This window comes from Mycobacterium sp. (genome assembly GCF_044223235.1).
GTDB lineage: Bacteria > Actinomycetota > Actinomycetes > Mycobacteriales > Mycobacteriaceae > Mycobacterium.
The window spans coordinates 168,091-253,964 of sequence record NZ_JBGAME010000006.1 but is presented as its reverse complement, the minus strand read 5'-3'; the positions used below and the strand labels follow the sequence as shown (position 1 = coordinate 253,964).

The following is an 85,874-nucleotide window of genomic DNA, read 5'->3' as shown; positions in this document are numbered from 1 at the left end:
CCGGGCTTCCCCGTACCGATGGGACCACCGCCCGGCCCCCTCGGCTGACGAGTTGCCCGCGCCGATCCCCCGGCCTGGGACTTTCGGAGTCGGCCTAGACTGCGGGTGATGTCCCAAACCCCTGATGACCTGAAATCGCTGGAAGCGTCGGTTCGCGCCGCGCTCGGCAAGGTGATCGATCCCGAGCTGCGCAGGCCGATCACCGAGATCGGGATGGTCAAGAGCGTCACCGTCGCCCCCGATCACGCCGTGCATGTCGAGGTGTACCTGACGACATCGGCGTGTCCGAAGAAGTCGGAGATCTCCGAACGGGTCAAAGCCGCGGCCGCCGACGTGGCGGGTACCGGCGCGGTAACCGTCGGCCTCGACGTGATGAATGACGAGCAGCGTGTCGAGCTGCGCAAACAGCTGCGCGGTGACGCCCGGGAACCGGTGATCCCGTTCGCCCAGCCCGGTTCGCTGACCCGGGTGTACGCGGTCGCATCGGGCAAGGGTGGGGTCGGCAAGTCCAGCGTGACGGTCAACCTCGCCACCGCGATGGCCGCCCGCGGCCTGTCGGTGGGGGTGATCGACGCCGACATCTACGGGCACTCCGTCCCGCGGATGATGGGCACGACCGACCGGCCCACCCAGGTCGAGTCGATGATCCTGCCGCCCATCTCACACGAGGTCCGGGTCATCTCGATCGCCATGTTCACCCAGGGCAACACGCCGGTGGTGTGGCGCGGACCGATGCTGCACCGGGCGCTGCAGCAGTTCCTGGCCGATGTGTACTGGGGCGACCTGGACGTCCTGCTGCTCGACCTGCCCCCAGGCACCGGAGACATCGCGATCTCGGTGGCGCAGCTCGTGCCCGGCGCGGAGATCCTGGTGGTGACGACGCCGCAGTTGGCCGCCGCCGAGGTGGCCGAACGGGCGGGTGCGATCGCCCTGCAGACCCGCCAGCGCATCGCAGGCGTGGTGGAGAACATGTCGGGGCTGCGGCTTCCCGATGGCACGACCATGCAGCTCTTCGGTGAGGGTGGCGGCCACCAGGTCGCCGAAAACCTCAGCCGTGCGGTCGGGGCGGACGTGCCGCTGCTCGGCCAGATCCCGCTGGATCCGGCGCTGGTCGCCGCCGGTGATACCGGTGTGCCGCTGGTGCTGTCCGCACCGGACTCCGCGGCGGGTAGCGCACTGCGTGAGGTGGCCGAGCGGCTGTCGGCGCGCAAACGTGGGCTTGCCGGTATGTCGTTGGGGCTCGATCCCACGGGTCGCTGAGCCGCACCGACTCCCCACCGACCGGCGGGGTCTACGTCGCGTCGCTGTCGAACGGTGTCTGCGCGGGCCCGGCGGTCGCGGGCGGCTGAGCCGGGGTCGCGGACGGCTGAGCCGGGGTCGCGGACGACGGGGTCACCGCAGGCGCCGGTGAACTGACCGGCTTGACGGGCGGGTCACCCGCCGGGCGATCGAACTTGCCGGTGAAGAACGAATCGTCGCCGTCCAACAGGTGTTTGGTCAGCGCGGCCCGCGGAGTCATGCCACGAAGCTTCTGCAACTCGCTCAGCGGCTCACGCAGGTCGTCGAACTCGGGCCCGAGGTCCTGGCGCAGCTGGGTCGTCGCACCGCTGACGTAGTCGCGGGCCTGACGCAGCGCCCCCGATGTCCAACGGATCGCGCCGGGCAGCCGTTCCGGCCCGAGGATCACCAGTCCGGCGATCACCAGGACCATCATCTCGCCCCACCCGATGTTGGCGAACATCGTCAGACGCTGTTGTCGCCGGACGGGTTGACGGTCAGCGTGACGTGCCTACCGTCGCGGACCACCTCGATCGGCGCGTCCTGACCGATCTTCAGCTGGCGCACCGCCACCACGAACTCGTCGGCATCCGCCACAGTGCGGTCACCGACCTTCACGACGACGTCGTTCTCGAGCAGTCCGGCCCGCTCCGCGGGGCTGCCCGCCTTCACATTGGCGATCTGAGCCCCGGAGGCCAGCGAGTTGCTCACCGAGCGGGCGGTCACGCCCAGCGTGGGATGGCTGATCTTGCCGTCGCGGATGAGCGTGTCAACCACGTTCTTGACCTCGTTGACGGGGATGGCGAAGCCGAGGCCGCTGGCGCTCTCCGACAGCGATTTACCCGCGGTGTTGATGCCGATGACGTCGCCGTTCATGTCGATCAGCGGCCCGCCCGAGTTGCCGTGGTTGATCGAGGCGTCGGTCTGAACACCGTCGATGACGGTATCGGTGTCGGAGCCGTCACCCGACAACGGCACCGGCCGATGCAGCGCGCTGATGATGCCCTGGGTGACGGTGCTGCGCAGGCCCAGCGGCGCGCCCGCCGCGATCACCTCGTCGCCCACCCGCAGCTTGTCCGAATCGCCGAAGCGCGCCACGCTCAGGTTGTCGACGTTGTCCACCTTCAGCACGGCGAGGTCGGTCTTCGGGTCGCGGCCCACCAGGTTGGCAGGCACCTCTTTGCCGTCGTTGAACACGACGCTCATCTTGTACTTGCTCGGGTTGGTCGCAGCCTCGGAGATGACGTGGTTGTTGGTGACGATGTAGCCGCTGCCGTCGACGATCACACCCGAGCCCTGCGAACCGTCCTGGTCGCTGACGGCCTCGATGGTGACCACCGAATCAGCCACCGCAGCAGCAACTTTCGCGAACCGGCCCTCCGGCGGCTGACCGCTGTCCGAGGTTTCCAGCGTGACCTTGGAGGTGGTGAAAGCCTCGACCACCTCGGCGGTCTTGCGCCCGACCCACCCCCCGGCGAATCCGATCACCAGCGCGAGCACGGCCAGGATCGCCAACGCGGCGTAGGACACCCTGCCGCCGAACAGCACGTCACGCACGCCCAGCTTGCCCACCGGCGCGGTACTGGGCGCCGGTGCGGGCCGCTCGAGCGCGGGAGTGCCCAGCGCGGCCGCTGCGGCGGGGTCGCGCCACGGATCGTCGGGCAGATCGTCTTCACCCAGCCGCTCGGCGTCCAGTGCCCCCGCGTCGGTCGGATGGCGCTGCAGCGGATCCCCGCCCGCGTACGGCCTGCCGAACGCCTCGGCCAGCACTGGGTCGGCGGCCTGGTCCTTCGGTGTGTACTCGCCCTGCTCGCGGTACTTGTCCCCGCCCTGAAACGACCCGCCGACGCCGTCGGGCCTGCCGAACGCGAGACGCGAGGCGGGATCGACTGCGGGACGGTCGACCGGGCGCGGTGTCAGACGACTTTCACCGCCGGACTGGTCCAGATTGGTCACCAGCTCTTCACTCTCTGATGTGACGGCGCGGCCACCCGGCGCGTCGCTACTCGACTTTGCTTACACCCTACCGGCGTTTGCGCCGCGACCGCGTATCGCCGTCAGCAAATTGCGGTGGGTCGGATTCGGCGGGCGGCTCATGCGGAGTGTGCTTCGGGATCTGCGACAATAGCCCAAGCAAAGATGTCGGCACCACGATCGGACACGAGTCCCGCAACGCGGCGCGCGCCTGGCCCTGTGCGTCGACCTCGGCCGCACACTGGGCGCACAGCGACAGGTGATGCGCCGCGCGCAGGTGGGCATTCATCCGCAGTTCGCCGTCCACGAAGGCGGCGATGGCCTCGGTCGAGAGATGCTCGGTAGAGCGGAACTGGCGGGGCGCTCCGACTGGCGCGTCGCTCTGCGACGCGAACTGCGCGGGCAGCCAGGAGAAGGCGCGGCGGAATACGTGCCCAGGGTCGGCCATCGCGCAGCTCCCTTCCGCTATGTCACATGCTGAAACGAATGTAGCGCGGGAAGCTGTGCGCGACACCCGCGATCGGTCAGGCTGATCGCGCGGTGTCCGGCGAATGCGCCGCGAGGTAGTCCCGCAGGGCCTGCCTGCCCCGGTGAATACGGCTGCGGACGGTCCCTAGCTTCACACCGAGCGTCGCGCCGATCTCCTCGTAGGACAATCCTTCGATGTCGCACAGGACGACGGCGGCGCGGAACTCCGGCGGCAGCGAGTCCAGCGCGGCCTGCAGATCCGGTCCCAGACGGGAGTCGTGGTAGATCTGCTCGGGGTTGGGGTCCTCGGCGGGCACCCGGTCATAGTCCTCGGGCAGCGCCTCCATGCGGATGCGCGCACGCCGCCGCACCATGTCCAAAAACAGGTTGGTGGTGATGCGGTGCAACCAGCCCTCGAAGGTCCCCGGCTGATAGTTCTGCACCGACCGGAACACCCGGATGAACGTCTCCTGGGTCAGATCCTCCGCGTCGTGCTGGTTACCAGACAGGCGATAGGCCAGCCGGTACACCCGATCGGCGTGCTGACGGACTAGTTGATCCCACGACGGCATGGCGGTCTTGTCACCGGTGGCGTCGAACACCGCGGTGCCGGTCAACTCGTCGGACGGCTCCACCCAGTCCGCCTCGGCGAACTGCTCGAGGTGGGACATAGAGACGGGAGCCGGTTGCGAAGTCGCAGCGATGGCGGTCGTCGGATCCTCCTGGTCTTCTGCCCGGTGGGCACATTCTTCCTGGTGCAGCCAACCAGGCCCGCCGGCCTCGAGCTCACCACAGTGGAGAACACGGTGATCGCTACCGTTATTCCCGGGGCAGCAGCGTTGGCCGTTCTCCATGCGGGATACGGTTCCTGATCGGCGTGTGCTTGGCATATGAGCAAACTGAACATTTCCTGAGAATGCCCCCGCCGCCATCCGCATCCCGGTTCAACCTGCGGAAACCCGCGTTCGGACCGCCCGAATCCGTCGCTCGGCGACGGGCGTGTCGCATCGTTGGCGCACTGTGCCGGGATCTACGCTGCGGGCATGGCCGACGACACGACGGGCACGACGGGTCAGAGCGGCACCGGCGGCGACAGTCCGGTCCGGCCCGGCGAGAGCGGGACCGTGCCCAGCGACAGCGCAGCCCGGCCCAGCCGGGCCGAGGCGATCGTCACCCATGCCGAACAGTCGATCTCCGAGGACGCCGTCGTCGCGGCGGCTCGCGAACGCGCGATCGACATCGGCGCGGGCGCGGTAACCCCCGCCGTGGGCGCACTCCTGAGTATGCTGGCCCGCCTGACCGGCGGCAAAGCGGTCGTCGAGGTCGGCACCGGGGCCGGGGTCAGTGGGCTGTGGCTGCTGGCGGGTATGCGCGCCGACGGCGTGCTGACCACCATCGACGTCGAACCGGAGTATCAACGGCTGGCCAAACAGGCGTTCAGTGAGGCGGGAACCGCGGCGTCACGAACCCGGCTGATCAACGGCCGGGCGCAGGATGTCCTCACCCGACTCGCCGACGAGTCCTATGACCTGGTGTTCATCGATGCCGAGCCGATCGACCAGCCACAGTTCGTCGTGGAGGGCGTCCGGTTGCTCCGTCCCGGCGGCGCGATCGTGGTCCACCGGGCGGCGCTGGGCGGCAGGGCCGGCGACGCCGCCGCCAACGACGCCCAGGTGAGCGCCGTGCGGGAGGCCACCCGGCTGATCGCGGAGGACGAGCGCCTCACTCCCGTACTCATCCCCCTTGGCGACGGCCTGCTCGCCGCCGCACGTCTCTGAGTCATCAGTCTGCTGACTATCGCGCGGCGTCGCGCCCCATCGCGCGCGGCGTCGCGCTCTATCCTGCTCGACCCGATCCCGACCCGACGATCTTTACGGATCCTTGACGGGCAATTCCTTGACCAGGAGCTAAACGGTCGTTTAGCGTTCTAAACATGCGTTCAGTGGATGATCGCACCGCGGTGGCCCGGATCCGCGATGCTGCAATCGAGCAATTCGGACAGCACGGATTCAACGTGGGATTGCGGACAATCGCCGAATCGGCGGGCGTCAGCGCGGCGCTGGTGATCCACCACTTCGGTTCCAAGGAGAAGCTGCGCAAGGCCTGCGACGACCACATCGCCGAGCGGATCCGCACCGAGAAATCGGCCACGCTGCAGACGAACGACCCCGCGACATGGTTCGCCCAGATGGCCGAGATCGAGTCGTACGCACCGATGATGGCGTATCTGGTCCGCAGCATGCAGACCGGCGGTGAGCTGGCAAAGATGTTGTGGCGCCGCATGATCGACCAGGCCAACCAGTACCTGGAGGAGGGGGTGCGGGCCGGAACGCTCAAGCCCAGCCGCGATCCCGCTGCCAGGGCCCGGTATCTCTCGCTCTGCGGTGGCGGCGCATTCCTCCTGTACCTGCAACTGCACGAGAACCCGACCGATCTGCGGGCCGTGCTGCGGGATTACAGCGAGGAGATGGTGCTGCCCGCGCTGGAGATCTACACCAACGGCCTGATGGCGGATCCCGCGATGTACGAGGCCTTCCTGGCCAGACGCGAGGCGGGCGCCTCCTTCGCCGGGCCGGCGGCCACCCCCGAGAAACCCAGCGAAAGCAGGTGACAGCGATGCCCACACTCGATGCACGAAGGTCGCCGCTCGCGGTCGACATCCACGGCCTGTCGAAGTCGTTCGGCCGCACCATGGCTCTCGACGGTCTCGATCTGACCGTGGCGCCCGGTGATGTCACCGGATTCCTCGGACCCAACGGGGCGGGAAAGTCGACGACCATCCGGGTGCTGCTCGGACTGCTGCGGGCCGATCGGGGCACGGCCCGGTTACTCGGCGGCGATCCCTGGCGCGATGCGGTCGCACTGCACCGGCGCGTCGCCTATGTGCCCGGCGATGTGACGTTGTGGCCCAACCTCACCGGCGCGCAGGCCATCGACTTCCTGATCCGGCTGCGCGGCGACGGCCGCATCAACACCCTGCGGAGAGACGTGCTGATCGAGCGGTTCGAACTCGACCCGCACAAGAAGGCCCGCACGTACTCCAAGGGCAATCGACAGAAGGTGGCCATCGTGGCGGCGTTCAGCTGCGACGCCGAACTCTACATCCTCGACGAGCCGACCTCAGGCCTGGACCCGTTGATGGAGAAGGCGTTTCAGCAATGCGTTCGCGAGGTAGCTGCGCAGGGGGCGGCGGTGCTGCTCTCCAGCCATATCCTCGCCGAGGTCGAAAAGCTCTGCGACAGCGTCACGATCATCCGCGCAGGCCGTACCGTCCGATCCGGCACGCTGGACGACCTGCGGCACCTGATGCGCACCACGGTCACCGCCCGAACGCGCGATGACGCGCGGGCAATGCGCCCTTCGGTGCACGACTTCTCCGAACGAGACGGCCAGGTGCGCTTCTCGGTGGATCGCACCGAGTTGGACGACACCATGGCGAATCTCACCCGGCTGGGCATCGAGGAGCTCACCGTGACGCCTGCTTCGCTCGAGGATCTGTTCCTGCGCGAATATCAAGGGGCCACACCGTGAGCGTCACCTCCTCCTCAGCGATTTCGGCGCGCTTTCAGGCGCCCAGCGTCGAAAAGCGCGCCGAAATCGCGGGGAGAGGGGTCGGTGCGCTGGTTCGGCTCGCGGTTCGGCGCGACCGCATCCGGCTGGCGGTCTGGATCGCGCTGCTGACCGCGACGATGGTCTACACCCCCGGCGCCATCGAGCTGGCATACCCGGAGGAAGCGCAGCGCCAGGCCAGGGTCGATATACTCCGAACGCCGGCGGGAATCATGCTGGCCGGCCCCATATTCGGGGGCAATGAGACCGACCTCGGCGCGATGATGGCCAATGAACTCATGCTGACGCTGATCGTGGCTACCTCGATCCTGGCCATCCTCACCGTCATTCGGCACAGCCGGGCCGAAGAGGAAAGCGGTGCGGCGGAATTGGTGATGTCGTCGGCCGTCGGGCGCTACGCGCGTACCGGCGCCGCGCTCATCCTGATGATCGCGGTGAACGCCAGCCTGACCGTGACGATGTCGGCGGCGATGGCCGCGACCGGCTTCGAAGTCGTGAACACCGCCGCGATGTGCCTCGGTGTCACCGCGGTCGCCACGGTGTTCGGCGCCGTTGCCGCGGTGACCGCCCAGCTGTGGCGCCAATCGCGCACCGCGACCGGCGCCGCCATGGCGGTGCTTGCGCTGGCGGCACTGGTGCGCGGGGTCGGCGACGTGATCGACAACTCAGGCAGCGCGTTGAGCTGGTTCTCCCCGATCGCGTGGGCGCAACAGATGCGCGCGTTCGTCGACCTGCGCTGGTGGCCGCTCATCGCGCTGGGTCTTCTGGCCGCGGGGTTGATGGCGCTGGCCGCTGCGCTCGAGTCGAGGCGGGAGTACGACGGCGGCATCATCCCGTCGAGCGGTGAGCGTCCCCACGCGCGCGCAATCACCACCGTGACCGGCTTGCATCTCACGCTTCAGCGCGGCCAGATCATCGGGTGGAGCGTTGGTGTGTTTCTCGCGGGTCTGACGTTCGGATCGATGACCAAGTCGCTGCTCAGCGCCGCGGAGGGCAACGAGCTGATCGCCAGGGTGCTGGCGGCCCAGGGGAACGACGGCGTGTACACCACGATGACCCAGTTCCTGGCCGCGGCGGCGTGCGCCTACGTCGCGTCTGCGGTGCTGAGGGTGTACGCCGACGAACAGTCGGGTTTGGGAGAGGTGGTGCTGGCCGGTGCGGTGTCGCGGCGGCGCTGGCTGCTCTCGGCGGTGCTCACCGCCGTGTTCGGCTCGGCGGTTCTGATGTTCTTCGCGGGACTGGGCAACGGCCTCGGCGCGGGGCTCACCCTCGGTGAGCCGGCCACCGCCGCGCGGCTCACGCTGGCCGGCCTGGCCTACGTTCCCGCGCTGGCGGTGATCGCCGGCATCTCAGCATTGGCGGTGGCGCTCAAGCGGCCGGTGATCGCTTGGCTGGCAGTCACTTTCGTTGTGCTGGCACTCTACCTGGGCGCCCTGCTGCGATTGCCGCGCTGGCTGGTCGACGCCTCACCGGTGGGGCGCACGACGGCGCCCTCGGACGTGTCGGTCACGGCCTTGGTGGGGTTGGCGGTGGTCGCCGCGGCGCTGACGATGCTCGCCGGCTGGATCTATCGCCGCCGCGACGCCGCCTGAAGTGAAGGAAAAGATGATGAAGTTGATCGCACAATCCTTGGCGTCGGCCGTTTTCGGAGTGCTGTTCTTCGCCGTGCTGTTGTTCATTCCGGCCGGAACGCTCTCCTATTGGCAGGCATGGGCCTTTGTCGCCGTGTTCATGGTGGCAACGCTCGTGCCAAGCGGGTATCTGGCCGTGAAGAATCCCGCGGCTCTGCGCAGGCGGATGCGTGCCGGGCCGTCGCACGAGACGCGGACGGTGCAGAAGGTGGTCATGAGCGCCACGATCCTGACGATTGCGGCGGCTCTGATCGTCAGCGCCTTGGACCATCGCTTCGCCTGGTCGCATGTTCCGACGGCGGTCGTCATTCTGGGCAACGTGCTGGTCGCGGTCGGGCTGGGCGTGGCGCAGTTCGTCGTGATCCAGAACGGCTACGCCGCGGCGACGATCACCGTCGAGTCTGAGCAGCCGCTCGTTTCGACCGGCATGTACGGGCTGGTGCGTCATCCGATGTATGTCGGGGCGCTGATCATGATGATCGGCATGCCGCTGGCGCTGGACTCGTATTGGGGGCTGCTGGTCCTGCTGCCGGGTGTGCTGGCGCTCGCGGTGCGGATTCTCGACGAGGAGCAGATGCTGAGCGAACAGCTGACCGGATACCCCGAGTACATGCAGAAGGTGCACTACCGCCTGGTGCCCCACGTCTGGTGATCGCCTCTGGTGATCATGTCTGGTGATCGCCGGAAGCCTTCCCGTGGCGGCGGCATAATGGGCTGGTGGAGCTCATGACCGGCTTCGGGCTGGCCACCGCCGCGGGGTTGAACGCGTACATCCCGTTGCTGGCCCTGGGCCTGCTGTCGCGGTTCACCGACCTGGTATCCCTGCCCCACGCCTGGGCGTGGCTGGAGAACGGCTGGGTGATGGGCATCGTCGCGGTGCTGCTGGTCGTGGAGATCATCGCGGACAAGATCCCTGCGCTGGACAGCGTCAACGACATGATCCAGACCTTCGTCCGGCCGACCGCGGGCGGCATCGTCTTCGGTTCGGGCACGTCCGCGCAGACCGCGGCCGTCACCGATCCGGGGGCGTTCGCCCAGTCCGGACAATGGGTCCCCGTCGCGATCGGCGTCGTCACCGCGCTGGTGGTGTCGCTGACGAAGTCCGCGGTGCGTCCTGCCGCCAACGTGGCGACGGCCGGGGTGGCCGCACCGGTGCTGAGCACCGTCGAGGACTTCACGAGCATCAGCCTGGTGTTCCTGGCGATCCTGCTGCCGGTCCTGGTGCTGGTGGCCCTCGTTGCGCTGGCGTGGGCGGGCGTGTCGCTGCAGCGGCGTCGCCGGCGGCACCGTCGCGAATTGGAGTCCGGGGTCGCCAATCCGCGTAGGTAGCGACCGGCGAGTCAGATCCAGACGCCCTTGCCGACCGCGACGACACCGCCCGCGCTGATCGCGAAACGTTCCCTGTCCTTCTCTAGATCGACGCCGACCATCTCGCCCGGTCCGACGACGACGTTCTTGTCCAGGATCGCGTGCCGCACCACGGCACCGCGTCCGACGCGCGTTCCGGGCATGATGACGCTGCCCTCCACGATCGCCCCGTCGTCGACGACCACATTGGAGGACAGCACCGAATTGCGAACGGACGCCGCGGAAATGATGCTGCCCGCGCCGACCACCGATTCCTGCGCCGAACCGCCGTTGACGAACTTCGCCGGCGCCAGATTCTCCGACTCGCCGCGGATCGGCCAGCGCTTGTTGTACAGGTTGAAGACCGGATGCACCGACACCAGATCCATGTGCGCGTCGTAGAACGCGTCGAGCGTGCCGACGTCGCGCCAGTACCCGTGATCGCGTTCGGTGGCGCCCGGAACCTCGTTGTCGCTGAAGTCGTATACCGCGGCCATGCCGTCGGAGACCAGCCGCGGAATGATGTCCCCACCCATGTCGTGGTCGGAATCGTCGTCGTCGGCGTCGGCGCGGATCGCGTCGATCAGCACCTTGGTGGTGAAGATGTAGTTGCCCATCGACACGAACGTCTGCTCCGGATCGTCGGGTGTGCCCGGCGGATCGGCGGGCTTCTCGACGAACTTGCGGATCCGGCCCGACTCGTTGGCATCGATACAACCGAACGCGGAGGCCTCCGCGCGCGGCACCCGGATGCCCGCAACCGTCGCCCCCGCGCCGCTGTCGACGTGGAACTTCAGCATCTGCTCGGGGTCCATCCGGTACACGTGGTCGGCACCGAAAATGATGATGTAGTCCGGATCCTCGTCATAAATGAGGTTCAGCGACTGGTAGATCGCGTCGGCCGAACCGGTGTACCACCGCGGGCCGAGCCGCTGCTGGGCGGGCACCGGCGTGATGTACTCGCCGGCCAACCCGCTCAGCCGCCAGTTCTGGCTGATGTGGCGGTCCAGCGAATGCGACTTGTACTGCGTGAGTACGCAGATTCGCAGATATCGGGCGTTCACGAGATTCGAAAGCACGAAATCGATGAGCCGGTAGGCACCGCCGAAGGGAACCGCCGGCTTGGCACGATCCGCGGTCAGCGGATACAGCCGCTTGCCCTCCCCGCCCGCCAGGACAATGCCCAGCACATGTGGCAACTCCCTCATGGTTCAAACCTATCCGGCGGCACGCACCAGGGCCAGCCATTGACGCGATTGATGACGACATCGATAGGGCCTTCCATCAAGGAATTTGGGCCGCGCCCGCATCGCTGAGACCGCATTGCCAACTCGCCTGCGGTGGCGCCGTGCGCCAACTACGGTCGTACGCATGCGAGTGGCGATGATGACGCGGGAGTATCCACCCGAGGTGTACGGCGGAGCGGGCGTACACGTCACGGAACTGGTGACTCAACTACGTCACCTCTGCGAGGTCGACGTGCACTGCATGGGGGCGCCGCGTACCGACGCCTTCGTCCACCAGCCCGACCCGGCGTTGAAGGGCGCCAATCCCGCGCTGTCGACGCTATCCGCCGACCTGAACATGGTCAACGGTGCGTCCGTTCCCGGCCGGGAAGCCACCGTCGTGCATTCGCACACGTGGTACACCGGGCTGGCGGGTCACCTGAGCGCGCTGCTGTACGGCATTCCACATGTGCTGACCGCGCATTCGCTTGAACCGATGCGACCGTGGAAGGCCGAGCAACTGGGCGGCGGTTACCGCGTGTCGTCGTGGGTGGAGCGCACCGCGGTCGAGGCCGCCGACGCCGTGATCGCGGTCAGTTCCGGTATGCGCGACGACGTCCTGCGGACCTATCCCGCGCTCGACCCGAACCGGGTGCACGTGGTGCGCAACGGCATCGACACCGAGGTGTGGTATCCCGCCCAGCCACAACCCGGTGAGTCGGTGCTCGCCGAACTGGGGGTCGATCCAAGCAAGCCGATCGTGGCCTTCGTCGGGCGGATCACCCGTCAGAAGGGCGTTGCGCACCTGGTCGCCGCGGCCCACCACTTCGCGCCAGATGTGCAGCTGGTGCTGTGCGCGGGCGCACCGGACACCCCTGAAATCGCCGCCGAGGTGACCGCCGCGGTGCAGGAACTGCAGCGTGTCCGCAGCGGCGTTCACTGGGTTCGCGAGATGCTGCCGATCGGCAAGATACGGGAAATCCTTTCCGCAGCAACGACATTCGTTTGCCCTTCGGTGTATGAGCCGTTGGGCATCGTGAACCTGGAGGCGATGGCCTGCTCGACTGCGGTGGTGGCCTCCGACGTCGGAGGCATCCCGGAGGTGGTCGCCGACGGACAAACCGGGTTGCTGGTCCACTACGATGCCGACGATCCGCGGTCGTTCGAAACCCAGCTGGCCGAAGCGGTCAACTCGCTGGTTGCCGATCCGGACAGGGCCCGTCAGTACGGCCAGTCCGGTCGACAGCGTTGCATTGCAGAATTCTCGTGGGCGCACATCGCCGAGCAGACCGTGGAGATCTACCGGAAAGTGTCCTCCTGAGAACGACGGCTAGCTGGTCACACCCTTGAGCTCGTCGCCGAGCGCGGCGGCCTCTTCGGGGGTCAGTTCAACGACGAGACGTCCGCCACCCTCCAGTGGTACCCGCATCACGATGCCGCGCCCCTCCTTGGTTGCTTCAAGCGGACCGTCTCCGGTCCGGGGCTTCATCGCCGCCATCGAGTGCTCCCTCCACATGAGTCGTCCCGTTGGACGGACCCGGTCACGGCCGAGACTGTCCACCCGTTCACAGATCCCGGCACTGAACTGCTACTGAACTCCACCTATTGTTCCCTATCCAGGGCGGTGGGTGTGCAAAGACCCTTGGATGACCCCCGTCGCGGCGTGTTCGCGTTCGCTGTGGGCGGCCGCGGCCGCCCCGGGGCGGGCTCCTGCGGTGGCGGCAGGGTCGCCGACGGGCACCCAGCAGCGTTCGATGTGGTCATCGACCATCCCGGTGGCCTGCATCAGGGCATAGGCCGTGGTCGGGCCCACGAACGCGAACCCACGCCGTTTGAGCTCTTTGGCCATGGCCTTCGACTCCGCACTGACCGCAGGCACCTGGGACAGGTCGGCCGGCCGCGGCCGCGGGGGTGGTGCGAACGACCACAGCAGTTCGCCCAAGTCCACGTCGAGTTCAGCGATTGCACGGGCGTTGGCAATGGTTGCCTCGATCTTCGCGCGGTTGCGGACGATTCCGGCGTCGGCCATCAAGCGTTCGATGTCTCGGTCGCCGTAGCGTGCAATGCATTCGGCATCGAAATTGTCGAAGGCCTCGCGGAAGTTGTCACGTTTGCGAAGGATGATCAGCCAGGACAGCCCGCTCTGGAAGGCCTCCAGGCTGAGACGCTCGAACAGGGCGCTCGATACGCGCAGCGGCCTGCCCCATTCGTTGTCGTGATAATCGCGGTAGAGCGCGGAATCGGCGTGTGCAGAACGCGATCCGCTGACGACGGCCCAGTCGCACCGGATCAGCCCGTCATCGTCGGACGCGTGCGTCATTGGTCCGACCCACCCTCTAGCGGATCGGCGTCGGCGTACTCCCCGGCGGGCGCGCTGACGGTTCGGCGGTCGGCGGCCCCGGAGCGCACGGCGGCCAGCTGACCGCGCAATTGGTCGAGCTCCTGCCCCAGCCGGTCGAGCACCCAGTCGACCTCGCTGGTCTTGTACCCGCGCAGGGTCTGGGTGAACTTGACGGCGTCCACGTCGGCCCCGGTCACGTCCGACGCGGGCAACACGGTCGCCGTCGTGGCCTTCGGCAGGGGCGGGAGCGTCTCACCGCGGCCGAACAGCACGCTGCCCACACCGAACAGCACGATCGCCAGCAGGATCAACACCACCAGGTACAACAGGATCAATGTCACAGCATCGATAGTGCCCCAGGCCTCCGACAGACTCGACCGGGGCGGCCGGCTACCGGTTCAGACCGACCACGTCGGCCCGTCGGCGAGCCGACTATCGGGGCCCGTCGGCGAGCCGACTATCGGGGTCTCAGCGTGATCATCGGCGGGCGGTCCTCGAGGCACACCCGGGAGGTGCGGGGGGTGTACCCATCCCCGTCGGCGAAGAACTGTGTCAGCCCGACACCCGAGTCCGGAATCCCGCATCGCGACAGCAGGGTCGCGATCACCTGCCTGCTCATCGCGGCCAGCTCGGTCAGCGGCCGGTTGCGGTGTGTCCGTACACCCAGGTTGACCTGTGCGATCGCATCTAGCCCCAGGCGGTCGTAGGTGTCGACGAGCAGGCCGATCTCGACGCCGTAGCCGGGCGCAAACGGCACAGACGTCAACAGTTCGCGGGTGCCCGCATACTCCCCGCCCAGCGGCTGCAGCAGACACGTCAGCTCGGGGCGCAGCGCGGCGAGCAACGGGCGCGCGGCAAGTTCGGTGACCCGGCCGCCGCCGTTGGCGTCCTCGCTGCCGCTGACCTTCAACGGCCGCCGGTAGAACCCCTTGACCAGGTGAACGCCCTCGGTGGTGAGCAGCGGACCCACCAACCTCGGTACGAACATCGGATCGGGATCGATCAGGTCGGAGTCGACGAACACCACGATGTCGCCGGTGGTGACCGCCAGCGACCGCCAGAGCACCTCACCCTTGCCGGGTTGCGGCTCGATCTCGGGCAGCGCGATCTCGCGGGAGATGACGCGTGCTCCTGCGGCGAGCGCGCGGATCTCCGTGTCGTCGGTGGAACCCGAGTCCAGCACGATCAGCTCGTCGACCAGCCCGCCGAGCAGCGGTGTGATGGTCTCGACGACGCTGCCGACGGTCTCTTCCTCGTTGAGCGCGGGCAACACCACCGAGACGGTGCGCCCGGCTTTCGCGGCCACCAGCTGGTCGACCGTCCACGTCGGACGGCTCCAGCTGTGGTCCTCCAGCCAGCGATGGTTGGCGATTGCCTCCGCTCCTGCCAGCTCTGGTGTCAGTTCAGGTATCAAGGTCAAGCCAGTCCCCTCACCGTACGCGTCGGCGGACGCTGTCCAAGGATCGACGCGACCATCTCCAGTACGCGCCGAGTGGGTCCCACCTCGTGTACCCGGAACATGGCCGCCCCAGCCGCCGCGGCGAGTGCCGTCGCGGCCAGGGTGCCCTCCAGGCGTTCGGTCAGCCCCACACCCAGAGTCTCCCCGACGAAGTCTTTGTTGCTCAGGGCCATCAGGACTGGCCATCCGGTATTTACAAGAACTTTTACGTGGCGCAACAAAATAAGACTGTGATAAGTGTTTTTCCCAAAATCATGAGTGGGGTCGATGAGGATCCGGTCCCTGGCCACCCCGATTGCTACGGCCCGCTCGGCGGCATGGGTCACCTCCGCGATGACGTCGTCCACCACCCCGCTTTCGGAGGTGCCGTAGTGGACGCGGAACGGCCGCGTTCTCGGCGCCGCACCGCCGGTATGTGAGCACACCAGCCCCGCCTCGAACTCGGCGGCGATCTCGGGCAGGCCGGGGTCCACTCCCGCCCAGGTGTCGTTGATCAAGTCGGCACCCGCCGCGCAGGCCCGCTTCGCGACACCCGAACGCCAGGTGTCCACGCTGATCAGCTGGTCGGGGTAGGCACCCCTCAGCCACTCGATGAACGGCACGACGCGGGCGATCTCCTCTTCTGCTTCGACCGACGCCCCCGGCCCCGCCTTCACCCCGCCCACGTCGATGACGTCGGCCCCGGCGGCGACGGCGCGGTGGACGGCCTCCTTGGCTGCCTCATCGGCGAAGGTGGCGCCGCGATCGTAGAAGGAGTCCGGGGTCCGGTTCACGATCGCCATGATCATGGCGCGATCGCCGGCCACCGGGCGGCCGCAGAAGGTGGACTGCACGCCTCCATGGTGCCGGTCCGGGCGGGTGGCCTGCTTTCCAGGCGGGTGGCCGACTTCTACACCAGGGTCGCGATCGCGAACGGGAGCGCAGCCACGACGCAGATCTCGGCGAAGGTGGGGACCCATGAACCTGTCGGGTTCCTGCCAGTCGGCGATCAATTCCTGCCACCGGAATTAATCCCCTGACCTGCTGGTTTAGACAGTCAGACCGGCACGAAGCACCACCGCTTCACCGCCGCTACGACATCACCGGGAGTGATCACCATGAAGAAGTTCGCCCAGGCGCCCTGGCCGCAGGCCTGTTCGGCTTCGCCGCCCCCGCCCAGGCCGACATCGACCACCACGGCTGGATCCAGGACATCCAACCCACCGTCACCGTCCCCCACGTCGACACCACCGTGCGCCACAGCGGCCGCTAAAACCCCACCCACGCGCCGGCGGGCACCCCCACCTGAGGGGTGCCCGCTTCGTCGTATCCGGATCAGTTGCCCGGGCGTGAACCCGCGGTCACCTCGGCGGGATAGTCCACGTAGAACGGGACGTAACCCTCGCCGCGTCCGGCCAGCACGTAGACCGCGTCGCCGACGTCGGATCCGTAGCCCTGGTTGCGCAGGTCGCCCTTGAGGCTCTTGAACGTCGAGGTGTGCGCCAGCGCGGGCACGACGCGGACGAACAGCGGCACCGCGTAGCCCGGCAGATGGTCGAAGAACGTCGCGGCCAGCGCCTTGCCGTCGAACTCCTCACCCTCGGCGAGCCGGACGGCCGCCATCCCGGCGCGACCCCCGGACCCGGGCACCTCGACCCCGAACACCGTGCACTCCTCGATGGCGGGGTCGGAGGACACCGCGGCCTCCACCTGGGTGGTGGCCACATTTTCCCCCTTCCACCGGAAGGTGTCGCCGAGACGATCGGTGAAAGCCGCATGTCCGAACCCCTGCGAACGCATCAGATCGCCGGTGTTGAACCACACATCGCCATCGCGAAAAGCGTTGCGCACCAACTTCTTTTCGGTCGCATCGGCGTCGGTGTAGCCGTCGAACGGCTGGAAGCTGCTCACCTTGGACAGCAGCAGGCCCGGTTGGCCGGCCTTGACCTTGCGGACCCGTCCGTCATCGCCGCGGACGGGATCGCCGCTGTCGGCGTCGTACTCGACGAACGCGACCGGGGTGGGGCAGATCCCGGTCGACTTGTCGACGTTGAGCACGTTGACGAACGCCGTGTTGCCCTCGCTGGCGGCGTAGAACTCGCAGACCCGCTCGATGCCGAACCGGCTGGTGAACGCGTCCCAGATCGCGGGCCGCAGCCCGTTACCCGCGATCACCCGCACCCGGTGCTGGCGATCGGTGGGTTTGGCCGGCTGGTTGAGCAGGTAGGAGCACACCTCGCCGATGTAGACGAACGCCGTCGCGTCGTGACGGATCACCTCGTCCCAGAACCGCGACGCCGAGAACGACCGTCCCAGCGCCAGCGTCGCGCCGGCGTTGATCGCCGACGAGGTGGCCACCGTCAGCGCGTTGTTGTGATACATCGGCAGGCAGCAATACAAGGTGTCGTTATGGGTGAGCCGCATGCCGAGCCCGCCGAACCCGGCCAGCGCCCGCAGCCACCGGTAGTGCGTCATCACGCTGGCCTTGGGCAGCCCGGTGGTGCCCGAGGTGAAGATGTAGAACGCCTTGTCCTTGGCCAGCACGGCCGCGGTCGTGGCCGGATTGGTGGCGGGCGCTGTGGCGGCCAGCCGCTGCAGTTCGGCCACGGTCAGCAATCCGCTGGTGTCCGCTCCGCTTTCGTTGATCGGTTCGACAAGGTCGGTCTCGGTGACCAGCGCAGTGGCGCCGAGCAGGCCGATGCTGTGCGCCAGCACCTCGCCACGCTGGTGGAAGTTCAACATCCCCGCCACCGCACCGCATTTCACGACGGCCAGCATCAGCAGCACCGACTCCGGCGAATTGCGCAACATTATGCCTACGACGTCGCCGTGCCCGACACCGCGGGCGGCAAGGGCTGCGGCGTACCTGTTGGCCGTCCGGTTGGCCTCCTGATACGTGACCTCTTCGTCGCCGAATCTGAGGAAGACCCGGTCGCCGTACCGTGCCGCACGGTCCTGGAAGACCTTGCCGATGGAGGTCTTGGCCGAGGGGCGAGCGAGAAATCCCGTGACCGCACCGCGCACGATGGCCGGTGCGTCGAGCAGCAGGCTCGGCACCCGCGTCGCGATGTCGAGTAGGCCGACTCTCGTGCGGACTCCGGAATTCTGGTCGCTCATCTGTCGCTCACTGGGCTGCGTCACCTTCCGCGGTTGGCTCACTTGCCACCCTAGCCGCGCCCGGTGACAGCGATCCATCAGCGCGCCGGTGGTGCGCAGGCGTCCAGCGCCGCCGCCACTTCGTCGACCACGACCAGACGGTCGAGGGCCCTGCGGGACACGTAGCCGCTGCCTTCCAGCCCCCGCAGCCACGTCAGCAGACCGTCGTAATGCCCGATGGGATCGAGGATGACGACGGGTTTGTCGTGCATGCCCAGGTACCCGGCGGTCCACGCCTCGAAGAACTCCTCGAGGGTGCCGATGCCGCCGGGCAGCGCGATGAACGCGTCGGCGCGATCCTCCATGACCTGCTTACGTTCCCGCATGGTGTCGGTGACGATGAGCTCGTCGGCGTCGACGTCGGCCACCTCGCGATGCACGAGGGCCTTCGGGATCACCCCGACGGTATGGCCGTCGGCCGACCGCACCGCACGCGCGATCGCCCCCATCGCCGACACGTTGCCGCCACCCGAGACCAGCGTCCACCCCCGGTCGGCGATCGCGACACCGAGGAGTCCCGCCAGCTCCAGAAGTTCGGGATGCATCGGACCCGACGCGCAGTAGACACACACCGCCCAGCCGCGGTCGGGTTCAGCTCTGGTCTGCCTGGACACACCGACAACCTAGACGAGGCGGCCGGATATCTCGCGGAGGGTACAGACGGCGCAATTGACCCTTTCGCATCGGGCCGATCGCAATGGCAATAAGATCCGGCGGTGCCTGTGAAGTGGGTGACCGCACCTCCGACGAAGGCGCTGGAGCTGCTGGCGGCCGGTGTCCGGCAGCGCGGTGGCGCGGTGCTCGTCGGGCCTGCTGGGGCGGGTAAAACGCAGCTGGCCGCGGCAGCGGGTGCGCACCTCGGCGGGCATTGCAGCCGGGTGGCGGGGACGCCGTCGGCGCGGGCCGTCCCGCTCGGCGCGTTCGAGGAGATGGTCGACGTGCCGGACGGTGCCAAGGCCGCCGCTGTCCTCGACAGGGCCCGCGAGCGGCTCGGTGACGGGCGACTGCTGATCGTCGACGACGCGAACCTGATGGATCCGTTGTCCGCGTCGCTGCTCTATCAGTTGGCGGCCGCGGGCGCGACCAGGATGATCCTCATCGTGGATGCTGAATCCGCTGTTCCACAAGGCATTTCGGCAATATGGCAGGACGATCTGCTGCCACGGATCGACGTCGGCGGACGTTCCAGGTTCGATGCGCACATCCGCGATGTGCTCAACGGGCTGCCCGACCGGGCACGGGCGGCGCTGGAGTACCTCGCGGTTCAGGAACCGCTTCCCGCGACCGACCTGGTGGCGCTGGCCGGCCAGGACGCCGTCGCACTGGCCGAGGTGAATGGCGTCGTCGTCACCGAAGACGGGCTGAGCCGCTCGGCGCATCCCCGCTACACCGGTGCGGTCCGTGAGCAGCTGGGCCCGGCGGCGCTGCGGCGGCTGCGCACCGCCCTCGTCGACCGCCTCGCCGCACGCCGCCGCGAGGGCGTCATCGCACGGCTGCGCCTGGCGGTGCTGGCGCTCGGCAGCGACAGCCCACAACCGGTGCACGACGTGGTCGCCGCCGCAGACGATGCGCTTCGGCTCGGCGACCTCGAACTCGCCGAGCGGCTCGGGCGCGCCGCGATCGCGCGGTCCGGCGGCTTCCCGGCCCGGTTGGCGCTCGCCCACGCGCTGGCCTGGCAGGGCCGAGGCCGGGAGGCCGACGCGGTACTGGCCGAGGTGGACCCCACCGGGCTGACCGAGGACCAGCTGATGGCGTGGGCACTGCCGCGGGCGGCCAACCAGTTCTGGATGCTCTCCGAGCCGGAGCGGGCCACCGCCTTCCTGCACGCCATCCGCAACCGGGTGTCCTCCCCCGCCGCCCGGATCACCCTCGACGCATTGGCCGCCACCCTGGCCATGAACGCCGGGAACCTCAGCCGGGCAATGGATATCGCCACCGAGGTGCTGTCCTCAACCGCCGCCGACGACACCGCAGTCGGCTGGGCGGCCGCGTCCGCGGCGCTCAGCTGCGCACGGATGGGCCGGTTCGCCGACGTCGATGCACTGGCGCAGCGCTCGATCGCGGCCGGACATCCCGGCCTGCTGAGATTCACCAGCGGGTTCGGCCAGACCACCGCGTTGCTGCTGACGGGGCGGCCGGATCTGGCGCAGGAACTGGCGCAACGGCTCACCGATTTCGCCCAGCTGCGTCAGCCGGGTCGGGCGATCGGCCAGCTTCTGGTCGCCGACGTGATGCTCGAACGCGGCGGCCTGCCCGGTGCCGTGCGGCTGCTGCGCGAGGCGGCAGCGGTGCTGGCGCCGACGGGCTATTCATGGGGACCGCTCGCTTCGATGCTCCTGGCCCGCGCCCTGGCCATGGAGGGCGCCCTGGTGGAGGCGGGAAAAGCGTTGTCCCGCGCCGAATCCCGGCACGGCCTGAAGTCGATGCTGTTCGCACCGGAGCTTGCCCTGGCCCGGGCCTGGACCCTGTCGGCGCGGGGGGACGCGCACGGCGCGATCGCTTCGGCGCGCGACGCCGCTACCACCGCGGAACGCGGCGGTCAGCACGCGGTCGCGTTGCGGGCCCTGCACGACGCGATCCGGCTCGGCGACACCCGCGCCGGCGAGCGTATCGCCGGGCTGGGCGTCGACTGCGAATTCGCCATCCTGGCAACCGATCACGGACGCGCGCTGGCGGAGGGTGACAGCGCCGGCCTCGACGCCGTCGCGGCCCGGTTCGCCACGGCCGGCTTTGGCGCCGCCGCGGCCTGCGCGACGGCCCAGGCGACCCGGCTGCGCACGTCGATCTGACCGCGACCCAACGGGACGACGAACCGATCGGATACGGCCGCCGCGAAATTTGCCGTCGAAGCGGTTACGCCCGCGCCCTTAGCATTGATGCGGGTGAGGGGAGTTGCAGTGGCTGTGATGGACGCGTTCCTGTCGGCATGGTCCGGCGCGCGCCAGACGTTCGGGACGGGCGACCCCGAATCCGGCGGACGGTTCGACGGCAGCGATAGGATCACCGGCCTGCGGAGCACCCTCGAACTGGCGGCCCCCGGCACGCGGTGGACGGGCGCCGCCGCGCAGGCCTATCGCCGGGCCACCACCGATCACGGCGATGCCCTGACCGAACTGGCCGGCCTGGACCAGCGGATGCGTGCAGAGATCGACCGCGCCGCCGCGGTGGTGACCGCCGGTCGCGCGGACCTCGAGGCCGTCCGCACCTGGGTGACCGACATCGCCGCGACGCTGCCCCGCACGGCGCAGGGCGAGCTCATGCTCTACCCCGTGGTGCGGACGGGCATCACCCGGGTCGGCGGCATCGTAAAGAGATCCGACGCCGAACTCGGCAGGATCGGCGAGACGCTCCGCGGCCTCGGCGCCGACTACGCGGCGCTGACCGCACAGGTACGGCGGGACCCGAAATGACCGAATCGCTGTTCGTCCAGACCGATGGCCTGCGGGAATTCGCGCAGACCCACGCTCAGGTGGCCGAGGGGCTGGCCGCGGTGCCCGTCGGTGACGCCGCGGGGGTGGAGGCCACCCACGGGCCGATTGCGTCGGCCGTCAGCGCCGCGCTGGCCGACGCGCTGGGTGTACGGCGCGACGCGCTGGAGACCACCTCCCGCAGCGGTAACCGACTTTCCGACCTGCTGCTGCGGGCGGCGCAGGCCTACGAGCGCGGGGACCAGCGCGGTTCGGCCGCGCTGCGGGCGGCGGCGGACGCGATCGAGAATGGCGGCGCGGCGCCCGTCGCACCGGCGGCCGCCGCGCCGACGGCCACGGCACCGTCGGCACAACCCGCCGGGGGTGCCGAGATGGCGGGGCAGCTCGCCGGTCAGATCGGCCAGCAGGTCGCCCAGGCTGGCCAGTTGGCCGCTCAGGCGGCACTGGCTCCGTTTCAGGCCATCGCGCAGCCACTGCAGCAGTTGCCCCAGCAGCTGGCGCAGATGCTGGCCCAGGCCGGCCAGCCGGTGGTCGAATCCGCGGACGACCTCACCGAGGGCGCGACCTTGGGTGACCGGCCCGACGCAGACCTCGAAGACCGCGATGACCGCAACGACCACGAGGACGGTCCCGACGACCGCGTGCCCGGCGAGGAGACCGACCGCAGCGACGAGGCGGGCCCCGGCGACCGGCCGGATGCCGTGCGCACACCCGGGGTGCCACCAACGGAGTCGACGGACCCCGCGGCCGAAGCACCGCACCGGGCGAGGCCTGCCCCGACCCGGCCGGCCGGGTAGCTCACGACTCCGTCACCCGGCCATCGGCCAGCACCAGCCGTCGCTGCACACCGATCTCGTCGAGGAACCGTTCGTCGTGGCTCACCACGACGAACGCCCCCCGGTAGGCGTTCAGCGCCGACGTCAACTGGCCGACGCTGACGAGGTCGAGGTTGTTCGTCGGCTCGTCGAGCAGAAGCAGCTGGGGGGCGGGTTCGGCGTACAGCACACACGCCAGCGTCGCGCGCAGCCGCTCGCCGCCGGACAGCGCCCCGAACGGAAGGTGAATCCTGGCTCCCTGGAACAGAAATCGCGCCAGCAGATGCATCCGCCGGGTATGGGTCAGGCCAGGTGCGTACGCCGCGAAGCTCTCGGCCACAGTGTGATCCATGTGATCCGGATCGAGCAGGTCAAGCCGCTGCGACAGATACGCGACCCTGCCGTCCGAGCGCCCGACGCTGCCGGCATCGGGCTGCAGCCCTCCGGCGATGACCCGCAACAGCGTCGACTTGCCCGCGCCGTTTCGGCCCGTCAGCGCAACCCGCTCCGGGCCACGGATACTCAGGTCGATACCGTTGCCCGCGAACACGTTGCGGCCGCCGCGGCAGATCTGCACGCCCGCACAGGTGAACAGCGTGCGGCCGGGCGGAACGGCGGTGCCCGGCAGGTCAAGCGCGATCGCGTCGTCGTCGCGCAGTTCACGTTCGGCGTCCTCGAGTCTGGCCCTGGCGATCCCGACCCTGTCGGCGTGGACGTCGTCGGCACGGGCGGCCGATTCCTGGGCGTTGCGTTCGAGCTGGCCGGCCACGATCCGCGGCAGCCCCGCATCCTTGACCTTGCGCGCGGCGTTGCTCGACCGGCGCGCCGCCCGCTCCCTGGCCTCCTGCATCTGGCGCTTCTCGCGCCGGAGCTGTTGCTCGGCGTGGCGTACGTTGTTCTCGGCGAGTTTCCTCGCAGCCTCGACCGCCTGCCGATAGCCGGTGAAATCAGATCCGTAGAAGGACATCTCGCCGCGGTGCAGCTCGGCGATCCGCCCCATCCGGTCCAGCAGCGCACGGTCGTGGCTGACCACCAGGAGGGTGCCGGGAAACTCGTCGAGGGCGTCGTAGAGTCGTCGCCGCGCTCGGAGATCGAGGTTGTTCGTCGGCTCGTCGAGAAGCAGCACGTCGGGTCGCGTCAACAGTTGCGCGGCGAGCCCGAGCGAGATGACCTCGCCTCCGGACAGTGTGCCCAGCCGACGGCCCAGATCCAGGCCGTCGAGGCCGACCCGGTCCAGTTGGGCGCGGGTCCGTTCCTCGATGTCCCAGTCGTCGCCGATCGCGGTGAACACGTCGTTGTCGGCATCACCGGCCGCCAGCCGCTCCAGCGCTGCGATGACGGGAGCGATGCCGAGGACGTCGGCGACGGTGTGGTTCACCGCGAGGGCGTCCGCCAGGAACGGAAGGTGTTGGGGCAGATAGCCACACGTGCCGTCGACCGTCACCGTCCCCGCGGTGGGCCGGTATTCGCCTGTGATCAGCTTGAGCAGCGTGCTCTTACCTGCGCCGTTGGGGGCGACCAGGCCGGTTCGCCCACCGGGCACGGTGAAGGACAGGTCGGTGAACAGCGGCGTGTCGTCGGGCCAGGCGAACGACACATGGGAAAACACGATGTGGGACATGCGCGAAGGGCTCTCTTCGAGGAGCGGCTGCACCACGCGGCCGAACACGCACGACGGGCGCAGACACGAAACGACGGGATGGGTTGAGTGCGACATTCGGGGGTCACCCGGAGATGTCGTCGTCTCCCCACATGTCGTCAGCCCACCTTCACTCGTCGCTCACTCGCGGTCTTCAGGGTACCGACGCCGTCAACGCGATAAATAGTCCCGCAGCATCTGCGTGGCCGCCGAGATCTGATCCACCGCGACCCGCTCGTCGACCTTGTGCGCCATGTTCGGGTCACCGGGGCCGAAGTTGACCGCGGGAATACCCAGCGCGGCGAACCGCGCGACGTCGGTCCAGCCGAACTTCGCGCGGACCTGTCCCCCGGCGGCCGCGACCAGCGCCGCGGCGGCCGGCTCGCTCAGTCCGGGCAGGGCTCCCGGCGCGGCGTCGGTCTGGATGATCTGCACGTCGAGGCCGCCGAACACCTCGTGCACGTGGGCCAGCGCCTGTTCGACGCTGCGGTCCGGGGCGAAGCGGAAGTTCACCGTCAGCGCCGCGGCGTCGGGGATGACGTTGCCCGCGATTCCGCCCTCGATGCGCACCGCCGAGAGCCCCTCGCGGTACACACACCCGTCGATGTCCACCTCCCGCGCCCGGTAGCCGGCCAGCCGGTCGAGCACCGCACCCAGTTTGTGAATGGCGTTGTCGCCCAGCCACGATCGTGCCGAATGCGCTCGGGTGCCCGCCGCGCTGACCACCACCCGCAGCGTGCCCTGGCAGCCCGCCTCGATCATGCCGCCCGACGGCTCACCGAGGATGGCGACGTCGGCGCGCAACCAGTCGGGCAGGTCCCGTTCGATGCGGCCCAAGCCGTTTGCGCTGGCCTCGATCTCCTCGCAGTCGTACATCACCACGGTGAGGTCGTGGGCCGGGTCGGGAATCGTCGCGGCCAGGTGCAGGAATACGGCGTCGCCGGACTTCATGTCCGAGGTGCCGCATCCGTACAGTTCGCCGCCGACGATGGTGCTCGGCACGTTGTCGGCCGCGGGGACGGTGTCGATGTGCCCGGCCAGCATGACCCGCGACGGTCGGCCCAGATTGGTCCTGGCCAGCACCGCGTTGCCGCTGCGCAAGATCTCGAAGCCCACCGTCTGCTGCCGCAGCGCGGTCTCGATCTCCCCCGCGATGCGCGCCTCGTCGCCCGATTCGCTGGGGATGTCGACGAGCGCCGCGGTCAACGCGATCGGGTCACCGTGCAGATCCAGCCCCATGGGGATCGAGGCTAGTCTTACCCGCGTGACTTCTGCTGTAGGAGCCGGCGGTATCGGCCTTGCGACCCTTGCCGCCGACGGAACGGTCCTGGATGTGTGGTTCCCCGCGCCGGAGCTCGGCGCCGACGACGATTCGGCGACGGTGCGGTTGTCGGTCGCCGAGGTGCCCGAACAGCTGGCCGTGCTGGCCGGGCCGGACGAGGACCGCGACGTGGAAACCGTCCTGGTGCGCACCACCATCGCCTCGCTGCAGGACAAGCCCGCCGACACCTACGACGCCTACCTGCGCCTGCACCTGCTGTCGCACCGGCTGATCAAGCCCCACGAGGCCAGCATGGACGGCATCTTCGGGGTGCTGGCGAACGTGGTCTGGACCAACTACGGTCCGTGCGCAGTCGACGGCTTCGAGGCGGTTCGGGCCCGGCTGCGCAAGCGCGGGCCGGTGACGGTGTTCGGGATCGACAAATTCCCCAGGATGGTCGACTACGTCACGCCGACGGGTGTGCGGATCGCCGATGCCGACCGGGTGCGCCTTGGTGCGCATCTGGCGCCGGGCACGACGGTGATGCACGAGGGCTTCGTCAACTTCAACGCGGGCACGCTGGGAACGTCGATGGTGGAGGGTCGCATCTCGGCGGGTGTGGTGGTCGACGACGGCTCCGACGTCGGCGGCGGGGCATCGATCATGGGCACCCTGTCGGGCGGCGGCAAGGAGGTCATCTCCATCGGGAAGCGCTGCCTGCTCGGCGCCAACGCGGGCGTGGGTATCTCGCTGGGCGACGATTGCGTCGTCGAGGCCGGGCTGTATCTCACCGCGGGCACCAAGGTGCGCACGGCCGACGGAGAGACCGTCAAGGCACGTGAGCTCTCCGGCGCCAACAACCTTCTGTTCCGCCGCAATTCGCTGACCGGCGGGGTCGAAGTGGTGCGCCGCGACGGCACAGGTATCACCCTCAACGAGGCGCTGCACGCCAACTGACGCGACTGTCACGCCAGACGCAATGCGGCACAGGGTGAGAAGTCAGCACGCCGGTGGAACCCTTTGTCCTGTGGACATCGTGTTGTCGCGTCCGGCGACCATCGCCGCTGCCGCCTGCGGGATGAGCGCCAGCCCGAGTACGGCCATGGCCAGCGTCCATGACCCCGTGGCATCGCGAAGGCCGCCGATGGCCACCGGGCCCGCCGCGGCGAGCAGGTAGCCGACGCTCTGCGCCATACCCGAAACCTGGCCGGTCTGGGCCGTCGATGCGCTTCGCAGCACCATGAACAGCAGCGCCAGGCTGATCGAGGCGCCAGGGCCGCTCATTACGAGGACGACCCACAGCACCGGCCAATGATCCGTGACGAGCAGGCCGACGAAACCGGCGGCGCATGCGAGCACCGCCAGCCCGCTGATCAGCCGCTGGCCGGCGAACCGGCCTGCGACGACGGGCGTGATCAGCGACGTCAGCAGCGCCGCGATCTGCCCCGCCGCCAGCACCGCTCCCGCCGCCGCCGGCGCCATCCCGCGGTCGTCGATCAGGTACTGCGGCAACCACGCGGCGAACGTGTAGAACACGAGTGACTGCGCGGCCATGAACACGGTGATCGACCACGCGATCGGGTTGCGCCACAACTGCGCGCCCGGTTCGCTGCGGCCCGCGAGGTGGACGTAGCGCAACTGGGGAATCCAGACGATCAGCGCGACACCGGCAGGCACCGCCCACGACGCCAGCGCCAATGGCCAGTGACCGCCGACAGCGTGGTTGATCGGCACGGTCAGGCCCGCCGCGACCGCCGCACCACCGGACAACGTCATCGAGTACAGACCGGTCATCAGCCCGGAGCGGTGCTCGAAATCGCGTTTGATCAAGGCGGGCAACACCACATTGCACACGCCGATCCCGGCTCCCACCGCGATCGAACCACCGAACAGGGCGACCGGCTGCGGGTCGAGACGGATGAGGATGCCGGCGATCAGGACCACCAGCGCGGCAAACACGGTGCGTTCGATACCGATGCGCGCCGCGACGCGCGGCCCGACCGGGGCCGCCAGGCCGAACACCAGCACCGGCAGCGTGGTCAGCAGACCGGTGATCGCGCTGCTCCACCCCGTCGTCGCTCTGATGTCGTCCACGAGGGGAGCCACCGCGACGACCGCGGGACGCAGATTGGCCGAGACCAGCATGATTGCCACGGCCGCGAGCACGGTGGACGTCGCCCGCACCGGCGCGGAACTCTTGTCACACCAACGCATTTCAGTGGACTTTACTCGGGTATCGCGCGCGGGAGAGCCACGCCCTGCCGCGTGGGCGCGTCGCGCTGGTAACGGGTGACGCTCGCGGGTCTCATCGCTGCCCCTCTGGCGCTGTTCGGGATGGATGCGCTGGTCGACGGTTTCGTCCGCGAGCGTGCGCAAACAGCGATCGGATTCCGTTCTGTCCTATCGGCTTTCATATGCGTCGCACTGCCTATGGCGTGATGCCGCCGTCCGAACTCGCCACCGTCGACTAGCCTTCGATTGCCTCGGTGCTCGAATCAATTGCCGGGCAGTGGGTTCGATCGTCATCAGAGTCGGCGTCATACTCTCGGTGCTCACCAGCTACACCCTGTTCCCTGTGTATGCGGCCGGCTGAGATCACCCGATGCTGTCCTGCATTGGTTCGCGGCGGGCGCGGCGCCGTATATCGTTGCGCGCCGGCGACGTGGTGTGCGCGCATTCACGCCCGCGAAGGCCGTGTTGTTCGGAATCATTGATGTTCGGCGCGCTCGACGATGTGGTATCACTGGCCACCGGTGCGATCCAGCTCTAGAAGGGGAAGGGACTGCGATGACTGATGCGTCTGCGGGTTACGGCGTGCATTCCGAGGTGGGTGTGCTGCGGAAGGTGCTGGTGTGCTCGCCGGGGCTGGCCCATGAGCGGTTGACCCCCACCAATTGCGACGACCTGTTGTTCGATGACGTGTTGTGGGTGCAGAACGCCCGCCGCGATCATTACGACTTCATGGACAAGATGCGCGACCGCGGGGTCGAGGTCATCGAGCTGCACAACCTGCTTACCGAAACCGTGGCCATCCCCGAGGCCAAGGCCTGGCTGCTGGACCGAAAGATCGTGCCCAACGAGGTAGGGCTGGGGCTGGTCGACGACACCCGCGGCTTCCTGGAATCGCTGCAGGCGCGCCGGCTGGCCGAGTTGCTCATCGGCGGCATGTCGATCCGCGATCTGCCCGCGGACATCACGTCCGGTTACCGCGCCCTCGCGCTCGAGGATCCCGGCTATCTGATGCCGCCGCTGCCCAACACCCTCTACACGCGCGACACCACCTGCTGGATCTACGGCGGTTTGACGCTCAATCCGTTGTTCTGGCCGGCCCGCCACGACGAAACCCTGTTGATGAAGGCCATCTACGAATTCCATCCGGATTTCGTCGGCTCCACGGTGTGGTGGGGCGACCCGGAGAAGTCGTGGGGGATGGCCACCATCGAGGGCGGCGATGTGTTGGTCCCCGGCAACGGCGTGGTGCTGATCGGGATGAGCGAGCGCACGTCGCGTCAGGCGATCACCCAGGTCGCCTCGCGGCTGTTCGAGCAGAACGCCGCCGAACGGGTCATCGTGGCCGGCATGCCGAAGCTGCGCGCCGCCATGCACCTGGACACCGTGTTCACCTTCGCCGACCGCGACGTGGTGACCACCTACCCCGAGATCGTGGACAACATCACGCCCTTCACCCTGGTGCCCAGCGACGCCGACCCCGGCCTCGACGTCATCGAGGAGACCAAGCCGTTCGTCGAGGTGGTGGCCGCCGCACTCGGCCTGCCGGCGTTGCGGGTGGTCGAAACCGGTGGCACCAAGTACGACTCGGAGCGCCAGCAGTGGGACAGCGGCAACAACCTGGTGGCCGTCGAGCCGGGTGTGGTGTTCGCCTACGACCGCAACACCCACACCAACTCCCTGCTGCGCAAGGCCGGCGTCGAGGTCATCACCATCGTCGGCGCCGAACTCGGCCGCGGCCGCGGCGGCGGGCACTGCATGACCTGCCCGATCATCCGCGAACCCCTGGATTGGTGACCTCCCCTGGTCACCTGCCGCGAGCGTGCACATTTGGACGCCCGCAGCGGCGTGTCGGCGTGCAGACGCGCACGCTCGCACCTGTTAATCGGCGGACAGAATGCAGAATTCGTTGCCCTCGGGGTCGGCCAGCACCACCCAGGTCTGCTCCCCCTGACCGATGTCGACGTGGCGGGCGCCGAGGCCGATCACCCTGTCGACCTCGGCCTGCTGATCATCGGGCGTGAAGTCGAAATGGATGCGGTTCTTCACGGTCTTACCCTCGGGCACCTCGATGAACAACCAGTCCGGGCCGGCTCCCGCCGGGGCGCGCAGCACGATGTCGCCGTCCTCGGTTACCTCCAGCGGCCAGTCGAGCACCGTGGACCACCACCGGCCCAAAGTGTGGATGTCGGATGCGTCGACACAGATCTCGGAGAATCTCATGCCCATCCCACCAACTCCTTCTTCATCACCTTGCCCATCGCATTGCGCGGCAGCGCATCGACCAGCCGCACCTCACGTGGTCGCTTGTGTTCCGAAAGTTGTTCTGCCACAAAGCTGATCAGCGCTGCCGGATCGGCGTCGCCGACCACGAAGGCGACAATGCGCTGCCCCAGGTCGTCGTCGGGCACACCGACGACGGCGACCTCGGACACGCCGGGATGGCCGAGCAGGACGGTCTCCACCTCGCCGGCGCCGATGCGGAAGCCGCCGGACTTGATGAGGTCGACCGATTCGCGGCCGACGATGCGGTGCATGCCGCCGGCGTCGATCACCGCGACGTCACCGGTGCGGTACCAGCCGTCGTCGAAGGCGTCCGCGGTCGCATCTGGCCGATTCAGATAGCCCTCGAACACCATCGGCCCGCGCAGCTGCAGGCGCCCGATCGTCTCCCCGTCGTGGGGCACCGGCGCGCCCTGCTCGTCGACCAGCCGCGTCTGCACCCCCGATAGCGGCAGACCCACCCAGCCCGCGCGCCGCTCGCCGTCGACGAGGGTGCTCAGGTTGATCAGGGCCTCGGTGCTGCCGTAGCGCTCCACAGGGCGATGCCCGGTCAGTTTCTCAAGCCGGTCGAACACCGGTACCGGAAGCGGGGCGCTGCCGGACACCAGCAGCCGTGCCGAGGACAGCGCCAGCGCCGAGTCGAGGTCGGCGGCGACCCGCGACCACACGGTCGGCACGCCGAAGTACAGCGAACCGTGGGCGTCGGCGTACGCCTGCGGCGTCGGTGTCCCGGTGTGCACGAAACGGTTCCCGATCCGCAACGAGCCGAGCAGCCCGAGCACGAGGCCGTGCACATGGAACAGCGGCAGCCCGTGCACCAGGGTGTCCTCGGCGGTCCACTGCCACGCCTGGGCCAGCGCGTCGATGTCGGCCGCGATGGCCCTCCGGGTGACCGGCACACCCTTCGGCATGCCGGTGGTGCCGGACGTGTAGATCAGCAGAGCGACGGCATCGGGAGACGGCTCGGGGTAGGTGTGCCAGGACCGCGCGTAGTGCCGCACCGGGATGTGGGGCAGCCCGGCGGTGTCGGCGGGTTTGTCCCCGAGCCAGGCCTGTGCGGCGGAGTCAGTCAGCATGTGCGCCTGCTCGGTCACACCCACGTCGGCCGGAACGGGGACGACCGGCACCCCGGCGATCAAGCAGCCCGTCACCGCCAGCACCGTCGACACGGTAGGCGTCGCGAGCACGGCCACCCGGTCCGCGCCGCCGACCCGCTCGGCGACCGACGTCGCGGCCCCGATCAGATCACTGCGGCTCAGCGAGGCGCCGTCGATGCGCACCGCATCACCGATGTCGGCATTGCCCGAGTGATTCAACGAGGCGAGCAGCACGTCAGCGAGGCTACTCGGGCGCTTCGGGGCGCTCTCAGGGCACACTCTCGGGGCGCTCTTCGGGCGTCCTCCGCGATACTGGCGGCGTGGACTTCATCCGACGGCTGTCGTCGCGCGAGGTGTACCGGAACAGCTGGCTCACCCTGCGCGAGGACGGGATCCGCCGCCCCGACGGCAGCGACGGGATCTACGCGGTGGTGGACAAGCCGACGTTCGCGCTGGTCATCGCCCAGGCCGGGGACCGGTTTCACCTGGTCGAGCAGTTCCGCTACCCGCTGGGTATGCGGCGCTGGGAATTCCCGCAGGGCACCGCACCCGAGCCGGCCGATCTGGAGCCCGCCGAACTGGCGGCCAGGGAGCTGCGCGAGGAGACCGGCCTGCGCGCCGCGTCGATGACACCGCTGGGCCTGCTCGACGTCGCACCCGGGATGAGCAGCCAGCGCGGCTGGGTGTTCCTGGCCACGGACGTCACCGAAGGTGAACACGAACGCGAGCACGAGGAACAGGACATGCACAGCGAGTGGTTCACCGGCGACGCGATCGAGTCGATGATCCGCGACGGCACCATCACCGACGCCCAGTCCATCGCCGCGTGGATGCTGCTGCGGTTGCACCGACAGCCGGGTCAGGCCTGACCCCGTAGTCAGTCGAATACCTCAGTCGAATAGGCTGGCACGACCGACCTGCGCCCAGGGTGCGACGCACCGCGTCTAGCTGTTCGTCGTAGGCCGGGATCCGCTTCGACAGCAGCGGGGCGCCCGGCCCGTTGAAGGAGGTACGGAAGGCGCCGGGTTCGACGATCGGCACCCCGATGCCGAACGGCATGACCTCCTTGGCGGACCAGGCGAGGGCCGTGTGCATCGTTCCGAGCAGCCTGGCCAGCTTCTACGGTCTTCTACGGCCGCCCCGACCTGCACTGGATCCCGATCCACGACATCGAACCGCTGCAGGTGGCGCTGGCGTGGATGCGGCCGGGTTCACCCCTGACCGGCGAATTCGCCGCGGTGGTCCGCGAAACTGGCGGCTCGATGATTTCGGCCGCCGGATGACGTCTGTACGGGTATGAGAAATGACGAAGCGGCGATCCGCGAGCTGATCGAGAACTGGGTGGGGGCGATCCGCAATCAGGACCTCGATGGGGTGCTGGCAGGCCACGACCCCGACATCGTCATGTTCGACGTGCCGCCACCCCACGACGGGGTGCGTGGCATCGACGCCTACCGGCAGTCGTGGCCGCCGTTCTTCGACTGGCTGCGTGGAGGCGCGATGTTCGAGATCGACGAACTGCATGTGACCTGCGGCACGGATGTCGCGTTCGCGTATGCGTTGCTGCGCTGCGGGATGCCCGACGAGCTGGCGGCCCGGCCGGACACCCGCCTGCGGCTCACCGTCGGCCTTCGCAAGGTCGACGGGCGCTGGTCGGTCACCCACGAGCACCATTCCTTCCCGGCAACCTGATTCACACCACACATTGCCCATGTAATGCAACGGTCATCGGCACGGAAAGCCCCGGAAACGAGTCACTCACAGGATTGGCCCAGCAAACCGTAACCGAGCAGGCAGGGACCCGATGACAACGCTGGCAAAGCTCATTACCGAAGGCAAGTCCCAAACCCGGCCGGTGGACGACATCCCGCCCCTGAAACGGCTCTTGCCGTTGGGTGTGCAGCATGTGCTCGCGATGTACGCGGGGGCCGTCGCGGTCCCGTTGATCGTCGGTGGCGCGCTGGTCGGCGCCGGGCAGCTCGAACAGTCCGACATCGTCCACCTGATCATGGCCGACCTGTTCGTGGCCGGTATCGCCACCATCATCCAGGCCGTCGGCTTCTGGCGGTTCGGGGTGCGGCTGCCGTTGATGCAGGGCGTCACCTTCGCCGCCGTCGGCCCGATGATCACGATCGGCGTCAGCCACGGCGTCACCACGATCTACGGTTCGGTGATCGCGTGCGGGCTGTTCATGATCCTGCTCGCCCCGGTCTTCGGCCGGTTGATCCGGTTCTTCCCACCGCTGGTCACCGGCACGATCATCCTCATCATCGGGGTGTCGCTGATGCGTGTGGCGGCCGGCTGGTTCGGCGGCGGCACCGCCAGCGGCGCCGACTTCGGCTCACCCAGGGCCATCGGCATGGGGTTCTTCACCCTCGCCGTCATCATCCTCATCGAACGCTTCGCCCCGGAGGCGTTCCGGCGGGTGTCCATCCTGCTCGGCCTGATGATCGGCACCGTCGTCGCGGTCCCGCTCGGCATGACCAACTGGAGCCACATCGGTGACTACGACTGGTTCGGCATCGTCACGCCGTTTCAGTTCGGCGTGCCCAGCTTCGAGATCAGCTCGATCATCGCGCTGCTCATCGTCGCGATCGTCATCATGACCGAGACCACCGGCGACATCGTGGCCGTCGGCGAGATCGTCGACGAGAAGATCACCCCGCAGAAGCTGGCCGACGGGTTGCGCGCCGACGGACTCGGCACCGTCCTCGGCGGCATCTTCAACACGTTCCCCTACACCGCGTTCGCACAGAACGTCGGCCTGGTGGCCATCACCGGTGTCCGCACTCGCCACGTCGCCACCGTCGCGGGCGTCATCCTGGTGCTGCTGGGCCTGCTGCCCAAGATGGCCGCCGTCGTCGAGGGCATTCCGCTGCCGGTGCTGGGCGGCGCGGGTGTCGCCCTTTTCGGCATGGTCGCCGCCAGCGGCGTGCGCACGTTGACGAAGGTGAAGTTCACCAACACCAACATCCTGGTGGTGGCGATCTCGGTGGGCGTGGCGATGCTCACCGAGGCCAAGCTGTACTACACCAACCGGACGCTGGCGGACTCGCCGGTCAACGTGGCGCTCGACCTCTACCATCAGTTCCCCGACTGGTTCCAGACGATCTTCCACTCCGGCATCTCGGCGGGCGCCATCACGGCGATCCTGCTGAACCTGATGCTGAACCGGGGGCCCGCCGAGCCGGAGGAGTCGGAGCTGGCGGCCTATGACGCACCACGCGGCGCGGCGCCGGACCCGCTGGACGCGCTGCGCGCCGCGGACCCGTCGACCTCGCCGGCGGCGCTGCGTGAACTGGCCGAGGAGCGGCCCGAGCTGCAGACGATCATCGTGACCAACCCGTCGACGGACGCCGAGACCTGCGCGTGGATCCGTGAGCAGGGTGACCCGAAGGTCGCCGAGGTGTGTCAGAAGTGGGATGACGTGACCGAGGGCCGGTTCACCAAACGCAGCCCCTTGTGACCTGGGTGTGGCGTCGGCGGTTGTGATGTCGGCGGTTGTGATGTGGGCGGCGCGCCGCGGGACCGGCGCGTCGGTCCCGCCCGTCGAGCCACAGGGCAAATACGATTCTCGGGGATGCGAGCACCCCGAGGAAGGTCATGCCTGGCAATCGAACCCGATCCGCGCTGACCCTGCTTGCGTCGGCAATCCTGGCCGTCTGCGCCGCTCCGGCACCTGTCGCCGCGGCGGATCCGCTGGTCCGGCCGTGGAACGGCCGGTATTTGGTGACGACGTATGCCAGCGAGAAGACCGGGACGAGTATCGCGGCCCGTCAGCCGGAGCAGGATTTCAGCGCCGACTACGTCTTCGTCACCGACTGCTCGGCGGGCAAATGCGTGGCGACGGTCGTGTCGGGTCCCGCCCCCAGCAACCCGACCATTCCGCAGCCGCAGCGCTACACCTGGGACGGCACGCAGTGGGTGTTCATCTACACCTGGCAGTGGGAGTGCTATCGGGGTGACGGATTGCCCCGGCAGTTCGCCCCGGCCCGGTCCCGCGTGCTGTACGTTCCCGTCGGCGACGGGTCGCTGCAGGGCGCCTGGGAGACCGACATCGTCGGTGGCAGCTGTGCAGGCAGGGTGATCATGCCGGTCTCGGCGCGCCCCGTCGCGGGTTGACCCCGGTCAGACCGACACCGTGACGGGGGCGTCGGCCTCGGGTCCCGGCGTCCCGCCAAGCGCCCCGACCAGACGTTCGCGCGCCCGGCTGATGTGAATCTGCAGCAGCGCCGCCGCGGCCGTCCCGTCGCCCGCGGCGATGAAGTCCAGCAGCGCGTCGTGTTCGGCCACGATCATCTTGGTGTCCAACAGATGGCGGCCCTGAACCTGGGCCATACACAAGGTCACCTCGGAGGCCAGTGACCGGTACAGCCTGCTGGTGCGCGGACTGTCGAGCCCGTCGATCAACGCGGTGTGAAAGGCCATGTCGGGCTTGACGACCGCGAACGCCGATGCATCGTCGATGACCCTGATCTCGTCGTTGGCCTCCCGGGTCCCCACTGGCACGAGCCGGGTCAGCGCGAGCTGACGCAGCACCTCCGACTCGATCGTCGCCCTGGTGCGGTAGATGTCGCGCACGTCCTCGGGGCCCAGCCGGCGCACACGCGCGGTCTTGTGGTTACCCCGGTCCAGCAGCATGTCGCCGACCAGCTTCTCGATGGCGGCCTTCGCCGTCGGTCGCGCCACCTCGAAGCGGCCGGCGACGTCTGTCTCGGTCAGCGGTGTGCCCGGCGGCAGGTCACCCCCGAGGATCGCGTCGCGCAGATTCTCGGCGATCGCGTCGACGACCGACACCACTCGAAGCCCGGTGACCATGTAGCCACCTTAGGTCGACCTTAGTAAGCATGTCTACTCGTATTTCATGTGTACTTGCTAGACAAAATGCAGTGGGCTGTGTCACGATCTACCGCACCATCCGGTTTCCGTCACTCCGTAGGAACGATCGCCCGCCCACCACCCAGAAAGCCTGAGCAATGTCCCAGTTCCAGCAGATACTCGATCCCGCCGCGGGATCGCTCGCGCTCTCGGCGCTTATTGCCGCGGTACCTCTGACGTCGTTGTTCGTCATGCTCGGCGTCCTGAAATGGCCGGCCCACCGATCGGCGCTGGTCAGCCTGGCGCTGTCGATCGTGACCGCGGTCGCGGTCTGGAAGATGCCGGTGATGCAGGCCGCCAGCGCCACCTTCGAAGGCGCGCTCTACGGCCTCTTCCCGATCCTGTGGATCCTGATCAACGCGATCTGGGTCTACCGCCTGACCGAGATCACCGGCTGGTTCGAGGTGCTGGGCCAGAAGATCCGGTCCATCTCCGACGACCAGCGCATCCAGGCGATCCTGATCGCGTTCTGCTTCGGTGCGCTGCTCGAGTCACTGGCCGGCTTCGGTGCCCCGGTCGCGATCTCGGCGGCGATGCTGATGGCCGCAGGTATGAAGCCGATCAAGTCGGCCGTGGTCTCGCTGCTGGCCAACACCGCCCCCGTCGCCTTCGGCGCGATGGCCGCCCCCATCATCACGCTGGCCTCCGTCACCAGCCTGGACCTGCACACGCTGTCGCAGATGGCGGGCAGGCAGACCCCGTTCGTCGCGGTGTTCGTGCCGTTCATCCTGGTGTTCCTGGTCGACGGCCGCCGGGGTCTGCGGGAGACCTGGTCCATCGCGCTGGTCGCCGGTGTCACGTTCGGCGTCGCCCAGTTCATCACCGCGAACTTCATCGCCGTCGAGATCACCGACATCGTCGCCGCCGTCGTCACCGTCGCCGCCGTGCTCGGTGCCGTGCGCATCCTGCGGCCGGCGTCATCCGGCAGTGGCGGGGCCGGACTGCCCGGGGGCCAGGACGCGCCGCTGACGGGTGGCCCCTCCGCACCGGTGGCCGTCGAGCAGATCCGCACCCGGCCGGTCAAGCGCTCCACCCTGGGCGCGGTGGCTCCCTACCTGGTGATCATTGCCGTGTTCAGCATCAGCCAGCTGCCCGGCGTCAAGCCGTGGCTCGCCGAGCACGGATCCTGGAAGTTCCACTGGCCCGGGCTCGACGTCGTCGACGCCGCGGGCAAGCCGGTCGGCGCGCAGGTGTTCAAGCTGGACCACATCAAGGCCACCGGCACATTGCTGCTGCTCTCCGGCCTCATCGTGATGGGCGTCTACCGCATCTCGCCCCGGGAGGCACTGCGCGCATATCGGGACACTCTGGTCAAGCTGCGCTTTACGATCGTCACCGTGACCGCGGTGCTGGCACTCGCGTTCGTCATGAACCTGTCCGGGCAGACCCAGAGCCTGGGCTTCGCCCTTGCGTCCGCCGGCGGCCTGTTCGCCCTGCTGTCCCCGCTGATCGGTTGGATCGGTGTCGCCATCACCGGTTCGGACACCTCGTCGAACTCGCTGTTCGGTCTGCTGCAGGTCACCGCCGCCAACCACGCCGGACTGAGCCCGGTGCTGATGGCGGCGACGAACTCCTCGGCCGGCGTGCTCGGCAAGATGCTGTCACCCCAGAACCTCGCCGTCGCGGCCGCGGCCGTCGGCATGGTCGGCAGGGAGGGCGAGATCTTCAGGCGGCTGATCTGGTGGAGCCTGGGCATGCTGGCGGTGTTCACCGCCTTCATCTACCTGCAGTCCACCGATGTGCTGGGCTGGATGGTCCCGTAAGCGCTTGTGCCGCAACGACCTGACAATTAGGGAGAAACTGACGTGAACACCCTCGTCGACGAACTCGCCAGGGCGACAGGCGATTCCGCCCGGGTCACAACCCGGGCACTGGACCGGCACGCCGCAGCGCACGACGCGTCGCACTTCCTGCTCACCCCGCAGGTGGTGGTCACCGCCCGCGACGCCGCCGAGGTCGGCCGCCTGTTCGCCGTCAGCGCCAGACGCGGTGTCCCGCTGACCCTGCGCTCCGGCGGCACCAGCCTGTCCGGCCAGGGGGTCACCGACGGCATCCTGGTCGACGTCCGCAAGAGCTTCCGCTCGATGACGGTCCTCGACGACGGGGCCCGCATCCGCACCCAGCCGGGCGTCACGGTGCGCCGGCTCAACGCCGAGCTGGCGCCCTACGGACGCAAGATCGGACCCGACCCGGCCAGCGAATCGGCATGCACGATCGGCGGCGTCGTCGCCAACAACTCCAGCGGCATGGCCTGCGGCACCGTCGAAAACACTTACCGGACACTGGATTCCGTGGTGGTCGTGCTGCCGTCGGGCACCGTCGTCGACACCGGCGCGGCCGACGCCGACGCCCGGCTGCGCCACGACGAACCGGAGATCTTCGACGGGCTGCTGCGGCTGCGCGACCGGGTGCGCGGCAACGCGGAGTCGGTGGCGAAGGTCCGTCAGCAGTTCTCAATGAAGAACACCATGGGCTACGGACTGAACTCGCTGCTGGACTACGACGAACCCAGCCAGATCCTGGCGCACCTCATCGTCGGCAGCGAGGGCACCCTCGGCTTCGTCGCCGAGGTCACGTTGCGCACGATCCCGGTACGCAGCCAGATCGCCTCGGCGCTGCTGATCTTCGACGATCTGGGATCGGCCAACCGCGCGCTGCCTGCCCTGGTGGATACCGGGGCGGCGACGCTGGAACTGCTCGATGCCCGCTCGCTGCGGGTCGGGCAGCGGCTGCCCGATGCCCCCGCGCAGATCATCGGGCTCGACATCGACACCCAGGCGGCACTCCTGCTGGAGTACCAGTCCACCGACGCCGAGGAACTGGCCGCGCTGACGGCGGGTGCCGCACCGGTGCTCGCCGACCTGCCGCTGGGCTATCCGGTCGACCTGACCAGCGACGCGGCGGTGCGCACCGGGCTGTGGAAGCTGCGCAAGGGGCTGTACGCCTCGGTGGCGGGCGCGCGGGCGTCGGGCACCACCGCGCTGCTGGAGGACGTGGTGGTTCCGGTCGGGTTGCTCGCCGAGACCTGCACCGGGCTCGGTGAGCTGTTCGACCGCTACCGGTACCAGGATTCGGTCATCTTCGGGCACGCCAAGGACGGCAACATCCACTTCCTCATCACCGATCGCTTCGCCGATCCCGAACCGCTGCAGCGCTATTCGGATTTCACCGAGGCCATGGTGGATCTGGTGCTGGCGCAGGGCGGTTCGCTTAAGGCCGAGCACGGCACCGGGCGGGTGATGGCGCCGTATGTGCGCAGGCAGTACGGCGACGAACTCTACGACGTGATGGTGGGCATCAAACACCTGATCGACCCCGTCGGACTGCTCAACCCCGGTGTGCTACTCGACGACGACCCCGATGCCCACCTGCGCCACATCAAGGTCACGCCGACCGTGGAGGAGGAGGTGGACCGCTGCGTGGAATGCGGCTACTGCGAGCCGGTCTGTCCCAGCCGCGACCTCACGCTGACACCCCGCCAGCGCATCGCGGTGCGCCGCGCCATCGCCACCGCGGAATCCGGGGGTGACCACGCACTGGTCGCCGAACTCGAACAGTCCTACGAGTACGCGGGTGTGCAGACGTGCGCGGTCGACGGGATGTGCGGGACGGCCTGTCCGGTGCTGATCAACACCGGGGACCTGGTGCGCCGGCTGCGCCGCGAGGAGCGCGGCAAGGTCGCCGACAAGGGCTGGGCCGCCGCCGCCAAGCACTGGGCCACCACCAGCCGGGTCGCCGGGGTCGCGCTGACGGCCGCCGCGAGCGTGCCCCCGGTGCTGCCGGTGCGCGCCAGCCAGGCGGGACGCGCGGTGGCCGGGACCGACATCATGCCCCAGTGGTCGCCGGAACTGCCGCGCGGCGGTAAACCGCGCCATCGCCCGGCGCCTGCGGGTCGGGCGGAGTTCGTGTATCTGCCCGCATGCGTGAACGCGATGTTCGGACCCGCCGATGGCGGTCCGGGTGTGCAGGACAGTTTCGAAAGGCTGTGTGCACAAGCGGGAGTCACGCTGGCCGTACCCGAAGAGATCGATTCGCTGTGCTGCGGTACGCCGTGGTCGTCGAAGGGGATGGCGACGGGCCTGAAGACGATGACCGAGCGGACGGTCGCAGCGATCGTGCGGGCCAGTCGCGACGGTGAGCTGCCCGTGGTCTGCGACGCATCAAGCTGCACCGAGGGTCTGATCAAGATGTTGAAAAAGACCGCGCCACACGTCCGGGTGCTCGATGCGGTCACGGTGGTCGCCGAACGGGTGCTGCCGTCACTGGCGGATCACCCGCGGCTGGAGTCGCTGACCGTCCACCCGACCTGTTCGACCACACAACTCGGCACCACATCCGATCTGCTTGCCGTCGCCAGGGAGGTTGCCGAAACAGTTGTCGTTCCCGCGGATTGGGGATGCTGCGCGTTCGCGGGTGACCGCGGCATGCTGCATCCCGAGCTGACCGAGTCGGCCACCGCCAAGCAGGCCGCGCAGGTCCGGGAGAACCCCACGACCGCCTACGCATCGTGCAACCGGACCTGCGAGCTGGGGATGACAAGGGCGACCGGTTCCCCCTACCGCAACGTCATCGAGCTCCTCGCCGATGCCCTGGCAGCCCACCGAACACCGTCGTCGTAGACCACTACGGCGCGGTGTGCCGCCTTGGCAGGATCATGACCGGAACGGGTGCATGCCGCAGGATCTTGGCGGCGGAAGTGCCCAGGCACACCTGGGCTCGCGGGCCGGCCGCGCTGGAGCCGAGCAACAGCAGGTCGCCTGATTCCCACGCGATGTTGTCGACGGCGTCGTGCCATTCGTTTCCGGTTTCCGTAGCCACCGCCATCTCGGCGAGCATCCGCATCACCATGATGACGAGGAACCCGCATATCGCGTACGTGATGAATGAACCGCGGGCCAGTGCCATCCCGCTCATCAACTCGCCTCCATCGTCTCCAAGGTGTAGTGCCGAGGTTCACTGGCCGCCGTGGACACGAGTCTGTGGTCAAACGTCATCGGTTGTCGGGCGCAGGCCGCCGTCGAGCTTGTGGTAGCGGGTCACCAGATCGAAGTGGTCGCCGTACTGACCCGATCCGTGCAGGACCGCACGTTCGATCAGTTCGGTGCTGCGGCGATCAACCTTCACGATCCGGTCGTCTCGCAGATCCTTATACAGGGCCACACACAGCAGCACCATCACCATCACGAACGGCACGGCTGCGACGATCGTGAGGTTTTGCAGGCCGGTTAAGGCTTCGTCACCGCCGCCGCCGATGATCAGCATGATCGCGGCGACCGCACCGGTCAGCGCACCCCAGAAAACCACCGTGGCGCGGCGAGGTTCGTGCGAACCCTTCTCCGACAGCGAGCCCATGACGATCGACGCCGCGTCGGCTCCCGACACGAAGAAGATGGCAACCAGCACCATGACCAGGATGGTGGTGACACCGGCGATCGGCATGGTGTCGAGAAGCTTGAACAGCGCGCTGGTGCTGTCGACCGAGCCGTCGGCGCCGACCATGTCGCCTGCCGTACGTTGACGCTCGATCGCGGCGCCGCCGAAGATCGCAAACCACACCAGGCTGACGAGCGTCGGGACGAGCAGGACGCCTGTGACGAATTGGCGGATGGTACGGCCGCGGCTGATCCGGGCGATGAACATACCCACGAACGGCGTCCACGACACCCACCACGCCCAATAGAAGATCGTCCAACCGGACAGCCAGGCAGACAGTTCGGCGTCGCCGTTGGCGTCGGTCCGGGCGCTCATCGCCACGAAGTCGCGCAGGTATTCGCCGAGCGCGCTGGGAATGAGGTTGAGGATCAGCAGCGTCGGCCCCGCAACGAACACGAACACCGCAAGCAGCAGCGCGAGCACCATGTTGATGTTCGACAACCACTGAATGCCCCGGGCGATGCCCGACACCGCGGACAGGATGAAGGCGACGGTGAGAACCGCGATGATGGTGACGAGAATCGGGCTTCCCACGGTGCCCACCCAACCGTTGAACTGCAGGCCGTTGCCGATCTGAAGCGCGCCCAGCCCCAGCGACGCCGCCGAGCCGAAGAGGGTCGCGAAGATCGCGAGAATGTCGATGATCTTGCCTGCCGGCCCGTTCGCACGGTCGCCGAACAGCGACGTGAACGCTGCCGACAGCAGGCCGGGGCGGCCCTTGCGGTACATGCCGTACCCGATCGCCAGACCCACCACGGCGTAGATCGCCCACGGATGCAGCCCCCAGTGGAACATGGTGGTGGCCATCGCCGTCTGGAATGCCTCATCCGACTGGGCCTGGCTGGTGCCCGGCGGCGGTGTGATGAAGTGATTGAGCGGTTCGGCCACGCCCCAGAACATCAGGCCGATACCCATGCCGGCGCTGAACATCATCGCGATCCATGACGTGGTCCGGAACTCGGGTTTTTCGTCGTCGCATCCGAGCGGAATGCGGCCGTATTTGCTGGCAGCCAGCCACAGCACGTAGATGACGAAGAAACTGGCCGCCAGGACAAAGAACCAGCCCAGTCCCTTGATCAGGCTGTCCTTCGCAGAGATCGAGAACGACGACAGGCTGTCGGTGTCCACCAGCCCCCACACCACGAATGCGATCGAGAGCACGCCCGTCACCCCGAACACCACCCAGTCGCGGGTGGGGTGGGGGTCGACCAGCTTGAGGGGGCCGGTAATGGGCGCCAATGGGTGAGCGGCGTTGGCCTGGCTGGGATCTCGCGTCGCGACGTCGTCCGCGGCCGTGGCTGTGACCGGCACGGGCTCGCCGACGGCATTCGTATCGATCGACATTTTCAGCTCCTCTTGTATCCGTTATCGAGGTGGTTGCGGGTGAATCGACTGATCTCGCGTCGATGCACGTCGAACCACGAAATGGGGACGTTCCGCGCGATTCGCATGCTCAGCACTCGACGACGTTGAGCGCGAGCCCACCCAGGGCGGTTTCCTCGTATTTGTCGGCCATGTCGGCGCCGGTGTCACGCATCGTTTCGAGGGCGGCGTCCAATCCGACGTGGTGTTGGCCGTCGCCGCGCCTCGCGATACGCGCCGCGGCGATGGCCTTCACCGAGGCCACGGCATTGCGTTCGATGCAGTTCGTGTCGGTGCCGGCGTCTACCTCGTCCTCGTCGAGGACGAAATCGCCGCCGACGGAATAGTATTCGCGACTGGCCAGTGCCGTCCCGTCCGCCCCGAGAGCGTGGAAGCGCATCCCATTGCTGTGGTGCTCGAGCTGGGGTCCGATGTGCAACACGATGTCGTCGGCCACGCTGAACGGCACCGTATGGCTGTCGGCGAGCACCAGCTTGCCCTGCATCTCGACGGCGGCCAGTAACTCGGGCAAGACGTCGGGGTCGACGCTCTCGGGACGCTCACCGGCCAGGCCGAGTACGACCGCATGGACGGTTCCATGCCCGTGCCCGGTGGCGCCCAGCGACCCGAACAACTCCACGCGCACCCCGGCGGTGGCCGCCAGGAGGCGGCGATCACCCAACCACGCGACGAACGTGTGCGCCGCGCGCATCGGGCCGACGGTGTGCGAACTCGACGGTCCGATGCCGACTTTGAAGAGCTCGAAGACGCTGATCACACGCCCGACCAGCTACCGTACAGCGGAAACCGCTCGGCCAGAGTATCGACCCGAAGGCGCAAACCTGCAGTCTCCGCCTCGCCCACACCCGGCTTCAGAGCCGCGGCAATGATGTCGGCGACTTCGGTGAAGGCATCGTCGTCGAAACCCCGGGCCGCCAACGCCGGGGTGCCGATCCGCAGCCCCGAGCTCACCATCGGCGGCCGGGGATCGAAAGGAACGGCGTTGCGGTTCACGGTGATTCCGACATCGTGCAACCGGTTCTCACCCTGCTTGCCGTCGAGTTCGCTGTTGCGCAGATCGACCAGCACCAGGTGCACGTCGGTGCCTCCGCTGACCACGTCGACACCCACTGCGTCCATGTCACTGCGGGTGAGGCGTTCGGCCAGGATGTGCGCGCCGGACAGCGTCGCGCGCTGCCGTTCGGCGAAGTGCGCCTCGGCGGCCATCTTGAAGGCCACCGCTTTGGCGGCGATCACATGCTCCAGCGGACCGCCCTGCTGCCCCGGGAACACTGCGGAGTCCAGCTTCTTGCGGAGTTCGTCGACCGCCAGGATGATGCCGCCACGGGGGCCGCCCAAGGTTTTGTGGGTGGTGGAGGTGACGATGTGGGCATGCGGCACCGGCGACGGGTGCAAGCCTGCAGCGACCAGTCCGGCGAAATGAGCCATGTCGACCATCAGGTAGGCGTCCACCTCGTCGGCGATGCGGCGGAACTCCGCGAAGTCCAGGTGCCGCGGGTAGGCCGACCAGCCGGCCAGGATGAGCTTGGGCCGGCGCTCGTGGGCCAACTGCCGCACCTCGTCCATGTCGACGAGGTGGTCATCGGCGCGGACGTGATAGGCCGACGCGTCGTATAAACGCCCGGAGAAGTTCAGCTTCATCCCGTGCGTCAGGTGCCCGCCGTGCGCCAGCGCCAGGCCCAGGATGCCATCACCGGGTGTAAGCACAGCGTGCATCGCCGCGGCGTTGGCCTGTGCTCCCGAATGTGGTTGAACGTTGGCGTATTCGGCGCCGAAGAGGGCCTTGACTCGCTCCAGCGCGAGTGCCTCGACGCCATCCACGTGTTCACACCCACCGTAGTAGCGGCGGCCCGGGTAACCCTCGGCGTATTTGTTGGTCAGCACCGAACCCTGAGCCTGCATGACAGCCAGCGGCGCGTAGTTCTCCGAAGCGATCATTTCCAAACCGCTTTGTTGGCGTTCGAGTTCGCGGCCCAGCAGGTCGGCGATCTCCGGGTCGAAGTCGGCCAACGGGAGGTCCAGCACCGCGGCGCGGGGCGCTGCGGGGGAGGTGGTGGTCACTGTGAAAGCCCTTTCGTCATCGCCAGCGGCGGGTACCTGCTCCCCCGTCTCTGTCCTGGCGGCCTGAAAGATTGGCCGCCGGAGGGCGGCTTGCCTCGTCGGCGAGCGCGCCGCGCTGCGCACTACTTTCCAGAGTTGCCTGTTCGCAGCGGTACTTGGGCCTGAGAGGTTCTCGGGGAATTTGCTCCTTCGGCTCCTCGGCACGCACGTGCTACGAGGATCTCCCACCGCGACTACGGCTGTATTTAGTTGCTGATAACGCAACCATTGCGCATCACGCAACAATGCTGGCAGTAACCCTGTGGCGTGTCAACCGCTGGGCAGGGATTTTGCACTGCGGTCACAATCACCGGGTACCGCGACAACCGACCAGCCACCGTCCACCGCACCCAGGCACCTCGTCCCTGCGCCGGGACCGAGTTCTTCGGGACAGGTCATCGACTCGACCAATTGCCATGAAACACAACCGGATACGCGACGCGCACCGGCCCTGACGCGCTCGACCGGGCGCGCCATCGACATCCGCCGCCGGTATCTGGTCTTCTCGGCGAACTGACCGTGAAAACCTTTGTCGCCAAGTTCAGTCGAGGTGACCGAGGCGCCTGCTGATCTGCTTCGCGCTCTCCATCGTCAGCTTGGCCACCAGCGCAAAGCGGTCTGGAGATAGCCGATAGGCCGGACCTGAAACACTTAGTGCCGCAATCACTTTTCCCCGGCTATCCAACACCGGCGCGGCAACGGCATTCAGTCCTACCTCGAGCTCCTCACACACACTGGCCCAGCCGTCGCTTCGGACCCGTTCGAGTTCGGCAGCGAGCGCGACGGTGTCGGAGACCGTATTCGGGGTGAACACCGGCAACTCCCCTGCGCCCAGCAGATCGCGCAGTGCCTTGGAATCGCAGGCGGCCAGCAGCGCCTTACCGCTGGATGTGGCATGCGCCGGGCAGTTCTGGCCCACCCAGGTACGCAGGCTGATGTCAGCGGGGCCGTGTGCCTCCACGATATTGATGATCCGGTCGCCGTGGAGGATGGCGATGTTGGTGGTTTCGCCGCACTCCTCGGACAGCCGATTGCAGATGGCTTGACTTTCCTTGGCCAGGTCCATCTGGGCGCTGGTGGAACCGGCCAGCCGCACGATCGCAAAGCCCAGCCGGTACTTGCCGCGATCGGACAGCTGCTCGACAAATCCGCGCGACTCCAGAACCGTGATCAACCGCGAAACCGTGGACTTATGCACGCCAAGGTCGGCGGCGATCTCAGTGACCCCCGCCGACCCTAGCTTGCCGAGGATCTCCAGCACCATCAGGGCACGATCGACCGACTGCACAGCAGCGACTGGCTTCGCCCGGGGCGGCAGGCCGTAGGAATCTTCGATCATGACAGCTCCCAGCATAAGGAACTCGCGCCCGTGGCAGCGGCTGCCCTCACTGCGGTCGTAGCCACCGCGACGGCGCCGCCCGATCACTCCTGTCCAGTTCGTCCGATCTTCGAACGCACCCATTCATGGAACTCCCCGATGTGGTGTTCGGACGGCACCAGCACCCCGCCGTTGCGGTACGCGCGTGAGGCCATCGCCGGCTGGGTGCGTTCACAGGCGTCGAAGTCCTGTTGGTTGACCCGGTGGAACAACTCCACTGAGTGCTCCACGTCCCGGCCTTCGGACACCACGTGCGGCAAGTAGAGCCAGTCGCATTCGACGACGGTGCGATCGACGGCCATCGGATACATCCGGTGGAAGATCACGTGGTCGGGTACCAGGTTGATGAAGACGTTGGGCCGCACTGTGATTGCGTAGTAGCGGCGATCCTGATCGGGTGTCACCCCGGGGATCGCGTCCAGGCCGGCGCCGCCGTCGATGGTGAATCCCTGCACGTCCTCGCCGAAGGCGGCGCCGTGCCCCACGAAATACTGGGCGGCCAGGCCGTCGGCGAACTCCGGCAGCACCTCGGTCAGTTCGGGGTGGATGGTCGCGCAGTGGTAGCACTCCATGAAGTTCTCGACGATGAGCTTCCAGTTGGCGGCGACGTCGTAGACGATCCGCTTGCCCACCGAAAGTGACTCGATGTCATAGTGGTTGACCGCTTCGGCATCGCCAAGGCGCCCGGTGACCGCACCCATAACGTCCTCTTCGAACGACGGCGGCTCGGGCGCCAGGCAGACCCAGACGTAGCCGAGCCACTCCCGCACCGCCACCGGCAACAGACCATATTCGGTGCGGTCGATGCGGGCCCCGGTGTGGTCGGTCAACGCGCCCAGATTCGGCGCGGCAACCAACTTGCCGTCCAGTCCGTATGTCCACGCATGGTAGGGGCAGCGCAGGTGCCTCCTGACAGTCCCGGAATCCTCGGTGCACAGCATCGCCCCGCGATGACGGCACACATTGAGAAACGCGTTGACCGCACCGTCGCGGTCGCGCACCACCAGCACGCTCTCGCGGCCCACCTGCACTTTACGGAATGCGCCCGGGGTGGCCAGATCGGTTGCGCGAGCGGCAGCGAACCACATCTTCTCGAAGATGAGCTCTTGTTCAGCCTCGAAAAGTGCAGGTTCACAATAGTATTCACCGCCGACTGTCGGCATCAGCGCACCGCCCGGAGCGGGAGTGCTAAAGCTCATGGATGGCCGCGGGTCGTCGATCGTCGTCATGTGGTCACCAATCGGCTCGGGTCGAAAAGGGAGATGGGATGCGAAGTGGAACCGTCGGTGGCTAGATCCGCCACGATCTCACCGACAACGGGCACGAATTTGAACCCGTGCCCGGAGAACCCGCACGCCACGGTCACGTTGTGATAGCCGGGGTGGCGGGTGATGACGAAATGCTCGTCGGGGGTATTGGAGTACATGCACGTCGCGGTGTCCACTGCTGGCCCGTTCAGCGTGGGCAACAGCTGCGTGACTCGCTCACGCATCTCGTCGACCTCGTTCGGATACACCGTGCGGTCGATGGTTTCCGGCGTGCAGACCTGCCCCTTGCGGAAGAATGCCACCTTCACCCCGCCTGCGGGTCCATCAATCGCCGGGAACCCGTAGATCTGCTGGTTCTGCGAGTTCTCGCTGATGAAGATCGGGTTGTCGGCGAACGCCGCGGTGCCACCCGTCGGGTCCAGCCAGTACAGCACCTGGCGCTCGATGGTGATCGGGATGCCCAAGTCGGCGAGCAGCTGGGGCGCCCAGGCGCCCGGGCAGACGACCAGCTGTCCCGCAGTGTAGGTGCCCAGGTCGGTGGTCACGCTGACGCCGGCGGGTCCATCGCCCCACTGGGCAACCGACTCGCCGAATCGCAGCGTAGCCCCAGCTCGGGCGGCCAGGTCCAGATGCGCCTGCACGGTCATCTCGGGGCGGGCGAAGCCGGCGTTGGCCTCGTACAGCGCCACCTCACCGGGGCCCGGAACGAACGCCGGGAACCGGCGGGTCACCTCTGAGGCGTCGAGCATCTCGTGCGCCAGCGACCACTGTGTGGACGCGCGCAGGCTGCCCGCGACCGTCAGACAGTCCGGCGGGCCGACGAACAGGCCGCCGGTGACGCGGTAGACCTCCAGGCCGGAGCTCTGGGCGAGTTCCTCCCACAGCTCATAGGCCCGAAGCAGCAGCGGCACGTAGGCGGGGTCCTCGAAGTAGGACTGCCGGATGATGCGCGAACCGCCGTGGCTGGAACCGCGATCATGGGCCGGAGTGAACTTCTCCAGCCCCAGCACCCGCAGGCCGCGGCGCGCCAGCTGGTAGGCGGCCGCACTGCCCATGCCACCGAGGCCCACGACGATCACGTCATAGCTGTTGTCGCTCACAATTGGTTACCTCCGGATCAGGTTCATGTCGGGGTCGACGACCGGCTCGGTGTGCACGGTGGCGCCGTAGGTGCGGTCGAGGTAGGCGACGCTGACGGCCTCGCCGACGGCGACGTCTGCGGGCAGCCACGCGTAAGCGATGGTGCGGCCGATGGTGGCCGAGTAACCGGCGCTGGTTATGTAGCCCGCGACTTCGTCGCCGACGCTGACGGGCTCCTTACCGAGCACCACGGCGCAAGGATCGTTGAACACGATGCTGCGCAACACCTTTGTCGGCGGCTGTGCGGCATCGAGGGCAGCCCTGCCAAGGAAGTCGCCCTTCTTGGTTGAGACGGCGAACCCGACGCCCGCCGCGGCGGGCAGGTGCTCGATGGTCATATCCGAACCCCAGGACCGGTAGCCCTTCTCCAGCCGCAGGCTGTTGAAGGCGATCCGGCCCGCTGCGATGGCCCGGTACTGCTGCCCCGCGTCGAACAGCAGATCCCAAAGCTTGAGGCCGTTCTCGGCGGATGTGTAGATCTCCCATCCGAGTTCGCCCACATAGGAGACCCGCATCATCGTGACCGGGATCGAGCCGATAAACGTCTGGATGGCCTTGAAGTATCCGAACGACTGGTGAGAGATATCGGCCGCGCACAGCGGGGCGACAAGATCACGGGATCGGGGACCCCACACGCCGATACAGCAGGTGCCGCCCGTGATATCACGTACCGTGACGCCGGTTGGCGGCAGGTGGCGGGTGATCCAGTCCATGTCCAGCGGCCCATTGGCGCCGACCTGGAAGGTGTCCTCGGCCAGCCGGGCGACGGTGAGATCGCTTCGGATGCCGCCAGTTTCGTCCAGCATCAGGGTGTAGGTCACCGAGCCGACGCGCTTGTCGACGTTGTTGGTGGTCAATTCCTGCAGAAACGTGCAGGCGCCCGGTCCGCTCACCTCGTAGCGGGTCAGGGGGGTCATGTCGTAGAGCGCGACGTGTTCACGCGTCCAGCGGGCCTCGGCGATGGAGATCGGCGAGTAGAACTGGCCCGACCAATCGTCGCGGTCGGGGAACGCCACTCCCTGTTCGGCCAATTCGGCCATCAGAGCGGCGTTGGCCTCATACCACGCCGGGCGCTCCCAGCATCCGCCCTCGAAGAAGTAGGCGCCCAGCTCGAGCTGGCGCGGGTAGAACGGGCTGACCCGAATGTTGCGTGGTTCCTCGCGATACTGGTGCGGGTGGATGATGTCGTACACCTCGACAAAGCCCTGCGAACTGGTCGCCAGGATGAAGTCGGGACTCTTGGCGGCGTCCTCGAACCGGTACAGATCGCATTCGTGCACATCGGTGCCCGGCGTGCCGTCCAGGATCCACTCGGCCATTGCTTTGGCCACGCCGGCCGAATGTGTCACCCATACCGCTTCGGCCACCCAGAAACCGGACAGGTCCCGGTGCTCACCCATGATCGAGTGACCGTCGGGTGTGAATGAGAAGATGCCGTTGAAGCCTTCCTCCACCTTCGAATCACCAAGCGCCGGAAGCAGTTCTACGCTCTTCGTCCACGCGATACTGAAGTCTTGCTCGGTGAACGGCAGCATCGACGGCATCGGCTCGGCGGCGGTGTCGGCGAGCAGCGTGGTCATGTCGACCGGCATCGGGCGGTGGCCGTAGTAGCCGATGCCGATCCGGTCGCCGTGCTCGCGGTAGTAGAGGTCCTGGTCCTGGTGACGCAGGATCGGCAGGAACGCCTCATCTCCGGTCAGGCCGTCGCGCCGCAGCGCGCCCACCTGACCGGATTTGGCGTACTGGTGGGCCATCGGCACCAGCGGCACCGTCAGGCCTGCCTTCGCGCCCAGCTGGGCACCCCAGAAACCGGCAGCCGACACGACGATGTCGGCAGCGAACTTCTCGCCCGTCGCGGTGAGCACTCCGACCACTCGGCCGCCGCTCTCGAGCAGCTCGATCACTTCCTGGTGACCGAGGAACCGCGCGCCGCGCTCGGTGGCGCGGTCGGCTTGCGTGGTGGCCGCGCGCAGGGCCTTGGCCAGACCGTCGGTGGGGGTGTGGAATCCGCCAAGGATCTGATCGGCATCCAGCAACGGATAGAGCGCCTGGCACTGCTGGGGGTCGAGCAGCTCGCCGGGAACGCCCCAGGACTGAGCCCAGCCGCGCTTGCGGTGCAGATCGCTCCACCGGGCTTCGGTGGTCGCGACCTCCAAGCCGCCGAGCTGATCGAACGCACCGAGGCTGACAAACTTTTCCACGGTGTAGCGCGCGAACTCGGACATGGTCTTGGAACCATTGGTCTGGAAAACCAGACCGGGGGCATGTGACGTCGAACCACCCGTGGCGAACAACGGGCCTCGATCGAGAACAGTGACATCGGTGCACCCGCGAGCGGTGAGTTCGTCGGCGAGCGACGTGCCGACGATTCCGGCGCCGATGATGACGACCTTGAGAGCTGACACTCCAAAGACCTTTCGTTGCGCAATAAACAACAACTGCGTATTACGCAACAGTTTGGGTGCGTTGGTAGCTGGTGTCAACTTGGCGGGCGCATGTCTTTTTCGGGTTGACGACAGCCCCGCCACCCGTGCACACTGTTGCGTAATACGCATATGTTGCTTATTACGCAACACATTACCCATAAGGAGGCCTGCCGTGGAACTCCCCACCACACGTACCGTGGTGGCCGAACTGGCCGACATCCCGTCGGGAGAGGTACTGACCGTCACCGTGCCCGGCGAACCGCCGATCTCGATCTTTCACACCGATCACGGCCTATTCGCTATCGACGACACCTGCACACACCAGGACGCGTCCCTGGCCGATGGCTGGGTCGAAGACTGCAAGGTGGAGTGCCCGTTGCACGAGTCCTGCTTCGACCTGCGCACCGGCGAAGTGTCGGGCCCACCAGCCAAAACCCCGGTGCGCGTGCATCGCGTTGGCGTCGACGGCACCCAGATATGGCTGGCGGTCGGCGAATGACCATCGCATGCGGCGCCATCGTCGTGGGGGCCTCGTTGGCCGGCCTGTCGGTGGTCCGCGAGCTGCGCGCTGCAGGTTTCGCTGAAGCCATCACCGTCGTCGGCGACGAAGTACACCTCCCCTACGACCGCCCGCCTCTGTCGAAGGCTTTCCTTGCCGAGGATTGTGATCTGGGCCTCGTGCCGCAGGACGACCTCGACGCGCTGACGGTCAATTGGTTACTTGGCAAACCCGCGAGCAATGTGACCACCGGACCCGACGGCCGACACACCGTCGAGATTGCCGGCGTTCCGGCCGCAACCGCCGAGGTGGTGGTGCTTGCGACAGGGGCCCGCGCGCGCCGGTTGCCCGGTGCGCAGGTGGCGGGGGTGCACACACTGCGCACGTTGGACGACGCGCTCGCACTGCGCCGATCGCTGCAGCAGTGCGCTCGACTGGTGGTCATCGGTGCGGGGTTCATTGGCGCCGAGGTGGCCTCCACGGCGGCCGAGCAGGGCATCGACGTCACCATCGTGGAGGCCTGCGAGAAACCACTGGAACGGCCGCTCGGCGACGTCATCGCCGCGTCGTGCACCGCCTTGCACGACGCCAACGGGGTGCGGTTGCTCACCGGCGCCGGGGTTGATCGGCTGCGCTGCGACGGTAACCGAGTACACGGCGTGTTCCTGACTGACGGGACCGAGCTGTCAGCCGACGTGGTCGTGGTTGGTATCGGCGCCCAGCCCAACACCGAATGGTTATCCCACCCCGCCATCGTCACCGGTAACGGCTTCCGCGCCGACGCCTGCGGCCGCACCGCCGTCGCGGGCATTTACGCCCTCGGCGACTGCGCGGCCACGTTCGACCCACAACTCGACACGCATCACCGCAGCGAACACTGGACCAACGCCACCGCTCAGGCGAAAACAGTCGCCGCCGCGATCACCGGGCGTGATCGCCCCGCGCCGGCGGCGCCCTACTTCTGGTCCAAGCAGTATGGTCACCAGCTCCAGTTCGCTGGGTACCGAACCGATGACGACACCGTGCAGATCGTCGACGGCGATCCGGCGGCGGGCCCGTTCGTGGCCACCTACGAGCGCGGCGGCAGGGTGGTGGCGGTATTCGCCCGTGACAACGCACGACTGTTCACGCGCTACCGCAAGCAGATCGAACGCGATCTGCGTTAGTCGGCCAGCAGGCGGGCGACCGCGGCGGCGTACACCGCAGAGTGACCAGCACGGAAGTACCCAAGTTCTACCCGGCCCGCCACCGGCGCCCCGACCAACGTGCTGGGCGACACCTCGCGCGGCGACGGCGCCCTGCGACCGTACCCCCGCGCCACATCACGATCACCGATCGTGCCCCTCGAAAAGCCCTGAAATCAAGGAGTCAAACCCCATGAGCCAAACCGTGCGCGGCGTGATCGCCCGCAGCGTCAATGCCCCGGTCGAGGTTGTCGACGTCGTCATCCCGGATCCCGGTCCTCGGGAGGTCGTCGTCGACATCATCGCGTGCGGGGTGTGCCACACCGACCTGACCTACCGCGAGGGCGGCATCAACGATGAGTTCCCCTTCCTGCTGGGGCACGAGGCTGCGGGCACCGTGTCGCAGATTGGCCCCGACGTCACCCACGTGAAGGTCGGAGACTTCGTCATCCTGAACTGGCGTGCGGTGTGCGGGCAGTGTCGAGCCTGCAGGCGTGGGCGCCCCTGGTATTGCTTCGATACCTTCAACGCCACCCAGAAAATGACCCTCACCGACGGCACCGAGCTCACCCCGGCCTTGGGCATCGGCGCGTTCGCCGACAAGACACTGGTGCACGAAGGCCAGTGCACCAAGGTCAATCCCGCAGCCGACCCCGCCGTCGCGGGTCTGCTGGGCTGCGGCGTGATGGCCGGACTCGGCGCGGCGGTCAACACCGGCAATGTCAGCCGTGGCGACACCGTCGCCGTGATCGGGTGCGGTGGCGTGGGTGACGCGGCGATCGCGGGCGCCGCGCTGGCCGGTGCGCGCACCATCATCGCCGTCGACACCGACGATAAGAAGCTCGGGTGGGCTGAGGAATTCGGCGCCACCCACACCATCAACGCGGCTCATGCCGACGTGGTGACGTCGATTCAGGACCTCACCGACGGGTTCGGGGCCGACGTCGTCATCGATGCGGTCGGTCGGCCCTCGACTTGGACGCAGGCCTTCTATGCCCGCGACCTGGCCGGCACCGTGGTGCTCGTCGGTGTCCCCACGCCGCAGATGACCCTGGAAATGCCATTGATCGACCTTTTCTCCCACGGAGGGGCGCTGAAGTCCTCCTGGTATGGGGACTGCCTGCCCGAACGCGACTTCCCCACGTTGATCTCGCTGTATTTGCAGGGTCGGCTGCCGCTTGAGAAGTTCGTCAGCGAGCGCATCGGCCTCGACGACATCGAGGAAGCGTTCCACTACATGCATGCCGGTGAGGTGCTTCGGTCCGTGGTGGTGCTCAAGTGGTGAGGAGGGGCGTCGAGCGGTTGGTGACCAGCGGCACCCGCGCGGAGTCGCCCACCCCGACACGGAATCCGCGATGCCACCAACCACCGCGGCGCCGTGCACTCGACACCCCCAACCGGGCTGGCTCGGATAGTCGTTCGCCGGCGCATGCGTTGGCCTTTTCACACGACGATGGTGCGCAGCACGTCGCTTTCTGAAGCAACGAGATACTGCTCGAGTTCGGCTCGTGCCGCGGCCTCCTCACCGGCGTCGACGAGCGCGACCAGACGGCGGTTTCTGGTCAGGTACGGGCGATGCAGCTGTTCGGGGTCGGGCAGCTGCAGAAACGCCAGCCGCAGCTCGGCGAGCAGCCTGTCCGACATTGCCGAAATATGCGGACTACCACAGCCATCCATTATCGCCCGATGAAACTCGATATCCCGCGTGCCAACACCGTGCCAATCGCCGCGCTCGGCAGCCGCCATCGCTCCCTCGACCGCAACGCTCATCGCCGAGCGGAGCTGCGCATCGGTGATCGCCGCCGCCAGCCCGAGTGGTTCCACGAGTCGTCTGGTCCGGTACAGGGCGCGGATGTCATCGGATCCCATTCGGCGGACATGTACGCCGCGATAGGCGATGTGCTCGATGAGGCCCTCGTGCGCCAGCAACTGAAACACTTCGCGGAGGGTGTTCCGCGAGACCTCCAGGTCGTCCGCGAGACGCTCTTCCCGCAGGCGAGTGCCGGGTGGCAGCAGACCGCCCGCGATCCGTGCCCGCAGGACGGAGGCCGAGTGGTTTGCCACACTCAGCCGCGCACCTGTTCGCCCGCGCGAGCCCGCGCGGCTGGAGGCGTTGGACTTGTCCGCAGGGTGCCCGTTCATATCTGTGGCAAGAGTACCGTCGCGGCCGGTTAAGCCCTGGTTAACCCTTCCCGATTGTGTTGAACAATGCACAGTGCATTCGGCATTGTTCAACAAAATACCCGTACCGACTCCGAGGTAGACCATGGCCGAGCCCGCGCATCACCCGCCCACACCGGAGCCAGCGAGGTCACCATCGTCGATACGCAAGGTCATCCTCGCCAGCCTCATCGGCACGTCGCTGGAGTGGTACGACTTCTTCATCTACGGAATTGCCGCGGCATTGGTGTTCAACAAGGTGTTCTTCCCGGATTTCGATCCGCTGGTGGGCACGTTGTTGTCCTTCGCCACGTTCGCCGTCGGCTTCGTGGCCCGCCCGCTCGGTGGGGTGGTGTTCGGGCACTACGGCGACAAGATCGGCCGCAAGAACGTGCTTGTCGCGACCCTGCTGCTGATGGGCATCGCGACAATGCTGGTCGGAGCGCTGCCGACACACGCCGCCATCGGAATCTGGGCACCCGTCCTGTTGGTACTACTGCGTTTCCTGCAGGGTCTTGGCCTCGGCGGTGAATGGGGCGGCGCCGTGTTGATGACCCTGGAATCGGGCGACCCCCGACGTCGGGGCCTCAACGCCAGTTGGCCCCAGGTCGGGGTTCCCATCGGCTTGCTGCTAGCCAACGGGGTGTTGTCCCTGGTGGGGGCGTTGACCACGGAGGCGGCGTTCCACACGTGGGGTTGGCGGGTGCCTTTCCTGCTGAGCGGGATCCTGGTCCTCGTCGGACTGTGGATCCGGACGACGGTTGCGGAGAGCCCGCTGTTCACCGAGGTCGAGCAGTCCGGCGAGAAGGAAGCGGCACCGATTATGGAGGTGCTGCGCCGCTACCCGAAGAACGTGTTGCTGGCCATCGGGGCGCGGGTGGGCGTCGACGTTGCGTTCTACACGTTCGTCCTGTTCGTCACCACCTATGTGGCTACCTACCTCGAGTTGCCCTCGCACTATGCGCTCAACGCCACGCTGATCGCCGCGGCCGTGCAGGTGGTCGCCATCCCGTACTTCGGGCACTTGTCGGATCGCTTCGGCCGCCGGCCAGTCATGCTGATCGGCGCTATCGGCGCCGCGGTCTGGGTTTTCGTGTTCTTCGCGCTGCTCGACACCGGCCAGTTCGCGATCATCGCGCTGGCGATGATCGTCGCGTTGATCATGCACGCGGCGCTGTACGGCCCTCAGGCATCGTTCATTGCCGAGATGTTCCCGACCAAGGTCCGCTATACCGGCGCCTCGATGGGCTACCAGCTCGCGGGCATTCTGGGAGGTGCGCTGGCCCCCATCATCTCGGTGGCGTTGCTCGATCGGTTCGACACATCCGTTGTGGTCTCGGTGTACGCCGCGGCGATGCTGGTGGTCACGATCATCTGCGTGTTCCGCGCGCCGGAGACGTCCCGGCTCGACCTGCACGGCGATGTGGCGCTGAACAATCGGTGACGCCGACGCGGATCGATTTGAACAGCGACCTCGGTGAGGGTTTCGGTGTGTGGCGATTGGGTGATGACGAGGCGCTGCTGGATATCGTCACCAGCGCCAACGTGGCCTGCGGATTCCACGCCGGGGACCCCGACACCTTGCGTCGGGTCTGCGAGCGGGCGGCAGAACGAGGTGTCGCCATCGTCGCGCAGGTCGGTTATCGGGATCTGGCGGGGTTCGGACGGCGCGCCATCGATGTCCCGCCGTCGACCCTGATGAACGAGGTCATCTATCAGATCGCGGCGCTCGACGGGTTCGCCCGGGTGGCTGGCACCCGGGTGCGCTACGTCAAACCCCATGGCGCTCTTTACAACCGAATCGTCCACGACGAGGACCAGGCCGCCGCGGTGACCGCCGCCGGGCTGCCCGCGACTGACGTGTGGAACTCGGCAGCTCTATCGTCGGGTCAGCGCACGCAGGAAGAACGTCAGGTTGGCCGGCCGTTCGGCGAGGCGCCGCACGAAGTAGCCGTACCATTCGGTGCCGAACGGCACGTACACCCGGACGTGGTTCCCGGCGCCGACCAGCCTGCGCTGCTCGGCGTCGCGGATGCCGTAGAGCATCTGGTACTCGAAATCATCCGCAGTGCGGTCGAATTCGCGCACCATCGCCGGTACCGCGTCGATGATCGCCGGATCGTGGGAGGCCACCATCGGATATCCCTTGCCCGCCATCAGCACCCGCAGGCACCGCAGGTAGGCGTCGGTGACCTCGTCGCGATCGCGGTAGGCCACCGATGCGGGCTCGTCATAGGCGCCCTTGCACAACCGGATCCGGGCGCCCGAGGCCGCGAACTCCTCGCAGTCGGCGAGCGTGCGGTGCAGATAGGCCTGCAGCACGGTGCCGAGCCAGTCGAATTCGGTGCGTAACTCACGCACGATCGACAGCGTCGAATCGGTGGTGGTGTGGTCCTCCGCGTCCACGGTCACCCAGGCGCCGACCTGCTTGGCCCTGGTGCAGATCGTGTGGGCGTTCTCCAGCGCGACCTTCTCGCCGTCGCGGGGCAATGCCTGACCCAGGGCCGACAGTTTGAGCGACACCTCCAGCGGGCGTACCCCGTCGGCCGGAGCCGTCGATCGCACGTCGGCGTCGAGCGCATCCAGCAGCGCCAGGTACGCGGTCACCGTCGCATTGGCCGCCTCGACGTCTGTGGTGTCCTCGCCGAGGTAGTCGATGGTCACAAAGCGACCCGAACTCCTCAGCTCGGCAACCGATTTCGTCGCTTCGTCGACGGACTCGCCGGGAACGAACCGGTGCACCACCTTGCGGGTGACCGGCAACCGCTCGGCGGTGCGGCGCAGACCGTCCGAGCGGCTCGCGGCAAGAATCACCGGGCGGGCGACCTTGTCGAAGACCCCGCTGGTCAACGCGGTCATACTCATACCTCCATATGCGGGTAGCGGTGATCGGTGGCCGGCACGAACGTCTCCTTGATGGAGCGGGCCGACGTCCAGCGCAGCAGGTTCAGCGGTGAACCCGCCTTGTCGTTGGTGCCCGACGCCCGGGCGCCGCCGAACGGCTGCTGCCCGACCACCGCACCGGTGGGCTTGTCGTTGACGTAGAAGTTGCCCGCGGCCTGACGCAGCCGCTTCTCGGCGGTCAGCACCGCGGCACGGTCGTCGGCGATCACCGCACCGGTCAATGCGTAGCGGCTGCCGGAGTCGACGACGTCGAGGATCCGCTCGTACTCCGCATCGGGGTACACGTGCACGGCCAGGATCGGGCCGAAGTATTCCGTGCGGAAAGCCTCGTCGGTCGGGTCGTCGGAGAGCAACACGGTGGGTCGGACGAAATAGCCTTCGCTGTCGTCGTATTCGCCACCGGCGGCGATCGTCACACCCGCCGTGCTCTTGGCGCGCTCGATCGCGGCGACGTTCTTGGCGAACGAACGCTCGTCGATCACCGCGCCGCCGTAGTTGCTCAGATCGGTGACGTCGCCGTAGCTCAGCTCTTCGGTCGCCGACAGGAAGTCATCGCCCATCGTGTTCCACACCGAGCGGGGGATGAACGCCCGCGACGCCGCCGAACACTTCTGGCCCTGGAAGTCGAAGGCGCCGCGGATCAGCGCGGTGCGCAGCACATCAGGCCGCGCCGAGGCGTGGGCGACGACGAAGTCCTTGCCGCCGGTCTCCCCGACCAGCCTCGGGTAGGCGTGGTAGCGGTCGATGTTGGAGCCGACCTCGCGCCACAGGTGCTGGAAGGTGGCCGTCGATCCGGTGAAGTGGATGCCCGCCAACCGCGGATCCGCAAGTACCACATCGGAAACCGCCAGACCGTCGCCGGCCACCAGGTTGATGACACCCGCGGGCAGGCCCGCGGCCTCGAGGAGTTGCATGGTCAGGTAGGCCGCGAACGTCTGGGTCGGCGACGGCTTCCACACCACCGTGTTACCCATCAACGCCGGCGCGGTGGGCAGGTTGCCCGCGATGGCGGTGAAGTTGAACGGGGTGATCGCGTAGACGAAGCCCTCGAGCGGGCGGTGGTCGGTGCGGTTCCACACGCCCTTGCCGCTGACCGGCTGCTGGGCGAGGATCTGCCGGGCGAAGCCGACATTGAAGCGCCAGAAGTCGATGAGCTCGCACGGGGTGTCGATCTCGGCCTGATACGCGGTCTTGGACTGGCCAAGCATGGTGGCGGCGGCCAGCTTCTCGCGCCAGGGCCCGGACAGCAGGTCGGCGGCGCGCAGGAACACCGCAGCGCGCTCGTCGAACGGCATGGCCGCCCAGTCCTGCTTGGCGGCGATCGCCGCCTCGACCGCGGCGGTCGCGTCGGAGTGGGTGGCGTTGGTGAGGGTGCCGAGGCGGGCGGCATGGCGGTGTGGCTGCACCACGTCGATGTGCTCGCCACCGCCCATCCGGTGCTCGCCGCCGATGACATGCGGCAGATCGATCGGGTCGGCGGCCAGGGTCGTCAGGGCCTCAGTGAGCCGGGCCCGTTCGGGGGAACCCGGCGCGTACTCGTGAACTGGCTCGTTGGCGGGCAACGGCACGTCGGTGATCGCGTCCATGCAGACAAGGATTCCCGATTCGGGTCGCCCGGGGATTAGCTGATCGGACAATACTCAGTCGGTGTACTAGTAGTATCCGACAACATGGGCACGGCCCGGATCGGCCTCGGCGAGCTGTTGCTCGCACTGGATCGCACGATGGTGACGTTGGTACACGCGCCGCGCGGCCTCGACATGCCCGTCGGGTCGGTCGCATTGATCGATTCCGACGACGTGCGGCTCGGGCTGGCCTCCGCCGCGGACAACGCCGACCTGTTCTTTCTGGTCGGCGTTTCCGAGGACGCGGTGCTGGGCTGGGTGGACAGTCAGGCCCGGATACCGATCGCGATCTTCGTCAAGGAACCCACCGACGCGGTCGTCGCGCGGGCGACGGCGGCCGGCGCAGCCGTGGTGGCGGTCGACCCGAGGGCACGCTGGGAGCGGCTCTACCGGCTGGTCAACCAGTTCTTCGAACATCGCGGCGACGGTGACGATCCCCTCTTCGGCAGCGGCACCGACCTCTTCGGGCTTGCCCAGTCGATCGCCGACCGCACCCGCGGCATGGTCAGCATCGAGGACGACGTCTCGCATGTGCTGGCCTACTCGTCGTCCAACGACGACGCCGACGAACTGCGCAGGCTCTCGATCCTGGGCCGCGCCGGGCCCGCGGACTATCTGGCCTGGATCGGGCAGTGGGGCATCTTCGACGCGCTGCGCGCCAGTGGTGACGTGGTGCGGGTGGCCGAACGCCCGGAGCTGGGCCTGCGGCCTCGGCTGGCCGTCGGCATCCACCTACCGCGGACCGGGCCGCGGCGCCCGCCGCGCTTCGGCGGCACCATCTGGCTGCAGCAGGGTTCCGCACCGCTGGCCGACGACGTCGAGGACGTGCTGCGTGGCGGCGCGGTGCTGGCGGCCCGGATCATGGCGCGGATGGCAGCGGCCCCGTCCACACACACGGTGCGGGTGCGGGATCTGCTCGGCCTGACGACCGAGGGTGCGCCCGGTCCCGGCCCGGACGCCGACGATGTCATCGGCATCGCCAAGGAGCTCGGCATCGCCGCCGACGGCCGCGCCGCCCTCATCGGATTCCGCGGGACGGGCCAGCCGGTGCCGTCGGATGTGATCGCGTTGAGCGCCAGCGCTTTCCGGCCCGACGCACAGGTGGTGGCGGCAGGCGACCGGGTCTATGTGCTGCTGCCCAAGATCGGTGCGCCGTCGTCGGTGACATCCTGGGTGCGCGGGGTGGTCACGGCGGGACAGCGGGAGCTGGGTTTGACGTTGCGCGGCGTCATCGCCGCTCCCCTGGCCGGGCTGTCGGCCGCGGCGCAGGCCCGCTCCGAGATCGACCGCGTATTCGACAGCGCCCAAAGGCATCCCGGCGCCATCGGCCAGGTCACCTCGCTCGACGAGGCACGCACCACGGTGCTGCTCGACGAGATCGTGTCCCAGGTGTCCGGCCAACCGCGGCTGATCGACCCACGGGTACGCGCGTTACGCGAACGCGACCCGATGCTCGCCGACACGCTGCGGGTCTATCTCGACGGCTTCGGCGACATCGCCGCGGTGGCCCAGCGCCTGCATGTGCACCCCAACACGGTGCGATACCGGGTGCGGCGGATCGAAAAGCTGTTGTCCACATCGCTTTCCGACCCCGACGACCGGCTGGTCCTCGCCTTGGGCCTGCGGGCCACCGACCCAGCACGCTAGGCGCCTACCCCGCCGACGTGCCTGCCGTCGATGTCCGTCTTCTGATTGTCGGGCGACTCGTGTCTGTTCCGATGGTGCGGCGCCAGTACATGTCTGAGGCGTTGTGTGTGGAGCTATTGCTTGACAAAGTCGCCGGGTTTGTATTTGTGGTCGAAAAATTCCTGCTTGGGGCCGTACCAGCGGATGAGGCTGAACCAGCCCCTACCGGGAACGGTTTTGAGCCAGTTCTTCGCTCCATCAGGCGGATTGGGGCCGATGTGGAAGGTCACCGAGCCGTCGGGGTTGAACTCCAGGTCATTCATCGAGTTCAGCGACGGATAGACCTGCCCGGGTGCGTCGACACCGGAGGCAGATTCGGCGTCATAGACGGTGACCGACCACAAGATGTTGGCCGGCGGGTTGGCGGGCAGATCGATGGTGTAGGTGTCCTCGCCGCGCAGGTACTCGCCGTTGCTGTCCTTATAGGCCGCACCGTATTTGGCGCCGAACCCGACGATCGAGGAGATCATGCCGGTGCTGATCGAGTAGGCGTTGATGTACATGTGTGCCTTGGCGTTCACATCGGCGTAGCCGGTCTTGCGGACGCGAAACTCCTCGTCGAGCAGGGTGTGCCAGAAGTCGTCGAGCTCGGTGCGGGCATGGGCGACCCAGTGCCGGTCCGACCACCACAGCGCGTTCTGTTCCTGGTCGAAGTGCGCAGCGATGTTCTTGGCCATCCGCCATGCGGTCTTGGCGCCCTGGTCGAGCAATTCGCGTTCACGGTCACTGGGTGTGAAGTCTTTGCCTTTCGAGATGCCCAGTGCTGCCAGGACACCATGCATATAGGGGTCGACGGCATCCAGGCGTTCGCTTTGGATCAGTTCGTTGAGCATGTCGAAGTAGGTGCCGTCGCGCGGGAAGAGCGCATTGGCCGGGACGTCGGAAACATGCTTGAAATCCATGGGTTTCGCGTCGCCATTAAGTGGGCGGATGACCAGTCCCTCAACCGCTTTCACGCCGGGTGACAGATCGTCGACCAACTGGAAGAAGCCGCGTTGGAAGACGAACACTCCGTTGGTGGCAGATTCGTAGATGTAATACTCGGCTGGATCGACGCCGAGATCGGCGATCCTCTGGCCGGCTGGGACGATCAAGTATTTGCCGCCATTGCCCTTGTCCGGTCCGGGAATGCCGATGTCTCCGAGGTACTGCACACCATCGATGTTCGGACCGGTCAACGGGCGATGCCAGAAGTCGTCCATCAAGCCCTGGATCTTCGGGGGAGCTTCGAGCACCAGCGGACCAGTCTCGGCCAGGTCGGCAAACCCCAGGCAATAGACGACATCCGAGTTCGGTGTGGTGATGGCGGTGTTGGGTTTGAGCCGCTTCTCATACACCGACATCACGTTGTAGCCGGAGCCGGCCACCTCGCTCAGCCCCTTCTTCATCGCGAACATGTTGACCGCGGGCAACGACCACAAGTAACTCTGCGTCGCCCGCTGAAAATAGAGCTCCTCGGTCAACGCTTTCGCGGTTTCCTCGGTTGGATAGCCGCGATCAAGCTGCGCATCGGCCAAGGCGTGGTATCCGTCGCCATTGGGCATCTCTCGAGTTCCTTCCTCGCGTGAGCAGGCCGCCAGCACCCTGTGACGCGGCCGCCAATGCCCGCGGAGCCCACCGCCCTCCGTCGAATGATCGCCATGTCGGTGGTCTCTTCCTCGGGAAGCGGTGTCGTCTGGCGTCGGATCACATTCTTGGGCGAGACCAGTGACTCTGCTCGATGGCAAGCGAATTGCCTTCTGGCCCCAAGTTACGCGTGCGGAGGGCCTCGCCCCGCGGTTTTGCGATACCGCTTGGCGGCATGCCGAGTTTGTGACCGAAGTGACGCACGGTTCTCAACCGAAACGGAGGACGCGGTGCTCGGCTGCGCCGGATGTGACGATTTCCCGATGCTGTACACCCATCCGCAGCAATCATTCCTCGACCTGGCAGCCGCCTCAAGTGGTTAGGTAGAAGGGTGTGCCGCGGCGCCGTCGCGGCGACGCTGGGGCCTGGGGAGCCGCAGTCGATCCGGATCTGTCGGGAGGCGTGTGCTCATGAGCTGGGGATTGACATCGCGATCGGCATTGGGCGGGGCAAGGCTGGCGGTTGCTTCGGTCGGTGCTGGGGCCGCATTGGCCGTCTGTTCCCGCGGGACACCACCCCGCACGGACGTCACCGACTTCGGCCCAACCCCATCCCGCTGAAATGCACGCGGCCAACGTCGCCCAATCCGCACCAGGGGTGGTGATGCAGCCCGGCTACGCCCGCACCTTCGGACAGACTGCCTACGTGTGGGGATGGCCGCTGGTCAACATGCTCAACCGCAAGGCCTCGATCACTCGGGCCCCGCACCCCGGCCGGCTCAACGGGGTGCTGCCGGCTGCCCCACGGGGCCGTTTGGCCATGCTGGCCGACTACATCGATCCCGCCCAGACCTTCATCGCCTGTCCCAACCAGGACGTCGTCTACGGGCTGTCCTACATGTCGCTCGATGAAGAACCGGTCGTCGTGCAAGTCCCCGACTTCGGTGACCGGTTCTGGGTGTATGCCTTGTATGACCAGCGCACCGACCAATTCGGCGAACTCGGCAAGCCCTATGGCTCCAAGCCGGGCTTCTACCTGCTGGCCGGCCCAAACTGGAACGGCGACACGCCAGTTGGCGTGCAGGCGGTCCTGCGGGCCTCGACAGCTCTGGCCGCGGCGATCCCACGGATCTTCATGGACGACACACCCGAGGACCGCGCTGCCATTCAGCCGGTGATAAACCAAATCAACATCTACCCACTCGGCGAATTCGACGGACACATGAAGAATGTCGAATGGGCCAAACTGCCCAACCTTCCCACCCCGCCCGCACAAGACGGCGGAGAAACCAGGTGGGTGGTGCCCGAACATTTCTTCGACCAGATCGGGACAGCGTTGGAGGCTGTCACCCCGCTGCCCGGCGAGGAAGCGCTCTACGCGCAGTTCGAGGCGCTGCTGGACGCCAGGAAAGACCCGGACGTCAAGAAGACTCTCACCGAGACCGCGGTCGCCGCCGAAAACGATGTCATCGAGCCGTTTCTGCAATGGGTTCACAACGGCGTGCCGGTGGGCAACAACTGGAACCGGTCGGTGAACAACGCCATGTTCGGTTTCGACTACTTCAACCGGACCGCAACGGCCAAATCGAACATGTTCGAGAACCGCCCCAACGAAACCCAATACTTCTACACCGACCGCGATGGCTCTGGTGCCGCGCTGCACGGTGACCGCAACTACCGGATCACGTTCCCGGCGGGACAAGAACCTCCTGTCAACGGATTCTGGTCGCTGACCCTTTACAACGAGCATCACTTCTTCAACCCGAATCCGTTGAGCCGCTACTCACTGGGCACCAAGAACAAGACACTCACCCGCGGCCCGGACGGATCGCTGACCCTGTATGCCGGCGCGAACTCCCCTGGGCCGGACAAGGAGTCGAACTGGTTACCTGCCCCCGCCGGACCCTTTTCCCTCTACATCCGCGCCTACTGGGGCCAGCCCGCAATCACCGAGGGCACCTGGGAACCGCCTGCCGTGCAACCAATGTGATCCGCTGACGCGGTTTACACCGATCGCGCTTCGGCTCGCGGTGTGGGCGACGTAGTCGATGAGCACGGTGGTGCAACAGTTGCTTGCTGATCCGCCTTGGAACTATCTCCAGGTCGCTGCCGCGGTTGTGTTCGGAAGAGTCGCTGGCGGGCCGATCAAACCGCTATTGATGCCGCGGCCTGCAGCGTCGGCACCAGTTCGGGATTCTGGTTCAGCGGCGGCAGGTCCGGCGGCAGCAGCGGGAAAATGCTGGCGCCCGTCACTCCGGTCAATCGGGCGACGATCTGCGCGACGAAGTTTGTCGCGGCATACAGGGCGTTGCCGATAAACCTCACCGGCACGATCGCCAGCTCCCCCAGCGGACTGTCGAGGTCCTGCAGCGCAGTGACGCTTGGGTGGTGTAACCGTCGACGTAGGACGGAATGCTGGCGAAGATGGTTCTGACGCTGAGCGCCAGGGTGGTGGCAAGGTCGGGGTAGGTGTTGGCGGCGATCCGGTCCTCCAACGCCTCGCGCAAACCCTCGTCGCCGTTGACCGGCACGACGGTGCTGTCTTCGAGAGTGGTCAGGGATACCCCGTCGGAGTAGGCCGCGGGGATGCCGCCGAAAAGCGTGACGACCGTGGGCGTGACGTCGACGATCTCGTACTGCGAATTGACGGCACCGGCGGTGAAGATGTCGGAGTTGTTGGCGATGACGAATGTCGCTGTCTCATCGGGGGATTGGAATCCATGGCCGAAACCTTGCTGCGGCTGGTGGCCGTGGTCGGTGACCACGATGATGGTCCACTGTTCGCCGGTCTCCGCCTCCCAGGCGTTGACCACCTGCAGGATCTCGCCGAGGTTCTGGTCGACGTTGGTGATCGCCGCGGCGTACTGCGGTGAAGCGCCGCCGTAGGAGTGGCCGTTCTCGTCGACCCCGACGCAGTAGGTGAAGATGAAGTTCGGCACGTTTGGATCGGCGCCCTCGATCGCGGCCTCGGTCGCGTCGCCGATCGCGTCGCCGATCGCGTCGTCCGTCTGCTCCCAGTCCGTGTCACCGGCGACCTGCGGGATGTAGACGACGTTGTCGGCCGGGCGCGAGCCGGAGGCCGCGATGGCGGCGATGACATCCCAGTCGGCGATGGCCGTGGTCTCTGTGGCCGGGTTGAGCGTTTCGAATTGGTTGAAGACTGTCGGGTAGCGGTCGTACACGGCGGGGTTGTAGACGTTGTTGATGACGCCCGTGGTCTCGCCCCACACGCCGGTGAGGATCGCGGTCCACGAGGGGTTGGAGATCGTCGTGTGCCCGGCGATGCTCGGTGCTGCGGTCGTGCTGTCCTGTATGAGTTCGTAGAAGTTGGCGTTGGCGGGATCGGCCAGTACCCGGTTGAGGTTCGTGCCGTCCACGCCGATCACCAGAACGTTGGGTGAGGGGTCCGCGGTCTGCGATACCGCTTGCGGGGGACTCGCATTCACGTTCCGGACTGCGGTGGTCCGCTCCAATTCGTCGCGCACCGCGGTCAGCACCGTCAGCACCGTCGTCGCCCGGATCGGCGCGGCGGGTCCCCGACTCGGCAGCGACCAATCCGTTTCGGCCAGCTCGGTGATCGCAGCGATGATCCTGCGGGGCACCTGCCGGGTAGGCATTGCCGGTTCGACGGACGTGCTGGTCGTCGCGGCGGTAAAGGCGGGCTGGATGGGCCCCGTGTTGTCCGTGGGCGCCGTGTTCTCCGTTTGCCCGGTCTGCCCTGTAGTCCCGGTCCGCTCCGCGGGCTCCATCTGTTTCGACTGCTTCGTGGGCGCCGCCTCGGCGGTGTTCGACAGCGTGCCGCGACGCGCTGTGGGCGCTTCGGTGGTCGCGCCGGCCGGTGTCCAGTCGGTGAGACGCCGCGGAATGCCCTCGGGAGGATCCGTGCGGGCCGACGATCTCGACGTCGGCCCGTCGGTGCTCGTCGGGGCCGAAGGCGACGTACCGCCCTGCTCGGGCGCCGAGTCGGGTGGTTGACGCGCTCCGGCGGTGTCGATCTCGGTTTGCGCGGTGCCCTTTCCGACCTTTCGCGTGGGGCCGAAGGTCCTCGTGTTGGTGAACCCATCTGGCCTGTTCAGCGCCCTCGCTCCGTTCGCGGTTCTCGACGAAGGTCTGTCGACAGCGGACGCGTTGTTGCCCTTCGTCGGCCCGGCACTACCCGTCGAGGCTTTGGGCGATGGCATGTGCGAAGCGGCTTGCCCCGGCGAGCCGCCGGACTCGTCGGCCCACGCGGGGCAGCTCCACCCAATCGCGACGACGACCCCGATACCCAGTGCGACGGCCAGGCCCCCGATGCGACCCACATAGCTGTCGATGACTCCGCGTCGCTCGCATCCCCGTCGCTGTGCCGATCCATCGACGAACACTGTGCACCGCGATCTAATTCGTCAACATTTCGCGTTAGCGCTGCGCGATGGCGGGGGGCGGAAACGCCGGTCTGGGTTCTTCGGGAACCGGGCCGCCCGACGGCTGCCCGCCGATCTATCCGGTGCCGGCATCCCACACCGAGATGACGCTGTCAGAACTCGCGGAGGAGATCCGCAAGCGATCGGGACCAAGATGTCGGTGGGTCGAACTAATGTTCGAGCATGGGTCCGAATAGGGACATGGTGACCGCGGCGGCCGCGCAAGTGCGCGCCGGACTGGATGCACTTGCCGCCCTCGACCCCGAGGCGCTGACCCACCCGGAACTGTTGGGGCTGCTCGAACACATCGAGGTCACCCGCCGGCGCCTGCCCGCCGTGGAGCATCCGCTGGTGGCCCGACTGCAGGCCGAAGCCTCTCCGATTGCACTGGGCGCCAAGAATATGACGCAGGTGCTCGCTGAGAGGTTGCGGATCTCGGCGCCGGAGGCCCGGCGGCGGTTGGGGGAGGCTGACGGCCTGGGGCCGCGGCGAGCGCTGACCGGGCAGCGGTTGGAGCCCTTGTTGAGCCGGACCGCGGCGGCGCAGGCTGCGGGGGCGATCAACGCCGAACATGTGTCGATCATCCGTAGGTTCTTCGCCGATCTACCCGCAGCGGTCGATCATGACACCCGGATGCAGGCCGAGGCCAACCTGGCCTGCGTCGCTACTGGGCAGCGTCCCGAAGGGTTGCGAAAGGCCGCCGATCTGCTATCGGTACTGCTTGACCCCGACGGTGCCCTACCCGATGACACCGATCGGGCACGGCGCCGCTCACTGACCCTGAGCCGCCAAGGTGCTGACGGAATGAGCAAGCTGACGGGTCTGTTGGATCCTCACGCGCGAGCCACGCTGGAGGCCGTCCTGGCCAAACTTGCCGCCCCGGGCATGGCCAACCCCGACGATGCCTCGCCCGTCGTCGATGGCCAGCCTTCCCCGGAGCAGGCCCGCCGCGACTTGCGCAGCCCGGCCCAACGCAACCATGATGCGCTGACCGCGATGGGTCGCGCGCTGCTGGCCTCCGGAAAGCTGGGGCAGCTCAACGGACTACCCGCCACCATCATCGTGTCCACCACCCTCAAAGAACTGGAATCAGCGGCCAGCGGGGCGCTGCGCCCGGCCGGGGTGACCGGCTACGCCCTCACCGGCGCAGGCACGCTGCTGCCGATGGCCGACGTGATTCGCCTCGCCAGCCACTCCTATCACTACCTGGTGGTATTCGACACTCACCGCCATATCCCGCTCTACCTCGGCCGAAGCAAACGACTGGCGTCCGCCGGACAGCGCATCGTGCTGCACGCGCGAGATCGTGGATGCACCAAGCCGGGCTGCACCACCGGCGGCTACTACTGCCAGGTCCATCACGTGAACGGCTGGAACTCGCAAGGGCACAACACCATTGAGGGACAGACCAACATCGACGAACTCACCCTGGCCTGCGGTCCCGACAACCGGCTGATCGAAACCACCGACTGGCACACCCACACCCGCCCCGACGGCCTCACCGAATGGATCCGACCAGCCGACCTCGATACCGGCCAAGACAGAATCAACCACTTACACCACCCCGAACGCCTCCTCGCGCTCGGCAACAACGACAACGGGGACGGCAACATCGACGACAACGAGGACAACGAGGACAACGAGGACAACGAGGACGAGGACGAGCACGACAGTGGGTGACAATCGATGCCGGGACGCCGCCGAGCGCCCCAGAGCTTTTCGGGAACCGACGCTGCCCGAAGGAAGCCGAACGCCGGGACGGCCAGACCCCGGGGACACGGACGCACCGGGCGCGACGGCGTGGCCGAGGTCCGTTGCGAGTCCGTGGCCAAGGTCCTCGCGAGGTCCTGGCGAGGTCCTGGCGAGGTCCGTGGCCAAGGTCCTGGCGAGGTCCTCGCGAGGTCCGTGGCCAAGGTCCGTGGCCGGGGCATCACCAACGATCGAGTCCGGCGGACGCCCGGCCCGCTACGGCCACGAGGGCAGCCCAGCGTCAGACCGTCAGTGCGCCGGCAACGAGCTCGTCGAAAGACTGCAGCGCACAGTCGCTTTCGTCATCGATTCCCCGCAGCGGGCCGCGGTCGGCCAGATAGCGCTGCGCATACAGCCGGGCGACAAGGGCTTTGCGTTCGTCACCCCTGGCCGACCTGGCCCAGGCCGCCTGCTCGGTCAGCAAAGCACCGGCGTAGACGTCGCCCATGAACTGCGTCAGCGCAAAGAGCCGGGCCTCTGCCACCGGGGCGTCCAGCTTCGACCACGCCGCGATCGCCGCCTCGAGATCGGCGATCCGCGCCGAAACCAACCGCGTGACGTCGTCGTCGTCGGACACCGACACCGCATCACGCAGCCGGGTCAGCAATTGCTCGTGCGCCTGGTGGCGTTCGATGGCGCGGCGCACGTCCAGGCACAAGATGTTATCCGGCCCCTCCCAGATGGTGTTGACCTGCGCGTCGCGCAGCAGCCTGGCCACCGGCCAGTTCTCGATATAGCCGTTGCCGCCGTGGATTTCGATCGCATCGGAGGCCATCGTGATGCCCAGCCGGCACACCTTGAGCTTGGTGACCGGCACCGCGATGCGCTGCCGGATCCTGCGCGGTTGCCTGTGGTTGGCCCGGCCGGTGCCGTCGAACACCAACGCCTGGGCGGCTTCGACGTCGACGATCATCTCCGCCAACTTCCGCCGCATCAGCGGTTTGTCGATCAACGCCGAGCCGAACGCCCGTCGTGCCCACGCGTAGCAGAGCGACTCGACCAGCGCGCGGCGCGCGTTGCCCAGGGCGAACAGCGCGATGCCCAGCCGCGCGGCGTTGGTCAGCTCCATCATCCGGCCGAGGCCCCTGCCGTCGGAGGGACCGGCACCGAAGCCGGGTTCGCCGGAGAGCAGGAAGGCCTCCGCGTCAACGAATTCCACCTCACCCGATGCCACCGACCGGGTGCCGAGTTTGTCCTTGAGTCGGCGTATCCGAACTCCGTTGCGCGACCCGTCGCGTCGGGTGCGCAATACGAGGAAGGTGGCGACGCCGCGGGTCGTATCGGGCGCCCCCTCCGGCTTGGCCAGCACGACGAACGCCTCGCCCGCGCAATTGGACGCAAACCACTTGAAGCCGTTGACCAGCCACGCATCGCCTGTGCGCGTCGCCGTCGTCTCGAGCGCGCCGAGGTCGGACCCGCCGGTGCGTTCGGTCAGCAGCTGCGCCGTCTCCCCCTCCCACTCCCCGGACGCGAACTTCGCCAGCACATGCTCCCGCACCCCGTCCGGCGCATACGCGGCCACCAAGGCCTGCACCATCCCACCGCCCGTACCCAGCGCGCAGCCCATCCCGATGTCGGCCTGATCGAGCAGATAGTTCGACGCCAGCAGCGTCAGCGACGCACTTACGCCGGCCGACCGGGCGCCGTCCCGTATCGCCTGCAGGGCGTCGAGAACCGCCCGTTTGGACAGAGTGAACGACGACGGCATGACCACGTGTCCGGTGTCGTGACCCCAGCGGTCGTAGCGCTCAAGGCGCGGTGGGTTGCGATCGGTCTCCTCGGCCCAGCGCGCCACCGGGCCTCCCATCAACTCGCCGACCCGGGTCAGATGGGGCTCCGCGAAGGCAAGCTCCTCGGGCGGAAGGTAGTAGGCCATCGCGAACCGCAGCGTCGGATCGCTCAGATACCAGTTCAGACCCACCGCGCCCTGATAGCGCTCCGTGCGGTACCGATCGGATTTCTCCGCCGTCGCAAACGGCAGTCGATCCGCCGCTTCGGCGTCGTACGCGGCCATGCCGTGACGGTATTACGGGCCGCCGGGAACCCGAGGCGGTTCAGCTGAGCCGCTGGACGGCCGAGGCAATCCGTTCGTCGGTGGCCGTCAACGCGATCCGCACATGCTTCGCGCCGGCCGGCCCGTAGAACTCACCCGGCGCCGCCAGGATGCCCCGCTCGGCCAGCCATGTGACGGTGTCGCGACAGGGCTCCCCCCGCGTGATCCAGAGATAGAGCCCCGCTTCGGAATGGTCGACCGTGAATCCGGCCGCGGTCACCGCGGGCATCAGCGCGTCGCGACGCCTGGCGTAACGCTGGCGCTGCTCGTGTTCGTGGTCGTCGTCGTCGAGTGCGGCAACCATCGCCGCCTGGACCGGCGTCGGCATCATCATCCCGGCGTGTTTGCGCACCGCCAGCAGTTCGGCCACCAACGCGGGATCGCCGGCAACGAAGCCGGCGCGATACCCGGCCAGCGACGACGTCTTCGACAACGAGTGGATGGCCAGCAACCCGGTATGGTCACCATCGCACACGTCCGGGTGCAGCACCGACAGCGGAGCTGCATCCCAGGCGAGACCGAGATAGCACTCGTCGGAGGCCACGACGACGCCCCGCTCACGCGCCCAGCCGACCACCTTGCGAAGGTGGTCGACGCCGAGCACCCGCCCGGTCGGATTGCTCGGGGAGTTCAGGAACACGACGGCCGGTGACCGCGGACCGATCTGGGTCAGCGAATCGGCCAGCAGGACCTGCACACCCGCCATCCGCGCGCCGACTTCATACGTGGGGTAAGCCAGCTCGGGCACCACCACCACATCGTCACCGCCGAGCCCGAGGAGGGTCGGCAGCCACGCGATGAGCTCCTTGCTGCCGATGACCGGCAGTACCGCCTGCTCCGGCAGGCCGGTGATCCCATACCGGCGGTGCAGCGCGGCCACCGCCGACGCCCGCAGGGCAGGCGTTCCCGCGGTGGCCGGGTAACCCGGGGCGGCGCTGGCCGCCGCCAGTGCCTCGCGGATCAGCGGCGCCACCGGATCGACCGGGGTGCCGACCGACAGGTCGACGATGCCGTCGGGATGCGCGGACGCCAGGGCGCTCGCGTCGGCGAGCGTGTCCCACGGAAACACCGGCAGCGCTGCGGACAGTCGCTGCCGGTGCGTCTGGGACCTCACCACCCCTCGCGTCCGGGACCTCACCGCTCCTCGCGTCCGCGCGGCCTGATCGTCAGTCCTCGCCCTGCGGCGGCAGATCCTTGATGGCCTGCGGGTCGTTGTCCGTCTCACCGACCTTTGATGCGCCACCCGGTGAGCCCAGCTCATCGAAGAAGTCCGCGTTCACCTGGGTGTAGCTACCCCACTGGTCGGGAACGTCGTCTTCGTAGTAGATCGCTTCTACCGGGCACACGGGCTCGCAGGCGCCGCAGTCGACACACTCGTCGGGATGGATGTACAGCATCCGGGCACCCTCGTAGATGCAATCGACAGGGCACTCCTCGATGCATGCCTTGTCCTTGACGTCGACGCAGGGTTCGGCAATGACGTACGTCACCGGTTCTCCTCGATGTACCTGTCCAGTGGGGCTGCGGGGTGCTGGGGTCGAGCGCTGAGGATCGCCGCCAGTACGCAGAAAAGTATCCCTGCCGATACCTGGACGCCTGTCTCAGTGTGCCCTAACTCAGCGCGCGACACATTATGCGTGGCGCATGGTTACTGATACTAAACGTCCCACATACAGGTTCACTAGACGTAGCCTCAAGCCTTGCGGTGGCAGGAGGCGTGGACCAATGCGTGTTCGGTTCCCATGATTTTCGGACCAGCGTCGGCTCGGATGTGGGCGAACGATCGGTGGTCGGGTGTGCTCGAGACGGACTCACCGGTGAGGTGCTGCAGCGACGGTTGACTGCGGATCATCGGGAGATCCTGGACGTGCGGCACCGCACCAGTGATGCGGGACGGGCTGGGCCGCTCGTAGGATTTTGCGCGCCCGCTGCGCGACGGGAAGATCGATGAATTCTCCGTCGGGCAGCTGTGCGGCTGCGCCGCCCGCGTGGTCGAAGGCGGCAAGCACTTTCCGCGCCCAGGCGACTTCGTCGGCGTCGGGGTCGAACGCAGCATGGATTATCGGCAGTTGGGCGGGGTGGATCGCGGATTTGCCGAAGAATCCGAGTGCGCGACTGGCCGCGGCTTCCCGGCGCAGCCCGTCGCGGTCCTTGAGGTGCGGGTAGACGCTGTCGATCGGCGGCGCGATTCCGGCGGCGCGGGCGGCGACGACCAGGTGGGATCGCACGTAGTCCAGTTGCGCCCCGCTGGCGACGTTGAGATCCTTCTGCAGGTCGATGCCGCCGAGGGCAAGGTAGGAGACGGTCGGCTCCGCCGCAATCGACACCGCGTTCACCACCCCTTTCGCCGTCTCGATCGCGCAGATCAACGGGGTCTCGGGGGTGCGGTCGACGACCCAGCGCACATCGTCGACCGACTCCACCTTGGGAATCCGGATGCCGTGCGCCAGCGACCCAACCGCAGCCAGATCGGCCGCCGCCGCAGCGGTTCGGGGTGCGTTGATCCGAACCCAGGCGCGATGCCCGGTCAATGCGTGGGAGACCAGCTCCCGGGCAGTGTCTTTGGCTGCCGGCGGTACGGCATCCTCGAGGTCGAGAATCACCGTGTCGGCACCGGCATCGAACACTTTCGTCAGCAGATTCTCGTTGTGGCCGGGAGCGAAGAGGTAACTGCGGTGCATCACAGAACGCCGTCCCGCTCGAGGTCGGTGATCTGTTGCGGCTTCAAGCCGAGCCTTTCGCGGTAGAACGCGTGGTTGTCCTGACCGAGCCGGCGGCCGGGGAATCGGATCGCCCCCGGTGTCTCCTGCATCCGGAACATCAGGTTCTGCATTCTCAGTGGCCCGAGGTCCTCATCATCGACGGTGGTGATCGTTTCGCGATCGCGCACGTGTGGATCGTCCATCAGTTGTTCGACGTCGTAGATGGGCGCCAGCGCGGCGCCCACTCGCTGGAATTCCGCGCTCACTTCGTGCAGGGGCCGGTCCGCGATCCACTTCGCGACCGCGTCGTCGAGCAGGTCACCGTTTCGGCTACGCTCGCCCGCCGAGGCGAACCATGGCTGCTCGACCAGATCGGGACGCCCGACCAGCCGCATCACCCGCTCCGCCACCGAAGTCGCGCTGGCCGAGATCGCCACCCACCGACCGTCTTTGGTCAGGTAGGTGTTTCGCGGTGCGTTGTTAGGCGACCGGTTGCCGTGGCGCCCCGCAACGACGCCGAGCTGATCGAACGCGCTCGGCCCGGGGCCCAGGATGCCGATCAGCGGCTCGAGCAGCGACAGGTCGATCACTTGGCCCTGACCGTCACTTCCCGCGGAGTCGCGGTGCAGCAGCGCGCTCACCACCGCGAACGCGCCGGTGATCCCGGCGACTCCGTCGGCCAGCCCGAACGGCGGCAGCGTCGGAGGACCGAATTCCTCCCCGGTCTGGTGGGCGAATCCGCTCATAGCCTCGGCCAGCGTGCCGAATGCGCGCCGGCTTGCGTATGGCCCGGTCTGCCCGAACCCGGTAACCCGCAACACCACGAGCTTCGGGTTGATCTCTCGCAGCCGGTCCGGACCCAGTCCCCACTTCTCGAGCACGCCCGGCCGGAAGTTCTCGATGAGCACGTCGGCGTCGGTGACCAGTTCCCGCAGAATTCGCTGCCCCTGCGGACGTCCGAGATTCAACGTGACGCAACGCTTGTTGCGCGAGATGACCTTCCACCACAGACCATGGCCGTTCTTGTTCGCGCCGTGTGTGCGGGCCGGATCTCCGACCGGATGCTCGATCTTGATCACGTCGGCGCCGAAATCCCCCAGAAGCATCGCGCTGATCGGCGCGGCATACACCGTGCTGATGTCGAGCACCCGCATCCCGTGCAGCGGGCCAGACCCCCGCGGCGGGAGATCTGTGGAGTCCGTAGTGGCCGCGTCTAATTCCTGAGGCATTGCCAATGTCCTTGGGTTGGTGTGGAGAACTGTGCAGGGAAGTTCCCGCGCGGGCGGCGTCGTCCGGGCGGGCTGATGATCTTTTCCGGATGATTTCTGCGCGTCGGCTCAGCCGAAGCACGTCGGTCTCAGCGCGATGATCCGGCCAGTGCGAGCGCCGGCGCGGCGAGGAATACGTCGGCGGTGGCGATTCGTCGTGCCGCCCGGTGCAGCGTGACCGCGTCGGGATATCCGTCGGGGGACGACCTGATGTCGACCGCCACGACACCCGCGGCAGTGCCGAGTCGCAGCGAGCCTGGCCGTGCGACCCGGGCATGGTCGGCGACGACACCACCGGACAGGGTGGCGGCCGCGGCGACCGCGACCGCCGAGGTCAGGCCGATCGCGGGATGCGGGGCAAGCATGGACACCATCCGCACCGAGACGTCGTAGTCCTCGGCGGCCACCTCGACTCCCGAACTCGTGCGGTAATCCATTGGGGACCCGACGATTCCGACCTTTGGGACCGCGTGCGCCACCGGTTCCCCGGGGCGTCGCAGCCCCATCCGCAGCGCCGCCTCGCCGCGCAGCTCGACCAGCAGCGGTATCTGCTCGGCGATACATGCGTTGTCCTCGGCTCCAGTGAGTCCGAGATCGGCGGCGCCGAACAACGCCGTCGGGGCTCCGGCGTTGACCAACGTCGCGCGATAGTCGCGCCCACCCACGCTGATCGGGTCGGTCACCGATCCGGTGGGGAGTAAGGATGTGGGGTCGGCGGCCAGGTCGACGAACGTGAGCGCAACCGGGACGCCGAGTGCGCGCGTTCCGGGAACGGCGGCGTCACCGTGGACCGGAATCGACCCGCCCGGTGTGGCGATCTCCGCGATAAGGACGGCGCCAGTGTTCTGGTTGCGCATACGCACCGAAGTCGTGGTCGCGTGGACCGGCACGAGCCCGGCCTGGACCGCGTACAGTCCGATCGCGGTGGCGCAGTTGCCGCAGTTGCTGCCCCATTCAACCCGCCGGTCGCCGACGGCGACCTGGCCGAACAGGTAGTCGATGTCGATAGCCGGGTCGCTGGACCGGCGCACCACCGCGGCCTTGGACGTGGTGGAACTGCCGCCGCCCACACCGTCGAGCTGGCGCGGATCCTCGGCGCCGAATGCGGCGGTGAGGATGGCGTCGAGGCCGCCGGCATCCTCGATCAAGGGGTCGACGTCGACTCCGTTGAACAGCCAGCATTTACTGGTCCCGCCACGCATCCAGGTGCCGCGAAGTGTGAACACTGCCTGGCCCGCCTTTCGTTCGAATTGCCAAGGGACCGCGGCTTCCAACTCAACTCGAGTGCGTCGCGGCTCCGGTGCTGTCAGGAACCAGCCTGCGCCGGATGAGAGTCGAGTACAATCTCGAAAATCTCGATGACATTTAAGATAAAGTTAACTCTCTGCACCGGCGCGTCACGCCCGAGCATGAACGGATCCGATCGCCTGCACAGATCGATGCCAGGAAATGGACTCACCGAGCCGACAATCTGGCGGGTTGGTCAGACGAATCCGTGTGCGACTTCCTCGAAGGTGTTCATCAGGGTTTGAGCCGCGGGTGTCTGGCGCTGTTCAGCGGGATATGCCAGGAGAATTCGCCGCGATGGCGCGCCCCCGACGAGCGGGATGACACGGACATCGTCGCGCAGGTTCGACAGCGCCAGCCGCGGGGCCAACGAAACACCCAGGTCGACGGCGACCATCGCTTGGGCCTCCTGATAGTCATTGGCCGCGAACGCGACGGTGGGAGTGAATCCCGCGGCATGGCAGGCTTTCTCCAGCGCCAAACCCACGGGATGGTTGTCCTCGCGGGTGATCCAGCGCTCATCAGCGAGCTCGTCCATCGAGATCTTCTTGCGCTTCGCCAACCGATGATTCACCGACACCACGAGCGTCGGTGGATCGACGAGCAGCACCCGTACGGTGAGCTCGGGGTCGTTGACGGGGTTCCACGCGTAGTCCCACAACAGCGACATTTCGATTTCGCGAGCATCGAGCATGGCCCGCAACTGGGCGAAGCGTGAGCTGCGGACGGTGAGCCCGATCGCCGGATGGCGTGACTTGAACAACTTGACCACCGGCGGCAGCAGGCTCGAACCCGCCGTGGGGAATGTGCCGAGCCGCACGGTACCCGACCGCAGCCCGGCGATGTCGTCGAGTTCGGTGCCCGCCGCCAAGAGCTGGGTTTCGATCCGTTCGGCACGACGCACCAGGGCCGCCCCCGCCTCGGTGAGCCGCACCCCCCGGGCGTGGCGTTCGAGCAGCGGTTGCCCGGCTTCGGACTCAAGCTTCGAAATCTGCTGAGACACAGCCGAAGTCGTGTAGTTGAGCCGGGCCGCGGCCGAGGTGATGGAGCCGGCCCGCACCACGTCGACGAGCAGCAAAAGACGACGCGGGTCGAGCACGGCAACCTCCGGCGTTAAGTGAAGATAATGGCTCGTCAATAATTTCGAACTCCCACTATATGCCTTGACAACCTGGGCGATATGTCTGCCGCCCAGCCTCCGTCACCAAGAACACGTGGGGCAGGATTCAGTTTTTCTAAAGCATTAGATAGTAAATCGAAATTGTCCTGAATCTAGCGAATGCTTAACGTGTTGGAAGCCACGCTCGACCGATGGGTGTGGCCTTCGCCACCGGGTAGCGCCGTCCGCTAACCGCCACAGTGAAAGTGCGTCATGACTGCCATCGAGATATTGCCCCTAGTCGCGCTGGTCGCGATGTTCGTGATCGCCAGCGTGTTTCCCATCAACATCGGAATTCTGGGATTTCTCGGCGCGTTCGGCGTCGGGGCGTTCGTCCTGGGCCTCGACGACAAGGAGATCCTGGCCGAGTTTCCGACCTCGATCGTGCTGACCATTGTCGGGGTCACCTACTTCTTCGGCATGGCCAAGAAGAACGGCACCATCGACCTGCTGGTCAACGCCTGCATACGAGCCGTGCGGGGCCGGGTGACCGTGGTGCCGTGGGTGTTCTTCTTCGCCGCCTCGGTGCTGACCGCGTTGGGCACCTTCAGCCCGGCGGCGGTGGCGCTGATCGCGCCGGCGGCGATGGCGTTCGCCGCCCGCACCCGGATGAGCCCGCTGGTGATGGGCATCATGACGATCAATGGCGCTCACGCCGGAGCGTTCTCGCCGATCTCTGTCTCCGGTGTGCTGGTGCGAGACATCGTGGAATCCAGCGGGCTGAGCATCGCGCCGTGGACACTGTTTCTGGCCAGCTACGGCATCAACCTGCTGCTGTCGGTGCTGACCGTGCTCGGCTACGCCGTGCTGGCCCGGGTGCGGGACCTGGAGTACAGCGCCACCGGCACCGACCCCGACCACGGGGCCGGCGCTGCCCCGCGCCGCCCGATCACCGACGAGCCGGGCCGGGGAGCGACCGGCGGCTCGGCGTCGACCGGGACCGCCGTGCTGACCCGGGTGACGCCCCCTATGACCGACGTCGCACCTGCAGCGGCGGCAGTGACCTGGGTGCAAAAGCTCACCCTGGCCCTCATCGCGGCCGTGCTGGTGCTGGTGCTCGTGCTGCACCTGCCGATCAGCTTCGTCGCCATCGGCGCCGGCGCGATCCTGGCCTTCACCGACCTGAAGAAGCAGAACGAAGCGATCGCGGGCATCAGCTGGTCCACCGTGCTGCTCGTCGCCGGCATGGTCACCTACATCTCGGTAATGCAGGAAATGGGCACCATCGACCATCTCGCCGAAATGGCTGTCGCGATCGGCGCCCCCCTGCTGGTCGCCCTGCTGCTGTGCTACGTCATCGGCGTCACTTCCGCATTCGCCTCCTCCACCGCGCTGCTCACCGCCATCATCCCGCTGGCCCTGCCCCTGCTCGAGACAGGCGCCCTGCCCGTCGTGGGAGTCGTTGCCGCCCTGGCCATCTCCGCCACCGTCGTCGACGTGTCTCCCTTCTCCACCAACGGGGCCCTGGTGTTGGCCAACGCCCACAACATCGACCGCCGCGTGTTCTACCGCCAACTGCTGCTCAATGCCGGCATCGTCGTCGCCATCGCGCCCGGCCTGTGCTGGCTCGCCCTCGTCGTCGCACCTCAACTGCTCCACCTGTCCTGAACACCCGATACCGGTGCCGACCGCCACCTTCCCGGAGGTGGCGGTCTCGGCGTCGTTGTAGCTGGCGCCTCGCCGGATCGGGACCGGAGACGGCGTGCACAGCGCGGCCCGGGCTGGTTGGTGGATCCGCCCACCGTGGTGGGGCTTTCCAGAAGGATGGGTGGAGGTCGTAGGTAACTTGAGATAAGGCGGGTGCCGATGAGTGATACGCCGAGCGATCAGGCGGGCTCGTCATCCTCCGACGCCCAGCGGCCACCGCCCTCGCACCCGCCGGTGGAGGTTGAGCGTCCACCGACAAACCCGAAGACCTCCGCCGCCGTCATGGTGGCGTTCGTACTGCTGGCGGTAGCGGCGGTGGTCTTGGGCGGCAAGCTGCTCAACCCCAAGGCCTCAACCACCGACGGCGACTATGCAGGTGAAACGATCGAACTGTGGATACCGCTAGCCGAAGGCGGCGGCACCGACACGTGGGCGCGGTTCATCGGTACCGAACTCAGCCAGGAGATCCCCGGCAAGCCAGGTTTCTCCCCCGTCAATGAGGCGGGCGGGGAAGGCATCTCCGGGACGAACCGGTTCGCGGCGTCGGCGCCGGCCGACGGCACCGAGATACTCGTCAGCACGGCGAGCACGGTGATGCCGTGGGTCCTCGGTCGATCCGAGGTGGAGTACAGCTTCAGCCGACTGACCCCCATCCTGGCCAACGGCACCGGCGGGGTGATCTACGCTCGCACGGAAGCCGGCGTCCGCAGACCAGAGGACCTCCTGGACCGCGAGGCTCCCCTGAAGTTCGGCGGCATCAGCGCCACCGGCCTCGATCTGACCACACTCGTCGCCTTCGACCTACTCGGCGTACACGTGGACGCGACCTTCGGGTTCGAGGGGCGTGGGCCGGTGAATCTCGCCCTGCAGCGAGGGGAAATCGATCTCGACTACCAAACGACCTCGGCCTATGGACCCGCGGTGGAGCCGCTGGTCAAGGCTGGAACGGCCGTACCACTCATGTCCTTTGGACAGGTAGACGATAGAGGCGACGTCGTCCGCGACCCCAACTTCCCAAATATCCCCACCGTCGCCGAGGTCTATGACACCCTCCACGGCAAGGCACCCAGCGGCGCGTCATACGAGGCATACAAGAAACTGCTCGCCCTCACCTACACCTACCAGAAGGCGATGTGGGTACCCGATGACACGCCACAACAAGCCGTTGAGCTGCTCCGCGCATCCGCAGAAAGGCTAAGCCTGTCACCGGATTTCAACCAGAAGGCAGCCAAAGTCCTTGGCGGATATCCCCTGCTTGCCGACCAACGACTCACCGCGCGAATCGACACCGCGTACACGGTGGATGCCCCGGTACGCCAGTACATCGTGAAGCTCCTCGAATCCGACTACCAGGTCCAGCTGGATTAGCGGGAACAAGAGACTGTTGTGCTCGAGTCCGCCGTTGCCGCACTCCACGCGCTTTTCGCGCCGGAGCAATTGATTCTGCTGTTTGTCGGTATCGTCGCCGGTCTCATCATCGGTCTTATTCCCGGACTCGGCGGCACCGGAGCCGTCGCCATCCTGCTGCCGGTGACATTCGGCATGGACCCGGCGCAAGCGCTGGCGCTGCTCATCGGCGCACTGGCGGTTGTGCACACCTCGGACACGGTGGCTGCGGTGTTGCTCGGCGCACCCGGCTCCGCCTCGGCCAGCGTCACGATGCTCGACGGTTACGCCATGGCCAAGCAAGGACACGCCGCGCGCGCGCTCAGTCTGGCCTTCCTGTCGAGCATGGCGGGCGGCATCCTCGGCGCAATCGGTTTGACCGTAGCCATCCCGCTGGCCAGACCCCTCGTGCTGTCGTTCGGCAGCCCCGAATTGTTCATGCTCACCGTGCTGGGAGTCTCGCTGGCCGCCGTGCTTGCGCGCGGCAACATCGCGAAAGGTCTGACCGCGGGCTTCCTGGGGCTGCTGTTGGGGATGGTGGGAACGTCTCCCACCACCGCGGAGAGCCGATTCACATTCGGCAGCCTCTTCCTCGCCGACGGTCTGTCCATCGTCGCGGTATCGCTCGGCGTTTTTGGCTTGGCCGAAATCGCTTCCCGCGTCGGCCAGTTGGACAACCCCGGTGCGGCGGTGGAGCTGGCCGGCGGCTGGATCAGCGGAATCAAGGAATGGCTCGGTTACTGGGGGCAAGTCCTTCGGGGGGCGCTCATCGGAATCTGGGCCGGCGTCCTGCCCGGCGTGGGAGCGACCGCAGGCACCTGGCTGGCCTACGGTCAAGCCGTCGCGACCGCCAAGGACAAGCGCGCGTTCGGCAAGGGCGACCCACGAGGCATCGTCGGGCCGGAGAGCGCGAACAACTCCGTCGAAGCCGGAGACCTGATCCCCACCCTGCTGTTCGGCATCCCCGGCGGCGTACCTGCGGCGATGCTGCTGGGCTTGCTGCTCACCTACGGCATTCAGCCAGGCCCCGCGATCATCAACGACCACCTCGACCTCATGTACCTGATCGTCTGGTCGTTCGCCATCGCGAGCGTTCTCGGCGCGATGTTCTGCTTCGCAGCGACCCGGGGACTCGCCAGCCTCACGAAAGTACCGTTCGCGATACTCGGCCCGGGGCTGGTCGCCGTGATGTTCCTTGGGGCGTTCCAGGAAGGCGGGCAACTGGGCGATCTCTGGGTAATGCTCGGCCTGGGTGTGTTTGGCTGGCTGCTCAAGGAGACCGGTTTCCCGCGCGCACCCTTCCTGATCGGTTTCGTGCTGGCCATCCCCATGGAGCGCTATTACTTCCTCACCGCCAACATCTACGCGGGCCTCTCGTGGATGCTGCGGCCGTGGGTCATCGCGTTCCTGGCCCTCCTGCTGCTGCCCGCAATTGTCTCCGGCATCCGTTTCGGTCGTGCCCGGCTGCGGCCCACGGCCAGGGCGGCGCATGCGGAGCCGCCACCGGCGGACGAGCAGGAGGGCGAACTGGCTGAGTCCGCCTGGTCGCGCGGCCTGTCCGCCGCCATACTGCTGGTGTTCGTCGCCGGCTTCTTCGCCGCGGGCTCCTTCTCACCCGAGGCACGGCTGGTGCCCAGACTCGTCTGTGCCGGCGGTGCCGCCGTCGCGGCGCTGCTCGTCTTCAGGGAGTTCCGGCGGTGGTGGCGCGCGGTTCAGCCCGGCGGCACCTGGACTCGCGACGTCGGCGTCGCGCTGAACACGTTCCTATGGATGGTCGGTTTCCTCGGCCTGATCACTCTGTTCGGATTCGTGGCCGCGCTCCTCCTGTTCGTTCCGGCCTTTTTGTTGTACGTGGCCCGGGCGAAACCGCGCACCGTGATCGTCTACGGACTCGCCTTGGCCGCCGTGATGGCTGCGTTGCCGTCACTGGTCCCGGTTGACCTACCGGCAGGGCTCATCAACACCGCCTCGACGGTTCGGGGCGGCGGCCCGCTCACCGGTGAACGTTGGTTGCGACACGAACCAGGTCCTGGCCGGTAGAGCTAGTTCCAGCGACGGATGGCTCGCTGTCACGCGGAGATGTGCCCTGGCTCGGCGATTTACCTGGCCCGGCGGCAGCGACCCGCGAGCCGGCCGACCGGCGTGGGGTTGACCCGCGCGTTGACCCGCGCGTTGACCGGGCCGGCACCGCCTGCACGCGGATCGCCGAACCGCTGCTCCGCCATGCACCTCAATGCAGTGCAACTAGTTGCATAGCAGGTTCGGGGGAATCTACGCTGCCCGAGTGACACTGCCCCACGCGATCCTGGTGTCGCTGTGCGAACAGTCGGGGTCCGGCTACGAGCTCACCCGGCGGTTCGACCGATCCATCGGCTACTTCTGGTCAGCCACCCACCAGCAGATCTACCGCACCCTGCGGATCATGGAGGAGGACGGCTGGGTGCACGTCACGCCGGTGGCTCAGCACGGCAGACCCGACAAGAAGGTGTACACCGTCTCCGACGCCGGGCGCGCCGAACTGGCCCGCTGGATCGCCGAACCGCTCCGCGGCCGGGGCGGTTCGGTGGCCGACAACCGCACCCGCGACGTCGCGGTGAAGATCCGCGGCGCGGCCCATGGCGACATCGACGCGCTGCGAGATCAGATCGCCGCACTGCGCGCCGAGCGGGCGGAACTGCTCGACACCTACCGCGGATTCGAGAAGCGACAGTTCCCCGACCCCTCGGCACTGACCGGGAGTTCCCTGCATCGATACCTGGTGCTGCGCGGCGGTATCCGCGCGGAGGAGGGCGTGGCCGAATGGCTCGACGAGGTGCTCGCCGGGATCGGCGGACAGCCATGACGGCCATGACCCCGTACCCGAAACTGTTGTCGCCATTGGACCTTGGCTTCACCACCCTGCGCAACCGGGTGGTGATGGGTTCGATGCACACGGGCCTGGAGGACCGCGCCCGCGACACCGGCAGGCTGGCCGAGTTCTTCGCCGAACGCGCCCGCGGCGGCGTCGGGCTGATCATCACCGGCGGTTACGCCCCGAATCGCAGCGGCTGGCTGCTCCCGTTCGCCGCCCAGATGGTGTCGGCATCCGACGCCAGGCGGCATCGGCGGATCACCGGCGCCGTCCATGACGAGGGCGGCAAAATCGCGCTGCAGATCCTGCACGCCGGACGCTACGCGTACCATCCGTTCTCGGTCAGCGCGTCGTCAATCAAGGCGCCCATCAACCCATTCCGGCCGCGGCGCCTGTCAGGCCGGGGTGTGCGGAGCACCATCGACGACTTCGTGCGGTGCGCCGAGCTCGCCCGCGACGCCGGCTACGACGGTGTGGAGCTCATGGGCAGCGAGGGATACCTGCTCAACCAGTTCCTCGCCCCCCGCACCAACCAGCGCACCGACGCCTATGGCGGGACGCCGGAGCGACGCCGCCGGCTGCCCGTCGAGATCGTGCGCCGCACCAGGACCGCGGTCGGCGATGACTTCATCGTGTGCTACCGGATGTCGATGGCCGACTTCGTCGAAGACGGCCAGAGCTGGGACGAAATCGTGGCGCTGGCAACCGAAGTGGAGGCGGCGGGAGCGACGATCATCAACACCGGCATCGGCTGGCACGAGGCGCGGGTGCCGACGATCGTGACCTCGGTGCCCGCCGGGGCGTTCGTCGACATCAGCAACGCGGTGGCGGAACAGGTGAGCATCCCGGTGGTGGCATCCAACAGGATCAACATGCCGCAGGCGGCCGAGCAGATCCTCACCGACACCGCGGTGCGATTGATCTCGATGGCCCGCCCGCTACTGAGCGATCCGGAGTGGGTCCGCAAGGCGCAGGCCGACGCCGCCGACGAGATCAACACCTGCATCGCGTGCAACCAGGCGTGCCTGGACCACGCCTTCGCGCACAAGACGGTGTCGTGCCTGCTCAATCCCCGCGCCGGGCGGGAGACCACGTTGATTCTCGGCCCGGTCCGGCGCGCCAAGCGGATCGCAGTCGTCGGCGCGGGACCGGCCGGGTTGGCGGCCGCGGTGACCGCCGCTCAGCGCGGCCACCGGGTCACGCTGTTCGAGTCGAATGAGGTGATCGGCGGCCAATTCGACCTGGCCAGAAGGATTCCCGGCAAGGAGGAGTTCACCGAGACCATCCGCTACTACACCAGGATGCTCGACAAACACGGCGTCGACGTCCTGCTGCGCACCCGCGCGGACACCGCCTCACTGACCGGATACGACGAGATCGTGCTGGCCACCGGCGTGCGCCCGCGCATCCCGGCCATCCCGGGGATCGACCATCCGAAGGTGCTGACCTACACCGAGGCGATCCTGGGCAAGGGCGCCGGCGCATCCGTCGCCGTCATCGGAGCGGGCGGCATCGGCTTCGACGTGTGCGAATTCCTGAGCACGGACGCGTCCCCGACGCTCAACCTCAAGGAGTGGAAAGCCGAGTGGGGTGTGACGGACCCGTGGGAGACGCGCGGCGCATTGACGACGGCGCTGCCCGCACCGGCGGTGCGCGAGGTGTATCTGCTGCAGCGCAGCAAGGGCTTGCAGGGCCGCGGTCTCGGTAAGACGTCCGGGTGGGTGCATCGCGCCTCGCTGAAGGCCAAGGCGGTGCACCAGTTGTCCAGGGTGAACTACGAGCGCATCGACGACACGGGTCTGCACATCAGCTTCGGACCCGACCGCACCGACCCGCGGGTGCTCGCCGTCGAGACCGTGGTGATCTGTGCCGGTCAGGAGTCCGTCCGCGACCTGGTGGACGGCCTGCGCGCCACCGGGCGCGAACCTCACGTCATCGGCGGCGCGCTGGTGGCAGCCGAACTCGATGCCAAGCGGGCGATCGAACAGGGCACGGAGCTGGCAGCCAAACTCTGAGCGCCCTCTGAGCGCCCTCTGAGCGCCCTCTGAGCGCCCAATGTGAAGCCACTGCGAGGAATCGGCGAAAACCTCTCAGTGGCTTCACATTCGGTGCGTCAGGCCTGCTTGAGGGCCTCGATCTCAAGGGTGATCGTGACCTTGTCGCCTACGACGGCGCCGCCGGTCTCCAGGGGCAGTTCGATGCTGATGCCGAAGTCCTTGCGGTTCAGCACAACCGAGGCCTCGAAGCCTGCGACCTCACCTTGACCCATGCCCGGGTTCACCCCGTTGAACTCCAGCTCCAGCGTCACGGGCCTGGTGACACCCTTCAGCGTGAAATCGCCGTCGAGCAGGTAGTCGTCGCCCTTGGCGCGAACGCCGGTGGACACGAACGTGGCGGTCGGATACTTCTCCGACTCGAAGAAGTCGGCCGACTTCAGGTGGGCGTCGCGCTGCTCGTTCTGGGTGTTGATCGAGGTGACGTCGATCTCGGCCTTCACCGACGGGGTGCCGTCCTCGGCGACGGTGATCGCGCCGCTGAACGTGTCGAAGGTGCCGCGCA

Annotated in this window: 70 protein-coding genes, 3 pseudogenes and 2 riboswitches (1 of these 75 running past the window's edge); of the genes and pseudogenes, 32 read left to right on the top strand and 41 right to left on the bottom strand. The window is 67.4% G+C overall.

The features are described from left to right. Positions 1-108 precede the first annotated feature (108 nt). Complete coding sequence (locus ADBZ6K_RS12030; RefSeq protein ID WP_526346799.1) at positions 109-1,260, top strand: P-loop NTPase; 1,152 nt, start codon at positions 109-111, stop codon at positions 1,258-1,260. A gap of 31 nt (positions 1,261-1,291) precedes the next feature. Here the strand turns inward: ADBZ6K_RS12030 and tatB are convergent, their stop codons facing one another. The 4 genes from tatB to sigE all read right to left on the bottom strand — a co-directional run bounded on the left by tatB (position 1,292) and on the right by sigE (position 4,574). Beyond that, positions 1,292-1,741, bottom strand: a complete 450-nt coding sequence (gene tatB / locus ADBZ6K_RS12025; RefSeq protein WP_526346797.1) for a Sec-independent protein translocase protein TatB — start codon at positions 1,739-1,741, stop codon at positions 1,292-1,294. A 2-nt stretch (positions 1,742-1,743) separates the two neighbouring features. Further along, positions 1,744-3,234, bottom strand: a complete 1,491-nt coding sequence (gene htrA, locus ADBZ6K_RS12020) for a serine protease HtrA (RefSeq protein ID WP_526346795.1) — start codon at positions 3,232-3,234, stop codon at positions 1,744-1,746. A gap of 67 nt (positions 3,235-3,301) precedes the next feature. Next, positions 3,302-3,700, bottom strand: a complete 399-nt coding sequence (gene rseA / locus ADBZ6K_RS12015; protein WP_526346793.1) for an anti-sigma E factor RseA — start codon at positions 3,698-3,700, stop codon at positions 3,302-3,304. Between the two features lie 76 nt (positions 3,701-3,776). After that, positions 3,777-4,574 (bottom strand): RNA polymerase sigma factor SigE, encoded by a 798-nt coding sequence (gene sigE / locus ADBZ6K_RS12010; protein ID WP_526346791.1) that lies wholly within the window; start codon positions 4,572-4,574, stop codon positions 3,777-3,779. 189 nt (positions 4,575-4,763) lie between these two features. On the opposite strand from sigE, the gene ADBZ6K_RS12005 reads away from it, so the two are divergent. The 6 genes from ADBZ6K_RS12005 to ADBZ6K_RS11980 all read left to right on the top strand — a co-directional run bounded on the left by ADBZ6K_RS12005 (position 4,764) and on the right by ADBZ6K_RS11980 (position 10,250). Continuing rightward, the gene (locus ADBZ6K_RS12005; protein WP_526346789.1) at positions 4,764-5,498 is read left to right on the top strand and encodes an O-methyltransferase; all 735 of its coding nucleotides are present in this window, start codon (positions 4,764-4,766) and stop codon (positions 5,496-5,498) included. A 155-nt stretch (positions 5,499-5,653) separates the two neighbouring features. Continuing rightward, positions 5,654-6,331 (top strand): TetR/AcrR family transcriptional regulator, encoded by a 678-nt coding sequence (locus tag ADBZ6K_RS12000; RefSeq protein ID WP_526346787.1) that lies wholly within the window; start codon positions 5,654-5,656, stop codon positions 6,329-6,331. A gap of 5 nt (positions 6,332-6,336) precedes the next feature. Beyond that, positions 6,337-7,251: an ABC transporter ATP-binding protein gene (locus ADBZ6K_RS11995; RefSeq protein ID WP_526346785.1), complete on the top strand. Its 915-nt coding sequence runs from the start codon at positions 6,337-6,339 to the stop codon at positions 7,249-7,251. Positions 7,252-7,316: 65 nt separating this feature from the next. Beyond that, positions 7,317-8,882 carry an ABC transporter permease gene (locus ADBZ6K_RS11990; protein ID WP_526346837.1) on the top strand — a complete coding sequence of 522 codons (1,566 nt, stop codon included), beginning with the start codon at positions 7,317-7,319 and terminating at the stop codon, positions 8,880-8,882. A 16-nt stretch (positions 8,883-8,898) separates the two neighbouring features. After that, positions 8,899-9,573, top strand: a complete 675-nt coding sequence (locus ADBZ6K_RS11985; protein WP_526346783.1) for a methyltransferase family protein — start codon at positions 8,899-8,901, stop codon at positions 9,571-9,573. A 65-nt stretch (positions 9,574-9,638) separates the two neighbouring features. Next, on the top strand, positions 9,639-10,250 hold the full coding sequence (locus ADBZ6K_RS11980) for a DUF4126 family protein (protein ID WP_526346781.1): 612 nt from the start codon (positions 9,639-9,641) through the stop codon (positions 10,248-10,250). Positions 10,251-10,261: 11 nt separating this feature from the next. On the opposite strand, the gene glgC is transcribed toward ADBZ6K_RS11980, so the two are convergent. Beyond that, positions 10,262-11,476: a glucose-1-phosphate adenylyltransferase gene (gene glgC, locus ADBZ6K_RS11975; protein ID WP_526346779.1), complete on the bottom strand. Its 1,215-nt coding sequence runs from the start codon at positions 11,474-11,476 to the stop codon at positions 10,262-10,264. A 163-nt stretch (positions 11,477-11,639) separates the two neighbouring features. On the opposite strand from glgC, the gene glgA reads away from it, so the two are divergent. After that, positions 11,640-12,815: a glycogen synthase gene (glgA, locus tag ADBZ6K_RS11970; protein ID WP_526346777.1), complete on the top strand. Its 1,176-nt coding sequence runs from the start codon at positions 11,640-11,642 to the stop codon at positions 12,813-12,815. 9 nt (positions 12,816-12,824) lie between these two features. Here the strand turns inward: glgA and ADBZ6K_RS11965 are convergent, their stop codons facing one another. The 8 genes and pseudogenes from ADBZ6K_RS11965 to log form a co-directional block, all read right to left on the bottom strand. Continuing rightward, on the bottom strand, positions 12,825-12,992 hold the full coding sequence (locus ADBZ6K_RS11965) for a DUF3117 domain-containing protein (protein WP_003931055.1): 168 nt from the start codon (positions 12,990-12,992) through the stop codon (positions 12,825-12,827). Positions 12,993-13,217: 225 nt separating this feature from the next. Next, positions 13,218-13,814 (bottom strand): annotated as a pseudogene (locus tag ADBZ6K_RS11960) (DNA-3-methyladenine glycosylase I); the annotation flags it as partial. Beyond that, a complete protein-coding gene (locus ADBZ6K_RS11955; RefSeq protein WP_526346775.1) occupies positions 13,811-14,176 on the bottom strand; it encodes a DivIVA domain-containing protein in 366 nt (121 codons plus the stop codon). The pseudogene ADBZ6K_RS11960 and the gene ADBZ6K_RS11955, both read right to left, overlap by 4 nt. Positions 14,177-14,292: 116 nt before the next feature. Then, the gene (locus ADBZ6K_RS11950) at positions 14,293-15,237 is read right to left on the bottom strand and encodes a glucosyl-3-phosphoglycerate synthase (protein ID WP_526346835.1); all 945 of its coding nucleotides are present in this window, start codon (positions 15,235-15,237) and stop codon (positions 14,293-14,295) included. 14 nt (positions 15,238-15,251) lie between these two features. Continuing rightward, positions 15,252-16,218, bottom strand: a pseudogene (gene folP / locus ADBZ6K_RS11945) (dihydropteroate synthase). Between the two features lie 112 nt (positions 16,219-16,330). After that, the gene (locus ADBZ6K_RS11940) at positions 16,331-16,558 is read right to left on the bottom strand and encodes a hypothetical protein (RefSeq protein WP_526346773.1); all 228 of its coding nucleotides are present in this window, start codon (positions 16,556-16,558) and stop codon (positions 16,331-16,333) included. A gap of 50 nt (positions 16,559-16,608) precedes the next feature. Further along, positions 16,609-18,390: a long-chain-acyl-CoA synthetase FadD6 gene (fadD6, locus tag ADBZ6K_RS11935; protein ID WP_526346771.1), complete on the bottom strand. Its 1,782-nt coding sequence runs from the start codon at positions 18,388-18,390 to the stop codon at positions 16,609-16,611. Positions 18,391-18,467: 77 nt separating this feature from the next. Further along, positions 18,468-19,043: a cytokinin riboside 5'-monophosphate phosphoribohydrolase gene (gene log, locus ADBZ6K_RS11930; RefSeq protein ID WP_526346769.1), complete on the bottom strand. Its 576-nt coding sequence runs from the start codon at positions 19,041-19,043 to the stop codon at positions 18,468-18,470. Positions 19,044-19,145: 102 nt separating this feature from the next. Here log and ADBZ6K_RS11925 point away from each other — a divergent pair, with 102 nt between their 5' ends. The 3 genes from ADBZ6K_RS11925 (at position 19,146) to ADBZ6K_RS11915 (ending at position 22,654) form a co-directional block, all read left to right on the top strand. Continuing rightward, positions 19,146-21,218 carry an AAA family ATPase gene (locus tag ADBZ6K_RS11925; RefSeq protein WP_526346767.1) on the top strand — a complete coding sequence of 691 codons (2,073 nt, stop codon included), beginning with the start codon at positions 19,146-19,148 and terminating at the stop codon, positions 21,216-21,218. A 117-nt stretch (positions 21,219-21,335) separates the two neighbouring features. After that, positions 21,336-21,839, top strand: a complete 504-nt coding sequence (locus tag ADBZ6K_RS11920) for an EspA/EspE family type VII secretion system effector (RefSeq protein ID WP_526346833.1) — start codon at positions 21,336-21,338, stop codon at positions 21,837-21,839. Beyond that, positions 21,836-22,654, top strand: a complete 819-nt coding sequence (locus tag ADBZ6K_RS11915; RefSeq protein ID WP_526346765.1) for a type VII secretion target — start codon at positions 21,836-21,838, stop codon at positions 22,652-22,654. The genes ADBZ6K_RS11920 and ADBZ6K_RS11915 overlap by 4 nt, the downstream gene beginning before the upstream one ends. A gap of 1 nt (position 22,655) precedes the next feature. Here the strand turns inward: ADBZ6K_RS11915 and ADBZ6K_RS11910 are convergent, their stop codons facing one another. Together ADBZ6K_RS11910 and dapE are read right to left on the bottom strand one after the other, a co-directional pair. Then, on the bottom strand, positions 22,656-24,293 hold the full coding sequence (locus tag ADBZ6K_RS11910; RefSeq protein WP_526346763.1) for an ABC-F family ATP-binding cassette domain-containing protein: 1,638 nt from the start codon (positions 24,291-24,293) through the stop codon (positions 22,656-22,658). A 189-nt stretch (positions 24,294-24,482) separates the two neighbouring features. Continuing rightward, the gene (dapE, locus tag ADBZ6K_RS11905) at positions 24,483-25,550 is read right to left on the bottom strand and encodes a succinyl-diaminopimelate desuccinylase (RefSeq protein ID WP_526346761.1); all 1,068 of its coding nucleotides are present in this window, start codon (positions 25,548-25,550) and stop codon (positions 24,483-24,485) included. 25 nt (positions 25,551-25,575) lie between these two features. On the opposite strand from dapE, the gene dapD reads away from it, so the two are divergent. Further along, the gene (gene dapD, locus ADBZ6K_RS11900; protein WP_526346759.1) at positions 25,576-26,529 is read left to right on the top strand and encodes a 2,3,4,5-tetrahydropyridine-2,6-dicarboxylate N-succinyltransferase; all 954 of its coding nucleotides are present in this window, start codon (positions 25,576-25,578) and stop codon (positions 26,527-26,529) included. A gap of 42 nt (positions 26,530-26,571) precedes the next feature. Here dapD and ADBZ6K_RS11895 read toward each other — a convergent pair whose 3' ends face one another. Then, positions 26,572-27,786 carry a CynX/NimT family MFS transporter gene (locus ADBZ6K_RS11895; protein ID WP_526346757.1) on the bottom strand — a complete coding sequence of 405 codons (1,215 nt, stop codon included), beginning with the start codon at positions 27,784-27,786 and terminating at the stop codon, positions 26,572-26,574. 573 nt (positions 27,787-28,359) lie between these two features. Between ADBZ6K_RS11895 and ADBZ6K_RS11890 the strand changes: the two genes are divergently transcribed. Beyond that, complete coding sequence (locus ADBZ6K_RS11890) at positions 28,360-29,598, top strand: arginine deiminase (RefSeq protein WP_526346755.1); 1,239 nt, start codon at positions 28,360-28,362, stop codon at positions 29,596-29,598. 84 nt (positions 29,599-29,682) lie between these two features. Here the strand turns inward: ADBZ6K_RS11890 and ADBZ6K_RS11885 are convergent, their stop codons facing one another. After that, positions 29,683-30,030: a VOC family protein gene (locus ADBZ6K_RS11885; RefSeq protein ID WP_526346753.1), complete on the bottom strand. Its 348-nt coding sequence runs from the start codon at positions 30,028-30,030 to the stop codon at positions 29,683-29,685. After that, positions 30,021-31,415 carry an AMP-binding protein gene (locus tag ADBZ6K_RS11880; protein ID WP_526346751.1) on the bottom strand — a complete coding sequence of 465 codons (1,395 nt, stop codon included), beginning with the start codon at positions 31,413-31,415 and terminating at the stop codon, positions 30,021-30,023. The genes ADBZ6K_RS11885 and ADBZ6K_RS11880 overlap by 10 nt, the downstream gene beginning before the upstream one ends. Before the next feature lie 86 nt (positions 31,416-31,501). Between ADBZ6K_RS11880 and ADBZ6K_RS11875 the strand changes: the two genes are divergently transcribed. From ADBZ6K_RS11875 to ADBZ6K_RS11860, 4 genes are all read left to right on the top strand, one after another. After that, on the top strand, positions 31,502-32,050 hold the full coding sequence (locus ADBZ6K_RS11875) for an NUDIX domain-containing protein (protein WP_526346749.1): 549 nt from the start codon (positions 31,502-31,504) through the stop codon (positions 32,048-32,050). Positions 32,051-32,477: 427 nt separating this feature from the next. Further along, entirely contained in the window at positions 32,478-32,873 is a 396-nt protein-coding gene (locus ADBZ6K_RS11870) for an SgcJ/EcaC family oxidoreductase (RefSeq protein WP_526346747.1), read from the top strand. Positions 32,874-32,985: 112 nt separating this feature from the next. Then, entirely contained in the window at positions 32,986-34,647 is a 1,662-nt protein-coding gene (locus ADBZ6K_RS11865) for a nucleobase:cation symporter-2 family protein (RefSeq protein WP_526346745.1), read from the top strand. A gap of 137 nt (positions 34,648-34,784) precedes the next feature. Next, entirely contained in the window at positions 34,785-35,303 is a 519-nt protein-coding gene (locus tag ADBZ6K_RS11860; RefSeq protein WP_526346743.1) for an Rv2253 family sensor-like surface protein, read from the top strand. A gap of 6 nt (positions 35,304-35,309) precedes the next feature. Here the strand turns inward: ADBZ6K_RS11860 and ADBZ6K_RS11855 are convergent, their stop codons facing one another. Continuing rightward, complete coding sequence (locus tag ADBZ6K_RS11855; protein ID WP_526346741.1) at positions 35,310-35,999, bottom strand: GntR family transcriptional regulator; 690 nt, start codon at positions 35,997-35,999, stop codon at positions 35,310-35,312. Between the two features lie 158 nt (positions 36,000-36,157). On the opposite strand from ADBZ6K_RS11855, the gene ADBZ6K_RS11850 reads away from it, so the two are divergent. Both ADBZ6K_RS11850 and ADBZ6K_RS11845 read left to right on the top strand, forming a co-directional pair. Next, positions 36,158-37,822 (top strand): L-lactate permease, encoded by a 1,665-nt coding sequence (locus ADBZ6K_RS11850; RefSeq protein ID WP_526346739.1) that lies wholly within the window; start codon positions 36,158-36,160, stop codon positions 37,820-37,822. Positions 37,823-37,864: 42 nt separating this feature from the next. Further along, complete coding sequence (locus ADBZ6K_RS11845) at positions 37,865-40,678, top strand: FAD-binding and (Fe-S)-binding domain-containing protein (protein ID WP_526346737.1); 2,814 nt, start codon at positions 37,865-37,867, stop codon at positions 40,676-40,678. 4 nt (positions 40,679-40,682) lie between these two features. Here the strand turns inward: ADBZ6K_RS11845 and ADBZ6K_RS11840 are convergent, their stop codons facing one another. The 8 genes from ADBZ6K_RS11840 to ADBZ6K_RS11805 all read right to left on the bottom strand — a co-directional run bounded on the left by ADBZ6K_RS11840 (position 40,683) and on the right by ADBZ6K_RS11805 (position 51,166). Then, positions 40,683-40,973 (bottom strand): universal stress protein, encoded by a 291-nt coding sequence (locus ADBZ6K_RS11840; RefSeq protein ID WP_526346735.1) that lies wholly within the window; start codon positions 40,971-40,973, stop codon positions 40,683-40,685. 69 nt (positions 40,974-41,042) lie between these two features. Next, positions 41,043-42,836, bottom strand: a complete 1,794-nt coding sequence (locus ADBZ6K_RS11835) for a BCCT family transporter (protein WP_526346733.1) — start codon at positions 42,834-42,836, stop codon at positions 41,043-41,045. Positions 42,837-42,945: 109 nt separating this feature from the next. Continuing rightward, a complete protein-coding gene (locus ADBZ6K_RS11830) occupies positions 42,946-43,632 on the bottom strand; it encodes a serine dehydratase beta chain (RefSeq protein WP_526346731.1) in 687 nt (228 codons plus the stop codon). Next, on the bottom strand, positions 43,629-44,936 hold the full coding sequence (glyA, locus tag ADBZ6K_RS11825) for a serine hydroxymethyltransferase (RefSeq protein WP_526346729.1): 1,308 nt from the start codon (positions 44,934-44,936) through the stop codon (positions 43,629-43,631). The genes ADBZ6K_RS11830 and glyA overlap by 4 nt, the downstream gene beginning before the upstream one ends. 40 nt (positions 44,937-44,976) lie before the next feature. Then, positions 44,977-45,075: riboswitch (glycine riboswitch) on the bottom strand. Beyond that, positions 45,076-45,173, bottom strand: a riboswitch (glycine riboswitch). Between the two features lie 343 nt (positions 45,174-45,516). Continuing rightward, positions 45,517-46,314 (bottom strand): IclR family transcriptional regulator, encoded by a 798-nt coding sequence (locus tag ADBZ6K_RS11820; RefSeq protein WP_526346727.1) that lies wholly within the window; start codon positions 46,312-46,314, stop codon positions 45,517-45,519. Between the two features lie 83 nt (positions 46,315-46,397). Continuing rightward, positions 46,398-47,552 carry an aromatic ring-hydroxylating oxygenase subunit alpha gene (locus tag ADBZ6K_RS11815; RefSeq protein WP_526346831.1) on the bottom strand — a complete coding sequence of 385 codons (1,155 nt, stop codon included), beginning with the start codon at positions 47,550-47,552 and terminating at the stop codon, positions 46,398-46,400. Positions 47,553-47,578: 26 nt separating this feature from the next. Further along, on the bottom strand, positions 47,579-48,676 hold the full coding sequence (gene solA, locus ADBZ6K_RS11810) for an N-methyl-L-tryptophan oxidase (RefSeq protein ID WP_526346829.1): 1,098 nt from the start codon (positions 48,674-48,676) through the stop codon (positions 47,579-47,581). 51 nt (positions 48,677-48,727) lie between these two features. Beyond that, a complete protein-coding gene (locus tag ADBZ6K_RS11805) occupies positions 48,728-51,166 on the bottom strand; it encodes an FAD-dependent oxidoreductase (protein WP_526346725.1) in 2,439 nt (812 codons plus the stop codon). A gap of 193 nt (positions 51,167-51,359) precedes the next feature. Between ADBZ6K_RS11805 and ADBZ6K_RS11800 the strand changes: the two genes are divergently transcribed. The 3 genes from ADBZ6K_RS11800 (at position 51,360) to ADBZ6K_RS11790 (ending at position 54,155) form a co-directional block, all read left to right on the top strand. Then, a complete protein-coding gene (locus ADBZ6K_RS11800; RefSeq protein ID WP_526346723.1) occupies positions 51,360-51,686 on the top strand; it encodes a bifunctional 3-phenylpropionate/cinnamic acid dioxygenase ferredoxin subunit in 327 nt (108 codons plus the stop codon). Next, positions 51,683-52,852: an NAD(P)/FAD-dependent oxidoreductase gene (locus tag ADBZ6K_RS11795; protein WP_526346721.1), complete on the top strand. Its 1,170-nt coding sequence runs from the start codon at positions 51,683-51,685 to the stop codon at positions 52,850-52,852. The genes ADBZ6K_RS11800 and ADBZ6K_RS11795 overlap by 4 nt, the downstream gene beginning before the upstream one ends. Before the next feature lie 211 nt (positions 52,853-53,063). Continuing rightward, positions 53,064-54,155 carry an S-(hydroxymethyl)mycothiol dehydrogenase gene (locus tag ADBZ6K_RS11790; RefSeq protein ID WP_526346719.1) on the top strand — a complete coding sequence of 364 codons (1,092 nt, stop codon included), beginning with the start codon at positions 53,064-53,066 and terminating at the stop codon, positions 54,153-54,155. A gap of 158 nt (positions 54,156-54,313) precedes the next feature. Here the strand turns inward: ADBZ6K_RS11790 and ADBZ6K_RS11785 are convergent, their stop codons facing one another. After that, the gene (locus ADBZ6K_RS11785; protein WP_526346717.1) at positions 54,314-55,138 is read right to left on the bottom strand and encodes a GntR family transcriptional regulator; all 825 of its coding nucleotides are present in this window, start codon (positions 55,136-55,138) and stop codon (positions 54,314-54,316) included. Between ADBZ6K_RS11785 and ADBZ6K_RS11780 the strand changes: the two genes are divergently transcribed. Continuing rightward, positions 55,137-56,474, top strand: coding sequence for an MFS transporter (locus ADBZ6K_RS11780; RefSeq protein WP_526346715.1), 1,338 nt, complete (start codon positions 55,137-55,139; stop codon positions 56,472-56,474). The genes ADBZ6K_RS11785 and ADBZ6K_RS11780 overlap by 2 nt on opposite strands. Beyond that, positions 56,471-56,872: pseudogene (locus ADBZ6K_RS11775) on the top strand (LamB/YcsF family protein); the annotation flags it as partial. The gene ADBZ6K_RS11780 and the pseudogene ADBZ6K_RS11775, both read left to right, overlap by 4 nt. Positions 56,873-56,908: 36 nt before the next feature. On the opposite strand, the gene ADBZ6K_RS11770 reads toward ADBZ6K_RS11775, so the two are convergent. Together ADBZ6K_RS11770 and pruA are read right to left on the bottom strand one after the other, a co-directional pair. Then, a complete protein-coding gene (locus tag ADBZ6K_RS11770; protein ID WP_526346713.1) occupies positions 56,909-57,889 on the bottom strand; it encodes a proline dehydrogenase family protein in 981 nt (326 codons plus the stop codon). 2 nt (positions 57,890-57,891) lie between these two features. After that, positions 57,892-59,520 (bottom strand): L-glutamate gamma-semialdehyde dehydrogenase, encoded by a 1,629-nt coding sequence (gene pruA / locus ADBZ6K_RS11765; RefSeq protein WP_526346711.1) that lies wholly within the window; start codon positions 59,518-59,520, stop codon positions 57,892-57,894. A gap of 84 nt (positions 59,521-59,604) precedes the next feature. Here pruA and ADBZ6K_RS11760 point away from each other — a divergent pair, with 84 nt between their 5' ends. After that, entirely contained in the window at positions 59,605-61,206 is a 1,602-nt protein-coding gene (locus ADBZ6K_RS11760; RefSeq protein ID WP_526346709.1) for a PucR family transcriptional regulator, read from the top strand. A 113-nt stretch (positions 61,207-61,319) separates the two neighbouring features. Here ADBZ6K_RS11760 and ADBZ6K_RS11755 read toward each other — a convergent pair whose 3' ends face one another. After that, positions 61,320-62,828: a DUF1254 domain-containing protein gene (locus ADBZ6K_RS11755; protein WP_526346707.1), complete on the bottom strand. Its 1,509-nt coding sequence runs from the start codon at positions 62,826-62,828 to the stop codon at positions 61,320-61,322. A gap of 604 nt (positions 62,829-63,432) precedes the next feature. On the opposite strand from ADBZ6K_RS11755, the gene ADBZ6K_RS11750 reads away from it, so the two are divergent. Continuing rightward, positions 63,433-64,800: a DUF1254 domain-containing protein gene (locus ADBZ6K_RS11750; protein ID WP_526346705.1), complete on the top strand. Its 1,368-nt coding sequence runs from the start codon at positions 63,433-63,435 to the stop codon at positions 64,798-64,800. A 155-nt stretch (positions 64,801-64,955) separates the two neighbouring features. On the opposite strand, the gene ADBZ6K_RS11745 is transcribed toward ADBZ6K_RS11750, so the two are convergent. Together ADBZ6K_RS11745 and ADBZ6K_RS11740 are read right to left on the bottom strand one after the other, a co-directional pair. Then, positions 64,956-65,141 (bottom strand): hypothetical protein, encoded by a 186-nt coding sequence (locus tag ADBZ6K_RS11745; protein WP_526346703.1) that lies wholly within the window; start codon positions 65,139-65,141, stop codon positions 64,956-64,958. Continuing rightward, positions 65,132-66,427, bottom strand: coding sequence for an alkaline phosphatase family protein (locus tag ADBZ6K_RS11740; protein WP_526346701.1), 1,296 nt, complete (start codon positions 66,425-66,427; stop codon positions 65,132-65,134). The genes ADBZ6K_RS11745 and ADBZ6K_RS11740 overlap by 10 nt, the downstream gene beginning before the upstream one ends. Positions 66,428-67,396: 969 nt before the next feature. On the opposite strand from ADBZ6K_RS11740, the gene ADBZ6K_RS11735 reads away from it, so the two are divergent. After that, on the top strand, positions 67,397-68,893 hold the full coding sequence (locus ADBZ6K_RS11735; protein WP_526346699.1) for an HNH endonuclease signature motif containing protein: 1,497 nt from the start codon (positions 67,397-67,399) through the stop codon (positions 68,891-68,893). A gap of 310 nt (positions 68,894-69,203) precedes the next feature. Here the strand turns inward: ADBZ6K_RS11735 and ADBZ6K_RS11730 are convergent, their stop codons facing one another. From ADBZ6K_RS11730 to ADBZ6K_RS11700, 7 genes are all read right to left on the bottom strand, one after another. Further along, complete coding sequence (locus ADBZ6K_RS11730) at positions 69,204-70,976, bottom strand: acyl-CoA dehydrogenase family protein (protein ID WP_526346697.1); 1,773 nt, start codon at positions 70,974-70,976, stop codon at positions 69,204-69,206. Positions 70,977-71,016: 40 nt separating this feature from the next. Beyond that, positions 71,017-72,102 carry a succinyldiaminopimelate transaminase gene (dapC, locus tag ADBZ6K_RS11725; protein ID WP_526346827.1) on the bottom strand — a complete coding sequence of 362 codons (1,086 nt, stop codon included), beginning with the start codon at positions 72,100-72,102 and terminating at the stop codon, positions 71,017-71,019. Positions 72,103-72,181: 79 nt separating this feature from the next. Next, a complete protein-coding gene (gene fdxA, locus ADBZ6K_RS11720; protein WP_526346695.1) occupies positions 72,182-72,505 on the bottom strand; it encodes a ferredoxin in 324 nt (107 codons plus the stop codon). 321 nt (positions 72,506-72,826) lie between these two features. Next, positions 72,827-73,696 (bottom strand): HpcH/HpaI aldolase/citrate lyase family protein, encoded by an 870-nt coding sequence (locus ADBZ6K_RS11715; RefSeq protein ID WP_526346693.1) that lies wholly within the window; start codon positions 73,694-73,696, stop codon positions 72,827-72,829. After that, entirely contained in the window at positions 73,696-74,946 is a 1,251-nt protein-coding gene (locus tag ADBZ6K_RS11710) for a CaiB/BaiF CoA transferase family protein (protein ID WP_526346691.1), read from the bottom strand. The genes ADBZ6K_RS11715 and ADBZ6K_RS11710 overlap by 1 nt, the downstream gene beginning before the upstream one ends. A 128-nt stretch (positions 74,947-75,074) precedes the next feature. After that, positions 75,075-76,187, bottom strand: coding sequence for a PrpF domain-containing protein (locus tag ADBZ6K_RS11705; RefSeq protein ID WP_526346825.1), 1,113 nt, complete (start codon positions 76,185-76,187; stop codon positions 75,075-75,077). 281 nt (positions 76,188-76,468) lie between these two features. Continuing rightward, entirely contained in the window at positions 76,469-77,371 is a 903-nt protein-coding gene (locus ADBZ6K_RS11700; protein ID WP_526346689.1) for a LysR substrate-binding domain-containing protein, read from the bottom strand. A 273-nt stretch (positions 77,372-77,644) separates the two neighbouring features. On the opposite strand from ADBZ6K_RS11700, the gene ADBZ6K_RS11695 reads away from it, so the two are divergent. From ADBZ6K_RS11695 to ADBZ6K_RS11675, 5 genes are all read left to right on the top strand, one after another. Then, positions 77,645-79,039 carry an SLC13 family permease gene (locus tag ADBZ6K_RS11695; RefSeq protein ID WP_526346687.1) on the top strand — a complete coding sequence of 465 codons (1,395 nt, stop codon included), beginning with the start codon at positions 77,645-77,647 and terminating at the stop codon, positions 79,037-79,039. A 198-nt stretch (positions 79,040-79,237) separates the two neighbouring features. Next, positions 79,238-80,446, top strand: a complete 1,209-nt coding sequence (locus ADBZ6K_RS11690) for a type 2 periplasmic-binding domain-containing protein (protein WP_526346685.1) — start codon at positions 79,238-79,240, stop codon at positions 80,444-80,446. A gap of 18 nt (positions 80,447-80,464) precedes the next feature. Next, entirely contained in the window at positions 80,465-82,504 is a 2,040-nt protein-coding gene (locus ADBZ6K_RS11685; RefSeq protein WP_526346683.1) for a tripartite tricarboxylate transporter permease, read from the top strand. A gap of 244 nt (positions 82,505-82,748) precedes the next feature. Further along, entirely contained in the window at positions 82,749-83,306 is a 558-nt protein-coding gene (locus ADBZ6K_RS11680) for a PadR family transcriptional regulator (RefSeq protein ID WP_526346681.1), read from the top strand. A 5-nt stretch (positions 83,307-83,311) separates the two neighbouring features. Next, positions 83,312-85,330: a 2,4-dienoyl-CoA reductase FMN-binding domain-containing protein gene (locus tag ADBZ6K_RS11675; protein ID WP_526346823.1), complete on the top strand. Its 2,019-nt coding sequence runs from the start codon at positions 83,312-83,314 to the stop codon at positions 85,328-85,330. Between the two features lie 98 nt (positions 85,331-85,428). Here the strand turns inward: ADBZ6K_RS11675 and ADBZ6K_RS11670 are convergent, their stop codons facing one another. Then, a protein-coding gene (locus ADBZ6K_RS11670) for a YceI family protein (protein WP_526346679.1) crosses the window boundary here: on the bottom strand, positions 85,429-85,874 show its 3' portion. The gene runs 100 nt beyond the window's last position; the window shows 446 of its 546 coding nt (coding positions 101-546); the start codon falls outside the window, past its right edge — the gene reads right to left on this strand; it ends in the stop codon at positions 85,429-85,431.

Excerpts from the sequence above, each read along its gene's own strand:
- ADBZ6K_RS12030 (WP_526346799.1), top strand. The coding sequence starts at position 109 with ATGTCCCAAACCCCTGATGACCTGAAATCGCTGGAAGCGTCGGTTCGC.
- tatB (WP_526346797.1), bottom strand. The coding sequence starts at position 1,741 with ATGTTCGCCAACATCGGGTGGGGCGAGATGATGGTCCTGGTGATCGCC.
- rseA (WP_526346793.1), bottom strand. The coding sequence starts at position 3,700 with ATGGCCGACCCTGGGCACGTATTCCGCCGCGCCTTCTCCTGGCTGCCC.
- sigE (WP_526346791.1), bottom strand. The coding sequence starts at position 4,574 with ATGGAGAACGGCCAACGCTGCTGCCCCGGGAATAACGGTAGCGATCAC.
- ADBZ6K_RS12005 (WP_526346789.1), top strand. The coding sequence starts at position 4,764 with ATGGCCGACGACACGACGGGCACGACGGGTCAGAGCGGCACCGGCGGC.
- ADBZ6K_RS12000 (WP_526346787.1), top strand. The coding sequence starts at position 5,654 with ATGCGTTCAGTGGATGATCGCACCGCGGTGGCCCGGATCCGCGATGCT.
- ADBZ6K_RS11995 (WP_526346785.1), top strand. The coding sequence starts at position 6,337 with ATGCCCACACTCGATGCACGAAGGTCGCCGCTCGCGGTCGACATCCAC.
- ADBZ6K_RS11985 (WP_526346783.1), top strand. The coding sequence starts at position 8,899 with ATGAAGTTGATCGCACAATCCTTGGCGTCGGCCGTTTTCGGAGTGCTG.
- glgC (WP_526346779.1), bottom strand. The coding sequence starts at position 11,476 with ATGAGGGAGTTGCCACATGTGCTGGGCATTGTCCTGGCGGGCGGGGAG.
- glgA (WP_526346777.1), top strand. The coding sequence starts at position 11,640 with ATGCGAGTGGCGATGATGACGCGGGAGTATCCACCCGAGGTGTACGGC.
- ADBZ6K_RS11965 (WP_003931055.1), bottom strand. The coding sequence starts at position 12,992 with ATGGCGGCGATGAAGCCCCGGACCGGAGACGGTCCGCTTGAAGCAACC.
- fadD6 (WP_526346771.1), bottom strand. The coding sequence starts at position 18,390 with ATGAGCGACCAGAATTCCGGAGTCCGCACGAGAGTCGGCCTACTCGAC.
- ADBZ6K_RS11920 (WP_526346833.1), top strand. The coding sequence starts at position 21,336 with ATGGACGCGTTCCTGTCGGCATGGTCCGGCGCGCGCCAGACGTTCGGG.
- ADBZ6K_RS11915 (WP_526346765.1), top strand. The coding sequence starts at position 21,836 with ATGACCGAATCGCTGTTCGTCCAGACCGATGGCCTGCGGGAATTCGCG.
- ADBZ6K_RS11910 (WP_526346763.1), bottom strand. The coding sequence starts at position 24,293 with ATGTCCCACATCGTGTTTTCCCATGTGTCGTTCGCCTGGCCCGACGAC.
- dapE (WP_526346761.1), bottom strand. The coding sequence starts at position 25,550 with ATGGGGCTGGATCTGCACGGTGACCCGATCGCGTTGACCGCGGCGCTC.
- ADBZ6K_RS11895 (WP_526346757.1), bottom strand. The coding sequence starts at position 27,786 with ATGCGTTGGTGTGACAAGAGTTCCGCGCCGGTGCGGGCGACGTCCACC.
- ADBZ6K_RS11890 (WP_526346755.1), top strand. The coding sequence starts at position 28,360 with ATGACTGATGCGTCTGCGGGTTACGGCGTGCATTCCGAGGTGGGTGTG.
- ADBZ6K_RS11885 (WP_526346753.1), bottom strand. The coding sequence starts at position 30,030 with ATGGGCATGAGATTCTCCGAGATCTGTGTCGACGCATCCGACATCCAC.
- ADBZ6K_RS11870 (WP_526346747.1), top strand. The coding sequence starts at position 32,478 with ATGAGAAATGACGAAGCGGCGATCCGCGAGCTGATCGAGAACTGGGTG.
- ADBZ6K_RS11865 (WP_526346745.1), top strand. The coding sequence starts at position 32,986 with ATGACAACGCTGGCAAAGCTCATTACCGAAGGCAAGTCCCAAACCCGG.
- ADBZ6K_RS11860 (WP_526346743.1), top strand. The coding sequence starts at position 34,785 with ATGCCTGGCAATCGAACCCGATCCGCGCTGACCCTGCTTGCGTCGGCA.
- ADBZ6K_RS11855 (WP_526346741.1), bottom strand. The coding sequence starts at position 35,999 with ATGGTCACCGGGCTTCGAGTGGTGTCGGTCGTCGACGCGATCGCCGAG.
- ADBZ6K_RS11850 (WP_526346739.1), top strand. The coding sequence starts at position 36,158 with ATGTCCCAGTTCCAGCAGATACTCGATCCCGCCGCGGGATCGCTCGCG.
- ADBZ6K_RS11840 (WP_526346735.1), bottom strand. The coding sequence starts at position 40,973 with ATGAGCGGGATGGCACTGGCCCGCGGTTCATTCATCACGTACGCGATA.
- ADBZ6K_RS11835 (WP_526346733.1), bottom strand. The coding sequence starts at position 42,836 with ATGTCGATCGATACGAATGCCGTCGGCGAGCCCGTGCCGGTCACAGCC.
- ADBZ6K_RS11820 (WP_526346727.1), bottom strand. The coding sequence starts at position 46,314 with ATGATCGAAGATTCCTACGGCCTGCCGCCCCGGGCGAAGCCAGTCGCT.
- ADBZ6K_RS11815 (WP_526346831.1), bottom strand. The coding sequence starts at position 47,552 with ATGAGCTTTAGCACTCCCGCTCCGGGCGGTGCGCTGATGCCGACAGTC.
- solA (WP_526346829.1), bottom strand. The coding sequence starts at position 48,676 with ATGGGCAGTGCGGCCGCCTACCAGCTGGCGCGCCGCGGCCTGCGGGTG.
- ADBZ6K_RS11795 (WP_526346721.1), top strand. The coding sequence starts at position 51,683 with ATGACCATCGCATGCGGCGCCATCGTCGTGGGGGCCTCGTTGGCCGGC.
- ADBZ6K_RS11790 (WP_526346719.1), top strand. The coding sequence starts at position 53,064 with ATGAGCCAAACCGTGCGCGGCGTGATCGCCCGCAGCGTCAATGCCCCG.
- ADBZ6K_RS11780 (WP_526346715.1), top strand. The coding sequence starts at position 55,137 with ATGGCCGAGCCCGCGCATCACCCGCCCACACCGGAGCCAGCGAGGTCA.
- ADBZ6K_RS11785 (WP_526346717.1), bottom strand. The coding sequence starts at position 55,138 with ATGGTCTACCTCGGAGTCGGTACGGGTATTTTGTTGAACAATGCCGAA.
- ADBZ6K_RS11770 (WP_526346713.1), bottom strand. The coding sequence starts at position 57,889 with ATGACCGCGTTGACCAGCGGGGTCTTCGACAAGGTCGCCCGCCCGGTG.
- pruA (WP_526346711.1), bottom strand. The coding sequence starts at position 59,520 with ATGGACGCGATCACCGACGTGCCGTTGCCCGCCAACGAGCCAGTTCAC.
- ADBZ6K_RS11760 (WP_526346709.1), top strand. The coding sequence starts at position 59,605 with ATGGGCACGGCCCGGATCGGCCTCGGCGAGCTGTTGCTCGCACTGGAT.
- ADBZ6K_RS11750 (WP_526346705.1), top strand. The coding sequence starts at position 63,433 with ATGCACGCGGCCAACGTCGCCCAATCCGCACCAGGGGTGGTGATGCAG.
- ADBZ6K_RS11740 (WP_526346701.1), bottom strand. The coding sequence starts at position 66,427 with ATGCCTACCCGGCAGGTGCCCCGCAGGATCATCGCTGCGATCACCGAG.
- ADBZ6K_RS11735 (WP_526346699.1), top strand. The coding sequence starts at position 67,397 with ATGGGTCCGAATAGGGACATGGTGACCGCGGCGGCCGCGCAAGTGCGC.
- ADBZ6K_RS11730 (WP_526346697.1), bottom strand. The coding sequence starts at position 70,976 with ATGGCCGCGTACGACGCCGAAGCGGCGGATCGACTGCCGTTTGCGACG.
- ADBZ6K_RS11715 (WP_526346693.1), bottom strand. The coding sequence starts at position 73,696 with ATGCACCGCAGTTACCTCTTCGCTCCCGGCCACAACGAGAATCTGCTG.
- ADBZ6K_RS11710 (WP_526346691.1), bottom strand. The coding sequence starts at position 74,946 with ATGCCTCAGGAATTAGACGCGGCCACTACGGACTCCACAGATCTCCCG.
- ADBZ6K_RS11705 (WP_526346825.1), bottom strand. The coding sequence starts at position 76,187 with ATGCGTGGCGGGACCAGTAAATGCTGGCTGTTCAACGGAGTCGACGTC.
- ADBZ6K_RS11695 (WP_526346687.1), top strand. The coding sequence starts at position 77,645 with ATGACTGCCATCGAGATATTGCCCCTAGTCGCGCTGGTCGCGATGTTC.
- ADBZ6K_RS11690 (WP_526346685.1), top strand. The coding sequence starts at position 79,238 with ATGAGTGATACGCCGAGCGATCAGGCGGGCTCGTCATCCTCCGACGCC.
- ADBZ6K_RS11675 (WP_526346823.1), top strand. The coding sequence starts at position 83,312 with ATGACCCCGTACCCGAAACTGTTGTCGCCATTGGACCTTGGCTTCACC.